Here is a 113648-nt window from a genome sequence, read left to right as displayed (position 1 = left end):
GCGCCTTCGAAGTGTTGTCGAAGTCGGTCACGCCATCCGTGCTGCGGATCATCCAGGACTCCATCACCGCGACCCGGGTGGAGATCACCGAGGAAGAAGCATTAGCGGCCTGGCCAAAGATTCAGCAGTGGGCGAAACTCAACGGTCGCCCAAACGTGCGTTCTGAGGATCCGACGGAGAAGCGGTACGCCGAAGTCCTGTTGTTCCTTCAGCGTAAAAAGCAGGAGCGCGCCGCCGCGCAACGAGCTACTGAAATGGTGGATGAAGAATGAGTGACGGGATGAGCATCGGGCCGGTCGACTTCGCGTTCCCCACAAACATTGACGCGATCCTCGATTCCGATGTTGACGGTCTCCTCGATGCCCCTGAAAAGGCAAAGAAGGTCACCTCGGCGGACCGGCTGGAGCGCGCGTTCTTGGAGATCGTAGAGTTCCGCCGCTCGCACGGTCGTGTCCCGGATCCGCAGACCCGCACGATTGCGGAACGCAAGCTTGGCGCCCGTCTCGACGGGATCCTCGCAAACGACGACAAGATTGCCGCGCTGAAGCCGCTGGACGACGAATTCGGTCTGCTGGAGGCGCCCGAGGCTCCTGTCTCGCTCGATGATCTCTTGGAAGGGGATGACCTCGACCTGCTGGCCGATGAGTCTGGGCTGCTCGATGTTTCGGATCTGCCTATCCGCAAAGCACCGAGCGAGATCGATTCGGTCGCGAAGCGGAAGAAGGCTCAGGACTTTGACCAGTTCGAGCATCTCTTCAAAGATAAGCACACGGAGCTTGCCGAGAAGACGATGCGGCTCGCACCATTTAAGGGCCTCCGCACGGTGACTGAGGGACGATTCTTCGTCCTCAATGGAGTCATGCTGTTCGTTGCCGAAGTCGGTGAGACTCGTGAGATGGTCGTTGGAGGCAAGGCCGAGCAGAAGCAGCGTCTGCGCGTGATCTTTGAGAACGGCACCGAGTCGGCTATGTACCGTCAGTCCCTGTCGATCCGTCTCTTCGAGCAGGACGGTCAGGCGATCGTCCAGACTGGGCTGAACGATGACGAGGTGCTTGACGGTGACGATGTCGCGAGCGGTTACATCTACGTACTCCGCTCGCTCAGTGACGACCCGAAGATCTCTGGCATGGAGCACCTGCACAAGATTGGATTCTCCCGTGGCGCTGTTGATAAGCGGATCCAGAATGCGGAGAAGTCACCAACGTACTTGATGGCACCAGTCGAGGTGGTGGCGACCTACCAGACGTACAACCTCAACGTTGTGAAGTTCGAGAACCTCCTTCACCGCGTCTTCGCGGAGGTTCGTCTCGATCTCACGCAAATCGACCGAAAGGGCCGCGACTACGACCCCTCAGAGTGGTTCGTTGTCCCACGTTTTGTGATCGACCAGGCCGTCGAGCTGATCGTGTCTGGTGAGATCGTGGACTACGTCTACGACGCCCAGACCCAGCGGCTCGTCGGGCTTGGCCGAGGAGAAGTGACATGGCAGTAGAGATGGGCCTTTGGCGAGCTGACGGTGACAAGCTGAGCCGCATCGTGCCGACCGCGATCGGTCTGGAGTCGCAGCTCGAAACCTACATCGAGTCCGATCCGACCATGCTCGGCGAGACTCTGCTCATCATCGGCAGGCAAGTTTCCACCGCCCACGGCGGCTTCATCGACCTGCTCGCTCTCGACGAGACCGCGGCCGTGCATGTCATTGAACTCAAGCGAGACAAGACTCCACGCGACGTCACCGCACAGGCACTCGACTACGGGTCGTGGGCATCCACGCTCGGACGGGCTGACATCCAGACGATCTTTGAGACCTACAGGCCGAAGGTTGCGCTTGAGGAAGCATTCACGGAGTGCTTCAACGAGACGCTACCCGAGGAGGTAAACGCTTCTCAGGTGTTCACGATCGTCGCAGCAAGTGTTGATCCCGCGACCGAACGAATTGTGCGCTTCCTCAACGAGGACTTCGGCGTGCCGATCAATGTTGTTTTCTTTCGCCACTTCACTGACAACGGAGCTTCTTACCTGGCCCGCACCTGGCTCGTCGAACACGATGGGCAGACGACGGCGTCGACTGCTTCCTCGTCTCGGAAGGCAAAAACCCGCGAACCGTGGAACGGCTCCGACTGGTACGTCTCCTTTGGAGAGCATCCCGGTGGGCGTCAGTGGTCAGACGGCAGGAAATACGGCTTCGTATCTGGCGGTGGCGGCAAGTGGTTCTCGCAGACACTCAAGAACCTGACCCCGGGTGCCCGCGTCTTTGCCTGTATCCCGAAGGTGGGTTACGTGGGCGTGGGAACAGTGACGGGCGAAGCGCGACGCTTTGATGAGGCCGTCGTGAACAAGGATGGCGTGGAGATCCCACTGAAGGAGTTGCCCCTTGAAGGTGATTACCGGCATGAGGGCGGCAGCGATGACCTCGTGGCCGAATGGGCTGTTCCTATCGATTGGACCCATACGGTGCCGAGCGAACAAGGGTTCTGGAAGGCTGGAATGTTTGCGAATCAGAACACAGCGGCCAAGTTGCGTCAGCAGTTCACGATCGAGCAGGTCAGTGCGGCCTTTGGGCTCGACGACTGAGGCGTGTCGGCTCAGAGGCACAGGTCGAGTTCTTCCTCTTTAACCCTTGCGAGGACTCTACGGACCATTCCGGCGGGTGCACTGGCAGCGCGCCGCTGTCTGTGTCGGAGGCCGTCGTGTCCATGACGGCGAAGTTCGCAAGCGAAGAGCTACGGTGCAATCTCATTGACTATCTTTCGAACCAGCGATTGCTTGTCGCAACCTCCGCGAGTGGACGGGCACGAGCGGCGGCACGTGACCCGAGTTTGTCCACTGCGATTTGCACGAGGTCGGCAGGCCACTCGCCGGGGCTTTCGAGGATTGACTGAGCGGTCTTGATTGGCATGGTGACGAGGTGTGCCGGATCTGCCCAACCTCCAACGGGCATCGAGAAGCGAGCACCGAAGAATGTTTCTAGTTTGAGCTTTCGAGTCGACCTCGCCGCGTTCACGACCGCTCGTCCGTCGTAAGTTCCGGCCAGAAACACGTCGCGGATCTCAGGCTCGAGGCGGGCTGGTATGCGCTCGCGTGTTGAATCAGACCCAATGATCCATGCCAGCCAAAGTGCCCTGCCTGAGAGCGAGACATGTTGCAGGCGGAGTGCTTCGCTTAAGTCGAGAGGCCGTACCCGGCGAGCGGCGGCATCACGGTGGAGTGCGCGCTCAATCGCGCGGAACATCTTTGGACCGACGTTGGCAAGTGCTGACTCCAGGTTCGACGCGAGCACCATGATGACGTTGCTGCGTGCTGTGGTGAGTAGCGCGATGATCATCAGCGCAAGCGATGTCTGGTCGGTCTTCTTCTTGAGCTTCTCCTGCCACCAATCAGCATCGGCCTTATGGGTGCGATAGTCGGCCTCGACGTGCCCGGCGCGAGTCAGAGCATCGTTCTGGGTACGCAGCGCTATCAACGCGAGGTCCACGGCGTCGGGGGTCATCGAGACAGCCCGCCGGAGCACCCATCCGTCGCCCCAGATATTCGCGATCGCAGTAAGGTATTCGAGCCAGTCGTTGTCCGTTTCAACGCGAGAATGATCGGTTCGAAGTGCACGGGTGCCTTCTAGAACTCGAACAGCAAGCTCGGACAGCCTAGACGTCCTGACCGCGGGTATCTGAGTAGTCACAAACGGCCCAGCGAGGACGTCCGCCGCGCAGGAGACGAGCACCGCGGCGTCGGTTCCCAGGCTGAGTCGCTCTGCTGTCTCGGCGTAGCCCTGGTTCAGGCTACGAACTACCGAATGCGCGATCGGATCGTCGTTGTCGTCGTAGCCACCGTTTAGCAGTAGCTCAGCAGACCATTCCGATAGGTCTGCCGAGGCGTCCATAACGTCGCGAAGCCTGCCAATCCGATCAGCTGAGAGCCCCGAAAGGACGCCCAGATGAGAAGCTGTCTGTAACCACTCGTCGGTTGGCTTGAAATGTTCCCACCACCAGCCCGAGAGGTCGTCCTCGGCTACTCCGTGCGCATGGAGACTTTGCTCAGCTAATGAACGAACAGATCCGGGCGGCGCCTCCAATACGCGGCTTTGGAGATGGGCCACGGCTTGCGCCCGTCCCGCGTCTTCACCAAGGCGAAGCGGGGTCCCGGCCGGATCCAGCACGCCGTCTTCCGCAAATACGATTCCTGGCCCGCCAAGCGCGAAGTCGACGATTTCGCCTATCTCGACGGTCGTAAGCCTGTCGTAGATGCGATCGTTGAGGAGCGTGACCGCCATTGAACGAATCAAAGGATGCGGTTCTACGCGTTTCTCTACATGACGGAAATTCCCGCTTAATCCTCGGACTTCGCCGCGTGCAAGATTTCCGATGAAGAACCGGCATACATTCGCCCAGTATGGGCGCTCCAGCAGAGCATTGAGCCCGTCGTCTCGCGAGTTTCCGTTTCCTTTAGGGGTCAGGTTTTCAAAGATGTGTAGTGCGGCGAAGTACTCGCGAAGAGACTGTACTTCAAATTCGAAAGCGTCCTCCCGCTCTACCATGCACAACACGCGATCTGTGATTGCGGAGTAGAGCTCGTCAGCGAGCTCTTGCGCGCGCGGACGTCCTGCAAGGTAGGCCTGAAGTAACGCTCGGAGTTCGTCGCGCTTGATAGATCCGGCGCTCTGACCTTCTTCGGCTTTGGTCTGCAAGTACCAGCCGAGGTATGCGTGTGTTTCTTCCACAACTCTGCGCTGATCAGCTAGCAGCGGTTCCTTGTCTTCGCCTTGTTCTCGGTCAAGGAAGGTCTTCAAGTACTCCGCATAAAGATCCGTCCTTTGTTGTGGTAATAGCTGGCGACGGTAGAGGAGGTGGAGCAGGATGGCCAGTTGCATCGGGTAAGACGCGAGTTCGTTGACGTGAGCTACATGCTGACTGTCCATGAATGTCTTCTGCAGCTTGGTGGTCTCCTCCGGGGTCAGCCGTGATACCTCGCACCATTTCTGTAGATATTGAAGCCTGAGTCCTTGAGTAAGGCGTTGCAGATGAAGAACCGGGAATGCATTTGATGCCGTCAGCGGCTGCAACGAGGTTCCAGGGCGTGTTGCAACGAGGATCATGAGATCCGCGGCATCCGCCTTCAGACGACCCCGCATCTGTGTGATCTCACTAACTACCCGCTCTCGTGTAGGGAGGCTTGCAACTTCATCTAGCCCGTCGAGCGCGAGAAGCACTGGCTCAGTGGCGAGCAAAAGCGCTAAATCACGAGCCGAGAACTCGTTAGCTCCGATGTGCCGACGGATGTCTTCGATCACATACTCTTCGAGGCTCCTCCAGTTATCGGCGAGGTTGGTCGACTCCTGGTTCTTCCGCTTCTTCTTCGGAGCTAACGGCGATGGCGACTGAGTCGCCCATTCTGCATACCTGCGCAGTTCAACCCGTAATGGGAACCGAGAGGTGGCTCTCATACGAACGAGTTCGGTTGGACCGGCCGTGTAGCCGTCTTCTCCTAGCTTTCTCGCCCGATGGAACTGGCACACGTACTGCAAAACGGTGGACTTTCCTTGACCTGGACCTCCTACAAGGACCGCGTGACCTTTCCAATCGGGATGTAACAAGGCTTGCGCTGCACCGGTCACGACAAGACCTGAGTCTCGTTCAAGAGTTTCAGTGTCACCCGGCGCAGATGCCGCTATCTCCCCGAGCAATTTCGCTAACTCGGACCCATCGCGCCGACTGCCAACAGGTACATCGACGAACATGGCGTCCACGGACGGCCCTCGGAGATCAACCTGTTGGAACTGTACGGAGCCCTCAGCTGCGAATCGATCGCCCAGGTATGCGCGAAGCGTTCTTTCGAGTTCCGCTCTGCGAGATTGGTTTTTCTCGTGCCTCTTCTTAATCTCAATAAGCGCTTCAACGGTGTATCCAGCGCCGCCCATCGTGTCGATCATTGTGTGATGGGTTGGGCACATCAATACAAGGTTGTCGTACCCATCGACATCGACATATTCCCGGTCGTAGCGCGGTCCACCCGCGCTACGCGCCCGAATATGTGCTTCCTCTCCGATGACCTTCACGGTCGAAGAGCCGTCCTCGGTAGGCGTATCCAAGGTAAGCGCTTGCAGGCAGCTGGGGAGGGCGCATTGGTCATGCGCGCGAGACCATAGAGTCTTTCGCGCAGAGTCCTTGATGCCCATCTGTCTCCTGAAGTCGATGCAACCTCCATCCTCTCAGGTTGCTCCGACATCCACTCGTTGGCACTCCCACAACTCCTAGACCCTTGAGCTACCACGCCTCTTGCAGATCGAGGTCCTTGCCTCCGGCGGCGGTCGCTCACCTCCTCGATGAGCGAGGGGAGGTGGGCGGCTGTGACGGTCTCGATGCGTGTGATGTCGGCTGGCGACGGCTACAAGTACCTCCTGAAGACCGTCGCCGCTGGAGACGGCGAGCGATCGCTCTCGACTCCACTGACGAGGTACTACGACGCCGACGGCACTCCACCGGGACGATGGGCTGGCAGCGGCCTGCCGGGTCTCGGGGGAGGACAGCTCACCGCGGGCGACCAGGTCAGCGAAGCCCAACTCCAACTACTCGTGGGTATGGGCCGGGACCCGATCACCGGCGAACCTCTTGGCCGCGCTTACCCCGTCTACACGACGGTCGTCGAACGCATCGAGGAACGCGCAGCCGCACTCGATCCCGCCCTTGGCCCGGCCGAGCGAGGCAGCGCGATCGCGGCAATCGAAGCTGAAGAAGCCCAGCGAGGTACGCGCCGCGCAGTCGCGGGCTACGATTTCACCTTCTCGATTCCAAAGTCTGCATCGGTCCTGTGGGCAGTAGCCGACGCGGGGACGCAATCCCTAATTGCTGACGCACATCATGCCGCGGTTGCGGAGATGGTTGCATTCATGGAACGTGAGGTTGCAGCCACCCGCACCGGTGCAACCGCTGGCGATGGCGCTGTCGCACAGGTCGACGTACGCGGGATCATCGCAACGGCCTACGACCACTACGACTCGCGTGCTGGCGACCCACACCTGCACACTCACGTCGTCATCAGCAATAAGGTTCAAACCGTCCTCGATGACAAGTGGCGAAGCCTGGATGGGCGCCCCATGCATGCTGCGGTCGTTGCGCTCTCGGAGTTACACGAGGCGATCTTCGCGGACCACCTGACGCGGATGCTCGGTGTGGGGTGGGAGCCGCGCGAGATGGGCCGCGACCGCAATCCTGCCTGGGCGATCAGCGCGGTACCGGAGGAGCTGGTGGCAGAATTCTCGACGCGCGCTCGTCATATCAACGTTGAGACCGATCGGCTGATCGCGGATTACCTCGCTGAGCATGGGCATCGTCCCTCTCCGGCAACGATCATGAAACTGCGCGCCCGAGCGACTCTGTCGACGAGGCCGGAGAAGCAAGTTCATTCCCTGACCGACCTCACGACGGAGTGGCGGCGACGCGCAGGGCGCATCCTTGGAGCCGACGCGACGGAATGGGCCCTCACCATCGCTCGGCACGCTGCACCATTGCTGCTGCGTGCCGATGATCTTCCGCTGGATGTGATTCGATCTATCGGGCAGAGCGTCGTCGCGGCGGTGGGGGAGAAGCGTTCGACGTGGCGGCGATGGAACCTCACTGCGGAAGCCGCACGCCAGACAATGTGCTATCGGTTCGCCACTGCAGAAGATCGAGAAGCCGTCGTTGGCATGGTCGTTGACGCCGCTGAGTCAGTCTCGCTTCGCCTCACGCCGCCGGAGCTGGCCTCCAGCCCCGCGGTCTTTCGGCGCGGCGATGAGTCGTCAGTGTTCAGGCCGAAGCACTCGACCGTGTTCTCGTCGGGCGATCTCCTTGCGGCGGAAGACCGACTCCTCAAACTCGCCAACACGAATACGGGCCCGTCGGTGGCGTTGGCCACGATTGAGCAGATCACGCGGAAGCCAGATCGTGCGGGCCGGATGCTGGGGGAGGATCAAGCCGCAGCGCTGACGCGTATCGCTGTCTCAGGCCTTGTCGTCGACGTCCTCGTCGGCCCTGCCGGGGCGGGCAAAACAACAGCGATGCACGCGCTGCGACGCGCATGGGAAGCCGAGCACGGCACAGGCAGTGTGGTGGGCCTGGCGCCGTCCGCCGGTGCCGCACAGGTACTGGGCGATGATCTCGGGATCACGACAGAGAACACCGCGAAGTGGTGGCAGAACCACCTGACAACCGGGGAGACATTCCGCGTGGGACAGCTCGTGATCCTCGATGAAGCATCCCTCGCTGGCACTCTCTCACTGGACCGCATCGCTGGACTCGCCGCCGACGCAGGCGCGAAAGTGTTGCTCGTCGGTGATTATGCGCAACTCCAATCTGTTGACGCAGGTGGTGCGTTCGGGCTACTCGTTCATACCCGCGGTGATGTCCCCGAGCTCGTCGACGTTCACCGCTTCACCCACGAGTGGGAGAAGATCGCCTCTCTTGGCCTGCGCCACGGCCACACGGACGTCATCGACACGTACGACGCCCATAGTCGGGTGCGCGACGGCGGTACAGAGGAGATACTCGACGCGGCCTATGACGGCTGGCGCGTTGACGTGCTCGCAGGGAAGGCGACCGTGCTCGTGGCGGATTCGAACGAGTCCGTCACCGCACTGAACAACCGGGCGCGTACTGACCTCATTCTCGACGGAACAGTCGTGGGTCCTCGCGAAGTCGAACTCCACGACGGCACGCGGGCTGCGATCGGAGACAGCGTCATCACTCGCCGCAACGACCGGAGGCTGAGGACGAGGCGAGGTTGGGTCCGCAACGGCGACCGATGGACCGTCGCGGACGTCCGGACCGATGGCTCGATGCTGGTGCAGCGCGCAGGACGAACTTGGGGTACCACCGTTCTGTTACCGGCCGACTACGTCACAGAGCACCTCGATCTCGGGTACGCGGTCACGTCGTACCGCGCTCAAGGCATCACTACTGACACCGCACATGTCCTCGTCGACTCTGGAATGACGCGCGAAAACCTCTACGTTGCGATGACCCGGGGGAGGGACGCGAACGTCGCGTATGTCGCCGTAGACAAGCTTGACGCCACTCACGAAGTGCCGCACCCTGGCGACAACGACGAGGCGACCGGTCGTAGTGTTCTCTACGGCGTGCTTCACCATGTCGGAGCAGAACTCTCCGCCCACGAAACGATCGTCTCCGAGCAGGAGTCCTGGGGATCGATTGCCCAGCTCGCGGCTGAATACGAGACCATTGCCGCAGCCGCGCAGCGCGATCGCTGGGCGGCGCTCATCAGTTCATCGGGCCTCACCGAAGCCGAGGCGGTGGAGGCGATCGAATCCGAATCGTTCGGACCACTGACCGCGGAGCTACGACGCGCCGAGGCGAACCATCATGACGTCGATGCCCTGCTGCCGCGACTGGTTCGAGCCCGCGGCTTCAAGGATGCCGACGATATCGCCGCCGTCCTCCATCACCGTGTCGCCGCAGCATCCGCTCGTCCCGCCGGATCGGGGAGGGCGCGTAGATCGCCGCAACTCATCGTCGGGCTAATCCCCGAAGCATCCGGGCCTATGAGCGACGACATGCGCTGGGCACTCGACGAACGACGCGACCTGATCGAGCAACGTGGTGACGCGGTGCTCGACACCGCGCTTGCAACTGGCGCACCGTGGATCGCTGAGCTGGAGGAGGTTCCCACCGGTTCCAGACAGGTCGCAGCCTGGCGGAGCTCTGCACGAGTGATCGCGGCGTATCGGGACCGCTACGGCATCACGGACTCGTCAGTGCTCGGTTTGCCGCCAGAGTCCGTGGCGCAGAAGATCGACCGTGCAAGAGCCGAAGCGGCGCTACGTTCGCTCGCTCGCGAGGGGCAGCAGCCTGACGCACCGACCCCGGCGCCCACGCGTGACCCCCGCGGGCTCACGCTTTGACGGCGCGCAGCAGGGTCGGCTGCATCGAGATTCGCGGGCCTACAGCGAATGACCGTGCGATTCGACACTGCGCATCAGTGGACGGTCAGGAGCTACTTGCAGTACACGAGTGCTGGGGCGTGAAGTCGGTTCATCGTCCAGCAGTCGGATGACGTCCGTGGCATCGGTGATCACATAAGCGCGCTGATCTTGAAGCAGCAGATGCGGACCTGCGCTCGCGGCAGACGTGATGGGCCCAGGTACCGCGCCGATAGCGCGGCCAAGCTGGAGCGCTTCGTCAGCCACCCGCAGGGAACCGGATCGAGCACCGGCCTCCACGATCACGCTCGCAGCCGAGAGAGCGGCAACGATACGTGCGCGAAGGAGGAAACGTTGGCGAGTTGGCGCGGTGCCGGGCGGCTGTTCGGATACCAAGAGGCCGTGGGTGCCGATGCGGTCCAACAAAGAGGAGTGACCGGCCGGGTAGAGGCGGTCGAGTCCGCTGGCGAGCACGGCAATCGTGCCGCCGCCGCATGCCAATGCTGCCCGGTGCGCTGATCCCTCGATGCCGTAGGCGCCACCTGCGACGATGACGCGTCCAGCCGACGCGAGATCACTCGCAAGTTCAGCGGCGACATGCTCACCGTACGCAGTGGCAGCCCGGGCGCCCGTCAGCGTGACGCGGTCCGACAGGGCGCCGCTCAGAAGCTCTGTCCTCCCGCGGGTCCACAGAGCATAAGGCGCGCAGTGCGTAGACGGTTAGCTCAGGTCGCGTTGAGCTTTCGGACCTTGGTCAGCGATTTGGCGGTAGGTGGTCGGCGCTTGTTGCGCGCCCAATCCGAGCAATGTTTGGAAGGCTGCCATGGGTGTGTTTCGCCGGTTGTAGCGGAACGTGAATTCGTTCATGTACACGTCCAGATGTTCGTTGCTTACCGAGCGGTGGGTGCCGCGTAGCCAGGTCTTGAAGTTGCTTATTGCTCGGTGAACGCGTGGAAGGACGGGGTCGGTATCGCCGATCTTCTTAGCAGCGCGTTGGGATCGTTTTCGGTGGTCATATCCGTTCTTCGTCAATCCGGTGTAACCCATCCAGCCGTCGGTATGCACGGTGGCGCCGGGGGCGACGTTGTCGGCCACGAAGCCGCACAAGGTATCGCCGGAGGCGTTGGGGATCACGGCCATCCTGACTCGCCCCGAGCCATTCCCGCGCACCTCCACCGCCACCGCGACCAGCGCAGCCTTGGCGATGAGGCTTCTCCCGCCGCGCCGGCCGGTCTCTCGGCCGCCGACTTGGCACTCATCGACTTCGACCTCGCCGGTCAGCAACGAGCGGTCGGGATTGACCATGGCCCGTCGCAGCTTGTGGAGGATGGTCCACGCCGTTTGGTAGCGGGACAGACCGAGTTGGCGTTGGATCTGCATGGCCGAAATTCCTGGCGTGGCCGTCGTCATCAGATAGGCCGCCCAGAACCACACGTGCAGCGCCGTATGCGTTTTGTGCAGCACCGTTCCCGCCGTCACCGACACCTGATAGCGGCACGCAGCGCATTCCCAGACCCCGCGACCAGCGACCTGCCACGGGACTCGCCCCTGACAACGCGGGCACACGTATCCCTCTGGCCAGCGGCACTCGAACAAGTAGTCCAAACACGTTTGCTCATCGGCAAATCGCGCCTGAAACTCCAAGATTGTCCGCGGAAAGGACGGTTTAGCCATTTTTCAAAGATACCTGAGCTAACCGTCTACGCACTAGGCGCGCGATCCCCGAGGTCGTCGACTGCTGTCGGCCAAACGGCGTCGCCAGGAATCAGCACCTCGAAGTGGCTGCGTTCGAGCTGTGCAACCTGAGCGGTCACTTGGTCGGGGGAGCTCTTCGAACGGATGCGATCTCGCCAGATGCCAGTCTCAATACGGTCCATACCGGGGACAGGGCCGTCCGAATCAGTAAGACGCAGAGTCTCGGCAGCGCCAACACGTCGCAGGAGCTGACCGGTCGCGGGGTCATCCGGCGCTGCAACGATCGAGAGGGCCATGCGAGCGATGCGATCGTCACGGCCGAGTTCAGAGAATGCAGACATCGGGAGGCTCCTTCGCGGTGAGAGTTCACCGTGGAGGTGCGCGGTATCGACCTTTCGCTTGTCGCGATCCTGAGCGACCTCGACCCATGCCCGCCCGACCCTACTCGGCGGCCCTCGTCGTCACAGAACGTCCGATGGGCCGCACTCCGTCACGAACAAATCCTCGATACGAACCATCTTGATGTCTACCTTTGGGGTCTAGCCATCTGCCTCGGGCGGCTCGGAAATCATATGCAAGTAGGTGATCCCGCCTTGATTCACGCAGTCTTCGGCCAAGTCATGAACTTGCCGTTGGAAGGAGTCATCGGATCCTGTCGCAGTGATTGTCGAGGAGACGGGGGTGAATCGCCGCAACGGCGTGGAGGCTCCGTCGTAGGTGAAGTTCGAGCCATCGACTGTGAGTATGGACAGCGGTTCGTCTCCAGCCCATTCGACACCGACTCTCACTTCGTATTCGTCAGTATGGAGCGCATCCGCTGTTGCCCGGATCAAGGCCATGAAGTCGGCTACTGCCCCTTCGATGCCGCGGCCCTCGACCTGCCATCCGTCAAAGTAGCCGTCAGCGCTCTTCCGGTGTCCGCCGACTGCGGACGCCAAAGTCACGGAGCCGTCATGGTGCACACTCGCCCAGGCTTCCTGCCATTGCTGACTGCCGGTCGCGGTGTTGACAGCAGTCCAGCGGCGTAGCCCTGGGCGTGGGTTGAGATAGTCGATGTTCTCGACCGGGTGGATGCCGCTGCGGTTCGAGTAAGTAAGCGTGATTTCCCGCGCGCGTTCGAAGATCTTCCGCACCTCGTCGCGGTCCGGGCGGGCGAGCACTGGAATGCGCGGATGCGCGGCGGCGATTAGCCATGCTCTTGTAGAGGTGTCGTGTTCCTCAACGGACTCTCTGTAGAGGCCGTCGAGAGCATCCGTGGCACGTCGCCGCTCGTTGAACCGCGCACGATACATGGCCTCGATCTGCCGCTCTTTCATCCATGCGGTGTCCGCGTCGTTGCGGATGGGTGCGCCGAAGTAGTCGTTCTTGTAGATGAGGTGTGGGCCATCCACGCTTGCCGGAACGCTCACGGCAACGGCTCGGGTATTGATGCCGAGCCGATAGATTTCTATACCAAACACGGGCGGGACGATCGCCGTGACGGCCACACTTCGATAGGCACGCTCATGCCCTTCGCTGAACTCGCCAGTGTCCGCACGGCCAGTTGCTACCTTCTGATTCTCCTTGACCCCATAGACGATCATTCCGCCGCCGCTGTTTGCCATTGCAGCGATGTCCTTGGGGACATCGGTCTGCGAGAGGTTCTTGATCGGGGGAAGCTCCGACTTCCAGTCCAGATCGTCAGTTTCGACCGCCCCGGACGCAACCGCGGCGTTAAGGATCTCGTCGGTAAGTATGCTCGGCGGCAGACCGAGCGCGCGGTGCAGCGGAGTGAAGCTCATGCCCCAAGGATAGGGATGACCGCCGACGTGGGATCACGCAGACCTGAAAGTGAGCGATTGGCACGACGGTGAAGGTGCGCGGTATTGACCTTCCGCTTGTCGTGCGTCAGGCGTACCCTTGTGGGCAAGGCGACTACATTCAAAGTTCGCCATCGCCCACGCGATGGCACGACGGCTTCCGGGCAGTCCATCAAGGTTCTTCGTCGCCGGACCACGAGAGGACTGTCGCCATGCTTCGACTCATCTGGATCGCCAGCATCCACATCCGGCAATTCATGCGCCGGTACATGCCGACGAACATCCTGCTGAACGCCATCCGCACCCGTCGTGGCCTCAGGTGGGGCTTCCCTGCGATGCTGCTTGCTCTGCCGTACCTCTATGTAGCGAGCTTGTGCACCGCGCTCATCGACAACGGGGGTCCCGGGTGGCTCTACCTCATCGCCCTCGTCTGCGTCTGGAACGCGCTCAAGTTTGTGTGGATCGGGCCGGTGAGCGTTGGCTTGCTCGTACGAACGCGGGCCGCGGAAAGCCGGGATGCGCATGCTTCTCGTCCCCAGCGCTCGTCTGCTTCGGCATAGCGCAAGGGCCACATTTGCACGCGACGGCTTCGATCGCTTGGGCGACGATCGACGCGTACGGTCGGGCTGAAATCTCGTGCGTGTCGGTCTGGTCATTTAGCGCTCCCAACAGCCGACGAATCTATATCGTTCCGAGAACACCTTGGCCGCTCAGACGCAAATCCCGGGTCGGGTTGTCGGAGGTCACCGGTAGTGTCCGAGCACACGAGCGAACAGGAAGAACCTATGTCATCCGATCAGTACCGCTTCCCCGTTGCGGTCTCGCAGCTGAGCGAACAAGACTCACGCGAATCACAGAACGCGCGCGCTATCGCCTGGCTTCTGGCGCAGAGCGGCGGGCAGATTGTTGTTGTAACGCCGCAGAAGCAGTTCGAGGGGGCGAGCCTCAAACGCCTCGTCGCGCGCGCAGACACCATCCACCTCACATGGCGAGCATTTTCCCCGGGGTCGCTCGCTCACCGTCGCGTCATCTACGCCTGGCCAGATCGCCAGCACCTAAACGACCTCTGGGGTGTCGATGCCGACGCACTTGTCGTCATCGAATGGGGCGAGGCCGAAACCGCGACGTGGATCGAAGACGTGCGACCAGTAGGGCTCCTCAACGGCCGCACGGAGCAGCCATCAACCCAATCCGATTCTGAGGCGGCGGTCGCGACACTGCCGAACGGCGTCGAGGAGATCCTCGAACACATTGCCGATTGGGCCGCCGGGTACGACTCCGGTCTGAAGTGGAACGAGGAAGACAAACTCAAGGCCGACATGATGAACTGCCCAGAGCGCTGGGTGTCGGTCACAGTTGACCAGGTCCGCGCCAAATGCCGGGCGTTGAAGATGCGACCCAACGACGTCGACACGGTCGCTGGCTTCCTGCAACGACGCAAGGACGGCCACAGGTTCAACGTGAGGAGCTCCTACCGGGACTTCCGTTTCGCGTAGCGCGCCCGCATGGGCTCGGAGCGTTGCTCGTGCGCCTCCAGTCACAGGAATCGGGAACCGATACCATGAGAGCAATCGACGATACGCAATAGTGGGGGAGGAGGTGCACCATGGCAGGACTCGGACAGCACATCACCGCGATGGTGCGCAGCCATGCGTCTGGTGACGAAGCAAGTTTCTACTCTGTGGCTCTTCAGATCGCCGCGCGAGAAGCCAAGGCGGGCCACCACGTGCTGGCCAACGACATCAAAAAGGCCGTTGATGCTTCTCGCGAGCGTGCGCCGCTTGGTAATGTCACGACTCTTGCGCAGCCGCGCGGCGAAATTGCCGAGCTAGTCGAAGCGACGCATCCCGACGTCCACTTGCGTGAACTGGTTGCTGCCCCTGATCTCGTTGCTCAGATCAAGCAGGTCCTGGCTGAGCAACGGCAGAGGAAGAACCTTCTTGATCATGGGTTCACTCCTGCGCACCGGTTGCTACTCGAAGGTCCGCCCGGAACGGGAAAGACCATGACGGCGGCCGTGCTCGCGACTGAACTGTCATTGCCGATGTTCACGATCCGGCTCGATAGCCTGTTGAGCAAATTCATGGGTGAGACCGCCAGTAAACTCCGGCTGGTCTTCGATGCCGTAGCACAGCGCCGCGCGGTTTACCTCTTTGACGAGTTCGACGCACTCGGCGGCGATCGGTCCGGAAACGACGTCGGCGAAGCTCGCCGTATCCTGAACTCGTTTCTCGTCTTCCTCGAAGAAGCAAGCCCCGAATCTCTCGTCCTCGCCGCGACCAACCACCGTGCGATCCTTGACAAAGCACTCTTCCGCCGGTTCGACGCAGTTCTTACCTATGCGCTGCCCGACGCACGTCAAGCCGCAGCGGTCATCAAGGCTCGACTCGGCACGCTTGCTAGCGGAACCAGCCTGGCGAAGCTGGGAGATTACACGTCCGGTCTCAGCCATGCTGAACTGGTCAAAGCAGCTGAGACAGCAGCGAAGACTGTCCTGATGCGTGGCGAGCGCGCTGTGGGGCGTGAAGATCTGATCGTGGCCTTGACCGCGCGTCGAACGGCGAGCCTTGGCTGAGGTCGGACGAGATCTCGACCACCTCTACGTTCACGGATACGCCGAGGCAGCAGACTTCCACCGCAAGATATCTCCGCGTGCTAAGCGACGCGTCGTCTCTCGTGGCGAACACGGGGCGGGGCTAAAGAACTCCGCCGAGGATGCATTCACCAGTTTCGACGCGGATTTAGATGAGCGGATACCTACTGACGATGAGCTTCGCGCAACTGGGACGGTGATCGTGCTTGAAGGGGAAGGCGCGACCTTCCCCCTCAAGATCGATTCTCTCAACGCATACACGAGCGGTCGTGCTCGGAAACCGAAATGGCTCCTGCTCTCGGTGCGGGGAGGTAGAGATAGCGAGCCGGAGTTGGCAACGGTGTGGGTCTCCGATGCCTATCGGCAGGAGTTTCTCAAGCTGTTCCAGGACTTCCTTGATGTAGAGACGATCAAAGGAAACCCGAAGAACCAGGATCTCATCGCCAACATTTCTCGGATTCGTCGCGCGGTGTTGTCGGACCTTTGGACCTCTGAAGGGGAACCGGCTCGTAGCGGCACTCATTGGTGGGAGCTGTGGCTTGATAGTGACAGTGAGCACCTCGCCACGCTCGATGGATTCGTTCAGACCTACCGGATGCGTTCCCTCTCTCGTTCATTGAGGTTGCGGGATCGCGTCATTGTGTGGGTTGAGGCCAGCTGGAAACAGCTGGAGATCTTGCCGTTCACGTCGGTTCCGATCATGGAAATTCGTAAACCCGAGTTCATCGACACGGTCGAGGATCTTTCTGCCGATGAACAGCTCGATTACGTCACGGACCTCGCTGGGCGCATCGTGCCTGCGAGTGAAGACGCGCCCGCCGTGTGCCACCTCGACACCGGTGTGATGCGTACGCATGCCCTTCTCCGAGACTCGCTCTCGATTGCTGACCATCACACGATTTTTGGCTCGGAAGCGACAGCCAGCGATGTGCACGAGCGTGGTCACGGCACTTCGATGGCTGGATTGGCATTGTTCGGCGATCTCGAACCGCTGCTCGTCGCGAGTAACGAGGTTCGTCTTCGTCACCGACTTGAGTCGGTCCGCATGTGGCCGACCAAGAGCGAGCATCAGCAACAGCCGCTTGATCTCGCTAGCGCAACCGTGCAAGCTGCAGCGTTACCGGAGGTTGTTAGTCAGCGACGACGAGTGTACTGCTTGACGCTGAGCACCGCTCCAGATCGCCCTGGTGAGCCCACTCTCTGGTCCGCTAGCGTCGATGCCCTCGCCGTTGGCACTGATAGCACTCGCGATGGTGATCAGATCCAACTGCTCTCAGAGCCCGACTTCGACCAGGCGCGTCTAATCCTCGTCGCGGCAGGCAACGTTGCTCCGCCATATATCGATGACCACCGGACCTACTCTGCGACATCTCCGATTGAGGATCCCGCGCAGGCGTGGAACGCTCTCACCGTCGGCGCATACACCGACCTTGTCGAATTGCCGACACACCCGCAATATGCAGGTTGGGCTGCGATTGCGGGAGCAGGAGATCTCTCGCCGCACAGCCGCACTTCTACGTTCTTTGACAGGAACCGGTGGCCAATAAAGCCGGACATTTGCATGGAGGGCGGAAACGTTCTCTCAGACGGTGCAGGTGGTTACCACGAGCGACACTCTTCGCTTTCGCTCCGTTCGACGGGGCACACGAGTGACGTGGCACTAACCTCGGCAAATGCCACCAGTGCCGCAACCGCCCAGGCCGCTCGGCTAGCGGCACTTGCGATGGATCGGTATCCCGCATATTGGCCCGAGACGATCCGAGGCATGCTTACGCACTCAGCAGAGTGGACTGAGTCGATGAAGCGAGATCTTGATGTTGATCACCGGAAGGGTTCACGTCATCATCTCCTACGCCAGTTCGGCTGGGGCGTACCTACCGAAGAGACAGTGCTCAACTCGTCTCGGCGTGCTGTCACGCTGGTTACTCAGGATGAGTTCGTTCCGTTTGAAGGCTCAAGCTATGCGATGCGTCAGTTCCGGCTGCATTCGCTCCCTTGGCCTACGGACATCCTGCAGGACCTTGGCGAAGCAGAAGTTCGTCTCCGCGTCACGCTGTCGTATTTTGTCGAGCCTTCGGCCTCTCGCCGCGGGTGGCGAAACAAATACACGTATCCGTCGCACAGGCTGCAATTTGACCTACAAGGTCGGACTGAGAACCAAACTGAGTTTGTGGCACGGGTTAACCGGGAAGCTCAGAACTCCGAAGAAGGATCTGCTCCCGGACAGAACGAATCCGAACGCTGGTTTTTGGGCGCTCAAGCTCGCCACCTTGGTTCTCTGCACCAGGACGAGTGGCACGGTACCGGTGCCGAACTTGCTCACTGCAACAACGTTGCTGTTTACCCGGTCGGTGGCTGGTGGAAGAACAACCACCGAGTTGATCGACGGGACACTCCTGTCCGATATTCTCTCCTGCTCTCGCTACAAACGAAGGAGCAGGGTGTCGACCTCTACGCTCCGATCGCCACACAGCTCCACGTCCCGATCGCAACTGCGATCGCGGCAACCTGAGCCTGACCGCTCAAGCTCTTTCGCAGCGCCGCGGCTTGACGCGATAGCTGGCATCCTTGAATGTATCGTTCGAGCTGAAGCGATCTGTCTCCTTGGGGCACCGCTCGGCGCACAAAGTCGCGCTACCAGGCATCCGGATCGATGAAGGAAAATGAAATCAACGAGGATCACAAGCGCGCATGCTGTGAAAGCCAAATGACAAGAGGACACCGATAACTCAATGCATATCTCAAAAGTGTCTCTCGTCAACTACCGCAATTTCGAACGCACTAACGTTCACCTCCAACCCGGCGTCAACACCATCATCGGAGAGAACGGATCAGGAAAGTCGAACCTTTTCCGTGCCATGCGCCTCCTGCTTGACGACACGTTCGCCACACGAAGGCACGACCTCGAAGAGAGCGACTTTCACCGTGGTCTTACCGACTGGCGCGGGCACTGGATCGTCATCATGATGGAGTTCGATAACGTCAGCGATGACGAGGCTGTCCAGTCGCTGCTACTACAGCACGCTGCCGAAGAGTCCTCGGGGGACACCGAACGGGCGACCTACTCACTGGTATTCAGGCCCAAGGCTGAAGTCCGCGACGGCCTCGCCGCACTGCAAGATGGGGATCGTGCTGGACTGGCAGAGCTTCGCGCCACGATTACCCTCGACGACTACGAACGTGTTTTCCTCGGCAAGATGAGTGTCGACCTCACAGACCGTGAAGAGTACACGCGCATCGTTGGTGACTTTGATGCGGTGATCTTCCCATCCGACAACAACGGCACTGCGCCTACATTTGCGGATGAGGTCGGGATCAAGATCCAGCGAGATATGTCGTTGTGGCGGGAGTTCTCGCTCTCCTTTGTTCCGGCACTTCGGAACGTTGTCGCCGACTTCAACGACCCCAGGAAGAACCCGCTTCGGACGCTCCTCGCATCCAAGAGTGAAGAGATCCCCGAAGGTGATTTCGATGACATCCTCAGAAAGGTTCGCGAGCTAAACAAAGATATCGAGAGCCGGGATGATGTTCAGGAGATCACTCGTGGCATCCAGAAAACTTTCAAGGAGACTGTCGGAGAGACTTACTCACCAACATCAATGCGGATCCAATCGGAGCTTCCGCTCGAGGCCTCTGACCTTTTCCAGTCACTCAAGCTCTATGTCGGCGAGCACGGCGACTCGGAACCGAGACGCCTGCACGAGATGAGCCTCGGCGGTGCCAATCTTGTCTTCTTAACGCTGAAACTTCTCGAGTTCGAGTATCGAACCGCGAGACAGGCAATCGCCAACTTTCTGCTTATCGAAGAGCCCGAAGCACACATCCACACTCACGTTCAGAAGACCCTGTTCCACAACGTCGCGTACGAGAACACGCAAATCATCTACTCGACTCACTCGACGCACATCTCAGAAGTGAGCGAGATTGAACGCGTGAACGTGCTCTCGCGCGAGGGCGAATCATGGGTCGCCCTCCAACCAGCGACCGGCCTCGACCCCGCAGACGTCCATTCCGCCGAACGCTTCTTGGATGCCGTGCGTTCCAACCTGCTCTTCGCAAGAAGCGTGTTGCTGGTCGAGGGTGATGCCGAGGAGATCCTGATCCCAAATCTCGTCAAGAAGATCTACGGCATCAGCTTGGACGAAATCGGTGTCAGCCTCATCAACGTGCGCAGCACTGGCTTTGAGAACCTCGGGAACCTCTTCCATGAGGATCGTCTGCGCAAGCGGTGCGCAATCTTGACCGACCATGATCAAGTCTTCTTCGACGCCGATCCGGATGATGGTGATACAGAAGTAGTCGCAAAACGGAAGCGCAGAGCTTTGGCTTCAGCCAAGGCTGGGGCCGCACGAAAGATCCGTCTCGATGATTTTGCGGCTGACAACGATTACCTCGATGTCGCGTATGCGCCGCACACTTTCGAAGTGGACTTCGCCGAAACGTCGGGGATCAACCGGGAAATTCTCAGCGCTACTGTGGACGAGGTTTATAAGAAGAGCGGGGAACGTAAGGTACTCAAAACAGCACTGGCAGACTCGGATATCGCGTCGTACGGCAAAGCGGCGCTTCAACTCGCTACTAAGGCGAAGAAGGGCTGGTTCGCACTCCTCCTCGGCAGATGGCTTGACACTGCCGACCTGGATGGCGGCCCTGTGCTACCCGGCTACGTACTTGACGCGCTCGGTTTCGCGGCTGCAGAGCTCCCGCCAGAGACCTGGGTGCGCATCATCGAGCACCGAATCGATCAATGGAAGGGCTCAAGGAGCACCACCTCGGATGAGGTCGCCGCAGCGCAGATGATTCTCGATGAGCTCAAGTCTGGGGATATTGATATCGAATCTGCTCTAGTGAATATCGAACGAGATACTTATGCTGACTTCCGTCTTATCGGCTTGGCACGAGCCTTCGGAAAATGACGTCAGGTTTGCAAGACCTCAACCCTGAGCAGCGCGCAGCGCTAGAAGCAGACGGCGATGTTCTGATCATCGCGTGCCCAGGCAGCGGAAAGACCCGGACCCTGACTCACAAGATCGCATCAGAGCTATCGCAGGTTTCATCGCATCGCGAATTCGTCGTGGCACTCACATACACGCACGTCGCTGCCGAAGAGATCCGAGACCGCATTGAGGCTATGGGGATCGACACCACCCAACTCTGGGTTGGCACAATCCATAGCTTCTGCCTCACCTGGATACTCCGACCATATTCGCTCTACCACGAAGCTCTTAAAGACGGGTTCAGTGTGATTGACACCTTTGAGAGCGAAGAACTGCTCGATGAGATTGCCAAGCGAAATCCGCCGCTCAAGGGCCAGTTTGACTGCAAATACTATGCAACCGAACTTGGCTTTTCTCTCGACAAGAGCACTCCAGAGGAAAACATCGATCCTCTGCGGTCGACGATCGCGGAGTACCACGAGCGGTTACTCGAACAGAAGCAGATCGACTTCGAGATGATGCTCAAGTTCGCCCACGACCTCATCACTAATCACCTGCCGATTGCGAAGCGGTTGGGCCAGCTCTTCCGGATTGTGGCGATCGATGAGTATCAAGATACGAGAGACATCCAGTACTCGATTGTCTCGAAGATCATCCGAGAACCAAGCTCGAAATCGCGGCTCTTCGTCGTGGGGGACCCCAACCAAGCGATTTTCGGTTCGCTCGGCGGTGTTGCCAAGACCGCCGGAGAACTCGCCGCACTGACGGGTCGCCCGGTGAATGAACTCGCGCTTCGGAGTAACTATCGTTCGTCGCAACAAATCGTCGAATACTTCAGCAACTTCGCAGTCGCTCCGATGGAGATAGAAGCTGCGGGGGAATGGCGAGACTGGAGCGGGCATCTCGTCCACGACATAAGCCTTGATAAGACGGAACTCGTTCAAGGTGTCGCCGAGCTAATTAGACACAATGTTGAAGTTCTTGGTGTCCCGTCTGAGCAAATCTGTATTGTTGCTCCCTGGTGGCTTCATTTGGCCTCGATCACCAGATCACTCGTACAAGCGCTTCCCGAGTATGAGTTCAATGGGCCTGGACTGTCACCATTCGGCCAGAACCTTGATAACTTCTGGTACAAGGTCGCTCGGATCGCACTCACTCATTCGGCCCCCGACATGTTTCGCCGCCGCATCCGATGGGCGCGAGAGGTCATCGAGGAACTCGCTACGGCTGGTTATGTTAGGGACGACCTGAGCGCGAGGGACTTCCTAAAAGCGACCAATGGAATCGAAGTGCCAGGGACGAGTGGAACACGGTTCCTTACCGAGTACTTTGATGCCTTCTGTGCCGCATTCGGCTTCGTGCCAAGAGTCGATTCCGAGCTCGCATTCCAGCGCGAGAGTTTCTTCGACCGAATGCAGAGTCGACTGGCGCGCATTCAGAAAGACGAAGGCGTCGACGTTGACGATCTCGAAACCTTCAGAAAGGTGTTCCGCCCACGAAACGGCATCGTGGTCTCGACCATCCACGGAATCAAGGGTGCCGAGTTTGACTCCGTCATCGCGTTCGGGCTACTCGAAGGTATCGTGCCGCACTTCGGCGAACCCGCGTCTGAGAAGACTGATGTCGCGAACAAACTGATGTTCGTTATCGGCTCCAGAGCGCGCAAGCACCTCTACCTCATCTCGGAAACTGGACGAGGTAATCAGTGGTATCCGAAATACCAGACCAGCGTCCTCAAAGGGCTCGCCACGTATCCCTACACTTCTCGTCTTATTACGCGGCTCTGAGTTATCACCTGACGTGCAGGCTATTTCGACTGAAACGGAATATGTGGGTGCGCTGCACCGCCTCGCCGTTGAAGGAGCATTAGAACCGTTTTGCGAGAGATGCCGGACTGATGGCGAGTAGCGCCTAGCCTCGCCGTCCTCATTCGATTTGGTTGGCACCTGGTATGAGGTGGTTGCGCCTTCCGAACGTACAAGACGGAATGCCACGATCCTCCTCGCTTAGCAGAGGGGACCAAAAGGGGACCAAAATCATGCAAACCAAGCATCTCTTGACGTTCCTCGCATGATCTGACCCGCAGAATCATGCGGAATCCAGCTCGAACCAAGCCGTTTGGACGCCTGGGGGTCAAGGGGTCGCAGGTTCAAATCCTGTCAGCCCGACCGAATGTCCCGGAGACTCAAGGGTTTCCGGGACTTTGTTGGTTAGAGATTTGACTACCCCATCACAAACCCATCTTTTACTCCTTCCTGGAGCCGCTGAGACGGCCCTCCTATCCGAGGCGCCGACGTCGTTTTCGGTCCACTCCGATCGTCCGGGATTGCGGTGCGCACCTCCTGGGTATGAGCATCCACGACGAATACCCAGCCTCCTCCTCGACTCCCTCCACCGACGCGTGGGGACTGGAACCCCTGATGGACATCGCCGAGTTGGCGTCCTACCTGGGCATACCGATCTCCACGGTCTACGACTGGCGTGTGCACGGCAAAGGCCCAACGGCCTACCGGTTCGGCAAACACCTCAAGTTCGCCATCTCCGACGTGCGGGCCTGGATTGCCGAGCAGCGGGAGCCTTCCAGCCCGCCCCGGCGCACCGATCGGCGGTGAGCTGAAATGTCGCGGCCACGGTTGACGATCAGCACCTTCGGCGACATCACCATCCGGGTGACGCCATCCGGCCGATTCGAGGCTCGAACCCGCTACCGCGACTGGGATGGTCAGACACGCCAGGTACAGGCCACCGGAGACATCGCTCGGGCTGTCGAGCGATCGCTGAAGAGCAAGCTCACGACGAGATACCTGCAGCAGCCCACGAACACGTCGCTAACGCCGGACAGCTCGTTCGGAGACTTGGCGACGTACTGGCTCGAGGACATCGACCTGGAAAATCGAATCTCGCGGACGACCCGGAATCTGTACGAGCGCAACATGCGCACGCTCGTGCTTCCGGTGTTCCGCAGTCTCACGCTGCGATAGATTGGCGTCGCTCGTTGCGATCATTTCATCAAGCAGCTCGCGAAGCTCTCCCACAGCCGGGCCAAGCAAGGTCGTGTCGTTCTGCGGCTAGCGCTTGAGTTGGCAGTGCGGCATGAGATTCTCCCGAGCAATCCGATGGACCACGTGTCGCGCCTGTACCGCGAGCCGCATCTCCCCGATGCGCTCACGGCCCCGGAGGTGAACGTGATCCGCGCGGCGATCGCCCGGTGGGAGAGCGCCGTCAATCACATCTCCGGCCCCAAGCCCGACGGCCAGCTCAGTGCGATCATCGAGGTGATGCTCGGCACCTGAGCTCGGATCGGCGAGGTGCTGGCCATCCGGCGCCGGGACGTCGACATCACTAGCGCCGTACCGTCCATCCGCCTGGCCGGCACGATCGTCAGCCGGAACGGCGAGCAGATCTTCCGGCGGGACCACCCCAAGACCGCCAAGTCGCGCCGCGTTGTGGCACTGCCCACGTTCACCGCCGACGCGGTCCGCCGACGGCTCGCAAGTGCCGGGAGTATGGACCTGGACTCACTGCTGTTCCAGTCCCGGGACGGTACCCCTCTGACCACCGCGAACGTGCGTCGTCAATTGCGTCACGTGCTCGGGGGAGCGGGAATCGACGGTGTGACGCCGCACATGTTCCGCCGTACGGTCGCGACTGCGGTCAACGCGAACGCCAACATCGAACTCGCCGCAGAATTGCTCGGCCACACGGACACGAAGATCACGGTGCAGCACTACATCCAACGGAGCGAGCCGGTGAATCCTGCGACCGCTGCGCTTCTCGACCGGGCGTTCGCAAGAGACGAGGACTGAGCGAACCCTGGCGGGCGTCGAGTCCATCCGCTTTGTCCCTTCCGATGCGGGGCGCAAGGAGATCGAGGCAGGCGCTCACCGCCCGACGACACTCGGATCCTTGATGCGTGCCGTGCCCGAGGCAGTAGAGGAACGCTGCGTGGGACACTCACGCGGTGAAATGGATGGCCATGGAAGTGAGGCCCGGCCGGGGGCACGTCGGTTGCCAAAGGGGTGCAAGATGTGGCCGGCCGCACCTATGTTAGGAGTGGGGGAGTAAACAATGAAAAACATCGCTTCTTTTGCAACCATGATCTTGGCCGTAGCCACGGCGTTGACGTTAACCGGATGCGCTGACGCTGTGGGCGGAGCGCCCATTGGCACCCACTCGGAGCCTCGGTCAACGTCGGTTATGCCGACTACAACGGTGCCCACGTCGGCCCCGCCGGCACCGGTGTCCCTGGAGCGACTGCACCAGGAATACATTGCATTAGGATTGCCTTGTGAATGGTCTGTCACAGACAACGTCATGCTCGGAACAATCGCATCCGGACGTTGCACAGACACGGAGAATGGCATCAGTACTTTTGCCGCTCAGGCAGACGTCGACGCTCTACTTAAACTCAACAGCAAGAGTATCGAGCCTGGTCTCTTCCTCGTCGGGGCCATGTGGGTTGTCGGTAGCGAACATCCTGAGGACCTCATCAAAGCCCAAGCGACAATGGGCGGAGACTTGTGGCCAACGGACTCAGCCTTCTTCGCGGGCAAGTAGCGTAGAACTTCCAGCAGCCCCGCGGACGCAGGGCAGCCAGCCGGAGCACCAACTTGCGCACGCGCCCTGCAAAATGGGCATCTGATGCGGAACGGCTTACGAGCACCGGGCTTCGTGCAGGATCGGCTCAGCGCCTGACCCGATGTCGCCACATGACAATATGATCTGGCCGGAGGAGGACCGATGCTTGAATCCATTTCCGCCACCGCAGACATTCGTGGCGAGTATCGCTACGCGCTGACCCGCGTGTGGGACCCGGCGCTGCCGATGATTACGTTCGTGCTGCTCAACCCGAGCACCGCCGACGCGGTGCGACTCGATCCGACACTGCGGCGGTGCGTCGGTTTCGCGAAGCGCGAGGGGTACGGCGGCATGTTGATCCTCAACCTGTACGCGTTCCGCACCAAGGACCCGAAAGTGATGATGGCCGCGACCGACCCTGTGGGACCGGATAACGATCGCGTGCTTGCCGACGTCACCGGCACCGTCGTCGCGGGGTGGGGCACGAACGCCGACCCGGCCCGCGTGACCCGGGCGCTGGCGCTGCTGCCGCGACTTCACGCGTTGGGCGTCACAAAGGATGGGCACCCCCGGCATCCGCTTTACGTGCCTGCCGATGCGCCGCTGATCGAGTGGATGCCGTAACTGCATGAAGCAGGTGTCTCGCCCTTTGTGCCCTGAGCTTGTGATCCGGCAAAGACGAAGGCCCGTTCTCCGCGCGAGTCGAGAACGGGCCCAGGTCGCTGGGTTGTGAGCACTGCGCCGCAATGGGGTGCTGACCGTTCGAAAGTGGGAGGCCGAGCGCACCCCGGAAATGGCGCCGCCCGTGGAAGCGCTGCACCGCGTGCCGGGGCCCGCCGAACTGTTCCTCACCTGCGAGGGGTGTGCAAGAAGGCGCAGCGTTACACCGTGAGTCCCGCTGTGACGCGGTGCTCGTCGCGAGCCGCGGCATCCGCAGTACTGTCGGCGCATGACTCTCCTCGACGCATCCCCCGTAACCTCCGCCACCGCCGACGAGCGCGCCACGCGGCTCATCGAGGCCGGAACCGCCTGGGGGGAACGAATCGCCGCCGATGTGGCCAACGGACAGCTGACCTACCGCGTACGCGGCACGGGCGAGGGCTCGGTTGCGTCGACAATCACCGCAGGCAAGCACAGCTTCCGGGTGGATGAGCCCGCCGCGCTCGCCGGAGACGACATCGCCGCCAGCCCCGTGGAGTTCGCACTCGGAGCACTCATCTCCTGCCAAATCGTCGTCTACCGCCTCTACGCGCAAGCCCTCGGCATCCGGGTGGACGAGATCGACGTGAAGGCCGAGGGCGACCTCGACGCCCGCCGCCTGTTCGGTATCGAGGAGTCTGTTCGCGCCGGCTTCACCGCGGTGCGCCTCGACGTCACCATCACCGGCCCGGAGACAGACGCCCGCTACCAGGAGCTGCGGGTGGCGGTCGACGCCCACTGCCCCGTGCTCGACCTCTTCGCAAACGCGACGCCGGTGATCGTGAGCGTCGCCAAGGCCTAGAACTCACCTGGCGTTTCTGACCCGCTTTTCATTTGGCCTTAGAAGTGGCGAAGGCATGTCTTCGAACTGCAAACGCGTTGGCGTACGACGAACGCTTAGGCGGTCGGGAACGATGACGCGAGCGTGCGATGAATGTGTTGCGCGGTCTGATCATTCACTGGCCCGGGCTTTAGTAGGTTCTCGACCGCCTTCTTGGGCCATGAGACGTGAACGCCATCAATCATGAAGGCGCCACCGATCAGTGGCCAGTCGGCTTCCACGAAGCAGAGCACCCCGCGCACGGGAATCCCCCCGAGGTCTGCGTCTTCGAGTGCAGATCTGACGAGGTCGACTTGCTTGCGCGCGCCGTCGACCAGCTTTGTACAGTCGCGCGATCCGACCATCAGTTTCTTCGTGCGGGGACGGAGTAGGCCTCCTTCGACTCGCAAACTGGGACGACCTTGATATTTCTTGGCGTCAATGACGAAGACTCCCGTGGGGCAGACAGCGATGTGGTCGATATTGGCTCTCGTGCGGGGGATACGGCGGTCGTGGAGAACGTGAATGCCACGCCCACTGAGCCTGAGTTTGTCGAGGCGCTGGCCCAGAATTTCCTCTCCTCGTGCCCCGGTGGCCCACGCCCGAGTGCTCTGCGGATCATCGCTCACCGCGAGTATGAGCTTCCCCAGGTAGGGGTGGTCGTCACGAATCCTTGTCTCGCGCCTAACCTTGCGTCGTTCGTATTCTCGTTTGGCCGAGGCACCGGCGGTGCCCGTGAAGACCTCGAATGACTCTGGTTGTGGTTCCGGACCTAGGACCATGGAGGCCTCCGGAGGCAGGGCGTCCATTGAACTGGCGATCTCCGGAGCGGCGGGGGGCGGCTCTGGAGGGCACTCCAGGCAGGCCACGGTCTTCGTCTCCCGCTCGTACACCGCCATCGTCCCAGCCGGGATTTCAAACGCGCACAGTCGGCATCGCCCCGCATACCGAAGCCGCATCCTCTTTGGCGGCAATGCCGCGTCACCGCTCACGTTAGACACATTAGGGCCGCACGCGCGCGGCCTTGCTCGGGGACAGCCCGAAGGTGCGGCGATCGTTGACCATGTCTGTGACACGGATGCGATCATCCACTGCCCACCGCTCGAGGTAAAACCTTGGCACCAGGTGATGCCATTAGGTTCCTGACCAGCGGCCGTCCGGAACGAATCCGCACGCGTCATAACTAAAGGTAGAAATTGCTGCATTAAGTTATAGAATTGGGGCATGGCACCACACTTGACAGCGGACGCTGGCATCGACCTGCTCACGTCATCCGGCCTGAATGTGGCCATCGACAGTGCGAGCGACCTCGTCGTCGACGACGTCCCCGTCGAGTTGAAGGTGTACGCCCGCAACCCCTCACCGTCCGACGTGATGAGGATGCTCTATCGGGCTCGCCAGCGCGGGGTGCGGAATGAGAGCACGAACAGACGACTGCTGATCGTGATGCCGAGCGTGCCGACGTCGATTCGTAAGCTCGCCGAGGACACGCCAGACCTCGCTGTCGCCGGCGTCAACGACAGCATTCTGATCTGGGGCAGGAAGACGCGTTTCATCGACCTCGTCGACGACATCGAGGACGTGGGCCGGCCGAGGGGTCGACCATCGTGGGGGCGTCATGCGCTGATGCGGGCGCTTCTGTTTTCCGATGAGCGGCGCACGCAGGTGGAGCTTGCGGCGCAGATAGGCACGTCACAAGCGGCGGTCTCCAAGGCTCTCAAAGACTGGACGGGCACCGTCGAGAAGGTCAACGGCCGTTGGCGCGCCGTCGAGCCGGAGAAGCTCTGGGACCGCTTCCTGGAGACCTACCCGGGCCCCGGTGGCATCACCGAGTCCTGGTACAGCCTCGACCCGATCATCAAGCAGGCAGAGGACGCCCAGGCCACCGCTCCGGACGTGCTGCTCTCGGGGGATGCGGCCGCCGACGCGATCGCGCCATGGCGGGTCCCCAAGAAGGCTCTCGTCTATGCGAAGAAGGGGCTGCGGCTGGCCCGCGCCAAGTTCGCCGAGGCCGAGCGAGATGAAGCCAGCCTCGAAGTCGTCATCCCCGCCGATCCGACGATTTGGGCGACTGCCGCCGCCTGGTCCGAGCATCCACGCACCGTGGATCCAGTGTTGGCCGCGTGGGACGTCCGGCGAACCGGTGGCCCGGACGCGGGCGAAGCGATCGAACGGCTGATCATTCGAGCACTCCAGAGGACCCTGGGTTGACAACGACCCAGGTAGCTGCGGAGACCGTGTCCACCTCCGACGCTGACGACGCGGCATTCCAAGCGCTAGAAGACCTGGCCGCGATAGCCGGCGAGCTCGACGACATCCTCGTCGTCGGCGGGCAGATGGCGTCCCTCCTCCTGACCGCCTTCCCGGCGACCGGGTCGCTCGCCCGGCGCACCGGTGACGCGGATGCCGCGATGACGACCGCCATCGCGGCATCCGGGACCGTGCATGACAAACTCATCGCGGCGGGGTACGAGGCGGTGAGTGGCAACCACTACGAGCGAGGAGCAGGTGGAGAGGTCGCGGTGGACCTGCTCGTGCCAGCCACTGGCAGTACCTTCGGACGAGTCGAGCACGGCGGCCGCGCGTTCGACGCCGTACCGGGCCTTCGGCTCGCGCTCAGCGGTCACCGGATCCTCGTCGACGTCCGCGTGACCTTCCGCGACGGATCGACACGGCAATTCACCGTTCCAGTTCCGTGTGTGGAGACTGCGATCATCCTGAAGGCGTACGCGACACGTTCACGTCTGGAAGCGAAAGACATCACCGACCTATACAACCTCTTCCTCATCGTCAACCAGCACGACGCGAACACCATCGGCGGATGGACGCTCAGCGAAGCGACCCTGTCTGGTTCCCGCTCTGACGCCGCTCGCATCCTCCACAGGCTCACAGAGGCCACCCGGGGAAGTAACGAGATTCGCGGCGCGGGCGTGCCCGGGACGACTCTCGTTGCGCTTATCCGCCGGCACGTCACGGATCCTCGATGAAGGGTGGGGGAGGTTCGACTCGAAGCTACAGCCGCGCTCATTCCGCGCATGCCAGGGCGTAGGAACGAGATCCCAAGAACTCCGCCCACTCCTGCTGGGTGAGTACTCGTCCGGCGATCTCGCACGCGCGTTCCTCCCACACCGCAGGCTCGGCGGCGACGACCTGCCAACGCCCGTCGGACTGTTCGAGCGCGACGGTGCGTTCATCGAGCTCGGTGGGTGCATGGTCCCGTAGGTGCAGGTCGGTGCGAAAGGCCGCCGACCAGTCCCCGAAGTCCGACGTCATGATCGCGCCGTCTGCTCCGGCGGTCACGAGCTCGCCGGTCGGTCGGAACTCGACCGCGGTGACCGCTCCGTAATGATCCCGGAGCGTCTCCGCGATCTCGCCGGTCGTGGGTGCTCGCCACTACGACGTCGTTGCCGGCGGCGATGGCGAGCTGAGGGCCGTCTGGGCTGAAATCGGCCACCGTTGGAAAGGACGACAGCGAGACGGTGATGGGTGCTGCTTGCCCGGAGGAGTCAACGATGCGCACCGCGCGCGAGCCATCGCGGACGGCGATCCGGCGGCCATCCGGACTGACGGTGAGAATCCCGGTGCCGGGGATCCGATGGAGCTCCTCGCCAGATGCCGTGTCAAGTACGACGGTCGGTCCGAACCCGCTGGCGTAGATGCGCGAGCCGTCCGGTGACAACTTCACCGCACTGTATTGCCAGGCCAGGCCAGGCCAGGCCAGGCCAGGCCGGACCGGGCAAGGCCTGACCGGGCGTGGAGGTGGGATCGGAACTGATCACTCCGAGATCCACGACTACCTGATCGACGGTTTCCGCCTGAGCTACATCGGCGATGGTTGTATCGAGCTGGATCCGAGCATCCGTTTGGTCAGTGCCCTGACACTTGGCACATTGAACCCAGCGTGAATCACACAAACGAAAGGCTGATTGCATGATCGAGGATGATCCTGCTGAGTTCCCGAAGGTCCCCGCACGATCGACGATGCCCGACTGGTATCCCAGCCTGTTGGCCTCGGTCACGCACGAGGTGTCGCGTGGCCAGAGGCGCGCAATCTCTGGTGCGAACCGCGAAGTTGTCGAGGCCTACTGGAACATCGGGAATCAGTTGGTCGCGCGTGAAAAGCTGGCCGGCTGGGGCGCGAAGGTCGTCACCCGGCTCGCTGCGGACCTGCGCGAAAAGTATCCGACTCTGCGCGGGTTCTCGCCCCGCAACCTGCGCTATATGAAGCGTTTCGCGGAGGTATGGCCCGAAATGTTGCAACAGCCCGTTGCAACATTGCCGTGGGGCCACAACATCATTCTCATCGAAAAGCTCCGAAGCAACGATGAGCAGCGGAATTGACGCGCCATTGTCGATGCCGCTTTGTCTCGGAAACGTGCTCGGACGCGCAAACCGGGACAAAGTCACTAAAGCAGCAGATCGTCGAGTTGGGCCATTCAGTCACGGTAGAAGATGGACTGGTTAAGGATCGCACCGCCTTTGAGGCGCAGCCGGTCCGCCACGTCGAGCTCTACGAGGTCCGCTGCGTGCTCCCATCCGTCTTCTACGACAGAGACGAGATGGTCGATGATGTCCCGGGCCTCGACGCCGGTCAGATGGTAGACATCCGCAGAGTTCTCACAAACCTGCAGCCGAGACCGTCGGTCGCCCGTCCGGCCGATGGCTAGCGCCTGTTCGACTTCGCCCACCGATCGCGGCTGCGGACAGATGTCGTATGCCGGCGTGAGCGCGAGCATGGAACCGTCCCAAAACGCAGCGTGATTGCGGGCGTGGTCGTCGATATTGCCCACGATGACGTTGAAAACGATCCGGCCGAATAGTTCACGCAGCGTTGCGTTCGGGTTCGTGAAGCGCGCGCGGATCAGGTCGGCGAGCTCCGGATATGTCGCGTAGCGACCGTTCATGGGTGCGAGCCCCAGCATCGTCAGAGCTGAGACCATCATTTTCCGCGTCCCGCCCTCGCCGCGATCGAATCGCTCGACGAGCAGTACATCGCGATTGCCGACCCTCACCACGGCGGCAGGTGCGACGTCCAAACCTGCTTTCAACGCCAGGTGCATGGCGATGCCTTCGGCTTTGACCACGGGATAGGTGTCGGTCGTGCTCGAAAACTTGGCGATGAGTTTCCGTGGACCATCTTCGATCAATGCTTTCGGTCGGGCGCCGCCAATGGAGGTGCCGCGCATCATGGCCGCTTCCAGCACGGGGGAGAGCGTCTCGCCTGCTTGGATTCGGTCGGCTGCAGCTAGCAGGTCGGTCAACGTCGCTTGGTGCTCAAATTGCCGCGGAACGTAGGTTGTTGCCGACTCCTGGAAGTCGAGTGCACCGATCCTGTCGGAGCCCGATTCGAGCAGGTAGTTGAGCAGATCGAGATCGTCCGTGTCGCTGTCAGCGTCCAGTCTGCCGAAGTGCTTCGCGAGGATCACACGCCGACCCCAATAGTCCGGTGCAGCGTCCAATATGCAGCCCGGTGCTTCACAGGTCGGATCGGGTCTTTGTGTGAGGGGGACCAATGGTAGCTCCGGCAGGTAGAGCGCTACCTTATCGGTCCGGGCAAGATAGGAGTCGCCATAACGAAACGAGTGAGTCGTCCCATCCTTCCGCAGTCGACCTGCGACTACCGGCTCGGTGGCGTTAGGAAGCCACGCCCACACAAAGGCGAAGTCAGAAGTTGCCATCGTCGTCGTCCTCACGGGAGTTGCCGACGCGCGTCGGAAGAAGCGCTAGGCGGTTTTCTATGATCTCTCGTCCGACGGGATCCATCGCTCCCACGAGCGGAATCCCTACCAACGCCGCGATCTCGAAAACCGTGCCGATGGCCGCGCCGGTCGATCCCTTCTCAATCGCGAGCAGAGTGCTGACCGAGACGCCTGCTCGTTCCGCAAGATCGCTCTGCGTCCAATTCAGCATCCGGCGCCCCGCGGTGATTTGGCGTCCGAGTACGCGGATGGCTTCCACAGTCCAGGGAGAATGAGAATGCGCGGAACGAGCCATGTCTAACCTCCGAATTCTGGTTATATTACGGCTAGGAAGTGTTTAGTAATAGAATAATACAACTATCGCCGAGACGGGGCAGATTCCGTGGGACGGCCCGGGGATCCGACTCATCGAGCATCAGGCGCATGCCCCGGGGCATGCGGCGCTGGTAATCGAGGAACGCAACGTCCTCGTCGCCGGCGACATGCTTTCTGATGTTCTGATTCCGATGCTCGACCTGAACGGCACCGCCGACCAGGCGCAGGCACGGATCGACCAAGATCGGGCATACCTGCACGCCTTGCGTGACGGCCAGGATCCCAGCGACCCGCGGATTGGTCCGTCGGTCAAGCCCGGCTGGGAATGGGTGAGCGACCTGCACACAGAGCAACTTGAACGCCTCGCCCAGCGAACCTAGCGCGAACGGACGCCCGACTATCGAGCGGGGCGCGACACGACGCCAAGATGGAGGGCGTTGAATTGGCCGCGCCCTCTTCATAGCGGAGAGGGCGGCGGCTGCGCCGACGATGAGCGTTTTGACGAGCGCGGTGATGTGGAGCGGCGGGCCAGTGTCATGCGGGGATGATAGCTTCGAGTGCTCCGGCACCGGAGCGTTACATCCCGCAGAACATCGTCGAGAGGCTCAAACATGAGCGAGCAACCGAGCTTCCGAGTCCGACGTCTTGGCAAAGGGCATCGGACAGCGTTTGTCACGTTGTTCACTGAACATCCGCAGGCCGAAATCGATGACACGCCTGAGATCTATTTCGATGACACCATCGAACTCCAGATTGAGTCCATGGCTCTCGCCCTGGTCGCCGAAACCGATGACGGCCGGCTTGTCGGCGCTGTCGTCACCGAACCCGACAGCTACGTTGACGAGAATCAGCTCGACGAAGACTCCACCGACGAAGACATTGACGATGCCATAGTCAGCGACCACGGCACCGCCGTCTTCGAACTGCTGATCACCGGCGGGTCCGCGGAGGTGTGCCGGGCGCTTCTCAATACTCTCGCGCCGGCCCTCACCACCCGCGGTTTCGCTCAGGTGCACGCCAGCATCCCCCCGGAACTCGCCGAGGTGTTCCGCGGTCAGGGCTGGGTTGTCCTGCCAGAGAACACGGGCATCGCGTGGATGGGCATGGACCAGTCGGACGAGCAGGTGCGCGACTATGAAGCGATCCCGAGCGGCTCTCTGTCCGCGTACCTCATCATCGACCCCAACGTGTACATGTCGTGGCCGTATGACGCCCCGGACGACCCCGAAGATGACGAGTGGCGGCAAGAAAACATCGCCAGGGGCATGGACGAGTTCGCAGCCCGGGTTGCGGCAGAAGCATCCTCAGATGGCCTCTCGGGGAACTGAACTCCGACGAATCCCCAGGCGAAGGAACTTGTCGTGTCTGAAAATTTGGCAGTGATCGTCTTCGACGTCAATGAAACCCTCTCCGACATGTCTCCCATGGCCGATCGGTTCGTTGATGTCGGGGCGCCTGGGCTACTGGCCAGAGCCTGGTTCGCGGGGTTGCTTCGGGACGGCTTCGCCCTCACCGCGACCGGAACCAGCGAGAAATTCGCGATGATCGCCACTGAATCACTTCACGAAAACCTCGCTGGGCTCCCCTTGAACCGCAGCGTGGAAGATGCCGTCGATCACATCATGCACGGATTCGCCGGCCTCGCCCTTCACCCGGATGTCGCCGGCGCGGTCCGCACTCTCTCAGCTTCCGGGTTCCGGCTGGTGACGCTCAGCAATGGATCCAGCCATGTGGCGGAGGCACTGTTTCTCGCCGCTGGCATTCGGGAGGAATTTGACATGCTCCTCTCCGTCGAGGATGCGGCCGGCTGGAAACCGCTACGAGCAGCGTACGAATACGCCGCGGACGCGTGCGGTGTGGCACCGGGTCGGATGCTGCTGACCGCCGTGCATCCTTGGGATATCCACGGTGCCGCTCGCGCCGGACTGCGCACAGCGTGGATCAACCGCGCGGACGCCACCTACCCGGGATATTTCACCGCCCCGGACATCACCGTCTCCACCCTGGAGGAACTCGCGTCCATTCTGAGTAGCGACGTCTGACACCGAGTACGAGACGGCTGAGCGGTTCGGAGATTAAGGAAACGCTATTCACGATGCTCTCGGTGACGCGGGTGGGCGTCGCCGGGAAGACTTTCTGCGGGGGAGTGCTCGTGTGGTGCGCTCATGCGCTGGCCTCTTTGCGGGTGTGGTGATGGCGTGGCGTGCCCCCGAGGGAGTGCTCCGCCTGGAATATCGCATCCGACACGAGTTGACTCGCGTGCTCGTTTTCCAAGCGGTAGTACACGCGGGTTCCTTCATGGCGCGTGGTTACCATGCGCGCCAGACGCAGCTTGGCCAAATGTTGAGAGACGGCCGCCGGCGACTTGTCGACGGCTTCTGCCAGTTGATTCACGGACAGCTCACCGCCGCGCAAGGCAAGAATGATCCGCACCCTGGTGGCATCGGCCAGCATGCCGAAGACCTCAACGGCCAGCTCGACGAATTGGCTGTCCGGCTCCCGGCCACAACCTTGAGTATCTGCATCCATACGCAGATTATTGCACATTCGGTTTGACGGGCTCTTTCGCGAACCGGGAATTCCGATAGGCATGCTGCTGAACGGCGAGGGCCCCGGCAGGTTGCAACCCTCCGTCGTCGGAGTGGGGTCGGCGCCGGTTGTACCAGGAGTCGATGTATTCCATCACTGCGGGACGTGACACAGGGGTGGCCGGTGGTCGGGCGGCTGAACAGTCGGCAAACTCCGGCGGGGGGAGTTGGGCCACAGGCCTGACTCGGGTATCGATGAGGCATGAGCACCATTCTTGGCACTGATCCCGGCCGCGACAATCGGGTCGTGTGTCTGGCGGACCTGGCAACGAGCGTCCAGATAATCTCCGCAGCAACGCCGGTGACCGAGATTGACCGGGTGTTTCGTGCGGACCGTCAGCTTCGTTCACTCGTCGTGCAGGACGGCGGCGGGTACTTCCTGTTGTCCCGGGAACAGGTGGAGTTCACTTTGACCGGGCGGCTGGGCTACGGGCGCGTCCTGCATGCCCGGTCCATGGCCAGGCAGATGGTGTCGGAGAACTCCTTCTTCCTGCCCGGTGCGATGACCTTGGCCACCGCGGCGCAGCGCGTCCTGGAGTTGCCCGAGGACAACCGCTATCGTGACGTACTCGTGCTGACCGACGATGGTCCACGGGTCGTGTCGGTGTCCCAGATCTTCGAACGGTTGTCGGCGGATTTCCGTTACGCAGCGCTGCACGATTCGCTGACCGGGCTGCCCAACCGTCGGCAATTGGAGGAGCGTGGTGTCGCATCAATCGAGGATGCCGGCGACATGACCCGCCTCGCGGTGCTCTACATCGACCTCGACGGGTTCAAAGCCATCAACGACACGTTCGGTCACCAGACCGGGGACGAGATTCTGGTCGGCTTTGCCGAACGGCTGCGCCACATCGTCCGCCCGACGGATGTCCTCGCCCGTCTGGGCGGCGACGAGTTCGCGGTGTTGCTGGTCGACGTGGATGAAGGGCAGCTTCGCGCCATCGCCGACCGGGTCGTGCTCGGCGCGACGGTTCCGTTCGTCTGCGACGGGCATCTGCTGCACGTGTCTGCGTCTGTCGGGATTGCGATGGCAGGTGATGTCGCGGCGGAACAGGAGCTGAGCCGGCTTGATGCGCTGCTGCGCCACGCGGACGGGGCAATGCTCAAGGCCAAGCAGGCCGGCAAACGCCAGGTCGCCCGTCTCGATGGGCACGGCGAGGCCGCGCCGATCGTGCGGAATGCGCTCATCCGGCGACGACTGCCGGAGGCGTTCGAGACTCACGCATTCAGCCTGCACTATCAGCCGCAGTTGGACCTGGCCAGCGGCGACTGCTCAGCCGTGGAGGCGCTGCTGCGCTGGACCGACCCAGTGCTGGGTTCGGTGTCGCCTGCGGAGTTCATTCCGATCATGGAGCTGTCCGGTGACATCCACCGGATCGGACAGAGAATCATCAACGAGGTCTGCGCCCAGGCCAGACTCTGGGTGGTTGCGGGAACCCCGCGCCGTGTCGCGGTCAACGTGTCTCCCCTCCAACTTGCCGCCCGCACCATCGTTCCCGAACTTCTGGAGGCCCTTGTCCGGCATGGCGTCGCACCTGAGCTGATCCAAGTCGAGATCACCGAGGGCGCCGCGATCACCGACCTGCCCCGGGCGATCGGACAACTTCAACAGCTCCGGGATGCGGGGATCAGCATCGCCCTGGACGACTACGGCACCGGCTTCTCTTCCCTCGCCCTGCTCCGCAGCCTGCCGCTGACGACGGTCAAGATCGACAAAACCTTCATCGACAACATCGATTCCTCGCCCGCCGATGCCCTGCTCGTGGGCGGGGTCATCGACACCGCGCACGCCCTCGGACTCACGGTCACGGCCGAAGGCGTCGAACGCCCATGCCAACTTCAGCTGTTGCGCGATCTGGGTTGTGACGCGGTGCAGGGCTATCTCATTTCGCGCCCTGTGACCCCGCACGATCTGCCACCGACCTGCACCTCTGACGCAACTGCGCCGAGTGACTCCGGAGGACCCGGTACCGGCCTGATGGTCTGAGTTGACCGTTGGTGCGACACCGTCTTACCGCACCGTCGACTGCGGTGAGGCGGTGATGAGGCCTTCGAGGACGTGCGTCATCAATCCGGTGGTTGAAAGTCAACTACGCGGTTCGGCGGGCTGCCCCGTTGCGTTGTTGTCGCGGTCCCAGGCTCGGAGCCGACGGAGAAGGCTCCGCTTCTTGTTCGTGTGTCCCTGCATGCGGGTGAGGATGTCGGCAAGCATGGTGACTGCCTCTGGGATGAAGGGGCCTTTGTTGAGCATGACGCATTCGGCGCGTTCGGCCATGGCCGCATCGGTGACCTCTGCCCGGGACGGCAGGCCAGCGCGGGCGAGTGAGTCGAGGACTTGCGTTGCCCAGATCACCGGCACATGGCCGGCCTCGCAGAGCCAGAGGATTTCCTCCTGGACTTCGGCCAGGCGTTCGAAGCCGGTTTCGACGCCGAGGTCGCCGCGGGCGATCATGACTCCCACGGCATCCCATCTCATTGCGGTGAGGAGGATCTCGGGCAGGGATTCGAACCCGGTGACAGTTTCGATTTTGAGCACGATGTCGAGGGTGTGGTGGTCGATCGGGTCGAGGTGCTGGATTAGCTCCTGCACGTCGGATGCACTCCGGACGAAGGACATGTTCACGATGTCCGCGTGGGGCCTGATGAACTCGAGGTCGAGGATGTCCTCGGCCGTGACGGCGGAGATGGACAGCGCGGTGTCAGGGAAGTTGATCCCTTTCTCCGCTCGGAGTTTTGCGCCGTTGGCCCCGGCGTATCGGATGTCGATGGTGACGCCTTCGGCCGTGACGTCGGTGATGACACCGCCGATTTTGCCGTCATCCAAAAGCACCCGTTCGCTGGGCCGGGCATCGGTGAGTGCCTCGGCAAGGGTGCAGCCGATTCGGTGCACCCCAACGGAGGAGCCCTCGGCAGGCGTTAGATCGTCGGTGAGGACGAGCCGGTCCCCGCGTCGCACCAGCAGCGCCCGTTCGACAGCCGGAAGCGTGCCAACCCGGGCGTCGGTCCCCGGTGTGGGTCCGGGGTCGACGGAAAGGACCGTTCCTGGAACGAAGTAGACGGTCTGGCGGGTCGAGACCAGACACATGTTCCCGGATACCTCAATGACGGTAAGGATGCGCCGGGCGCCGCGAGCGTCCGTGAGCCGGATCTTCTCGCCGGCTTGGCGCTGGCCGGCCCATCCGTTCTCGGTCAAGGGGATGGTTGGGGGTGCCGTGGTGGGGGTGCCACTCGGATTTTCGGGCATGCCCAGCCAAGCGAATCCGGGTGCCAGCACCACCCCGATGTCGTTTCGAACGGGTTTGACGCGCAGGACCTGCGGACCAGGCTGGATGGGGCCGGTTCGCAGTTTGGGGCCGGCGAGGTCCATCGAGATCAGGCAGCGTTTTCCGGTGGCTGATTCTGCGGCCCGGATGTTGGCGATCATTCCGCGCCAGATTTCGGGGTCGTCGTGGGCGCAGTTGATCCGTGCGACACTCATGCCGCGGACGAGCAGGTCCCGGACGAGGGTCGAATCGGTCGCGGTTTCACTGGGAAGCGTCACCATGATGCGGGTGCTGCGGCCTTCGGGTTGTGGCCCGAGGAGGCGTTCTGCGTTGCGCCGGAGGAGCTCCGCGCCGTCGGGGATGTCCGATGGGGGCGAAGGCAACGATGTTGCCGATGTTGCCGTGAGGTTGTACCCGGCCAGCAGGGTCAGGGTGTGCAGGAGCGTGTCGATACTGGCGAGCACGTGGGATTCTGTCCTCCCCAGCGAGGACAGGCCGAACCGCGACAGGCGGGCCTGCAGGTCCCGCACGTCGTGCGTGCGCAGCTCCAGATAATGAACCAGGTTGGTCGCGCTGTACCGGTGCCGCGGCCGGACGGCATCGATCATCGCCGCCTGCTCTGCCGCAGCCTCGACAATGTCCAGACGCAACAGCCGCACGTCCGTCAGGAGGGCCAGGATTTCGGCTTTCTCGAATGGCCCCATACCTGATTCCTCTTGCGACACCGACAATCGACCGTGCAACCACGCTGTGGCGCAGCGTGCCGAGAGTGTGCCCGGCCCTGCCGCTCGCACCGTAGCCGGAATACGCGCGCTGGACAATCCCGCGCGTTGACTAGCCCGGATCGTTTGCGCACTGCACCTCTCTGATGATGATGTCCCGATACGGAAGCCGGAGCCGACAATCAATGGGCGAACGGCTTTACCATGCGGTCATGACGCGCACGGCCAACAGGGAGATCGAGCGAAATTCGATGTCGATGAGGCGGCACCGCTTCCGCCGCTCCAGTCGCTTCCGGCCATCTCACAGGTCCAGGACCCGGTGGAGCAGGAGCTTGAGGCCGTGTATTTCGATGCGGCCGACCTGGCCCTCGCGGCCCGGTGGATCATGTTGCGCCGGTGATTGGGTGGTGCAGGATCATCGACTCGATCACCGCCGCCGAGTCCGCCCTCCGTGCGGCCAACCGCACCTCAAGCAGCACATGCGTCGCCCCGCACCCAACACACCGAGCACGCCTGGGTCGACACCGCACGCCGACCCAGTCCGCGTCCCAGCCCTCCAGGATGACACGGAGCCGGGCCCCACCCCCAGGGCCGCAACCGGCCACCGCACCCCGGGCACGCCACACGCCCGACCAGCAGGTCCAACTCGACAGAAACAGGATCATCACTTGCCGTGAGCATCAGTGCGGCCTTACGCGCTGGAACGGCCCGGCGTGATCCGTCAAGATCCCACGCCGGGCCATTCGTCTATCCGGACATCGTCAGCCTGACGCCGCCGATACCCAGACACCGAATCCAAACGCGCTAAAACCCATCGTCACCGGGGACGACGCGGGCATCGTCACCCCGCGAGTCGCCCAACACCTGCGACTGCGCTCGTCGTCCAGCCCGGACGGGATGGCCAACGGGGTGAACCGCAACCTACTCGCAGCGGCCGGCCGACGTAGCGCTGGAGCACTCCGCTGCGACGGAGGGTGCGTACTCGCTGACCATCCGCTACGTCGCGAGCGGGATCGGCGTGGGCTGCGACTTCGGGTCAAACCAGATTGTCGACCGATGAAGAACCTTCGGATATAAACCCAGATATCGGGTAGCTTCCCGCGAACTGTATCGCCGGCATGTGGAGTCAATCAAACCGACAGCAGTCCCGTTTCGTTTTCAAGACGTGCGTGTTCCCACCTGGATGATCGGAATGGGAAATTGTGAAGCGCGGAGCGGGTCCAGAAGGTCATCGGTGATTCCGGCAGTGAAATCGTCTACCTCGAGAACCTTGAAGAGCGCCTCGCGGCCGAATTTGGAGCTGTCCGCGACAAAGAAGGCTTCTTTCGCGATGGAACGCATCAACCTCTTGAGTTCAACTTCGTAGCTGCTCGTGTGAAAGATTCCGTCTTCGCAGACGGTATCTGCACCGAAAATTGCAACGTCAACTCGCAAATTTTCGAGTTGAAGAACGGCGGCAGGCCCCCACGTCGTGTAGACGTCGGGGAGTAACTCTCCACCAATGAAAACAAGGTGCGCCGAGCGTCGCTGAGCGATCTCCATCGCGATGCGAAGGTCGTTGGTGACCACGGTAAGGCGGCGTTTCGTTAGGTGGCGAGCAACCTCGAGGGTCGTAGTGCCTCCATCGAGCAATACCGTCTGACCCTCAAGAACGCGTTCGGCCATCGCTTTGCCGATGGCGGACTTCTCCGCGAGGTGCCACTCCTCTTTGAATTGGTGCGGAGTTTCCGATTGTTTGACCGGGATCGCGCCTCCATGAGTGCGCTGGACGAGCTCCATCACTTCGAGTCGTTCAAGGTCGCGCCGAATCGTCGATGCCGTCACCGCGAAGCGCGCGGCGAGACTGTTGACCGACTGAAACCCATCGTCCTTGAGAACTTCAACGATCTCTGCCTGTCGCGACACGCGCCTACCTCCTATATACCTCTACTTATTGGAGGCTAGCGTCGACATTAGTCCGATTGCAATGGTTTATGCGCGAAAGTGCGCATCACATAACCTTCGGGCGATCAGGATATCTAGGGTTGAATCGCCCTTATCGCCGCGCTGTGGCTCTTGTTCGAGGAACTGGAGCACGTTAGAACGCTCCGGCTCCGTGTCGCTCATCGGCAACAGCGCCAGCTGCATGCTCACAAATGCGCAACATCTGCGCAATATCGCTTGACATGCTGTGCGTATTGCAGATAATTTCATCCAAGAGCGCGCATCCCAAGGTGTGCTGCAGCAATCGTGGCCTTGCCACGAATCGAATCGTTCACAAAGGAGTAAACGGAATGAATCGCAAGCACACCCTACGGGGCACGGCACTTCTCGCGGGCGCATCTCTCGCCCTCACCGGCTGTACATCAATAGGCAGCGTCGGAAGTGAGCCAAACAGCACGAAGTCGGCCAAGGACATGGTCATGGTGACGGTCGTTAAGGCCCAGACCATTCCGTGGTTCCAGCGCATGGCCGTCGGTGTCAAGTCGTTCGCTGACCGGACGGGTATTGACGCTCGCCAGGAGGGCGCAGACGACGTCAGCCCTGAAAAGCAGGTTCAGATCGTTCAGGACCTCATTGCGCAGCAGCCCACAGCAATCACCGTTGTACCCAACTCGCCCGAGGCTCTCGCTTCGGTGCTCAAGCAGGCGCGCGATCAGGGAATCATCGTTGTCTCGCACGAGGCGACCGGCATCGAAAATGTCGACATCGACATCGAGGCATTCGACAACGCGTCGTACGGCTCTGAGATCATGGACAACCTGGCGCAGTGCATGGGTGGAACCGGTCAGTACGTGCAGTTCGTTGGCGGACTCACGGCAAAGACGCACATGGAGTGGGTCGGCGCGGCTTACGAGAACCAGACCAAGAATTTCCCCGACATGACGCGCGTTGAGACTCCGATCGAGAGCACGGATGATCAGGGCACCGCATATGAGCGCGCCAAGGAAGTGCTGGCGAAGTACCCAAACATCGCTGGGTTCCAAGGCTCCGCAGGAAACGACGTTCCCGGCATCGCCCGTGCCGTGCAGGAAGCCGGCCTTGAGGACCAGGTCTGCGTGATGGGTACCTCTATCCCCTCAGTCGCGAACCAGTACCTTGCCGATGGCTCCATCGACAAGATCTTCTTCTGGGACCCGGCTCTCGCCGGTGAGGCGCAGCTCGCTATCGCGCTGATTCTGGCTGAAGGTGGCACTATCGAGGAAGGAACTGACCTCGGCGTTGATGGCTACAACTCGCTCAAGAAGCTGGAGGGATACGACAACGTCTTCGTTGGAGCTGCCTCGGTAGCTGCTGACGCTAAGACGGCCGCCGAGTACGACTTCTAGTCAACCGAGTTCGGCTCGGGGCGCGCATCCACCGGATGCGCGCCCCGATGCTCGAGTTGGAAAGGTAATCCGATGACTTCCATGACCACCTCCCAGCCGCCAACACCTTTCGTCTCGGCACGAGGAATCTCGAAGAGTTTCGGCGGAGTCCCCGCTCTTGTGAACGTTTCCATCGACCTGATACCCGGAGAAGTTCACTGCCTCGCGGGTGAGAACGGCTGCGGCAAGTCGACTCTCATCAAGATCATTTCGGGGGCGGAGCGCCCCGACTCTGGAGAGATCGTCATTGACGGTGTCTCGCACGCTCAGATCAATGCCCACGCTGCCATCCAGGGCGGCATCCAGGTCATCTATCAGGACTTCTCACTCTTTCCCAACTTGACCGTGGCTGAGAACATCGTGCTGACTGCGGAGGTGGCGAGCGGGCGACGTCTCTACTCGCCCGGCTCCGTCCTTCCGAAAGCCAAGGCGATTCTGCAGGAATTGGAACTCGATCTCGATCTCGATCGTGAGGTCGGCGACCTGTCAGTTGCCGACAAGCAGCTCACGGCGATCTGCCGTGCGCTCGTCAACGATGCGCGTGCCATCATCATGGATGAGCCAACGACCGCCCTCACGCACACCGAAGTGAGCCGGCTTTTCGCCCTCGTGGAGCGCCTTCGCGCCCGTGGCGTCGCCTTGTTGTTCGTGTCACACAAGCTCGAAGAGGTGCTCGCCGTCTCCCAGCGCCTCACCATCATGCGATCCGGCCGGCAGGTCGTGAGCGGGCCGACGTCCGAGTTTGATCAGCGCTCGATTTCGCGCCACATGACGGGCCGCGAAGTCGATGAATCGCGAGTGGTGAGCGATCTTGATCTGACGGCGCCGCTGGCTCTCGAAGTTTCCAAACTCTCCCTCGCGGGCGCATATCGAGACGTTTCATTCGGACTGCACCGCGGCGAGATCCTCGGGGTGACGGGCCTCCTGGGTTCCGGCCGCACGGAGATCGCTGAGTCGCTCTTTGGCGTCACCCCCGCTGACGAGGGGGAGATCCGCGTCGGTGGCAAACTTGTGCCCATTCGCACGATCCAGGACGCGGTCACAGCCCGCATTGGATACGTTCCTGAGGACCGCCTGTCACAGGGTCTTTTCCTTGAAAAATCCATCGCCGACAACATCGTTGCGGCCTCACTCGAATCGCACCGAACTCGGTGGGGGACGCTGAGTCGCGCGGGAATCGCCACCACAATCAAGCAGTACTTCGTGGGCCTGAAGATCAATGCGCCGAACGCGCAGGCTCCCGTTCGTACACTCTCGGGCGGAAACGCTCAGCGGGTGGTTCTTGCGAAGTGGCTGGCGACCGCGCCGACCGTTCTCATGCTCAATGGCCCGACAGTGGGCGTGGATATTGGCTCAAAGGAAGAGATTCTCGAATTACTCCGTGTGGAAGCGGCCAAGGGAATGTCGGTGATCGTTATTTCGGATGACGCGCCAGAGCTGGTTGCCGCGTGCCACCGCGTGCTCGTCATCAAGCAGGGACGTCTAACCCACACCCTCGAGGGAGATCAGATCACAGTGGACACGATTCAAGAGAGGATGTCGGCCTGATGGCTGCCCTGCGCAGACTGCGAGGCTCAAACAACGAGGGCGTGCTCGCCCTCGTGTTGCTTGGGCTGATCGTGGCGATGTCAATCGCCAACCCAACCTTCTTCACCCTCAATACTGGTTTCTCCATCTTGCGGAGCGCGATTGTTCCGGTGATCTTTGCTCTTGGTGTCCTGATCGTGGTTATCACGGGCGGGATCGACGTCTCGTTTGCCGCCATCGCGATTTTTGCAGGCTACGCAACGGTGTCGTTCTGCCTCAATGCCGGCTTTGATCCGGGGCTGCCAGGTATCTTCGCGATCGCGATTGGGGTTGGCGCATCCCTGGGTTTTGTCAACGGCATCGTCATCGCTCAGTTCAGCCTGCCCACGCTAATTGTGACGCTCGGCACCCAAGGTGTGTTCTTCGGAGCGATGTACACCTATGTGGGAGCCAGCTACTACGCCGAACTGCCGGGATCGATGGCTGCCCTAGCCACCAGCAACCTGCTCGACGTCACGACGAGTTCGGGTCGGGCATATTTGCACCTGTTGGTTGTGCCGGTCCTGCTGCTGTGCCTGCTTGTTGCGTGGGTCTTGAAGCGCACCATGTTCGGCCGCTCACTCTATGCAATGGGCGGCGATTTAGAGGCTGCGAGGCGAGCCGGTTTCCAAGTCAAGCGCACTCAGGTGTCGGTCTACATGTTGGTGGGAGCCCTTGCTGCAATCGCGGGAGTCATCCACATCGTCCTTAGCCGGAGCGCGAATCCACGCGATCTTGTCGGCGGCGAACTGGACATCATCGCCGCAGTGGTGCTGGGCGGTGCGTCAATCTTCGGCGGTCGCGGTTCCGTGGTCGGCACCGTGCTTGGCGTGCTTCTCGTGCAGGTGATCAAGAACAGCCTCTTGCTGGTGGGAGTGCCGAGCGCGTGGCTGCGTACCGCGGTCGGCGTATTGCTCGTTCTCGGTGTCGGTATTCAGGCCATTGCCGCCCGCAGGGACTCCCGGCGGATGCGTGTGATCGAGGACCTCGACAGTGCGCAGCAGCACGAACAGAAGGTGGGATCATGAGCCCCGATACGAAGGTGCGTAACGAGGTGTCCCAAACGAACGCGAATTCGCTGCGACAGTTCAACCATCAGCTCGGAAGTTGGACGAGACAGTTCGTACGCCGACCGGGTGCCAATCGTGGTGCAGGCCGCATGGTTGTCGCATTGCTTCTTGCAGTTACCCTGTTCGCAATCCTCAACCCAAGGGTTTTTCTGAGCCCGATCAACCTCCAGAACATTGCTGTCGCTGCGCCCGAGATCGGCATCATCGCAATCGCGATGATGGTCGTCATGCTCACCGGAGGAATCGACCTGTCACTCGTGGCGATCGCCAATTTCTCCGCAATTACCATCTCGACTTTGCACACCGCGATAGCGACAACCGATCCGGATCTCGCAAACAACCTTGGAGTCGTCATCGTGCTCGCCGGAATAGCGGTGGGCATGCTTGGTGGCGCGTTCAATGGTTTCCTTGTGAGCGTGGTGGGGATCACGCCGATCTTGGCGACCCTCGCCACAATGCAGATCTACAACGGGATCGCGATCGTGTGGACGGGGGGATCGACCCTCTACGGCGCACCGGCGATGCTTGGCGCAATCGGCCAGGCGGCCGTTGCCAACGTTCCTCTGCTCTTCATCATCTTCCTGGTCGTTGCCGTCCTGGTCGCCATCCTCGTAAATCGCACGGCGTTGGGCCGAATGATCCAGCTGGAGGGCGCTAACCCGGTGGCGGCGCAGTACTCGGCGATTCCGCGACGTGCGGTGCTCCTGAAGACGTACACCGTTGGCGGGCTGCTGGCCGGTCTCGCGGGCGTGCTGTTTCTGGCACGAAACCCCACTGCATCCGCTGACTACGGCTCGTCGTATGTTCTCCTGGTGATTGTCATCGCAGTGCTTGGAGGCACGAACCCCACCGGGGGCTTTGCGTCGGTTTTCGGCGTCGTGCTCGCGACTCTCACGCTGCAGGTTGTCTCGAGCGGGTTCACCGCAATTCGGCTCTCGTCGTATGAGTACGCCATCGCGCAAGGTGTGATCTTGATCACAGTGATGATTTTCGACTCGGTGTCGTCATCGCGAACGAAACGACCGAAGAAGCTCGACCCGCAGCTCCCCTCCGAGGCCTCGCCTACCGAGGCCGCCCTCCTCCGACCCTGATCTGGAAAAGGACCAAGAAACATGAAAAAGATCATTAACGAGCCAACCATGTTCGTGGACGAGTTCGTCGAGGGGATCCTGTTGGCTCATCCCGACCTCCTTAAAACCGCCGCGGATGATCGGCGAGTGTTGGTACGAGCCGATGCTCCTGTCGTGGGCAAGGTCGGCATTGTCACGGGCGGCGGATCCGGGCACCTCCCGTTGTTCAAGGGATATGTTGGGCGAGGACTGTGCGACGGCGTGGCCATTGGCAACGTCTTTTCGTCCCCTTCGTCTGGTCAGGTGCTGGAAGCGACCAAAGCCGTGAGCGGAGGCGCCGGCGTTCTCTACCTATACGGCAACTACGGTGGCGACGTCTTCAACTTCGATCTCGCGGCCGACATGGCCGAGCTTGAGGGAATTCCCACCATGACCGCTGTCGGCCGAGACGATGTGGCGAGTCAGCCCAAGGAACGCTCCGCAGACCGCCGCGGTGTTGCCGGGATCATGTTTGCCTTCAAGGCGGCCGGAGCTGCTGCAGAGCGCGGCGATTCGCTCGAGCAGGTCGCCGCCGTGGCGGAGGACATCATTGACAACACCGCCACCATGGGAATCGGCCTTTCGCCGACGATCCTGCCCACAACCGGCAAGCCGAGCTTCGAACTCGGTGACGGTGAAATGGAGGTGGGGATCGGCATCCACGGTGAGCCAGGATTCCATCGCGGCGCCCTGGAGACGGCGGACCGGATTGCGGAACGTCTCACCGAACGCCTTCTAGCCGATCTCGGTATCGGATCGGGTGACCGCGTTGCTGTGCTCGTCAACGGCATGGGGGCGACTCCGCTCGAGGAGCTCTACCTCCTCTTCCGGCGAGTGCACCAACTACTCGCCGAGAAGGGAATAACGATCGACAAGAACTATGTCGGGGAGTACGCGACGAGCCTTGAAATGGCCGGAGCATCCATCTCGATACTTGCGCTGAATGACGAGCGGCTTGCCCTCATCAACGCGCCTGCCGAATCCCCGTTCTTCAAGGAAGCGTGAGCCAGTAATGAATGGAAACGAACTAAGCATTGCGATTCGTAAGTGCCTCCGCGAGTTCACCACCCACTCGGAGGAACTCGGAGATCTTGACCAGGCACTCGGAGACGGCGACCTTGGCATCACAGTCTCCTTGGGAGCAGCCGCTGTCGTCGAGGCGTTGGACGCCCTTGCAGAGAGCGCTACTCCAGCGGAGGTCGTGTTGGCGTGCGCCAAGGCGTTCGCGAACGCGAACCCGTCCACCATGGCGGCGCTGGTCGCCGGCGCGCTGCTCGCGGGTTCGCGCGTCTGGGGCGATTCGCCATCCGTAGCGGGCGATCAGATCGGACGATTCGCTCTCGCAGCGGCAGAGTCGATCAGCCAGCGAGGCAAGTCACAGATCGGCGACAAGACAATACTTGACGCAATGTTCCCGGCAGCGGAGGCACTGCTTGACGCGAATCCAGGTGTGAACGCGCTCGACTCGGCGATCAGCGCTGCCGAGCTGGGAGTCATTACGTCGAAGGAGCTCCAGTCCCGGCGTGGCAGGGCGTCGTGGCTACAGGAGCGCAGCATAGGGCTGCAGGATCCGGGCGCAACCGCGTTCCTGAGGTTCTTACAGTCGTGGAAGTCGGCGAACGTGCCGGTGGCGTCATCCCAAACAGGAGAACAGAAATGATGACACAAATCGCATTCCTCGGCCTTGGCACCATGGGCCTCGGCATGGTGAAGAACCTGCAGGCCGCGGGGCACCAAGTCACTGTTTGGAACCGGTCAGAGGCTCCGGTCGAAGCGGCAGTCGCCGCGGGTGCAACCTCTGCGTCCAGCATCGCTCTCGCAGTGAAGGGTGCAGACGTTGTCATGTACTGCCTCAGTGACGACGCGGCAGTTCACGCTGTGGTGCTTGCCGAGGGAGGTCTCGCATCCGTCGTCGACAGCAGTTCGATCGTGATCGACCTGTCAACGATCAGCCCTGAGGCAAGTGCGGCTGAGCGCGAGGCACTCGAGGCGAAGGGTGTTCGCTTTCTCGATGCTCCTGTGTTCGGCTCGCGCGGTGAGGCCGACACCGGAGGGCTGTGGATTGTGGTCGGCGGAGACGCTGGCACTTTCGACGACGCTCTGAGCGTGCTGGAGCCGATCAGCGAGACCGTTCACCTCATGGGCCCAGGTGGATCAGGCATTCGGATGAAGCTCGTGGGCAATCTCATTGTCGCATCGCAGCTCCTCGCCCTGGGTGAGTCGCTCACGCTGGCCGCCCGGGCCGGTCTGGACCTCTACAAGGTGCTTCAGGTACTCAAAGTCACGGACTTCCGTTCACCCATTTTTGATGGCGTCGGACCTGCTGTGCTCGCCGACGACTACTCGCCGTCATTCGCCCTCAAGCTGATGCAGAAGGACAGTCGCCTCATCCAGGACTTCGCGTCGGGCCTCGGGGTGGCTGTGCCCAGTGTTTCCGCGGCAGCTCACTACGTGGATGCTGCGGTCGATGCTGGGTGGTCAGAGCAGAACGCGTCGGCCTTGATCAGGGCGCTTGCGGCGGAGGCGGGAGTCTCGCTCTCCGGCAGTTAGGTGAATCCGGCCAAAATGGTGTCGCCAGTCGCGTTGTTTGACGCTGGCAGCGTCATCGTGGGTGGCGATTCTCGATCACGAACGAGCCCCGCCGCTTGATTCCGGCGGGGCTGTGATCATGGAGATTTCACAGCTCGCACTCAACAGCGGAGGGAAAAGCTGTGAGGCGTGGAGGAAAACGACGCTCGTGTTCCCTCCCTCGCGATCCGCGCCCTGGTGGGTTCCGCAAACAGCCCACCGCAAAGTCCAGGAAACTCAAGGCTTCCGGCACGGTTGCTCAAGCTCGACGAGATCGTCGCCGCGACGGCGATCTCGCTTTCCAGACGGCGCTCGACGCGAACTACGAGGCCGTTGTGCAAACCGCCGGGACCGCCTGGACAAGGCGATCGAGCTGATGGCGGTGGATTCGCAATTCACGCCGATGGTGGACGAGCTCGGCTGCCTGCGCCGTATCGCGCCGCTGACCGGGCTCGCCCTCGCGGTCGAGATCACCGACTGGCACCGGTTTACCGGCAATCACATCGGCTCGTTCCTCGGCCTCGTGCCCTCCGAGTACTCGTCGGGTCAGTCCCGGCAGCTCGGCGGCACCGCCGGGACTGCTGTCAATGGCCAACCCGAACTGACTGCCGGCCCCACGCCCATTCAGTGATGACTTCGCGCATGACGCGAACGCTCAGGTCGAGTGCGGGAAGGTCACCTGTAGCGAGCCTATGAGCGAACCAGTCGCGCGATTGCGGTCGAGGCTTCCCTGATCTTGGCGTTCCCTTCTTCACCGCCAGCTGCGACAGCGGCTACAACACAGTGGCTCATATGGTCGTCTAGCAAGCCCAGTGCCACGGACTGGAGGGCGCTCGTCATGGCCGATATTTGCGTCAGGATGTCGATGCAGTACTTTTCGTCTGCGACCATCCCTTGCAGGCCACGGGCCTGTCCTTCGATGCGGCGAAGGCGCTTCAAATAGGCATCCTTGTTAGAGATGTAGCCGTGGGGGCCGGCGTGGGTTGTTGTCGCCGCCTCGTCGTTCGAATCACTCATTGCTGTCTTTGTCCCGATCTTGTCTGCCCCGCGCGATTGCAGGGCCTGCTCATCAGCGGCAGGGCCCTGACATGATTATACCCCCCGGCGGTATCCATCGGCACGGCATATTGGGTGGTCACGTGCATTCGGCTCATTTTGACCGAGTACCCCCTAGGGGTATAGGGTAAAGCTACCCCTGGGGTACTTCCCGACGGTCGCTTCGATCGCCGGAACGAAAGGAATCGTGAATACTATGTCGACGTTGAATCACAAGGACCTTGGCCTTACCGACGCTTCGTGCTCTTGCGAGTCACACGCGCACAAATCCGAGCGCATTGCCGAGTCCAGCGGGTTGACCACCACTTTCCAGGTGTCGGGAATGACCTGCGCGCACTGCGTGAAGAGTGTGACGGCCGAGGTGGGTCAGGTCGTGGGGGCCGAAACTGTGGATGTACAGCTCGTCCCTGGCGGCGTCTCGCTGGTGTCCGTTTCCAGCGCCGGACCGCTCGACCCGGCCGCGGTGGCCGCCGCCATCGATGAGGCAGGATACGTACTGGTCACGGCGACACCCTGAGTGGGAGCAGGTCGATCTTCTCGTCGGCGGGATGACCTGCGCCTCCTGCCGCGGTCCGGATCGAGAATAAACTCAATCGGATGTGAACGACGCCGTCGCACTGGCCACCGCCGACCTCGGCATCGCGATGGGATCCGGAACGGACGTCGCGATCGAGGCCAGCGACCTGACCCGCGTGCGCCGTGATCTGCTGCTATGCGTTTCACAGGTAGCGGCGCGTGAAAGTCGATACTGTAGGGGGGTATCGAAGGAACTGACCGCGACAGCCATGAACCCGGAGGTGACATGAAGGTCGATCGCACCACACGCGCGGCACACCTCCGGAAGCCTGCCCTCTGGTCGACGTTTGTCGCCCTGATCGCCATGGCCGCGATCTTGTTCGGTTTGCTCGCCATGAACTCAACGCATGCCGCGCATGAGTCAGGCGGAACTGTAGTCGCGTCCGGCCAAAGACCCCATGTGGGTGTCGAGCCCGTCGTCGCTGCTGTCGCTGTCGCTGCTGTCGCCGTTGCCGCACACACCGGCCTGGGGGTGCTCGGCTGCCCTGACTGCATTCTGGACTGTGCAATCCTCGCGATCACCTGCACCATCGTGCTCGTACTCGCTTCGCTGATCATGCTTGCCTGGTTGCCGGCCCTGTATCGGCGGCTGCTCGACGCAGGCGGACACATCGTTCGTCTGCTCAGCGGCCCGACACTCGATATCTACCGCCCGAGCCTGACCGTCCTCTCCATTTGTCGCATTTAGACCGAAACCCTCCCGTGGCTGTGACTGGCCGCGCGGATTTTGTGCGCCACTCGGCGCTCCGGTTTCCTGGGTCTGACTATGAATGGAAGAACAATGTTGACATCACGTACCTATCTGCTCACGGGAGCGGCCCTCGCTGCGGTGCTCACCCTCAGCGCCTGCACCAACGGGACAGCCCCGAACGCCTCATCCGAGTCATCGAGCACTAAAGCCGCCTCCGCCGCTTTCGCACCGGCTGATGTGACTTTTGCGCAGATGATGATTCCCCACCACGAACAAGCCGTCGAGATGAGCGATGACATTCTGGCCAAAGACGGCATCGACCAGCGCATTCTCGACCTCGCCACGCAGATCAAGGCTGCCCAGCAGCCGGAAATCAAGCAGCTCAAGGCCTGGCTCACCGACTGGGGCACCGACGAGACCAGCACCCAGGGCATGGACGGAATGTCGGGTATGGGCGACGGATCGGACGGCATGATGTCCGCCGACGACATGATGGCTCTCGCCAATGCGTCCGGTGCGGATGCCGGCAGGCTCTACCTGAACCAGATGATCGTCCACCACGAGGGTGCCGTCGTGATGGCGCAGCTGGAACTGGATGAGGGTCAAAACGTTGACGCGAAGGCCATGGCGTCGAACATCGTGACAAGCCAGACCGATGAGATCGGTGTCATGAAAGACATCCTCGCGACCCTGTAGGACTCGTCGCCACACGGGGCCCCGCTCGTTCCCGCCCGCGACGACTACCTCGCTGAGCCCCTCCTGGCACATACCGTCGCCTCCTGAGCGCGGCCGAACAACGCCAACGCCAACCGACGGATCCATAGCCCTGGATCACAGAGAGAGTACTTCCCAATGGCGCAAACTAAATGCCACCCGCAATCGCCCAAACGCCCGTTCGTCGCGAAATGGGCCGGAACGATGGTCGCCACGCTTTCGCTGGTAGCCGTGATCGGCGTGACGTCCCCGGCGGCAGCCGGCGAGTATCCGTCGTGGTCAGATGTCGAGACCGCGCGTTCCAGCGAGACATCGAAACAAATTCAAATCACCGCACTCAAGGACCTGATCGCAGGGTTGGCCACCGAGGTGGCGACGGCCAGGGATCTGGCCGCTCGACGCGGTGTTGAATACGAGCACGCACAGGGCGCATTCGACGAAGCCACCTACCGTGCCAGCACTCTCCAGAGCCAAGCCGATGACGCCACCCAGCGCGCCAGCCTCTCCCAGCAACAGGCCGGTCGATTGGCTGCAACGCTGGCCCGTGCGGGTGCCTCCGATCTCTCGATGACTATCTTTCTCCAGGGCGAAGACTCCAACGCCCTGCTCTACCAGCTTGGCGCCATGAGCAAGCTCACCGAGCGCTCAAGCACGATCTATGACAGGGCAGCAGCGGACCGGAACTCCGCGACCGCGTTGACCGACCAGGCGAAGCTGGCGAAGAAGGCGCTTGGCGCCTTGGCCAGGAAGGCGGAAACGGCCCTGAGCGAGGCCATCGCGGCCAGCGCCGCATTGGAGGCGAAGCTCGCGGAACAGGAGCTGAACGCAGGCACTCTCCAGGCGCAACTCGCGGTCCTCAGTGAGAATCGCGCTGCCACGGAAGCCGACTACGCCAAGGGTGAGGAAGTGCGCCGAGCAGCCGAAGCGGCGGCGGCGGCTGCGGCTGCGGCGGCTGCCGCTGCCGCTGCCGCTGCTTCCGGGGGTGGCGGCGGAGGATCTGATCTCGACGTCGGTCAGCTCAGCGAGCAAGGCTGGGCGCTTCCCGTGTCTGGCTGGATCAGCGACTCCTTCGGCCCGCGTCCCTCCAGACCCGTCGCCGGAGTCGGCGCCTTTCATTACGGGACCGATATCGCTGCTGGGTGCGGCCGAGCGGTATCTGCCGCGACCGGGGGCACGGTCATTTACGCCGGGTATCTCGGCAGCTACGGCAACTGGGTCCTCATCGACCACGGCAACGGCATTCAAACCGGCTACGCACACAACAGCCAGATCCTCGTCAGCAATGGCCAGCAGGTTGCCGCCGGCGAGACAATCGCCCTCGTGGGCACGACCGGGGCCTCCAGCGGATGCCATCTGCACTTCGAGACTCGAGTCGATGGCGCCCGAATCAACCCGGCTCCATTCATGAGCATGCGAGGGATCACCCTTGGCTGACCGCAGGCGGAGAACCCGGATCGCCGGAACAGTCACTACCGTGATGGCCGCCGCGATACTGCTGAGCGCCTGCACGAGTGATTCGCTCGCAGCCCAATACCGGGCCGGCAGCAACAAGAACTACATCGCCGGCGACGGATCAGTCACCGAGATCACATCGGCGAATCGACTGGCGCCCGTCGACTTCACCGGCACCCTTGAGTCCGGTGCCACAACGACGCCCGCAGACTACCGAGGACGAGTCCTGGTCCTGAATTTCTGGTACGCCGGCTGCGCACCCTGCCGGGCCGAAGCCCCCGACCTTCAGTCGCTCTGGACCAAGTATCAGGACCAGGGTGTCAGCTTCCTTGGAGTGAACATCCGGGACCAGCTCAGCACGGCAACCGGGTTCGCAACGACCTACGGCATCACATACCCGTCTGTCATCGACGCAGACACGGGCTCCATGCAACTCGCCTTCAGCGGAACGGTCGCCCCGAACGCCGTTCCGACCACAATCGTCCTCGACACGAAGGGCCGGGTGTCCGCCCGGATACTCGGCCGGATCCCCGACCCCGGCGTCCTCGATGCGCTGATCAAGACCGCACTCGAGCCAGACAAATGACCATTTCACGGCGGCACAAGAGCGCCCGCGGCCCGCGCCAGACCCAGGAAAGCACGCTCCGCCCATGACCATTCTCACCAGCATCCCCAGCCCCGACATCAGCTCCTTCCAGGTCGGGCCGTTCCAGATTCACTTCTATGCCCTGTTCATCCTCACCGGCATCGTGGTCGCCGTGATCCTGACCTCCCGGCGACTCACCCGCCGCGGCGGAGAGCCCGGGATCGTCCTCGACATCACGCTGTGGGCCGTCCCGCTCGGCATCATCGGCGGACGGCTTTATCACGTGGTCACGCATCCAACCGACTACTTCTTTCCCGGAGCGGACCTGTGGAAGACGCTCTACGTATGGGAGGGCGGGCTGGCGATCTTCGGCGCCATCCTCTTCGGCGGCCTCGGAGCGTACCTTGCCTGCCGTCGAGCAGGATTGCGATTCCTATCCTTCGCCGACGCCCTCGCCCCCGGCATGCTTCTCGCGCAGTCGTTCGGGCGCCTCGGCAATTACTTCAATCAAGAACTCTTCGGCACCCCCACCACGCTCCCGTGGGGCCTGCAGATCAACCCGTCCCAGCCGGCGTTCCCGACCGGATTGCCTGCGGAGACGCTCTTTCACCCCCTATTCCTTTACGAGATTCTGTGGAACCTGGTCGGCGTCATCATCGTCCTGCTCGCCGAACGTCAGTACAACCTCCGCTGGGGCAAGACCCTCGGCCTGTACCTGATCATCTACGGGGTGGGCCGCACCTGGTTCGAATCCTTCAGGCTCGACCCGACGGAGTTTGAACTTCTCGGCTTCAAGATCAACATGATCACAGCGGCGGCAGTCGCACTCGTCGGCCTCATCCTGATCATCGTCCAATCCCGCCGCCACACCGTATCGGAACCAAGCCCGTACCTGCCCGGCCGGCAACGGAGCTCGCTTCACCGACCGGTCACGGGACTTCCGCCGACTTCCGCATCCACGAACGCAGCCGACGCTCCGACCAGCGACGCCACCGGACACAGGTGAGCGCGGCGACGAGGAGCAGCCATGGGTGAAGACTTCGCCCAAATCGTCCTCAGCGGGCAGGTGCTGGTCGCAATCCCCATAGCCGTGCTGGCTGGCCTCGTATCCTTCGCGTCCCCCTGCGTGCTGCCCTTGGTCCCCGGATACCTGGCCTACGTCGGCGGCATGGCCGGTCAAGGCGGCGCCCATACCCGGCGGCGCCTCCTGACCGGCGTCGGCCTGTTCGTCCTGGGCTTCTCGGTCGTGTTCATCTCGTATGGCGCCGCTTTCGGAGCGGCAGGATACTGGCTGGTGCGCTGGCAAGATCCGATCACTCGCGCTCTCGGAATTGTCGTGATCATTATGGGACTTGCGTTCATCGGCGCCTTCTCCCCGTTCCAACGCACGGTGAAACCCCGTTTCGCGCCGGCCACCGGGTTGGCTGGTGCGCCACTTCTCGGTCTGGTCTTCGGCGTGGGCTGGACGCCCTGCCTTGGGCCGACCCTGACGGCCATTTCACTGCTCAGCCTCGGCACGGGATCCCCGTGGCGCGGAGCCCTGTTGGGCCTGTTCTACTGCTTGGGACTCGGTATCCCGTTTGTGTTGGTCGCCCTTGGCTTCAACTGGATGGCCAGCGCGATTGCCTGGTTGAAACGCCACATTCGCGCGGTCAACAGGGTTGGCGGCTCCTTGCTGATCCTGATCGGGGTACTCATGGCCAGCGGGGTGTGGACGTTGTGGATCTATAGCATGCAAGCACTGATCGGCGGGTTTGTGCTCCCGATCTAACCGGTCTCACCGTCAGGTTCCGCGCTCATCCGTCCCATTCCGGTGACGTTCGAATTCGAGGCGGACAACCCCCGGGCAGAGGAAACCCTCAGCTTAATTGAAATACTATGAATGGTAGTAGTTCGGGGTTGGCCCGGCACGTGTTGATTGGAGCTGGGTCATGGGGCAGGTTTTGCTTTCAACAGCGATCTTGGCGGCGTTTCTCGGTGGCGTTGTGGCCTTGATGGCGCCCTGTTGCGCCTCAGTCATGTTGCCGGCCTTTTTTGCTTCCAGTTTCCGTAGCCGGACTCAGATCCTGGCGATGACACTCGTGTTCGCAGCCGGTGTCGGCACGATCATTCTCCCCATCGCCTTGGGCGCTGCGGTCCTCAGCCGCGTTTTGTTCCAGTATCACTTCGGGATTTTCAGTGTTGTCGGCCTCGCGATGGTGGGCCTTGGCATCGCCACACTCGTGGGCTGGAAGATGATGCTGCCCATGCCGTCTGGCCGAGGCGGGGGAAGCGGTATCGGCTCTGTGTACGGTCTCGGAGTGTTCTCTGGTGCCGCCAGCGCGTGCTGCGCACCGGTTCTGGCCGGCGTGGCGGCGCTCTCCGGCGCCGCCTCATCCGTCCCGGCCGCAGTTGCGGTGGGCGTGGCATACGTATTCGGGATGGTGGCTCCGTTATGTGTTTTGGCGCTGGTCTGGGATCGGAAAAACTGGGGGGCCAGCCGCCTGCTCTCGTCCACGACCGTCCCGATCGGGCCCGGAGCCCGGTGGCGGTTGCCATTGGGCACACTGCTCTCGGGTGGGCTGATGATCGCCATGGGCGTGATCACCGTCGTCCTGGCCGTGCAGGGACCCGGAATGTCGCCGGATGGTTGGCAGGTTGGGCTAGCGGCTGCACTGGGACACTGGGCCGCCGTCATTCAACAGTTCCTATCCTTCGTGCCCGGGTGGATTTCGACCCTTGCCGTGTTCGCCGCCCTGGGCGTTCTGGTCTGGAAGGCCGTGGGCAGCCGAAGGCGCTCAGGCTCGCAAACATCAGACGCCGCCGAGACAGAGTCCTGCGCCTCCTGCACCACGGAACACACAAAGCTCGAGACTTCACCTGAAGCACTCGCGTCGACCAGATCAACCAAGGAGTCCAGTACCATGCAGGCAGAGGAGTCAGAGTAATGGCGTCAGCGAATAAGCAGCGCCCGCAGCCACGCGCCAAACGCACCCTGGTGCGGCGGGCGGTGATCGTAATCGGCGTCGTGGCGGTGGCAGCGACTTTCCTCGTCTCTTTACTCACTCAGACCACGAATCCCACGGCGAACGAAGCCGCAGCCCCCGTCAGCTACGCGGTCGGAGCACCTGGCCCGGGTATCGAGGCGCCCGCCTTCTCTCTGCCTTCCACGGCCGGCGGAACCGTTAATCTGAGTGACTACCGCGGCAAATCGGTTCTACTCTTCTTTCATGAAGGCATCGGATGCCAGCCGTGCTGGGACCAAATCCGCGACTTGGAGTCCGCCCAGGCTCAGTTCGAGTCCGCCGGTATTGATCAGCTCCTCACCATCACCAGCGGACCGGTGGACTTGATCGCCCAGAAGATGGCCGACGACAATCTGACCGCGGTCGCCTTGGCCGACACCCGGCTGGATGTCTCCCTGACCTATCAGACCAACAAGTACGGCATGATGGGCGATTCTCGCAACGGACACAGCTTCATCCTGGTGGGGCCCACGGGGGAAATTCAGTGGCGGGCCGACTACGGTGGGCCGCCGAACTACACGATGTATGTGCCCATTGACCAGATCCTCGCGCAGATGAAAACAGCCCGGGCCGACTCATGATGAGAATCACCATCCTGACCCAGGCCTCCTGCCCGTCCTGTGAACAAGCCAAGCTGGTGCTCTCCCGCCTGTCCCGGGACCATTCCTTTGAGGTTCAGGAGATCGGGCTGGGTACCGACGAGGGGCGGGGCCTCGCGGTACGATACGGCATAGCCTTTGCCCCAGGAGTCCTGATTGACGGGGTCATGTTCAGCTACGGGCGCCTTTCGGAGAAAAAGCTGCTGCGCCACCTGTCGCGAAGCCCCGGGGCCGCAGAACCAAGCCATTCCAGCCTGACCGCTCACCACAACAACAGACAGAACTAGAAAGCAGCGTCCGAATGGGAACCTCGAGCAAACAAAACAGGGCAGACCGGCAGGCGATCGTTGCGGCCGCCCGAGCAGAAATGAAAAAGGGCGAGCGGCGTCGGAGCCTCTGGATCTACGGCACCAGCGCCGTCGTCGCTATTGCCCTCGTGGCAACAGTCACCACCGTGTTCATCGTTAGCCAACAAAGCAAGGATGCAGTCAGCGCAGCGGCAGACAAGCCCATCAGCGGCGTGAAGAGCTTCGACGGGCTAAGCCGAGACCACGTGGCCAACGAGGTTTCGTTTCCCGCGCTTCCCCCTGTCGGCGGAGATCATGCAGCCGATTTGACAAACTGTGGAGTTTATACGCAGCCAGTAGACACCTGGCGGGCCGTGCACTCGCTCGAGCATGGCGCGGTCTGGATCACCTACCGATCCGATCTGCCGCAAGACCAGATTGATGCCCTGACCACGGCTGCGGCGGCCAACCCGTACGAGCTATTGAGCCCGTATCCCGACCTTCCCGCCCCAGTGATCGCAAGCGCCTGGGGGAAACAACTGCAACTGGACGGTGCGGATGACCCCCGCCTGCCGGTGTTCCTGCAGGCCTATCTGCAGGGCCCGCAGACGCCCGAACCCGGCGCACCCTGCTCCGGCGGCGTCCAAGGCTGATCGGCACAGTGCCCGCGGGAAGCGCATCGGGGACCGTGCAGTACTATGAAAGATAGTTGACTGGGGGATTTCGGTTCAACCGGAGCGCAGAAGGGAGCCATCCATGGTTCGACCACTCGGCACGCTGGAGCAGCTGGTGATGGACCGCATCTGGTCCTGGGCGCGCCCGGTCGCCGTCCGCGAGGTGTTGGAAGACCTACAGCGCGAACGCACACTCGCCTACACAACGGTGATGACAGTGATGGACAATCTACGCCGCAAAGGCATGCTGACCAGGGAGAAGGATGGCCGGGCCTACCTCTACGGAGCGGCTCAGACTCGTGAGCAACACACCGCTGCGTTCATGGGCGAGGTACTTGCCGGAGGCGCGGACACGGCGGTGACGCTTTTGCACTTCCTCGAACACATACCGCCCGAGGAAGTCGCCAGCCTTCGCCTTGCGCTGGACGACCACCTTCAGGGTCGCAAAAGCACAGCGCCATGACGGCGCCAGCTGTTTTGACGGTCTTTGCCGTGGCCCTGGCCTTACTGGGACCAGCCCTGCTAAGCCGGACCTCCTGGCTCGAGCGGTCCCCGCGAATCGGAATCGCTGCGTGGCAGGCGCTCAGCGTCTCCCTTGTTTCCGCGGTGGTGCTCGCCGGCCTGAGTCTGGCTGTCCCCGCGATTCCCTGGACCACTGACCTCGCCGAGTTTATCCGGACCTGTGCCATGACCATCGTTGCGCAATACTCCACTCCCGGCGGCGCCATCGTCAGCGCCACCGGGGCCGCCGCCGCGCTGGCCATACTCGCCCGCGTCGTCTATTGCGTCGTCTCGGATAGAACGCTCGCGGCCCGCACCAGGAAGGCCCAACTGGACGCCCTGGCCCTGATTGCGCGACCCCACCTCCGCTACGATGCGCTCGTCGTCGAGCACCCTGCCGCCGCCGCATACTGTTTACCCGGCCGCGCCCGCCAGGTCGTTCTAACCAGTGCGGCCCTGTCCGCCCTGGATCATAGTCAGCTCCTCGCGGTCCTGGCCCACGAGCGGGCGCACCTGCGAGGACGCCACGACCTGATCCTCGCGGCGGCCGATGCCCTCCAGCACGCGTTCCCCCGGGTCGCAGCCTTCCGTATCGCCCGAACGGAGCTGGGCCGGCTCGTTGAGATGCTGGCCGATGACAACGCCGTCCGTCACAGCGACCGGACCACGGTAGCAACCGCACTGGTGCGCCTGGCCGAGCATGGAGTGACTCCCGTGGCGGCCCTTGGCGCAGGCGGAGAGTCAGCCCTCAACCGAGTCAGACGGCTCATTTCACCGGTTCGGCCCCTTGGCACCGGAAGGACCGCTGTGGCAGCGCTGGCCATGGGTGTACTAGTGGCTTTGCCATTGTTCTTCGCAATCGCACCGGCATCCGCGGCCGGCGCAATGGCCCCCTGCCCGGCAGGCGAACAGTCCCTGGCGATGTAGTCCGCGGACGAACGTCCTGGCGCAAACATGCCAAGAGCACGACTGCCGCCGCATCCGAAAATAGAGGGGGGATTGACGTTTCAGTTTCAGCCAGATATTTCGACCGATCGCAGGGGCACCACGAGCGCGAAGCTGGCTCCCAGCCCTTTCCCGGCCGACGCCGCCGTCACATCCCCACCGTGCGCACGCGCTATTTCTCGTGCGATCGTCAGACCGATCCCCGATCCGGCGGAGCGGCGGGCCTGGCTCGGTACACGGTAGAACCGCTCAAAGACACGCTCTGTGTCGTCCTCGACCAGGCCCACTCCGGTGTCGGTCACAACGACTTCACCGCGGCCACCCGCGTCACCCGCGTCACGCGCGGTGATCGTGACGGTGCCACCGGTGGGAGTGGCATGCAGGGCGTTCCCGAGCAAGTTGGTCAGGACTTGGGTGATCCGGTCAGGATCCACATGCACGGGGAGCGCCGTGTCGGCGTCAATGTTCAGCGCGACGTCCGAATCCTCAAATTGAGGTGAGAGGCGCGCAGCCGCGCGTCGAGCAAGGTCAGCCAGGTCCGTGTTGACTGGATGCAGGTCAAGTCTCTGTTCCTGCGCGCGCGAGAGGCTGGAGAGGTCATTCGAGAGCCGGTGCAGGCGGCGCAGTTCCTCACTGAGGGAGCCGAACGTGTCGGGGCCGGCGGTGAACACACCGTCAATCAGCCCCTCGACGTATCCGTCCAGGACGGTCAGCGGGGTTCGCATCTCATGCGCGACCTCCCCGAGCAGCCGTGTGCGCCGGGACTCCGTGTCGGCCAGGGCCTGGGCGAGCGTGTTAACGTCGGTGGCCAGCGCTGCCAGTTCCGGCTCGGAGGGGACGGGGACCCTACCTCCGTACTTTCCCGCAGCTATCTGTTTCGTTGCGGCGCGCACCGCATTGAGGGGGCGCAGCAGGCGACCGGTGACTGCCGCTGCCACGAAACCGGCGGCGACGACACTGGCCAGAACCCCGACGATGAGCGAGGTAGTGAGCGCGGACAGGAACGCCGAGCGCACGCTTGTCGCGTCCATATTTCCCATGGACATGCCGGTTCCGTCACTGTTCATCATCATCCCCAACCGGTCTTCGAACAGGCGTGGGGCGAGCAGCGAGATCGTCAGGTAGGCGACGCCGCCGCCGACCACGGCAACCGCGGCGTAGGAGATGAACAGCCGCAGCGATAGGCGCATCTTCATCTGGGCCGGCCCACGAATTTGTAGCCCACACCGCGAACGGTGGCGATCAGGTGTGGATCGCTGGCGTCGTCACCGAGCCGCGCGCGCAAACTGCGAATGTGGACATCGACGACGCGCTCGTCGCCATAGAAATCGTAGCCCCAGACTTTTTCAAGCAGTTGTGCCCGTGAAAACACTCGCCCGGGCGCGGCGGCGAGTGCGGCGAGAAGGTCAAACTCCAGGCTGGAAAGCGCGATCGAGGCCCCATTCGCCTCGACCTCGCGGTGAGCAGGATTGACGGACAAGCCGTCGAACCGGAGCAGGGCGTCTGCGTCGGCACGGTCGCCCCGATTGTCCCGGCGCAGCATTGCCTTCACTCGAGCCGTGACCTCACGCGGGCTGAACGGCTTGGTCACATAGTCGTCCGCACCCACACCGAGTCCGACTAGTTTGTCGACCTCCTCCGCCCTCGCCGTGACGAGGATCACGTACGCGTCGCTGAAGCTGCGCAACTGCCGCAGGACTTCGAGTCCGTCCATCCCCGGAAGCATTACGTCCAGGAGCACGAGCGCCGGAGGATCGTCGCGGAGTGCCGCAAGCGCCTCAGCGCCGTCCGCGGCCTCCGCGACCCCGTAACCTTCCGCCTCCAGGTAGCCGCGCAGGACCGTCCGGATCTGCGGCTCGTCGTCAACGACCAGGACCTTCTGCATGGCTCACCCCTTTCCTCTGATTATGCTCGCAACGACAGCCCGGCGGCGCCGGGACCGCCGGGCGGCACCGACGCTGCGCCGGGCTCAAGGAATTCGTTGAGGGAGAACTCTCACCGGGCCTTTTCTTCAAGTAGTTTCAACCGTTCCCGGTATTCCGTGGTGTCCAATTCGCCCTTCGCGAAGCGATCATCAAGGATCTGTCGTGCTTGACTCCGCTCGCCTCTCGCTGGGGCGATCGAAGCGTCCCCGCGTTGACCTGCGCGATCCTTTCCGTCAGCAAATGCTCGCACGGCCCAGATGACCAGCAAGATGATTGCGACGAGCATGAGTAGCCCGACCGGCCACCCCCACGACATGTTGTATCCGTTTCCCCACATCATTTCTTCTGCTCCTTCGATTTTATTCGTTGTTGATTGTGAATCGTGCCCGGGTACCGGGCTGCCTGTTTAGGAGACGCCTCCCTGGCAGCCGCGGCGTCGGGCATGAACGTTTTCTTACCCACGATGTACTCCGTCAACGCGTGGTCGTTTCCATTCCCGATCCCATTCCCGATCCCATTCCCGATCCCATTCCCGATCCCATTCCCGATCCCATTCCTGAGTTCCCTTCTGAGCCCATCCCCATTCCCTCACCTGGGGTATGGGTCGCGTTCACCATCGTGTCGATACGGCTCTTCATCTCTTCCACGGCAGCCACCTTTTGATCAGACGTCAGGGTGCTGGTCGTGTCGAGATTGGTCTTGAGCGCTGCGACCATGGCGTCCTCAAGCCCAGAAACTGATTTGCCCTGGGCCTTGGCGACGTCCGCGAGCGACTTGCCTGACTGCAGCTGGTCCCGCAACTCGGTCTGGCTCAGGCCGAGGTAACTCGCGATCACGGTCATGGGCGAATTCTGGCCGAACGCCATACCGGCCATGTGGCCGAACTGGCGGTCGCCCACGATAGACGAGGTCGTCGATGCCGGCTGTGGAATCGTCCCATCGCCGGTCGCTGCCTGGGCGGCGACAACGCCGCCAGAGACAAGCGCTCCGGCAAGTCCGAGTCCCACCAGCCCATAGGTTACTTTCGTCCGATTGAATTTCATCTTTTCCAGCCCCTTTTCACGTTCAGCCACCTGGTTGGTGTCTACACACCAGCATGCGGACGGCGCATGAAGCTTCGGCCCCCGGGCATATGAAGCTTTGATGAAACGCGCCGGCCAGGCTACAACCGATAACAGCCGCCATGTGGTTCGCGATAGGCGACCGTGAAGTGTCGGTGCTCGTTGAAAGGTAGCCCGTTCGGCGCTCGACTTGTCGGCGTAGTGCGGTGAGCGAACCAGTTGTGTCGCTCGCGAGCCGAGCGATCTCATCCGTCGGGTGAACGGGGCGTAGAAAACGGAAACTTGACCTGTGCCCGTCGAGCCGGTCGATGAAGTTACCGGCGGCTCCGCCGAGGGTCAGGGCCGCAATGATCAGGCCTGTGACCGCGATGAATTTTCGTGCGGCCCCGGCGGGCGGTGGCTTCGGTGCTCACGCTGCTGGTTCCAGGGCCGGGGCGGGATGGGCGGCATTCAGTGCGGTTGTGCGGCTGATCCGGCCTGCCCGGACGCCGTTGGCGATCACGACGATTTCGGCTAGTTCGTGGATCAGGACCACGGCGGCCAGGCCGAGGATGCCGAATAGGGCCAGGGGAATCAACACGGCGATCAGGAGCAGGGACAGGCCCACGTTCTGGAGCATGATGCGCCGGGTCCTCCGGGCGTGGTCGAGCACCTGGGGCAGGTGGTTCAGGTCCTCGCCCATCAAGGCGATGTCGGCGGTTTCGATGGCGACGTCGGTGCCCATGGCGCCCATGGCGATGCCGGTGTCGGCGGTCGCGAGGGCCGGGGCGTCGTTGACGCCGTCGCCGACCATGGCGGTGGGCTGGCGGGCCTTGAGGGTGCGGATGATCTCCGCCTTGTCCTCCGGTCGGAGGTCGGCGTGGACTTCGGTGATGCCCGCGGCCTGTCCCAGGGCGGTGGCGGTGATCAGGTTGTCGCCGGTGAGCATGGCCGTGGTGTATCCGGACGCGTTCAGCCGGGCGATGACCTCGCGGGCTTCGGGGCGCAGTTCGTCACGGACTGCGATGGCGCCGATGACCTGCCCATTGTCCTCGATGAGGACAGCGGTGGCGCCGGCCCGTTGCATCCGCTCGAGGTCCGCGGCCAGCGGTCCGGCGTCGATCCAGCCCGGACGGCCGAGCCGGACATGCCGGCCCTCCAGGCCTGCGCCGGGGACGGTGTCCACGTCGGTGACGGGCGCCCGGTCCGGGGTCGCGGCGAGGATGGCGCGGGCGAGCGGGTGTTCGCTGCGGGATTCCAGGCCGGCCGCGAGGGCGAGGACATGGTTCCTGGTAGCGGATCCGGTGGCGGCGACCTCGATCACGGCGGGGTTGTTGCGGGTGAGGGTTCCGGTCTTGTCCAGCGCGATGGTGCGGATCTTGCCGAGGGTTTCCAGGGCGCCCCCGCCCTTGATGAGCACGCCGATGCGGCTGGCGGCGCCGACGGAGGCGACAACGGTGACCGGGACGGAGATGGCCAAGGCGCAGGGCGAGGCGGCGACCAGGACGACGAGGGCGCGTTCGAACCACAGCAGTGGTTCGCCGACGATGAAGCCGAAGACGATGATCAGGGCGGCGGCGATCAGGATGCCCGGAACGAGCCTGCTGGCGATTGAGTCCGCCAAGCGCTGGCCCGGGCCCTTGCGGGACTGCTCGGCCTCCACGATGTGCACGATCCTGGCCAGCGAGTTGTTCTCAGCGGTGCTGGTGACCTCGACTTCGAGCGGGCCGGTGCCGTTGATGGACCCGGCATAGACCTCGGTTCCCGGTCCGGCCTCGACCGGGACGGATTCCCCGGTGAGCGCCGAGGTATCCAGGGACGTGCGGCCGGTGACGATCCTGCCGTCGGTGGCCAGACGTTCCCCGGGCCGGACGACCATGCGGTCCCCGGGGGCGAGTTCTGAAGGGGCGACGGTGACCTCGACGCCGTCGCGCAGGACGCTCGCCTCAGCCGGGACCAGGTCCAGCAGTGCGCGCAGGCCCCGGCGGGTCTTCGCCAGGGAGTATTCCTCAAGTCCTTCGGAGATCGCGTAGAGGAAGGCCAGGATGGCTGCTTCCTGGAACTGCCCGAGCGCGACCGCGCCGGCGGCGGCGATCGTCATCAGCGTGCCGACCCCGATTTTGCCCTTGAGCAGGCGTCGGAGGGTGGACGGAACGAACGTCCAGGCGGCAACCAACAGCGCCGCGATCTCCAGGGGCAGGGTCAGTAATCGGGGGCCGCCGGCCAGCGCGGCGATCCACGCAGCGAGGAGCAGAGCCCCGGCCACCGCAGCTGCCCGGATTTCGGTCACCTGCCAAAACCCGACGGCCTCCTCCGCTTCTTCGGCTTCCCCGGTCCCGGTTTTCTCGTCACTGCAGCCGCAAGCATCACTCATCGTGCGTTCTCCATTGTCAGCGGGGCGCCGGCACTGCCCGAGCCGTAGTTGGGGCACAGGCTGACCGCGTTGCCGGTGGCGGCGAGCAGGACCTCGGCCTGGGCGAGCATGTCCATCAGTTCTGGACGGGACAGTGAGTAGTACACGCTGCGGCCCTGCGCGCGGCCTTCCACCAGGCCGCACTCACGCAGGCAGGCCACGTGCGCCGATACCGTGGACTGGGCCAACCCCAGCTCGCCGGAGAGGTCGCTGACCCGCACCTCGCCACCGGCCATACGCTTCACAATGCTCAACCGGGTCAGGTCGCTGAGGGAATGGAACAGCGCCGCCGCAGGATCGAGTTGCTCGCAGGCATCGGCCGGAACCGCAGATATAATCGTCATATAGCGATAATAGCGCGAGAGGATGCTGTTATCGTTCGATAGCCGTAACGTCGGAATGCTGGTGCTCTCGTACCTCAACGTGCCGGTGAAGCGCTACAAGAGCGCGACCGTGCGAAGCGCATTCGGCAAGACCAAGCCATCAGAGACGAATGATGCCGACAGAAGGGCCCGCACTCACACGAGATTGCGTGCAAGCGGGCCTGGCTGAAGCCTGGTCGACTTGTTGGAGGGGCGTTTCTGGGGCATGAATCGGGCCGGTAGACCGTCGTATGGCCCGACCGCACATGGGGTTTTCACTTCCGCTGCGAGGCCGGCCACATCCACGTGAGAGGCCACGGTCGAGTTTGAGATCATCGGGTGACGTCCGTGACCGATGTCCCTGTGGCGTGGGTCCGCGGCGGAGGCGCAGATGGGCGTGTGTGGTCGGGCCGCGCACGGGCGTGCGAGAGAGCAGACGAGGCGACCACGTGCGGAGGGCTGTCACTCCGCCGCCCGTGGCTCGCTTCGTCGTGTTTCACAGCTCCGTTAGTGGCAGTACACGTCCACGAAGTAGGTCGCATTACCGGAACTGTGGTTCCTCACTGCAACCGGGACGGTCACCGTGCCGCCGGTCGGGAGGCTGGTTTTGCCCGTGGGGCTCACCACCCGATCGATGACGCAGTTCGCCTGATTGCTCACCTGAATCAGATGGGTGCCCTGTTCGGCCGCCTCAACGTGTGCCTCGTGGAACGCCAGGACAGCGGGGTTGTACTCGGAGTACTTCAGGTTCGTTGCCCCGTTGGTGTCGGTCCAGCTGGCCAGCAGCCCGTCGAGAGGCTGGGCGTAGCCGTCCTTCCAGAAGCGGGTGTCGATTTCAACGACCCTGGTGTCCCTCACCTTGAAGTTGTCCGTCTTGCTGAAGCGCGGCACGAAGCAGTTCTTGTTTCCCGGAGTGGTGCAGTCCAGGAGCGATGTGGGGCTGACCCACACCTTGTAAACGCCGCCGTTGTTCGGAGTGTCGGCATACGGGAACAGTTGCACCGTTGCGCCGCCGTCTTCGCCATCCGAGCCGGTTGCGTGCGCGCAGGCGCCGGAAGCCAGGACATCCTGGATCACGCCGCTGGCGTCGACTGTGAACTGCCGACAATTCACGGGGTCGCTGGACAGCAACGTCCTGCCGGACGGGTCTGTTACCTGGAAGGAGTATGTGTCGGCAGGAAGCCCCGCGGCACCGTCGGGGGCGTTGATGCCAGGACCGCCGTTGAGATAGACGGCTTCCTTGGTGGGGTAGATGTTCAGGTTCACCGGCACCCCCGAACTGTCGGTCGTGAAGATAGCCCCGGAAAGGGGCGCGGCAGCGGCCGACAACGCCGGCATCGTTAGCAGCGAAATGGCGGCGACGGCCGTCAAGAGGGACAGCTTTCTCAACATGTCTGGCTCCGATCGGGTTCGGGCCGAGTTCATCTCTTGTCAAGACGGCAAAGACACGATGTCGGCTCTCAACGTGAGCGTAGAACCGGTCTGATGGGTGCGATAGGCCGAACAACGCGGAATTTGAGATCTGAGTGCCGTTGGCATTGGGCGCACGAGGCGGCGGAATCTGCAACGGGAGACAAAATGCGGACGTCGCCAGCGATGGGCATCACGTCGAATCGAGACCGGGAAGAGTCCCACTTTAATTCTCCCGGGGAAGAGGAGCGGGGCGGGTAGCGGCCTGATACCTATGATGGCTGCGACGATCAAGCTCACCAGCCCCGGAAAACCGCACGCCCGCGCCCCAAGCCCGTGCCGAGGGCCCTGAGCTCTCAGTGGATGACCGCGAGCAGTACGCCGACGCCCACGAAGAGCACGCCGAAGACGCGGTTCAACGCGCGCTGACCCTGAGCGTCGCGGGTGAATCGCTGGAATGAACGCGCTGTTGCGGCGAAGAAGAGCCACATCACCAGAACGTCGATGACGACGACGGTGGCGGCGACGATCAGGTACTGGGCCGGCATCGGTCGGTCGACCCGGATGAACTGGGGCAGGAACGCCAGGAAGAACACAATCGCCTTGGGGTTCAGGATGTTCACCCACAGCCCGCGTTGGAACATCGACCAGCGGGGCTCATCGCTCAGCGCACTGGCGCGCTCTGCATCCAGCTCCGGCTTGGCGAGATACTGCCGGATGCCCAGGTAGACGAGGTAGGCGGCACCCGCGTAGCGAATGATGTTGAAGGCGATCGGAGAACTGGCTACGAGCAGACCGACACCGAGTGCCACGATCACGATGTGGATGAGCAGCGCGGCCTGCTGGCCGAGAATTCCCCAGATAGAGCGGCGAAAGCCCGAGTTGAGAGCGTTGCTCATGGTGTTGATCGCCCCCGCGCCTGGCGTGAAACTGATCAAGGTGCCCGCGCCGACGAGGGCCAACCACAGAGAGAACTGCATTGCGCCATTCTAGTTTCGTTCCGTTTGCGGCTCATTCTTGCCGTGTGGGCGCGGCAGTCACCGTCGTCCGGGCCAACTCAGTCTCCCGTCCATCGCGTGTGGGATTCAGCCTGCGACGAGGACCTGGCCAGTTGTCGCACGCGCCGTTGGGCGGTACCGGCAGACCTGAACCCCACCGTCGAGTTGCTCGCGCCTGCTGCAGGGCCCAGAAGTCAAGCGGCGGCTGATTCACCCCCAGGCGAGCCTGAGCATCTCCTTCGCCAGGAGAACGACACTCTTGCGAGGATCAGTGAGTGTCATGCCGTCGTCCCCGAAAATTGCGAAGGTGAGGTCCGCAATCTGCTCCGGGTCCCTGAGCTCGAGGTGGCGAATGAGGATGACGATGTCGCCATGATCTTTCAGACGGCCGGCGGCCATCTTCATGGCTAGGAGGTACCTCGGCGACGCCAGCCGAACCGACATGCCATTGAACGTGATCTCTTTGGCCTGGGTGTCCTCGGAAGGATCGCTCATGAAGGAAAATGCGCGAGTGTTGAGCCAGTCGGAACGAAGGCCCCGCTCCGCAGCCATCTTGGAGGCCTCCTCCGCGACGACTTCATGCGGACGGAACATGCCGTCGATCTCGTCAGTGCCGCGCCTCGAGCCAAGACCGATAGCCATGGCGGTGCCGCCGATGATGTAGGCCTCGACCTTCTCACCGCGCTCAGCCATTCGGTCCCCAAGCTCGGTGAGCAGCGCTCGGAGCTCGTCGGCATCGAAGAGATGCTTGTCCATCAACGGGTGGTGAAATCACGTTCGCGGATCAGGATTCTGTGCTCGAGGAACTCAGGCTCGGCCTGCTGTCGAATGAAGTCGGCGTATTCCGTGCTCGGAGTGGTGTCTACCCCGGGCATCCAGTCGATGCGCAGTGGCGGCCTCTTTGTCCAGCCAGGTGCTTTGATCCCGCGCCGCTTGGAATCCCATCGAATCGCGGTGGCCAATAGCGTGTCCCAGTTACTGTCCTCGATGGGGCCAGGCTTTCGAAGGAAGTCTGCAATCTCGGATGAGGTCTTTGCCTGCCGAAAGTGGTCGATGGCCTGCGTGGTGAGTCTGAGAGCTGCGTCACTGTCGCCAGCTTTGAGTTCCGTGTTGATGGCTTCAGCAGCCGTCCGGGCGCTCATCAGATGTCTCGACTTCATCGTGATCGGCTTCGATGCCATCTCAAGGTCTTCGCCGATTGCCTGCAGCGCACGCCTTAAAGTGGCGATCTTGATGGTGCCAACGCGCTCAGACTTCTCTAGATGTGAAATTGCTCCGGGAGTGATCTGGAGGCGCTCTGCCAGTTCGTAGATGGTGATGCGGTGGCGTTCCCGCGCCTCACGGATCATGCTCGTCATCCTGGCCTCCCTGTATAGCTACGAGTATACAAGTGCTTGCGTCGATTCTCACTTTGACGGGCGAAGACAGGTGTTCATGCAAACTCACAAGATGGAATGAATTATGGAATCCGGTCTCGCCATCAAGTCGCTTGACGATATATCGTTAAGTATCGTCGAGCCTCGGTGGCTGTGGCGCTGAGGAGGACATCATGAGTAATTCATTTATGGGCGATGGGTTCGGGGGGCGCCGGGGTGGCGGCGGTGAGGGCTGGCCAGGTTCCGTGGTGTGGGACGCGATGGAACAGCTCCGCGGACAGTTCGACCGCAAGGTCGGCACGAGGATGGGACGCGGCGACGTGCGTGCGGCGGTGCTTGCGTTGCTCGCCGAGAAGCCGATGCACGGCTACCAGATCATCCATGAGATTGAGGAACGCAGCGGTGGCGCGTGGAAGCCGAGTCCCGGCTCGGTGTATCCAACACTTCAACTGCTTGCGGACGAAGGCATCATCGGTGCGGAGGAGTCCAACGGTCGCAAGACCTACTCGCTCACGGACGAGGGGCGACGGGTAGCGGACGCCGCGGCAGATCAGGCTGCGCCGTGGGAGGCGCAGAGTGTTCGGGACAGCGGGCGGGCGACCGCGCTACCCAAGGCCGGCATCGACCTGGCTCAGGCGGCCGCACAGGTCGGGCGCTCGGGCAATCCGGAGCAGGTGAAGCAGGCTGTTGCCGTACTGGATGAGGCGCGCCGTAAGCTCTATTCCATCCTCGCCCAGGACTGACCGAGTGCCCACAGCACGTCGGCATCAAGGAGATCAGATGACCGACGTCGGGAACATGCGCGCCCGCTCCCGCAGGATCCTGTTGTTCGCCGCCCGGTATCTGGTGCAGACGTGGTGGTACGAGCTGATTCTCCCTCGGGTCGGTCTCGCGCGGGTCGCAGCACGAAGCAGGTCGGCGCGCCTGCAGCGCATTGCGCAGCGCTTCCACGTGCTCGCGGTCGACCTGGGTGGCCTCATGATCAAGGTCGGCCAGTTCATGTCGTCACGCCTCGACGTGCTGCCGCCGGAAATCACGAAGGAGCTTGAGGGTCTGCAGGACGAGGTTCCGCCGGTGCCGTTCCCGGCCATCCGAACCCTCGCCGAAGCCGAGCTGGGTGTCACGCTCGAGCGTGCGTTCTCGTTCATCGATCCAACGCCTCTGGCGGCGGCATCCCTCGGTCAGGCCCACCGCGCTCGGCTATCCGAAGCGGATGCCGCCGAGACAGGCCTGCTCGATGTCGTCGTCAAGATTCAGCGGCCGGGCATCAGCACGATAGTCGATGTCGACCTCAGCGCTCTCCGCCGTGTCGCCCGCTGGCTCAGCCACGTTCGTCTGGTCTCGGATCGCGTCGACGTGCCCGCCCTCGTCGAGGAGTTCGCGTTCACGAGTCTCGAGGAGATCGACTACCTGCACGAGGCGGCGAGCGCCGAGCGGTTCGCTGAGGTCTTCGCAGACGATGCCCGGGTCAGCGTTCCCGAATTGGTGTGGGAGCGTACAACGCGGCGGGTGTTGACCCTGCAAGATGTGACCGCAATCAAGATCAACGATGTCGACGGGCTGAGGGCAGCGGGTATCGACCCGTCCGAAGTCGCCACTGAGTTCGCGGCCGTCATGTTCGACCAGCTCTTCCTCCATGGCTATTTCCACGCCGACCCGCACCCCGGCAATATCTTCGTCACGCCGCTCGGCGACGCCGGTGTGCCCGGAGGGGACGGACGCCGGGACTGGAAGCTCACCTTCATCGACTTCGGGATGATGGGCGACGTGCCCGATGCCCTGCGTCGGGGTCTTCGGAAGCTGCTCATCGCCGCCGCGTCTCGCGACGGCAAGGGGATGGTGGACGGCATCCGCGAGGTGGGTGTGCTCCTGCCGTCCGCAGACACCGCAGAACTCGAGCGGGCGATGACGAAGCTGTTCGCCCGTTTCGGCGGGATGGGTTTCGCCGAGTTGCAGGACGTCGACCCGCGCGAGTTCCGAGCCTTCGCCGTCGAGTTCGGTGACGTGGTGCGGTCGCTGCCGTTTCAGCTTCCGGAGAACTTTCTTCTCATCGTCCGCGCGATGTCGCTGACCTCGGGAATGTGCAGTTCGCTCGACCCCGCCTTCAACATCTGGAATTCCGTCGAGCCGTATTCCGCCGGGCTGATCCGAGCCGAGGGCGGGAACCTGGTGCAGGCGGCCGCCAAGCAAGCGATGTCGGTTGCGGGCATCATCGCGCGGTTGCCCAGGCGGCTCGACAACCTCACAACGCGGATCGAAGAGGGCGCGGTCTCGGTGCAGACCCCTCGGCTCGATCGCCGACTGGGCAGCCTCGAGCGAACAGGACGGCAGATCATCTCGGCAATCCTCTTCGCCGCCCTGCTGATCGGAGGCATCCTGCAACGCGGCGAGGATGTCGTCATCGGCACGGTGCTCATGGCCGGCTCGGCGCTCCCGCTGCTCCACGCCCTCTTCGCCGGGATATTGGCGCGGCGCTCATGATGAAGATCGGGATCATTCGGTGGGCCGCGGCAGGTTGCGGGCCTTGCGCATTCTTTCGGCCTTACGTTCCGAGAAGTAGCCGGCCCAGCTGGCGATCAGCGGCACCTGGACCAGGACGAACCACCACCAGGTTTCGCCCAGGATCTCCCATTGGTCCAGCCTCCGCCGGGGACGGTACGTCGCCCGTGGCATCCATTCCAACGAAGCGGGGTTGCCGCGCAGGGTGTGGTCAGGTGATCAGTATTCACCTTCCCCGCAGCACCTCGCCTAGATCAGCTCCCGCTTCTCGATCTGTTCGTAGCTGCCGGTCGCGTCCTTGAGCCCGCCCCACAGCGTTACCTGTCCGCTGGCCAGGGACTCCTTCACGTCGATGATCCGCTGGTTGCTGCTGCCCCTGAACTGCAGGTTCAGGTCGCGCTTGGCCAGTTCGAATCGACCGTCGACCAGAACATCGATCTCGCGGAGCATGGCGAGCTTGTCCGGACTCTCCAGCAGCAGTTCTTCGAACGTGTAGCCGGTCCAGCACCAGACGTCCTTCGACCTGCCGAGTTCGCGGCGCACCCGGTCGAGGAGCGCCAGGCACACCCCGGTGTTGAGGAACGGCTCTCCGCCGAGGAGCGTGAGGCCCTGCACATACTCCTGGCCGAGGTCGGCGAGGATCTGGTCCTCGAGCTCCTGACTGTATGGCTGTCCATAGCGAAAACTCCAGGTGGCCTCGTTGAAGCAGCCCTCGCAGGCGAACAGGCAACCGGACAGATACAGGCTGCACCGCACCCCTTCGCCGTCGACGAAGACGAAGGGCTTGTAGTCGCCGACGTAGCGCTGGCTCAGCTTCTCCGACAGCCACTCGCCGGGCTGGGGGTTACGCATCCTCGGCGACTGATGCGGCGGCATCCGCCCCACGGATGCCGGTGGCGCCCGCCATGTGCTTGACCCGGGAGGTGATCTCGGTGTGGCGTCCGTGCACCATCGGGCGGGCCTGCGGGTTTCCGAGGTAGCCGCAGGTGCGCTTGACGACGTCGCAGGTCATCGGGTCGGCGTTTGCGCATTCGGGGCACTCGAAGCCGCGCTCGGTGGCATCGAAGTCGCCCGAGAAGCCGCAGGCATAGCACCGGTCGATCGGAGTGTTGGTGCCCAGGTAGCCGACGCGATCGTAGGAGTAGTCCCACACGGCCTCGAGCGCCTTGGGGTTTTGCTGCAGGATCGGATATTCGCAGTAGTGGATGAACCCGCCGGAGGAATACGTCGGGTAGACCTTCTCGAAGTCCAGCTTCTCGAACGGCGTCGGGCTCTTGCGCACGTCGTAGTGGAAGCTGTTGGTGTAGTAGTCCTTGTCGGTGATGTTGGGCACGGAGCCGAACTTCGCTGTGTCGAGTCGGCAGAACCGGTCGGTCAGGCTCTCGCTCGGCGTCGAGTACACGCTGAACTGGTAGCCGTACTCATTGCTCCACTCCCGGGTGCGCTCGTGGAGGGTGCGCAGGATGTCGACGGTGAAGTCCTTCGCCTCGGCGTCGGATTCCCAGTCACCGCCATAGAAGGCCGCGGCCACCTCGTAGAGGCCGATGTAGCCGAGGGACACGGTGGCGCGCTTGTTCTTGAAGAGGGTGTCGACGGGTTGGCCGGCATCGAGGTGCTGGCCGAAGGCGCCGTAGACGTAGAGGATCGGGGCGTTATCCGGGGTCGCTTCCTTGCACCGGTCGATTCTGAAGAGCAGTGCGTCGCGCGCCGTGCTCACCCGCTCGGCGAGGATGCTCCAGAACCTGTCCTTGTCGCCGGCGGCCTCGAGGGCGATCCGGGGCAGGTTGAGCGTCACGACTCCGAGGTTCATCCGGCCCTCGGAGACGTCGTTGCCCTCCTCGTCGGTCCAGCCCTGCAGGAACGACCGGCAGCCCATCGGCACCTTGAAGCTGCCGGTGAGCTCGACGATCTTGTCGTAGTTGAGGATGTCGGGGTACATGCGCTTGGTGGAGCACTCCAGCGCCAGCTGCTTGATGTCGTAGTTCGGGTCGGTCGGTGCGAGGTTGAGGCCACGCTTGACCGTGAAGATCAGTTTCGGGAAGATCGCGGTGCGCTTCTCACTGCCCAGGCCCTCGATCCGGATCTGCAGGATCGCCTTCTGGATCTCGCGCTCGAACCAGCTGGTGCCGAGGCCGAAGCCCAGGGAGGTGAAGGGTGTCTGCCCGTTGGAGGTGAAGAGGGTGTTGATCTCGTATTCGAGGCTCTGCATCGCGTCGTAGATGTCCTTGAGGGTCTTCTCCTCGGCGTACTGCTGGTGCCGGGACTCGTCCTCGATCCATTTCCCGGCCTGGACCAGGTGCTTTTCGAGGTTCTTCTCGGCGTAGGGGGCGAGCACCTCGTCGATGCGGTTCCCCGAGCATCCGCCGTACTGGCTCGAGGACACGTTCGCGATGATCTGCGAGATCTGGGCCGTCGCCGTCTGGATCGACCGGGGCGGGTCGACGTCGGCGTTGCCGATCCGGAAGCCCTGGCTCAGCATCGTCTTGAAGTCGATGAGGCAGCAGTTCGTCATCGGCGCGTAGGGGTGGTAGTCGAGGTCGTGGTAGTGCAGGTCGCCCTTCTGGTGGGCGTTGGCGACGTGCGGGGGCAGCATCTTCAGGCCGATGGCCTTGCCCACCGCGCCGGCGGTCAGGTCGCGCTGGGTGTTGAAGACGTCGCTGTCCTTGTTCGCGTTCTCGTTGACGACCGACTCGTCCTTGCTGATCAGCTTGATGATCGAGTGGTTGATGTCGGTGGCCTTGCTGCGCGCGAAGTCCCGCTGGATCCGGTAATTGATGTATGCCTCGGCGGCGTCGTACTCCTTGCTGTCAAGCAGGGCGTGTTCCACGATGTTCTGCACCTCGTAGATCTTGATGTCGACGGCGAAGCGCGAGGCGATCTCGCGGTCGACGCGAGCGACCAGGTCACGGATGGTGCGGTGCGTGAGCGGGGTCAGCTCGCCATGCACTTCGGTGAAGCTCTTGGCGAGTGCCGCGTAGATGCGGGTGTCATCGAAGGCGAGCCGGCGTCCGTCGCGTTTGGCCACCATGAGCGTGCCGAGAGCGCTCCCCGTCGTGAGGGTTCCTGCGCCAGGGTTTTCCGTTTTCAACACGCGCTGAAGTCTCCTCGAGTCGTAGTGCCCACAGCGATCGAGCGGGAGTTTGAGCCGGGCGAAGGAACCACATCTAGTGGTTGGGGTGTGATCTCCATACTACCTGTAGTGGTCTGCCTTGAATCGCGCAGGCGCGCCGCAGTGCTCGCCACTTCGCCACCGGAAACTGCCGTTTCACTCTTGGTGTCCGCCGCCTGGACCAGAGGAGCGAGCGAGTATTGCGTCCCGCGGCTCGAGAACCGAGGCCACAATGGCTTCGATCGCGAACTCGCTCGCCTGGGCGAGTTCTACGTTGCTGGGATCAAGCAGCCACTGAACCTGGAGCCCGTCCATCACCGCCAGAATCGCAGTAGCCGCCAGTGAGACCGTCTCGGGCGCTACCGCTCCGCGCTCCGCGCACACGACCTCGAATGCGTGTCGCGCCTCGGCGCGGAGGGTGCGGTATCGATCCACGAAGAATTCGCGAGCGGGGTGGTCGTCGGTGACCGATTCGGCCGAGAGCACGACGTAGGCCTGAACGATTCCCGCACGTTGGGCATTGGAGAAGGCCGTGGCCACCAAGTGGCGGAAGAACTCGATTCCGTCGGGGATGTGCTGGCCGGCCAGACTCTGCACATCGGTTTCATCGCGAAAGCGCAGGACCTCGAGGAGGAGCTGATCCTTCGACCCGAAGTGATGCAGGATTCCCGGATGGGTCATGTTCACCTGCTCCGCAATGTCGGAGAGCGTGCCATTGGTGTAGCCCTTGCTGCCGAATATCTCGAGGGCGGCCTCCAGGATGTCTCTGCGCCGCGCGAGCGTTTGCGGCCTGGGCTGAGACTTTCTTCGTGCCGTAACCATCAGGGTCATCACCTATGCCATATCAAAAATTCGCGACCGGTCCGGTCTTTCTTGCCGGTGAGCGGTCGAAAAGGTCCGCTCTGGACGAGCAAGATTCTACGCGCTGTCCGCCACGTGACCGGCTGGAACAAAGCGTATCGCGGCGTTTCGGAATTTGGTCTTGAATACTTACTGACAAGACGGTAAATTTTATCTTGTGTCACGGCAGCCTTGCACGGACACCTGATCTCGAGGGAGAGATACATGAAGGTGAAATCCACGCTGGTCGCCATGGGGCTCGTGGCCGCGATCGCGATTACCGGCTGCACAAGCGGCAACAGCAGCAGCACTTCGGAGAGCGGGGCAGCACTGACCATCGCGAAACCGGACGGTGCGATCGCAACCGAGTCCAACAATCCGTGGATCGGCGAATCATCCGGAATGAAGCTCGGCTACCTCAATGCGATTCTGGAGCCGCTCGGCATCGTCAACCTCGTCAGTCCGAGCGACGAGGTGCGGCCGTGGCTTGCGTCCGAGATCACCTGGACCGACGATTACAGGGCAGTGACGCTCGTCGCCCGAGACGGCGTGACCTGGAACGACGGTGAGGACTTCACCGCCGAAGACATCGAGTTCACCTTCACCATGTTCACGACCAAGCCCGAACTCGACACCGCGGCCCTCGGCATCACCGACGTCACCCGCGACGGCGACAGCGTGACCGTCACGTTCGCCGGATCGATGTTCTCGAAGCAGGACAAGGTGCTGCACAAGCAGATCCTGCCCAAGCACATCTGGGAGAGCGTCGAAGACCCCGCCACCTTCGCGAACCCGAACCCGGTGGGCACCGGACCCTACGTGCTCAGCCAGTTCGACACCCAAAGCGTGGAGCTCACCGCACGCGACGACTACTGGGGCGGCAAGCTGGCCGTGCCGACCCTCTACTACGTGTCCTACAACGACAACACGGCCCTCACCACGGCGCTCGCCAACGGCGATGCCGACTGGGCGCAGGCCTTCATCCCGAATGTCAAGTCGGCCTACCTCGACAAGGACCCTGAGAACAACGTCTATTGGGCCGCCGCCGGACTGGCGATCGACACGATGTTCGTCAACACGCAGACCAAGCCGTTCAACGACGTCGCCTTCCGTAAGGCGATGAACCTCGTCATCGATCGAACGCAGTACGCCGACATCGCCCGAGAAGGCAGTGTCCCGGTCGTGAGTTCCGTCACCGGCCTGCCGACGCCTGTGGGCGACCCCTTCATCTCCGCCGAGTACAAGGGTGAGACCTACAAGGTCGACGCGGATGCTGCCAAGAGCCTCCTGAAGGACGCCGGCTACACCTGGGCCGGCAAGTCCCTGGTCGACCCGTCCGGCGCGCCGGTCACCTTCGCCCTCTCTGTTCCTCAGGGCTGGAACGACTACGTGACCGGGATCAGCCTCATCGCGGATGCCGCTAAGTCCCTGGGCGTCGAGGCCACGGTCGACACGCCCGACTCCGACACCTGGTGGGAAGCCAAGGGCACCGGCGACTTCCAGGCGATCCTGCACTGGACCGACACCGGCGCCACTCCCTACGACCTTTACAGCAACATGATGGACGGCCGTTGGCTGAAGCCCCTCGGAGAGAGCGCCGACTTCAACTTCGGACGCTTCGACAGCCCGAAGGCCACGGCAGCGCTGAACGAGTACACGAATGCCGCTGACGACGCCACTCGCGGCGCAGCACTCGAGACCGTGCAGAAGATCTTCGTTGACGAGGTGCCGGCGATGCCAGTGGGAACCCGGCCATTCATCGGCGCCTTCAACACGCGCAGCTACGTCGGCTGGCCCGGGGAAGACAACCCCTACGCGCCGGCGGATCCGACCCAGCCGACGGCCGTGCTGATCCTGACCGAGCTCGAAGCGGCCAACTGATCCGGCAGCACCAAAGGCAACCATCGGGCGGGGGAGACAGGCCTTCCCCGTCCGGTGGCCTGATTCGGGCGTTTCCCACCGGGCGTTTCCCACCGAGAAAGAGCCGTGACCAGCCATGACTACCGACGACCTCCTGACGGTTTCCCAGTTCAGCGTTTCGTACGACGTGAATCCCCCCGTGGAAGCCGTGCGAGACGTGTCCATCACAGTCCGCCGAGGCGAGATCCTTGGCCTCGCGGGCGAATCCGGATGCGGCAAGACCACCCTTGCCTACGGCATCCAGCGGCTGCTCAAACCACCCGCCGTGATCACCTCCGGGTCCGCCGTCTTTCACGATGAATCCGGCGAGGACATCGACATCAACACGATGGACGACGTCCAGCTGCGCGCCTTCCGCTGGGAAAAGGCCTCCATGGTCTTCCAGGGAGCGATGAACGCTCTCAACCCGATCATCACCATCGGGGCGCAGCTTCAGGACGTCTTCTCCACCCACCGTCCCGCCATGAGTCGCAGAGAGCATCGCCTGGAGGCCGGACGCTTGCTCGACATCGTCGGCGTCGGTAGTGGCCGTCTGCGCTCCTATCCGCACGAACTGTCCGGCGGGATGCGGCAGCGCGTGATGATCGCCATGGCACTCGCCCTCAAACCTCAGTTGATGATCATGGACGAGCCCACCACCGCGCTCGACGTTCTCGTGCAGCGGGAGATCCTCGACCAGATCTCCGACCTGCGCAAGGAGTTCGGATTCTCCGTCATCTTCATCACGCACGACCTTCCGCTGCTCCTGGAGATCTCCGACCGAATCGCGGTGATGAGGGAAGGTCGCATCGTCGAGATCGACACGGCCCGGAATCTCTACGAGAACCCCCGGCATGACTACACTCGGCGACTCCTGGCATCCTTCCCGAGCCTGACCGGCGAACGCGGCGGCTTCGTGCGTCGACCCAGCGAGAGCGCCCTTGACGCGGAATCAGGAGTCACCGTTCAATGACAACACTTGAGTTCAGAGACGTCACGAAGAAATACCGCGTTCGGGGTTCGGGCGAACTGATCGCCCTCGACAAGGTCAATTTCACGCTCACCTCCGGCCGGACCATCGCCCTGGTCGGTCAGAGCGGGAGCGGGAAGTCAACGATCGCGAAAATCCTCACGCAGCTCGAGCGGGTCAGCTCCGGACAGGTCCTGCTCGACGGCACACCCATTCCCACCTGGGGCCGCCCGCTCCGGCGATACCGGCAGACGGTGCGCATGGTGTTCCAGGACCCATTCGCCTCCCTGAATCCCTACCACACGATCCGGCACCACATCGAGCGCCCCCTCCGTCTCGACCGGGTCGTCCCCGCGGACCAGGTGGAGGAGGAGGTGTTCAGGCTGCTCAACCGAGTGCGACTCTCGCCGGAACAGACCATCGACCGTCGTCCGCACGAGCTGTCCGGGGGACAACGCCAACGTGTCGCCATCGCCAGAGCCCTCGCATCGCGCCCCGCGCTCCTGATCGCCGACGAACCCGTCTCCATGCTCGACGTGTCCATCCGACTCGAGGTGCTCAACCTTCTCGCCGAGCTCCAACGCGAAGCGAATCTGGGCGTTCTGTACATCACTCACGACCTCGCAACCGCTCGCCACTTCAGCGACGAGATCATGGTTCTCCATCACGGGAAAGTCGTCGAGCATGGCCCGTCCGACGACGTCATTCTCCACCCGACGCATCCTTACACCCTCGCGCTCCGCGACGCCTCTCCCGATCCGGAAAAGCACTTCGCGGCATCCACGACCATTCCGGGAGCCACCACGTGAGATTCATCTTGCGACGCACGGCGTTCTACGCCTTCACCGCGTGGGCCGCGATCACCATCAATTTCTTCCTCCCGCGCATGATGAAAGGTGACCCGGTCTCTGCCTACCTGCAGAAGAACCAGGGCAGGATCAGCCCGGAGGCCATCGACTCACTCAGAACACTGTTCGGATTGGATTCGACCAAAAGCCTTCTCGAGCAGTACATCGACTACTGGCAGCTGCTGCTGTCCGGGGATCTCGGCAGATCGTTCTCCAAGGGCCTGGCGCCGGTCACCGATGTCATAGCGTCGGCGATTCCCTGGACCATCGGCCTCGTCGGCCTCGCCACAGTGCTCTCGTTCGCGCTCGGCACCGCGATCGGCGGGCTGATCGGATGGCGCCGCGGCAGCAGAGCCGACGCGATCGTGCCTGTCGCCACCTTCTTTTCCACCGTCCCCTACTTCTGGATGGGTCTGATCGCCATCGCCGTGTTCTCGACCACGCTCGGCTGGTTCCCCGCATCACACGCCTACGACAAGGGAACGCAACCCGGCTTCTCCCTGGAATTCGCCGGCCAGGTGATCCAACACGGCTTCCTGCCCGCGCTCACCCTGGTGATCGGCTCGCTCGGCGGCTGGATTTTGGGGATGCGCAACATGATGATCACGGTTTTGGATGAGGACTACGTCACCGTCGCGCAGGCCAAGGGCCTCCGGCCCGTGCGTGTCCTGATCAACTACGCCGCCCGCAACGCCTCCCTGCCCCAGCTGTCCAGCTTCGCCATGTCGCTCGGCTTCATCGTGGGCGGAACGTTGGTGATGGAACTCGTCTTCTCCTACCCAGGCGCCGGCAAGCTCCTCCTCGACGCGACGACGGCCAAGGACTACCCGCTGATGCAGGGGTTGTTCCTCGTGATCACGTTGGCTGTTCTCGTCGCCAACATCATCGCGGATGTCGCCTATGCGATCCTCGACCCGCGCACTCGCCAGATGGAGGCATGAGACATGACGCACAAGAGAAACGCGTTCGGTCGACTGGGCCAGACGTTCGCGATGTTTCGTAACGGAAAGTCCGTTGCCGGGCTCAGCATCCTCGGAGCCTTCTGCCTGGTGGCGATCTTCGGGGACTGGATCGCGCCCTACGGTCCCCTCGACAAGGACTTCACCGCCCTCCGACAAGCCCCGTCCTGGGTGCACTGGCTCGGAACCACCCACATGGGTGAGGACGTGCTGAGCCAGATCATCTATGGCACCCGCGGGGTGCTGGTGGTCGGCTTCACCGCGGGAGTCATTGCCACGTTCATTGCGGTGGGAATCGGAGTCACGGCGGGATACGTCACCGGCTGGCGGAGTGAATCGTTGTCCGCCCTGACCAATGTGTTCCTGGTCATCCCCGGCCTGCCGCTGATCATCATCATCGCCTCGCAGTACGAAAACCCGAGCCTGCTGCTCATTTCGTCGGTTCTCGCGATCACCGGCTGGGCGTGGGGTGGCCGGGTCCTCCGCGCGCAGACGATGTCCTTGCGCAACCGTGACTTCATCCAGGCCGCGAGAGCCAACGGGGAACCCCTGTACCGCATCATCGCCGTAGAAATGCTGCCCAATCTGACCGCGATCATCGCATCGAGTTTCGTCGGAACGGTCATCGCCGCGGTCCTCGGCCTCACCACCCTGGCCTTCATCGGCGTCATTCCGATCACCAACCTCAACTGGGGAACGATCCTGTTCTGGGCACAGCAGAACGGAGCCTTCCCTGACTTCTGGTGGTGGTATGTCCCCGCAGGCCTGTGCATTGCTTTGCTGGGCATGGCACTCTCCCTGATCAACTTCGGCATCGATGAGTACGTCAATCCCCGTCTTCGCTCGGCGGGGGAGCGCGCCCGCGCGATGAGGAAGAAGGGCTTCGTGCTGTCCGACAGGGTGACCGCCGTGCGCCCTCGCGCTACCGACGACGATTCAACCAGGCAATAGGAGTCTCATTGTGAGCGCAATCATCACCCATTCGGTCCCATATCTCGATCCGGCTTCATCCATCGGCGACCGCGTCGCCGACCTCCTCGGCCGAATGACGGTCGAAGAAAAAGTCGGGCAGATGATGCAGCTCGATGCCCAGGACGACATCGTCGATCACGTCCTAGCCAAGCACGTCGGATCCGTTCTTCATGCCTCACCGGACCGGCTGGACCAGGCGCAGGCTCTCACCGCACAGACCCGCCTGCGGATCCCGCTCATAGTCGGGGAGGATTGCATCCACGGGCACTCGTTCTGGACCGGCGCCACGATCTTCCCCACCCAGCTCGCAATGGCGGCATCCTGGGACCCTGGGCTCATCGAGAAAGTCGCCAGGGCCACTGCGGTCGAGGTCGCATCGACCGGAGTCCACTGGACCTTCTCGCCCGTGATCTGCATCGCACGCGACCTTCGATGGGGTCGCATCGGCGAGACGTTCGGCGAGGACCCCTTTCTCATCGGCGAGCTGGCTTCTGCGATGGTGCGCGGCTATCAAGGAAAGGGACTGGCAGACCCGACCGCCATCCTGGCGACCGCGAAGCATTTTGCCGGGTACTCGGAGACCCAGGGCGGGCGTGATTCAAGCGAAGCCGACATTTCGCAGCGAAAGCTTCGGTCGTGGTTCCTGCCACCGTTCGAACGGGTCGCCCGTGAAGGCTGCCGCACGTTCATGCTGGGGTATCAATCCATCGACGGCGTGCCGATCACCGTCAACGAGTGGCTGCTGAAGGACGTTCTCCGGGGGGAGTGGGGGTACACCGGAACCCTCATCACCGACTGGGACAACGTCGGTCGGATGGTCTGGGAACAGCAGGTTCAACCCGACTATATGCACGCGGCGGCAGCCGCGGTCAAGGCCGGCAACGACATGGTGATGAATACCCCGGGATTCTTCGCCGGCGCACTCCAAGCAATCGAGCTGGGGATTCTGGATGAGTCCGATCTCAATGCCGCAGTCTCGCGCATCCTTGCCCTCAAATTCGAACTCGGGCTGTTCGAGAACCCTCGCCTGCCTGACCTGGAGTTGCAGAGAGCATCCATCGCCAATGCCGAGCACACCGAGCTGAACCTTCAGATTGCCAGACGCTCTATCGTGCTGCTGCAGAACGACGGCGTTCTGCCCCTTCCCGTCACCAGCTCAGAGCCCAGGAGGGTCGCGATTGTCGGTCCCCTGATCGACGACGCACAGACTCAACTCGGAGATTGGGCGGGTTCGTCCGGTCAGGCCGGCTGGTTGCCGGATGGTCATCCGCGGCACATGATCACGACAGTGCTCGATGGGTTGCGCGCGCTGCTTCCGTCGGAGTGGCTGCTCACCCACGCCAGGGGGGCAGACATCCTGCGGCTCGCGCCGGATCCAGCGGGGGAGTTCTTCCCGGACGGACAGCCTCGACCCCAGCTCGTCATTCCCTGCGACCCTGACGCACAGATGATCGGCGAGGCAGTCGAAGCAGCGTGCACAGCCGACTATGTGGTGGCCGTTGTCGGCGACCGGGTGGAACTAGTGGGCGAGGGCCGATCAACGGCGACGCTCGAGCTTGTGGGTGGCCAGATCGCCCTCCTGGACGCCCTGGCGGAGACCGGCACTCCGATGATCGTCGTCCTGATGTCCTCAAAGCCGCTGGTGCTCCCACCATCGGCGATGAGCGCGGCCGCCGTCGTCTGGGTGGCCAGCCCCGGGATGCAAGGCGGTCGGGCCATCGCGGAACTCGTGCTTGGACTGATCGAACCGTCCGGTCGGCTGCCCATCTCCTTCGCGCGGCACGTAGGACAGCAGCCGACGTACTACAACCAGATCCGCGGGCAGCACGGCGACCGGTACGCGGACTTGACCCAGCGCCCTGCGTTCAGCTTCGGAGAAGGGCTTTCCTACACGCAGGTCGACTATTCCAACCTTCGGCTGCAGCGGCCGGACCTGTCCAGGATCGATACGGTGAGGGCTGAGCTCACTCTGCACAACACCGGCGAGCGTCCTGTGGTTGAGACGGTGCAGGCATACGTGAGTGACAGAGTCACCTCTGTGAGTTGGGCGGACAAGGAGCTCAAGGCCTTCGCGCAGGTGGCGCTCCTCCCCGGAGAGATCGTGACGATCACGATTGAAGTGCCTGTCGCCGAGTGCAGCATCGTGAACGCGCGCGGCAATCGAGTCGTGGAAGCCGGTGACTTTTCGCTGCTCGTCGGGCCGTCGTCCCGCGACGAGACCCTCATCAGCGTCCCGTTCCACGTCATCGACTGACCTGCCGGAGAGGCGACCCGATCTAGGCTGTACCCATGGCCACAGTCATCCTCGTGCGGCACGGTCGCACCACCGCGAATGCCGAAGGCGTGCTGGCCGGACGGGCCGTCGGGGTCAGCCTCGACCAGATCGGGCGTGACCAGGCGGAGCTCACGGCTGAGCGTCTGGCGCTGGTGCCGCTGGTCGGGGTCGTCTCGAGCCCCCTGGAACGCTGCCGGCAGACGTCTCAGCTGATCCTCGACCGCCAGCCCGGCTCCCTGGCCAGGCCGGTCGAGGAGGACCTCACCGAGTGCGACTACGGAGAGTGGCAGGGTCTGGCCCTCGATGAGCTCGCCCAGGAGAAGCTCTGGTCGGTGGTGCAGACACAACCGTCGGCCGCCATCTTCCCCGGTGGCGAGTCCCTGGCCGCGATGCAGGCCAGGTCGGTCGCCGCGATCCGACGACACGACGCGGCGTTCGAGGCGCAGCACGGACCCGGCGCCGTATGGGTGGCCGTGAGCCATGGCGACATCATCAAGTCCATCCTGGCCGACGCACTCGGCATGCATCTCGACCTGTTCCAGCGCATCAACGTCGGCCCCGGGTCGGTCTCGATCGTGCGCTACGGCACAAGCCGGCCGAGCGTTCACGCCACCAACACCGACGCCGGCGACCTCTCTTGGCTCGGCGTGGGAACCCCTCCGGCCGACGCGCCGGTCGGTGGCGGGGCCGGTCAGGCGGCGCACGCATCCGGCGCCTAAAATACCCACATGCCCACAATCGTCCACGAGTTCGACTGGCCGGACCGGGTCGTCGTCGGCACGGTCGGCCTGCCCGGGTCGCGCACGTTCTACCTGCAGGTGCGCGCCGGGGCCCAGATCGTCAGTGTCGCCCTCGAGAAGCAACAATCCGCCCTTCTCGCCGAGAAGATCGACGAGTTGCTCGACCAGTTGATGAGCCACAAGGGCAACCCGTTCAGCATCCCGACCAGCACTCCCGTCGAGCTCGTCGACAACGACCCGCTGGAGGAGCCCGTCGCGGAGGAATTCCGAACCGGCTCGATGAGCCTGGCCTGGGACCCCTCGACCGTGCAGGTCGTGGTCGAGGCCTACCCGTTCGTGGAGGGCGACGACGACGAGCTCGATGAGGGCGCGCTGGAGCCGACTGACGTGCTGCTGGTGCGGATGCCGGTCGGCACCGCCCGGGCATTCGCGAAGCGCACGCGCGAGGTGGTGGGGGCAGGCCGCCTTCTGTGCCCGCTCTGCAGCGAGCCCATCGACGCGGACGGGCACACCTGCACCCTCCCCGGCAGCCCCTGATGTCGCCCAAGGCCGGCCCCGACCCCGAGGCCGGCCTCCGCGACGGTGAGCTCGAGCTCACGGGCCGGATCACGACGGCCTCGAACGCGACCTTCCTCGGCAGCATCGGCGGCGTCACGGTCGTCTACAAGCCCATCGTCGGCGAGCATCCGTTGTGGGATTTCCCCGACGGATATCTCGCCAGCCGGGAGGCTGCGGCGTACCTGGTCTCGCAAGTCTTCGGCTGGAACGTGGTGCCCCGAACCTGGCTGCGGGACGGCCCGATGGGCAGGGGGATGGTGCAGCTGTGGCAGGAGTCAGACCCCGAACAGGATGCCGTCGGCCTGGTCCCCGTGGATGCCGTGCCCGACGTGGGGTGGCGCCATGTGCTCGACGGGCGGGACGAGCACGGTCGTGCGGTCACGCTCATCCATGAGGACTCTGCCGCCCTGCGCCGGATGGCGGTGTTCGACATCGTCGTGAACAACGCCGATCGCAAGGGCGACCACATCCTCGCGATGCCCGACGGGCACCGGCACGGGGTCGACCACGGGCTCACGTTCCACGCCGACCACAAGCTGCGCACCGTGCTCTGGGGGTGGATGGGTGAGGCTCTCACCGCCGAGGAACTGGTCGGGATTGATCGGGTCGGCTCTCAGCTGGCTGGTGAGCTCGGCGTCACTCTCGCCGGGTTGCTCAGCGATCTCGAGATCGCCGCCCTGGCCGCGCGCTGCGACCGGTTGCGCGCCGAAGGGCGATTCCCCGCCCCGCGCGGCGAGATGCCCGCGGTGCCCTGGCCGCTGTTCTAGGTGAGCTGACGAGCCAACAGCTGGCGCTTGCTGTCACAGCTCCGAACTCGTCCGGTACCGGTGACCATGGGGCTTCCGCTTCTCGCCCCGTCGAATTCGACGGAGATTTTCCAGATTCAGCATGTGAGAGACCTGTTTTCGCGCAGAATCGGCAAAAAGTCCGTCGAATTGGTCGGGTCGGGGCGTCGCCCCTGTGCGGCAGGGTCGAGTCGTCCGGGCGTCCACTTCTACTCGCTGGCTTCGGGGTGGTCCCTGGAGACGTACGATCGGTGGATGCCCCCGCGTTCCCCCCTGCCGCAACGTCACGGGCTCGACGCCGCGTGGGTGTGCACCCCGGAGCGTGGCAGCGCCCGGCCGCACCAGTGGCCGACCATGGAGGCGTGGCTACACGATCGGTTGTCCGAATTCGTCGACGTGACCGGGTTTCTGGCCGGGGAACGCTTCGCCTATCAGTCGGGCGCGCCGGTCGTCGGCAGCGACCCCTACGGGCCTCACACCTTCGTCTGGTTTCACCGCGATCTCGCCGATGAGGCATTCGTGCCGGGGACCGTCCACGTCGTCCATCAGGACGCTCGAATCGTCGTGGTCGACAAGCCGGCTTTCCTCTCGACCATTCCGCGCGGTCGGCACGTTGTGCAGAGTGTGGTGGTGCGCTTGCGCGCCGAGTTGGGATTGCCCGAGCTCTCGCCGCTGCACCGACTGGACAGGGTGACGTCGGGGCTTCTGATCCTGGCGACCGAGCGACGCTGGCGCGGGGCGTATCAGTCGATGTTCCAACGCGGCGAGGTCGGCAAGACCTACCGTGCGCTCGCCCCGCTGCGGCCGGATCTGGATTTTCCCGTCACCGTGCGCAACCACCTCGCCACGCGGCGAGGCCAGTGGCAGGCCGAGGTGGTGGTCGATGAAACGCCCAACGCCGAGTCGCTGATCGAGCTGGAGACCGTCTTCCGGGACACGGCCGTCTATCGGCTGACGCCGCGGACCGGGCGCACGCATCAGCTGCGGATGCACCTGCTGGGCCTGGGGATTCCCATCATCGATGACCCGGTGTACCCCGTCGTTCGGGACGTCGCGATCGACGACTTCGCCCGCCCGCTGCAGCTCCTGGCAAGCGAGGTGAGGTTCACCGATCCCCTTGACGGGGAATTGCGCCAGTTCGAGAGCGTGCGGACGCTTCCGCTGCGCGGTGAGGCTGCAGTCGACCCGGCCTGAGGGCAATGCTCCAGGATCGTGCCACGCTGGGTGCATGGACCTGGAGGTGTCACCCGCGCTCACGATTCCCGCGTCGGAACTCGGCTGGCGGTTCTCGCGGTCGTCCGGCCCGGGCGGCCAGCACGTCAACACCTCCGACAGCCGGGTCGAGCTCCTCTGGAACGTCGCCGAGTCGGCGGCGCTGACCGATGCGCAGCGGATGCTGCTGCTCACCCGTCTCGGACGGCGGCTCATCGCGGGGGTGATCACCGTGACCGCCTCCGAGCGGCGTTCCCAACTGCGCAATCGCGAGATCGCCCTGGCCAGGCTCGCCGAGCTCGTGGCCGCCGGGCTTGCTCCCGAGGCGGCTCCCCGGCGGGCGACGAAACCCACCCGGGGTTCCGGCCGGCGGCACCTCGCCGCCAAGCAACAACGGTCGGCCACCAAACGGCAGCGCCAGCGTCCTCCCGCCGAGTAGCGGCATCCAGCCGCCGGGCGGCGGAACCTACCGCACGAGCAGCATCTGCCGGAAGAATGCAGCCAGCTCGCCGGTCGCGCTCAGCGGAAGCACGTTCGCCACGTACTGGTCGGGGCGCACCACCACGACCGCGCCGCCGCGGTCGATTCCGCGGAGCTCGAAGATGTCGTGCTCCGGGTCGGCGGCGTACAGCTTCTCGTAGTCGATCAACCGAAGCGGGCCGGTCTTCGGCAGGAACGCCTCGGGAACACGGCCGAGGTCCACGCCGGTGTGCGCCTGCTGGTAGACCACCTTGACATCGAAGACGCTGTCGATGGCGCTCCCCGCGGGAGTGTGCACGCCGAGCGGCGACTCGGGCGAGGTCTGAAGCCAGTGCGCCCAATCAGCAAGCGCCGACGGCTCTCCCGCTGCCGCGGCATCCGCGAACGCGTACACGCGCCAGCGTCCGTCGGCGCGGTGGTGGTGGCCGAGCTGCACCGGGTTGGCGTCGGCGACCCGGACCACCGGGGCGGACTTGAAGCGCTTGCCGACCGGGAATCCCGTGGCACGAGACTGGTGGGTTGCCTCGCCGACCAGCATCGACGGCGGGTACTGGGTCATGAAACCGGCCGGGAACTCGGCTGTGCGGGTGTAGAACTCCTCCAACGGAACCTCGAGGTCTTCCGGCTTCGTCGCCATCAGGCTCGACCATTTCTTGTCGAAGTCAATGAGGTTCTTGGCGATCACCTGGCGCTCGGACGAGTAGGTGCCGAGCAGCGTCTCGGGGCTGCGGCCATCAAGCACGTAGGCGAGCTTCCAGCCCAGGTTGAAGCCGTCCTGCATCGACACGTTCATGCCCTGGCCGGCCTTGGCGCTGTGCGTGTGGCACGCGTCCCCGGTGATGAAGACTCGCGGCGTGCGGGTGCCGATCTCGTGGGGGAGCACGTCGTCGAACCTGTCGGTGAGGCGATGGGCGACCTCGTATACGCTGTGCCAGGCCACGTTCTTCACGTCCAGCGTGTAGGGGTGTAGGATCTCGTTCGCCTTCGCGATGATCTCCTCAATGGTCGTCTTGCGCACGGCCCCGTTGTCATCGGGTGCCACCTCGCCCAGGTCGACGTACATGCGGAACAGGTATCCGCCCTCCCGGGGAATGTGCAGGATGTTCCCGCCCGAGCCGGACTGGATCGCGCACTTCGTGCGGATGTCCGGGAAGTCGGTGACGGCGAGGACGTCCATCACGCCCCAGGCATGGAAGGCCTGGTCGCCGGCGAGCGTGCAGCCGATCGAGTCGCGCACGGCGCTTCGGGCGCCGTCGGCGCCGACCACGTACCTGGCGTGGACGATGCGCTCCTGGCCGGCCCGTTCGCCGGTCGTGTGCATGAGCGTCACCGTGACGGGATACTCGCCCTCGTCGGTGTTCACGAGGCGGCGGAAATCGAAGCCGAAATCCGGCTTCATTCGCGTCGGCGAATTGGCCATCACCTCGCCGAAGTAGTCCAGTACGCGGGCCTGGTTGACGATCAGGTGCGGGAACTCGCTGATGCCGGTGGGGTCGTCCACCGCGCGGGCGGTGCGCACGATGCGCGACGGATCGGCGGGGTCCGGCTTCCAGAACGCCATCTCGGTGATGTGGTAGGCCTCCGCGATGATGCGCTCCGCAAAACCGAAGGCCTGGAAGGTCTCGACGCTGCGGGCCTGGATGCCGTCGGCCTGCCCGATCGCCAGGCGTTCGCCGCGGCGCTCCACGATCCGGGTCGTGATGCCGGGGAACTGGGAGAGCTGGGCGGCGGTGATCATGCCGGCGGGGCCGGTGCCGACGATGAGAACGTCGACGTTCTCGGGGAGCTCGTCGGGGCGATCGATGCCGACGCCCGCGGCGTCTTGAATGCGCGGGTCGGTGGACACGTATCCGTGGTGGTGAAACTGCACGGCTTCCTCACTTCTCTGTGTGGGTGAATCGTGGGCGGATCGGACGTCACTGGCGATTCGATAATGGAACGCGCAGTTCGATTATCGCTTGTCAAATCATATATCATATGGTCGGCCGGGGTGCGGTCAATCCGGGATGCCTGAGTCTCGCGTACCGTATTGGATACTTCCGTGTTGTGCAACATTCGGCCGATTGGGTGATCATCATCATGCATGTGCGCAGCATCGGTGTGTCCGCGCTCAAGGGTGGGCGCCATCGATCGCGGGATCACATTCTGCTCGAGACGGATGGGCCGGTCGGAGACCGGGTCTTCGCGGTCGTCGACCTCGAAGCGGGACAGGTCGTCAGGACCGTTGAGCATCCGTCCCTCGTCACCTGCGAGGCGCGCTGGGACGGCGGGGTGCTGTCGGTCGAGATCGACGGGGAGCGGATCACCGCGCCGCCCCGGATGAGCGGGCATCGCCTCGCACTCGACTATTGGGGCCGCGCCGCCGCCATGGAAGTGGTCGATGGGCCCTGGGCCCGGGAGATCTCCCGGCTGCTGGGGCGGACAGTGGTCCTGGCGCGGAGCACCGTCGCGGGTGAGGTGGTCTACGGCGATTCGGTCACGATCGCCACGACCGGTTCCCTGCGTCGCCTCGCCCTCGAGTCCGGGATCGCCGTTGATGAGCGCCGGTTCCGGTCGACCTTCACGATCGACACCGGCGACGCCGCTGCACACCTGGAGGATGACTGGGCCGGCCGCGAACTCGCGCTGGGGGGCGCCAGGCTGCTCGTGGGGAGTGGGGTCCCGCGGTGCGCGGTCATCGACCTCGAGCCGGACACCGGCGCCCGCGGAACATGCCTGCTCAAGATGCTCGCCGGGTATCGCCTGAATGCCGGCGAGATCGAGTTCGGCGTCTACGCCCGGGTCATCCGCCCGGGAACGGTCTCCCGCGGCGACCCGGCCCGACTGCTGCCCGTCGACGGGCCAGGTCAGCTGTCGACGTAGGCCGCGAGGTGCTGGCCGGTGAGGGTGGAGCGGGCGGCAACGAGGTCGGCGGGGGAGCCCTCGAAGACGATCCGGCCGCCGTCGTGGCCGGCGCCGGGGCCGAGGTCGATGATCCAGTCGGCGTGCGCCATCACCGCCTGGTGGTGCTCCACGACAATCACCGACTTGCCGGAGTCGACCAGCCGGTCGAGCAGGCCGAGCAGTCGCTCGACGTCGGCCAGATGCAGGCCGGCGGTCGGCTCGTCGAGCACGTAGACGCCGCCCTTCTCGGCCATGCGGGTGGCCAGTTTCAGCCGCTGGCGCTCGCCGCCCGACAGCGTGGGGAGCGGCTGGCCGAGGCTGAGATACCCGAGCCCCACGTCGGCGAGCCGGTCGAGGATGGCGTGCGCGGCCGGCGTGCGCGCCTCGCCGGCGCCGAAGAACGCCTCGGCCTCGGTCACCGACATCTCGAGCACCTCGCTGATGTTGCGGCCACCGAGGTGGTACTCCAGAACGGATGCCTGGAACCGCTTCCCGTCGCACTCCTCGCAGGTGGTGGCGACGCCGGCCATCATCGCGAGGTCGGTGTAGATGACGCCCGCGCCGTTGCAGGCAGGGCAGGCACCCTCTGAATTGGCGCTGAACAGCGCCGGCTTCACGCCATTGGTCTTCGCGAACGCCTTGCGGATCGGGTCCAGTAGGCCGGTGTAGGTTGCCGGGTTGCTCCGCCTGGAGCCGCGGATCGCGCCCTGGTCGATCGACACCACGCCGTCGCCGGCGGGGATCGACCCGTGCACGAGCGAGCTCTTGCCCGAGCCCGCGACGCCCGTGACGACGACAAGCACCCCGAGCGGCACGTCGACGTCGACGTCCTGCAGGTTGTGCGCCGTCGCGCCACGGATCTCCAGCGAGCCAGTGGGCATCCGCACCGTCTGCTTGAGGGCGGCGCGGTCGTCGAAGTGGTGACCGGTGAGCGTGCCGCTGGTGCGCAGCCCCTCCACGGTGCCCTCGAAGCAGACCTCGCCGCCCGCCGCGCCGGCGCCGGGGCCGAGGTCGACGACGTGGTCCGCGATCGTGATCGTCTCCGGCTTGTGCTCGACGACGAGCACCGTGTTGCCCTTGTCCCGCAGCCGGAGCAGCAGGCCGTTCATCCGCTGGATGTCATGCGGGTGCAGCCCGATGGTGGGCTCGTCGAAGACATAGGTGACGTCGGTGAGGGAGGAGCCGAGGTGGCGGATCATCTTGACCCGCTGCGCCTCGCCGCCGGACAGCGTGCCGGTGGGCCGTTCGAGGGACAGGTAGCCCAGGCCGATCTCCACGAACGACTCGAGGTTCTCCCGCAGGGCGTCAAGCAACGGCGCCACCGATGGCTCGGCGAGGCCTCGCACCCACTGGGTCAGGTCGCTGATCTGCATGGCGCAGGCGTCGGCGATGCTGATCCCCTGGATCTTCGAGGAACGGGCGCCCTCGCCCAGCCGGGTCCCGCCGCAGTCGGGGCAGGTGGTGAAGGTGACGGCCCGATCCACGAAGGCCCGGATGTGCGGCTGCATCGCCTCCTTGTCCTTGGAGAGCATCGACTTCTGGATCTTCGGGATCAGACCCTCGTAGGTGAGGTTGATGTTGTCGACCTTGATCCTGGTCGGCTCCTTGTAGAGCAGGTTGTGAAGTTCGGTCCTGGTGAACGTGCGGATCGGCTTGTCCGGGTCGAAGAAGCCGGAGCCGCTGAAGATGCGGCCGAACCAGCCGTCCATGCTGTAACCGGGGATGGTGAGCGCGCCGTCGTTGAGGGACTTGCTGTCGTCGTAGAGCTGGGTCAGGTCGAGGTCGGTCACGTTGCCCATGCCCTCGCAACGAGGGCACATGCCGCCGGTGATGCTGAAGCTGCGGCGCTCCTTGATGGTCTGCCCGCCGCGCTCGATCGAGACCGCGCCCGCGCCGCTGATCGAGGCGACATTGAACGAGTACGCCTTCGGCGAGCCGATGTGCGGCTGCCCGAGCCGGCTGAAGACGATCCGCAGCATCGCGTTGGCGTCGGTGACGGTGCCGACGGTGGAGCGGGGGTTGGCGCCCATTCGTTCCTGGTCGACGATGATCGCCGTGCTCAGCCCGTCGAGCACGTCGACATCGGGCCGTGCCAGCGCCGGCATGAAGCCCTGCACGAAGGCGCTGTACGTCTCGTTGATCATCCGCTGAGACTCCGCGGCGATCGTGCTGAACACCAGCGAACTCTTGCCGGAGCCGGAGACGCCGGTGAAGACCGTCAGTCGGCGCTTCGGGATCTCGACGTTGATGTTTTTGAGGTTGTTCTCTCGCGCGCCCTGCACGCGGATCCGATCGTGGCTGTCGGCAACGTGCAGCTCAGTCGACTGCGTGTCCGTGCCTGCGGCGATGCTCATCGTGTCTCCGTCCGATACGGCTGTGTGCTCTGGCCGCCATCGCCGTGCCGAGGGAGGTTCAGCCGACCGTCATCCACGCATCCGTGATGCTCACACCGCCCGCAGCAATGCCATCGTACGCTCGATCCTTCGGGTCATCAGAAGCGGGTGTCACTAGAGGTGACAATGGCTGGAGAGGCCGAGTCCGTTGACACGCACAAACGATGGGTGCTACACCTGATCGTGAGAGCGCTCTCTCGCAGGGTTCTGAGAGCGCTCCCACGAACCATCCACGCAATACAATCGAAAAGGGTTCAACAATGAGGTTTCGCTCAAAATACAAGGTCGCCGTCGCTGTCGTCGCCGCCGTCGCTGTCGTCGTCGTGCCTACCGCTGCAATTTCCGCCCAGGCGTCGCTGCCGGCCACCCCCGCCGGCTGGACTCTCGCATGGAGCGACGACTTCACCGGGCCAGCGGGAACAGGCGTCAACACCACCAACTGGCTCTATGACATCGGGACGAGCTACCCGGGAGGCGCCGCCAGCTGGGGAACAGGCGAGGTCGAGAAGATGACGTCCTCCACGGCCAACGTCTTCCAGGACGGTAACGGCAACCTCAACATCAAGCCCATCCGCGATGCGAAAGGCAGCTGGACCTCGGGTCGCATCGAGACCCAGCGCACCGACTTCCAGCCGGATCCGGGCAAGGTCATGGCGGTGGAGGCGCGCATCCAGATGCCGAACGTCACCGGCACAGCGGCGCAGGGGTACTGGCCCGCGTTCTGGATGCTCGGCGCCCCGTTCCGCGGCAACTACACCAACTGGCCCTCTGTCGGTGAGATGGACATCATGGAGAACGTCAACGGTGCCAACACCGTCTGGGCGACGCTTCACTGCGGGACAACCCCCGGGGGTGCGTGCAATGAAACCACCGGTCTCGGTGGGAGTACGACCTGCCTGGGGTCCACGTGCCAGTCGGCGTTCCACGTCTATCGAATTGAGTGGGACCGCAGCGGGGTGAGCGAGCAGCTCCGCTGGTCACTGGACGGCGTCGTCTTCCACACCGTCAACCAGAGCGACGTAGATGCCACGACGTGGGCCAACGCCACGGGCCACGGCTTCTTCATCATCCTCAACGTGGCCATCGGCGGCAGCTGGCCGGGCCGTCCCACTCGGCTGACCCAATCGGGTGTTCCGATGCTCGTCGACTACGTTTCGGTGTACAAGAGCATGTAGGCATCTTCCCCAGAAAGCGGGGGCCCGCATGCCCGGGCCTCCCGCTATCGCCCTACAGGCTTTGCCGCTCTGATGGCACAGCGTCGGGCAGAGTAGTCGCCGGCGTCGAGCAGTGTCGCGGATGATCCAGCGGCGCCAGCCCTGTCCGTCGATGATGTCACTCTTGCCTGTCAGAGTCCTTGTCGCGGGATCGGCGCTGGAGCAAGCCCAGCTCGTCAGCGCGGCGCACGGCAGCCGGTCGGCTGTTCACGGAGAGCTTGCCGAAGATGTGCCTGGTGTGGGTGCGAACGGTGTTCAAGGACAGGTAGAGTTCGCGGGCGATCTCGGGCCCGCTGAGCTCGGTTGCCAACAGCCTGAGCACGTGCAGTTCGCGTTCGCTCAGCGCCTCCGCAGCGGGCTGGGGTGTGGCGGTGCCGCCGTTGCCCGGTCGGAATGCGCGGCGCAGCCGGGAAACCTGGTTCGGCAGGATTCCCCGTTGTGCGGCCTCACGCAGAAGCCCTGCCAGGGGAGCGCCCTCATCAGCGAAGAGGCGCAGGTAGCCTTCCGGTTCGGCCTGGCCGAGCACGCGTTCCAGGGGCAGGAGCGCCAGGGGCAGCTGTCCGTACGCCTGATGGGCGAGCGCCTGCAACACCAGGACCTCGTTCACGCTTCCCGTGCGGCGCCCTGCCTCTGCCGATTGAAGGAGCCGGTCCAGCAGTCCCAGGGCCTCGCGAATCGCGCCGCGCTTCGGATCGGCCCGATGCTCGGCGATCAGCAGCCTCGCCAGGGTGATCTGAGCGAACTCGTGCAGGTAGGTGACGTCTTCGGCGGCGGAAAGCCCCTGCCCGTTCGCCCACTCCCGCGCCTCGGCCAACCGGCCCTGTGAGATCCACACGCGTGCCCTCATCGCCGCGATCGGGCGCACCTCGGGGAAGAAGCCTCGCGCGTACAGAAGTTCCGCCTCGGTGAGCAGGTCGAGTGCCGCGTCGGGTTCTCCCTCGGCCTCCCTGACCCGCGCCATCGCGACGAACCAGCGATACCGGTTCTCGGGCAACGACGCGCGCTCGCCCAGCGTCCGGGCTGCCAGCAGGTGCTCCGTGGCGGCATCCAGTTCGTTGCGCTCGCGGTGCAGCTCGCTGAGGCCCACGTGCAGGTCGCCCATCGGCTGCGGCGCCGGATCGCCCTGCGCGCTCGCGAGCTGAAGGGCGTCTTCGTAGGCCCGTCGCGCGTCCCGCAGACGACCCAGCGGGATCAGCATGTCGGCCAGCACAACCGTGGTGCCGAGCACGTCAGCGGCGTTGCCGGCCAGGCGCAGGCTGTCCCTGACCTCGGCGAAGGCCCGCAGGCCCGCCTCGAGGTCGCCGTTCGCCCAGGAGGCGAGCCCGAGGAATCCGGCCGCCGCGGCGCGGCCGAAGTGATCGCCCGGCTCGGTGAGGTCGAGCGCGCGTTGTGCGTGTTCCGCGGTGCCGACCATATCGCCCAGCGCCTGGGCGAGCGAGGCCCGATAGACGGCGATCATCACCGGCAGCATCCGTAGCTCTTCTCCGACCGCGACAGGGTCGGTCACGGATGCGTCGGGCACGCTGCTCGCGTCGGCCGCCGCGCGCAGGCCTTCCTCGGCGTTCCTCAACCGGAGCTCGACGGCATCCAGGTCGCCGGAAATGAGCATCGACCAGGCGAGGTAGACGCTGAGCACGGGCCGGCGAGCCACAACCTCGGCGGGCAGCTGCGTGAGCCACTCGAGCAGGGTCGCGTCCTGTCTGCCCTTGCGCAGGGCGGGCACAGCGCCCTCGATGAGGTCCGCGGCCCGGTCGAAGTCCGAGGCGGCGAGCGCATGCCTGACCGCGTCCTCCGGTGGGCCGTTCCGCTCGTGCCACTCGCTGGCGCGGCGATGGAGGTCCGGTAGGCGATCGCGCCACTCGGCGGGGAACCGGGCCCGGAGAACGTCGGCGAAAAGGTGGTGGTAGCGATACCAGCGGCGGTCGTCGTCCAGAGGAGTGATGAACAGGTTGTCCCGCTCCAGGGCCGCGAGCATCTCGGTGCCGCTCGCCTGCCCGGTGACGGCGTCGCAGAGGGGGCCGCTGAGCCGGTCGAGCACGGCGGTCTGGAAGAGGAAGCCGCGCACGTCATCCGGCTGGCGCTGCAGAACCTCTTCGACCAGATAGTCGATCACGAAGCGGTGGCTGCCGGTGAACGCCCGGATGAACCCGGCGATGTCCGATCTGTCGCGCATGGACAGCGCGGCCAGCTGCAGGCCGGCGATCCAGCCCTCCGTGCGGGTGTCGAGGGCGGCGATGTCGTCGGCCGAGAGCCGGAGGCCCATCACCTGGTTGAGGAACGCGGCGGATTCCTCTGGCGTGAAACGCAGATCGGCCGCACGCAACTCGGTCAGTTCGGCCCTGGCCCGCAGCCGAGCGAGGGGGAGCGGGGGATCGGAGCGGCCGGCTATCGCCAGGTGCAGGTTCATGGGAAGGTGGCCGAGCAGGAAGGTGACCGCGGCCTGGACGGGAGCGCCGCCGATCAGATGGAAGTCATCCAGCACGAGGACGGTTTGGTGCGGCGCCTGCGCGACCTCGTTGAGGAGGGCCGTCAACGTCTGCTCGACCGACGACGGCTGACCGGCCGGTGCCGCGGCCGAGCCGACGGTTACCGAACCGGCCCCGGGCACCGCACTCTGCAGGGCGGCGACCAGGTAGGTCAGGAAGCGGGTCGGGTCGCTGTCGCCGTCGTCCAGCGACAGCCAGGCCACCCGGGCGGTGGCGTCACGTCGCTGGCTGTCAACGATCCACTCGCCGAGAAGCGTTGTCTTGCCGAAGCCGGCCGGGGCCGAGATGAGGGTCAGCTTCCGGCCCGGTCGGAGGCCCTCTCGCAGACGCTCGATCAGGCGCGGGCGAAAAACGACCTGAGGTCGCAGCGCGGGAACGAAGAGTTTCGTGGCCAGGACGGGCGTCGGCATGACCTCATCCTAGGGAGGGCGCCGAGGAAGTCGTGCAGAACGGGTCGCGGCGGCTATCGCACAACCGAATGCCCCGCTATCGTGAAGCAACTGAAGGAGGCGGTTGTGCCCATACGACCACACGACCTGGCCGATCTGTACCTCGCTCCCGTCGCCCTCGAGGTCGACCGTCGCCTCGAGGAGATGGCCGACCTTTCGGCCGACGACGTGCGCTACCGGGTGATCCTGAGCACGGACCGCGAACCGGGCACCGCCGAGGAACGGGAGGAGTCGCTGCTGGAGGCGCTCACTCGCGGCATCGACCTGCACGGCTGGCAGGTGTCTCGGCATCCGAGGGGCCTCTCGCTCTCGCACGACGCCTATGGACTGGTGCTCGGCATTCCGGCCAATCTGGTCTCCTACCTGGACGGCTGAACCGCCGGGCCGGGCCTCTTCATCGCGGGCATGGTGATCTTCGAGATCCCCACCGGAATCGGGGCCGCTGACGGCAACCCGAATCGTCGTGCCATCGCCGAGGGTCCGGATCGCCTAACTCGTGGGCGAGTCCGTGGGCGCACTCGGATCCGGATCGGGACCGGCGCGCCGGTTCTCCAGCCGCAGTTCGAGCTCGCTCATGACCAGGGCGGCAAGGTCCTGCAGCGGCGCCACCTCCTCGTCGGTAGAGAAAGCGAGCGCGGCCATCGCCGTGATCCGGTCCAAAGCGCCGTCCGGCGGGACGTCGACGAGCTCGGCCTCCGGTGCCCTGCTCTCCTCCTCGGGAATCGGGGCATCGGCTTCCCTGTGCCGTCCGGTCTCAGCGACAATCGTCTGATGAAGCGCGAGAACGAGGTCGTTGATCAGCGGGCGGTCCGCCGGCTGCCGTGCCGTCATGGCAGAGAGCAACGACTTCCACCGGGGGTCGAGATCCTCGGGGATCGCCGGATCGTGCGTGAGCCTGGCCAGGGCGGCCGGAATCGCCGAGCCGGGAAAGGCGGTCTCCCCGGTGAAGCACTCGAGTAGAACGAGACCGAGAGAGTAGACATCGCTGGATGACCCGAGCGTTTCCCCTCGCGCCTGCTCCGGGCTCAGGTAAGCGGCAGTGCCCGTCGTGACGTTCTCGTCGGCTGTGCGCTCGTGACCTCGAACCAGGGCAACCCCGAAATCGGTGAGTTTGGCTCGCTCCCTCGTGCCGTCGTCGCTGTAATCGGCGAGAAGGATGTTGGCCGGCTTGATGTCCCGGTGCACGACACCGCGGTGGTGAAGGTACTCAATCCCTTCGGCCAGGTCGTAGCCGATCTGGGCGATCTGCCTGGTCGACAGGGCACCCTGCTCGAGGCGCGCCTTCAAGTCCGAGCCCTCGACGAGATCCATCACAAAGAAGATGCGCGGCCGGCCGGGATCGGTTCGATCCACGCCGGCGTCGAACAGGGTGACCAGGCTGTGGTGGCTGAGCGCAGCCAGCAGATTGACTTCGTTCTCCTGCACCTGGACGTCGACCTCGTCGGTGGCGTTCGCGTCGAAGATCTTGACCGCGACGTCCCTCCCCAGGGATTCATCCCGGGCTCGATAGACCGTTCCCAAGCCCCCGCGCCCGATGGCGGAGAGCAAGTGGTACCGTCCGCGAACCGGGGCGGCGGCGCTGTCGTCGACGCTCACGCGGTGACCGTCAGATTCATGGGTGGACAACCTGGAAGTGTCACGATGTGTGCCCCTGATCTGGCGATGAAAACGATGGCGGAGCTGCCGGGGTCCGGGGCAACTTGGTCATGATACCTTACCAGCGCGCATCATCGCATCCCGATCCGGCGCGACCGCGGAGCCCGCTACGGCAGACTGTAACCACACGCGAGTGGTCCTGCGCTGGCAGGGATGGTTCCAATTTCGATTGGCGTTAACGACGACACCTATGGAGAGATCATGAACAAGTACGCAGTCACAAATCCGGCCACCGGAGTCAGCGAATCGAGCTTTCCGCTTGCAACCGACGATGAGGTGAGGGCCGCCATCGGGGCGGCCGACCGTGCCCACAGTGAGTTCTCTCGCGGCACCTCGGTGGCCGAGCGCGCGGCCCTCATGCAGCGCGTGGCCGACCTGCACACCGAGCGGCGCGAGCACCTGGCCGAACTCATCGTGCGGGAAATGGGCAAGCCCATCGCACAGGCCCTCGGCGAGGTGGACTTCTCCGCCGACATCTACTCCTACTACGCGAGCCACGGCGAGGCGTTCCTCGCTGACGAACAGATTGAGCTGTTCGGCGGCGAAGGCTCGGCCTTCATTCGCAATGCGTCCCTGGGCGTGCTGCTGGGCATCATGCCGTGGAACTTCCCGTACTACCAGGTCGCCCGCTTCGCCGGCCCCAACCTGGTGCTCGGCAACACGATCCTGCTCAAGCACGCCTCGCAGTGTCCCGAATCCGCCGCCGCGATCGAGCAGATCTTCGCGGATGCCGGCTTCCCCGAAGGCGCGTATCAGAACCTCTACGCGTCCAACGCCCAGATCGCCGACATCATCGCCGATCCGCGCGTGCATGGCGTCTCCCTGACCGGTTCGGAGGGTGCCGGAGCGGCCGTCGCCGAGGTCGCGGGCCGCAACCTCAAGAAGGTGGTACTCGAACTGGGCGGATCCGACCCGTTCATCGTGCTCAGCACCGACGACCTCGAGGAGGCCGTCGACGCGGCCGTCGCCGCGCGCCTGGACAACTCAGGCCAATCCTGCAACGCCGCCAAGCGATTCATCGTGATCGACGGCCTGTTCGAAGCCTTTGTGGAGACCTTCACGGCGAAGATCACCGGCAACATCCCCGCGGACCCCACGTCGACGGACACCACGCTCGGCCCGCTCTCCTCCCTCGGCGCCGCCGAGGGCCTGGAGGAACAGCTCCAGCGCGCCGAGGCCCAGGGGGCAACCGTTCACGCCCGGGGCAGCCGCAAGGGCGCCTTCTTCTCGCCGACGGTTCTCACCGGTGTGTCCCCGAAGAGCGACGCCTACCGGGAAGAGTTCTTCGGCCCGGTCGCCGCGATCTACCGCGTGCAGAACGAGGCCGAGGCGGTGGAGGTGGCCAACGACATCCCCTATGGGCTCGGGTCCTACCTGTTCACGACGGATCCGGAGCAGGCCCTGCGCGTGGCCGACCTGATCGACGCCGGGATGGTCTTCATCAACGGTTCGCTCCTGGACAGCCCGGAGCTTCCCTTCGGCGGTGTGAAGAGGTCCGGATTCGGCCGGGAGCTGGGACGCTTCGGAATCGCGGAGTTCGCCAACAAAAAGCTCATTCGCATCCTCAAGTAGCGGGTGGCACCGGCAGACCGCCGATTCGGTCTGCCGGTCCAATCGGCCCCGGTTCCTTCCACCTGAGTGGCCGACGCACCTAAGCTGAGCCCGTGAACAGTGATCCAGCCGCCAAAATCGCCCGCGCAGCCAAAGGGAGTGGGGCGTTGCAGGCGTTGGCCCGGCTGGGCTTCGCCGTCAATGGCCTCCTGCACATTCTCATCGCCGGCCTCGCCATCGCCGTGGCAGTCGGCGGCGGGGGAAGCGCCGACCAGTCCGGTGCGCTCGGGCAGCTCGCGGAAAGCCCCGGCGGTGTGTTCGTGCTCTGGACCGTGGTGGTCGGGCTGTTCGCCCTCGGCCTGTGGCTGCTCCTGGGAGCCTTCCTGATGCCGGGCTCCGATCCGAAGCGAAAGTGGTCTCACCGGGTCGTCGAAATCAGCAAGGCCGCCGTCTACATTCTTCTCGCGGTGACCGCGGTGACCTTCGCCACCGGAGGAACCGCGGACTCGGCCACCAGCGCCCGTGATGCCAGCGCCGCACTGATGCGGGCTCCGGGCGGGGTAGCCCTGCTCCTCGTGGGAGGCCTCATCGTGCTGGGCATCGGTTTCTACTTCGTGAGGAAGGGCGCCCTCAAGAAGTTCACCGCCGATCTCGACCTGCCCAGCGGAACGGTCGGCCGTGCGATCGTCGCGCTGGGAATCGCCGGCTATGTGGCCAAGGGCATCGCGCTGGCCGTCGTGGCGGTGCTCATTGTCGTCGCGGCGCTCACCCTGGACCCGAGCAAGTCCACCGGGCTGGACGGGGCGCTGAAAAGCCTTGTCGCCCTGCCGTTCGGGAGCGTCATTCTGAGCGTGATCGGAGTGGGTCTGGTCGCATACGGGGTATATTGTTTCGCTCGGGCGTGGCGGGCCCGACTCCACTGACGGCCCTGTCGGCGACCCGGCCGGCGCGCCAGGTGTCGAAGGCGATCACGCAGCCCAGAAGCAGCAGGGACAGCGAGACGGATGCCAGCGCATCCGTCGCCCAGTGATAGCCGAGGTACACGCGGCTGACGGCCGCCGCGACGATGCACACGATGGCGAAGCCGAACCCCGCGATGGCACCGCGCACGCTCCGGCGACGCGAGAAGACGAGATAGGCCGTGAACAACACGAAGTCGGACGCGCCGAGTACGTGGCCGGACGGGAAGGAGAACGACGGGTCAGGGCCGAAGAGCATGAGCTCGGTCGGCGGCCGGTGCCGGTCGACCGAGCGCCCGATGATCTGCCCCAGGACGACACCGGTCAGCATGGACGTTGCGAGCAGGAGCGGCCGCCAGGCGTGCCGGGCCAGGAAGCCCCAGGTGACAGTCACGATGAGGAGAATGATCGGCAGCGCGATCGGCCCGAAGACGATGGCCAGCCCGATCATGACCGCGGTCAGGGCGGACGACCGGCCCTCCGCCAGCCAGGCCTGAACGGGCGCGTCAATGACGGTGAGACCATTCTTGTTCAACACCGACAGAAGGATGACCGTGAAGAACACAACGCCGAGGCCGGCCAGGGTGATCGCGGTCAGGGAGAACCGGCGTCGGGCGGCGGGTTCAAGCAACCGGGACTCCATGATGAACTTCTCGTGCAGTCTTCGCAGTGCGGGGACCAGACGGGACTTCCGGCGTCGGGCGAGTTCATGCTCACCGTCGAGTCGTGCCGCGAAAGGCGCCCACACGACCACCGCAACACCGATTCCGAGCAGCAGAGCGCCGATGGTGTCGGTGAGCCAGTGCGCACCCAGATAGGTGCGACTCATCATCATGACGACCGTGTACACGGCCCCGGCCAGCCACACCCAGGGGCGGGGGAAGAGAAGTGCCAGCACCACCGCCATGGTCGCCGCGTTCGCCACATGCCCCGATGGGAATGAACCGAAATCGAGGTTCGTCAGGATATTCTCGGGGCGGGTCCGCCCGAAGAGGTTCTTGAGCAGCTGCACCAATCCGCCGGTCACTACCGTGGCTGCGAGGAAGTACCCGGCGGCCCACGGGCGCTTCGCCAGCAGCAGGGCGAGGGCGATCGCGACCGGCAGCACAAGGATGGCGATCAGCCCCCCGCCGAGGGAATCCATCACGAGGGCAAGGGAGTCCCAGACGGGAGCCCGGTTCTCGACCAGCTCACTCATCCACTCGGTGTCGATGGAGAGCGGCATCCCCTGGTCGCGCACCACGATGAGCGCTCCCAGGGCGACGGTGAGGCCCAGGGCCACGAGGCCGCTGACCAACGGCCACAACCGCGAGATTCGTTTGGCACGGGGCCGTGCCGCGACCTCAGGGGTCTTCTGAATGTCCATCTGGCAATGCTAGATCGTCGCGAGCCATCCTCGGCTCTTCAACGACCGGGACTCGGCTGGACACAATTCAGAGTGAATGCTCTATATTGAGCCGTCGACGCTGGCGTCTTCGCGAGCGGCACCGGGCCTGATTTCACCGCTGGGCTCAGGCGACGTCGACGAGGCGGGATGCCGTGGGCCTGGTTCGCTCGGCGGTGTTGGTGGCGAACCCCCACAACGCTCCGCCCTGGCGGTTCCGGGTGGGCCGGTCCGGCTGAGAAGCTGGCCTTCGGGGACCTCGCCATTCGGGCCACCGCGGCGAACATCGCCGACCCTCGGCAGGTCGAAGACGACGCAGCCTGGTACCGAACCGACTGGCACGACATCCAAGAGCGCAAGGACGGCATCACCATCGACCCCTCCCGGCAATCGCCCCAGATCCGCGCCCTGGTCAAGGTGCTGCCCCCACCTGGCCGACCCTCAGCTGCCGGAGCGTCGGAAGGGCTGATCGATGGGGCTACCGACTGCCGACAGTCGCGTCGACACTGCTCGACCAGGCGGCCGAGTTGTGCGAGCCAGGATGAACACCGTGACGGCCGAGGCGACCTCCAGGTGGATCTTAGATTCAGAGGCGCCCCTTGTTTTTCGCATTTTATACCCTAGGGGGTATACTGAAGTCTATGTTCGCCCAAATGAAGGAGTGACTCATGTGCAGTGCAGTCCGTTGCAGCCGATGCGGCAAGATCACCTGGGCCGGATGTGGCGAGCACGTCGCCAGCGTCATGGCCGATGTCCCGCCCGAGCAGCGTTGCACCTGCAACTAGTCTCCTGCGGAGGCCGCGCGTCCCGGCTGCCGAAACCGAGCTGACGAGGTGGTCGGCGGCCGTCAGGCGCTCACCGCGAGCATCTCGGCTCGCGAGAACGAGGCGCTCAAGCGACTGGGCACCGTCACCGGCGGCCAGTCGCTGTGCTCGTTGTCCCGGGGATCCGGACCGGTTCCGGCGGTGAAGTACTACGAGGGCGAGGTCGCGGTCCTGGCCGAAGCGCGCCGGGCCATCCGTCGTCTCCCGCTCGGTCCTGAGGATGACGCGGCCGCCCGTGAGGTGCTGCGCGACCTGCGCGATCGCTGGACGGCCCAAGTCGACAACCCCGGGCGCGACGGTGTCAGGTGGGCCGGCTACCTGGCCGGCGGCGTGGACGCCGTGGAGCGACTGATCGCTTGGTACGCATTGGCGCTCCGCGGGCAGCGGCGCCGCATGGATTCGTAGCCGGGTGTCGTCCATGCCGTTCTCCGTCGGGTCAAGTCGGTGCGTGCGCGGCCGCGAACCTGATGTCATACGTCAGGGGGTATTTCGGACTTCTGGCCCTTTATACCCTAGGGGGTATAGTATGGCACCATGAAAACAGTGATCACAACCCTTGGCCTTGTCCTCACCGTCCTGTTCGGCCTGACCGCGTGTTCGTCCGCTGCGCCGGCGTCATTGGCCGCCGATACCGTCGTGATCGACGTACGCACCCCGGGGGAGTACGCGGCCGGTCACCTTGAAGGCGCGATCAACATCGACGTGCAGTCACCCGACTTCGACGGCCAGATCGGGGCACTGCCGAAGTCTGGCGCGTACGTGGTGTATTGCCGCTCTGGCAACCGTTCGGCTGCGGCCGCCGCGCGGATGGCCGGACTGGGCTATTCCCAGGTGACGGATGCCGGTGCCATGTCCGCAGCCACCGGCTCGACCGGCCTCGCCATCGTGACGACTCCCTAACACGGTCGGCTCTTCGCGGACACGGGTGAGGGGCGCCCACGGCTGGGCGCGCCCCTCACCGGTGGTGCTGCGAGGCGGGAGACGCCGACGGACCGAGCGCTTCATTCGGGGTGGGCGACGTCTCCGATGGCGACCGGCAGGGTCGGGTAGACCATGGCGGTTCCGGCCCCGAGCAACACGGCGGCGGCCGGCCAGGTGAGCGAGGCGCCGGCGTTGGCGGCCACGAGGAGCAGGAACCGGGCGAGGTTCTGCTTCAGGCCCAGCGCAACTTGCCTGGGCGAGCCGGCACGGCGTTTCGCAGTAGTTACCGGGGATGCACCGTGCTGCCTGACGGCCGACCGGTCAGGCGGAGGCTTGCTGGGCGGCGATGCCGGCGTGCACGGCCGCCATGTCCAGGTTCTGGACTCCGGCGATGACCTCGTCCAGGGAGGAGGCGTTGAGCGCTCCGGGCTGGGAGAACACGAGGACCTTGTCCCGGAACGCCATCAGGGTGGGAATGGAACGGATGCCGGCCGCAGCGGCCAGACCCTGTTCGGCCTCGGTGTCGACCTTGGCGAAGACGATCTCCGGGTGCTTCTCCGACGCCGCGGTGAAGGTCGGCGCAAACATGCGGCAGGGTCCGCACCAGCCGGCCCAGAAATCCACGAGCACGATGCTGGAGTCGGTGATGGTCGCGTCGAACGTCTTTTCGGTGATGTCAATGGTAGCCATGCATGCAGAATATACCCCCTAGGGTATTTGTGCAAATACTTGGGTGGCTGTCGCGTGCGGGCCGGCCCCCGGGTCGGCTCGATCGCATCCGGTTTGCTTCCTAATACCCTAGGGGGTATCTTGACAACGGTAGGACCGATCCGCATTGAGACCTGGAGGACTTCGAACCATGGATGTCATCGTTATCGAAACCCCGCAACTGGGAGACCGCAGCTACCTGGTGCATGACGGCGCCGTTGCGCTGGTCATCGACCCGCAACGCGACACCGACCGGGTGGACGCCGCCGCCCGCGAAGCCGGGGTCGCGATCACCCACGTGGCAGAGACCCACCTGCACAATGACTATGTGACCGGCGGTTACGAGCTCGCCAGGGCGCACGGTGCGAAGTACCTGGTCAACGGCCGCCGACCCCGTGAAATTCGACCGGGAGCCGGTCACGGACGGCCAGGTGATCCAGGTCGGCACCCTCAGCGTCGCCGTCGTCGCCACCCCGGGGCACACGCACACCCACGTCTCCTACATCGTCAGCGATGGCACCACCGAGGCCGTGTTCTCCGGCGGAAGCCTGCTGTTCGGATCGGTCGGCCGCACCGACCTCGTCGCCGAGACGGACACGGTCGGGCTCACTCACGACCAGTACGCGTCCGTGCGCAAGCTTGTGCACGAGGCCGAGCACGACGCCGCGCTCTTCCCGACGCACGGTTTCGGCTCGTTCTGCTCCAGCGGCCCCGCCACCGGGGCGGGCTCGTCCACCATCGGCGAGCAGCTCACGGCGAACCACGCCCTGACCGACGCCGATGAGGGGCACTTCGTCGCCGACCTGATCGCCAACCTCACCGCCTACCCCTCGTACTACGCGCACATGGCGCCGGCCAACATCCAGGGTCCCGGTCCGGCGAACCTTCAGGTGCCCGAATCGCTGGATGCCGCCGAACTGACCCGGCGGCTGGCCGACGGTGAGTGGGTCGTCGACCTGCGCAACCGGGTCGCGTTCTCCAGCAACCACCTGCAAGGCGCCGTGAGTTTCGAATACGGCAACGGTTCCAACTTCACCACCTACCTCGGCTGGGTGCTGCCCTGGAACGAGCAGCTGACCCTGGTCGGCGCGCACGCCGACGTTGAAGACGCGATCCGTGACCTGTCCCGGATCGGCATCGATTCGCCGGATGCCTCCATCGGCACCGAGCCGCACGCACTGGCCCCGGATGCCCCGATCGCCTCCTACCCGCGCGTGGGCTGGGCGGAACTGATGCGCGATCGTGCCGCAGACGACGTGCTCCTGGACACGCGACGCACCGACGAGTTCGCCGAGTCCCACCTGCTCAGCGCGGTGAACGTGCCCCTGCACGAGCTCCTCTTCCGGATGGACGACATCCCGGCGGGCACGATCTGGGTCCACTGCGGGTCCGGCTACCGCGCCGGGGTTGCCGCCAGTCTCCTGCAGCGCGCGGGCCGGGACGTCGTGCACGTCGACGCGTCCTTCGGCGATGCCGAAGCGGCCGGGGTGCCGATGGCAGAGCAGCGATCCTGATCGGCGTCGTTGCGCTGGCCTGGCTCTCCCGGGTCTTGTGGTGGAGATACCGCACCTACCCCTCATCGGAAAGGCATTCATGATGGAACTCACCCCCCAACAGGTATTCACCCGGCTCGGCGAAGCGCAGATCGTCGACGTTCGCGAGACCGAGGAGCTGATCGACGGGACGATTCCGGGCGCTCGCCACATCCCGCTGGGCATGATTCCGGAGAGCTACGCGGCCCTGGATACGCGCCCCGTCGTTGTCGTGTGCCGGAGCGGGCGTCGAAGCGCCGCCGCCGCGGAGCACCTGGTCGAGGCCGGGTTCGACGCGCACACGATGACGGGAGGCATGGTTGAGTGGGCGGCCGAGGGCCTTCCCCTGGTTCTGCCCCAGCTTCCGTGATCGTCACGGCCCTCATCCTGGGTCTGATCGTCGGGGCGTTGCTGGGCCTGGTCGGCGGGGGCGGGTCGATTCTCGCTGTCCCCGCCCTCGTCTACGGCGTGGGCTTGCCGCTGTCCGAGGCCATCCCGACCTCCCTGATCGTGGTCGGGGCCGCCTCCGCCGTTGCGGTGCTCCCGCGGCTGCGCCGCGGCGTGAACTGGCGTCTGGCCGTGATCGTCGGCGCGGCCGGTGTCGCCACCGCCTATCTGGGCACGATGGTCAATCGGATGCTCGACCAGCGGGTGCTGCTCGGGGCCTTCGCCGTGATCATGATCATCGCCGGCGTGCGGATGTTCCTTCCGACCAAGTCGACGGGTGGTCCCTGCGCCCTTCCGGGTGGAGGCGTCAACTGGCGTAGCTGCCTGCCCAGGGCTCTTGCCACCGGTGCGGTGGTCGGTTTTCTCACCGGACTGCTGGGTGTCGGTGGGGGATTCCTCATCGTGCCGGCGCTCACGCTGGTCCTCGGCCTGCCGATGGGCGTGACGGTGGGCACCTCGTTGGTCATCATCGTCATCAATTCCGTCGCCGGATTCGCCGCGCACCTCGGCGACGTCCAGCTCGACTGGGCGGTCACGGTCGCGTTCTCAGCGGCTGCCATGGGCGCGTCCCTGGTGGCGGGCCGCCTTGGCCGGGGTCTGTCCGACACGGCCCTCAAGCGGGGCTTCGCCCTCCTGGTGCTGGCCGTCGCGGCCTATGTGGTCGCACAGGCGCTGATCGGCTGACTGGGCACCGCCCACGTCAGCCTAGGACAGGGCCAGGAACAACTTCTCGAGCTCCTCGACCCGGAGGGGCTTCTTTATTCCGTCCCTGCCGGTGCCGGTCTCGGTGTCGGTGAGGCATTCCTTCATCGCGGTGGAGATGATCGTGAAGCCCGCGCGGTCGATCGCGCTGGACACCGCCGCGAGCTGCGTGACGACGGCCCGGCAGTCCGCTCCGGATTCGACGGCGGCGATGACCGCGGCCAACTGTCCCTGCGCGCGTTTGAGCCGGTTGACGGTCTTGCGCAGGTCGTCGGGCTTCGTCGATGCGGGTGCAGCGGCAGCCGGTTCGTCGCGGGGGGATGCCGAGGGAGCTGCGAAGTGCGGCGCAGAGTCTGGTGACGATCCCATTCGGGTGCTCCTGTGCTGATCTGAGGTTTCGACGGGAGAAGGCCCGGTCAAGGTTGACCCTCAATAGAATACCCCGTACGGTATAAAAATACCCCTTAGGGTATGAATTTTCTTTGGGTTTTCAGTTCCTACCTGTGATGAGGCCAGCGATGCAGAGCGAACGAACGGCCGCCGTCGACTCAGCGCGGTCACCCGCGTCACGACTGGCAGGCTCCTTCCTGATCGCGGGCGGGTCCCTCCGGCGTTGGTCGGCCCGCCGCTGGTGGATCGCCCTGGCCACCGCGGTCGGCACCTACCTGGTGATCGCGATTCCGACCGACCTGATCGACACGCCGTTCTTCTCCCGCGAGGTTGCCCCGACGGCCTGGTCCTGGCCGGTGCTCGCCGTGAGCGCGATCCTCGCCGGACTCGTCTCCGCCACCTACGTCGCCTACCCGCAGGCGGCGGCGCCCAGTCGCTCGGAGGGCCGCCTCGGCCTGGCCGGCTGGATGATCACCTTCTTCGCGGTCGGCTGCCCCGTCTGCAACAAGATCGTGCTCCTGGCCCTCGGGGCAAGCGGGGCGATGCAGTTCCTCGAGCCGGTGCAGCCGTACCTCGCCGGCGCATCCATCGTGCTGCTCGGCTGGGCATTGCACGCGCGCCTCACCCGAGAGAGTTCCTGCGGCCTCGCCGCGGCCGAGCCGATCACGGAGTCAGTCGGCGCATGAACATTCCCGGCACGGTGAGAGAACTGCGAGCCTGGCCCGCCAAGCGACGGATGATCGCAGGCGGCGTCTCCGTCGCCGTGACCGTTGCGGTGGTGGTCGCCTCGGGCACCGTGGGGTTCGTCGGCGGATCGGTCACGTTTCCCGGTTCGTGGTGGGGCTACCTTGTTGTCGCCGCGGGGTCGGGCCTGGTCGGCCTGGTCGTCGCGGGCTATTTCGATGCCCCGATCGGCGCGGCCGCAACTGTGTGCGATCTGCGCTGGCCCGTGCTCGGTGGGATCTTGCTCTATCTCTCGACGGATGTGCGCACTGCTGTGCCCCTCCTGGACGGTCCCGTTCGCCCGGTCGTCGCGGTAGTCGCGATCGCTTTGCTCTCCTGGGCGTTGCTCGAGCGACTGGCGAGCGAAAGCCGAGTCGTGGCCGGCCGGGACCGTTCCGTGACGGCTGGTGAAGACGGCGAAGTGTGCTCGACCTGTCGACCGCTCTTCCCGCGACCCGGTCCGGTATCGATCTCACACGCACCTCATCGAGGGACAGGCCGTACGGGTCCCTCAGCGCCCAGTCCTGGTACGTCTTGCCGGGGGTAGATCGGCACCCGTGAACTTCACGGTCAGGTCTCGGGCGAGACGCCTCAGGTGCTCCTCGGGATACGTCAGGCCCGGCAGCGACCGGCGGGCGCTGGTGTCGCTCATGGTGCGCGAGCCCTAGACCGTGACGGGGAGGATCTCGGCGAGGAGGGCCTCGATGCGGGCTTTGATCTCGTCGCGGATCGGGCGCACGGACNAAGATCGGGCAGGTGTCGCCGCAGCCCATGGTGATCACGACATCCGACTCCTGGACGGCCTCGGTGGTGAGGATCTTCGGCACGTTGCCCGCGATGTCGATGCCCTCCTCGGCCATGGCCTCGATCGCGACCGGGTTGATCTGGTCCTTCGGGGCTGAGCCGGCGGAGAGCACCTCGACCCGCCCCTGGGAGAGGGCGGTCATGTAGCCGGCGGCCATCTGCGAGCGGCCCGCGTTGTGCACGCACACGAAGAGAACGGTGGGCTTGGCGGTCATGGTGAGTCCTTCAGTCGGGATATATCAAAGCATAGACGTTCACCTATGGAGTGCGTGTCAGTCGCAGGAAAGTGCAGCGTGAGTCTAATCGGGCGGCACCGAGAGCGGATTCCGCATCGACACCCTGGCCGATGAGTTCCTGGAACTTCTGCGACGTCAAGGGCAGTGGATCCGGTTCGGATCGGGGGAGCGGGCGGTCAACCTCGGGGAGGTGTTCCGAATCGTTCGCGGATCACGTCGACGAGGTCGCCGGCCGAGGGCGCGCCCGCGGGTCCCGTATGGCTTCGGTAGACCCGGCAGGCCAGATCGGTGAGTCGCCCGCCTGGCGGGAACGCATCGACCCCGTCCAGCAGGATCGTCGGCGATCCGGCAAACGGAACCGCGGCGGCATCCGCGCTCGAGGTCAGCAGACGAAACTCGATCACCACATCGGAGTGCCCGGTCTCGTTCAACGCGTCCCGGAGCGCGACCCCGGCGGCGGCCGAGTTCGGGCAATCGGCGATGTAGAGGATCTCTGCTTTCATAACTTCATTCTGCCTCTTCCGTCGAGTGGTGGGTGCTTATGCGCCTGTGAGGCGACGCTCGAGGGCGTCCAGGATCAGGTCGAGGCCGAACTCGAACTCGTCGGCGTAGGCATAGCCAGGTTGGAGAACGTGCTGCACAGTGAGCTCCGCGAGGTAGGGATACTCGTCGCCGGGCAGGTTCGCCAGGAAGACCTGTGCCATCGCGGCGGACTCCTCCTCGGTCGTGAACGGCAGGGAGTTCTCCTGCATTGCGAAGCCGTAGACGTAGCTGTCAACGGCCGAGAACGCGTGAGCCGCCAACGCGACGGAAAATCCGCCGTTCCGGAGTGTGCCGATCACGCGGTCGTGGTGCTTCAGCGTGGCCGGGCCGGGCCGGGTTCCGGAGTCCTTCAGCCCGGTGGCCCAGGGGTGGACCGACAGTGCGGCTCGGAAGGAAACGGACCGTTTTCGCAGTGCTGTCTTCCAGTCGTCGCTGTGCGAAGGCAGTTCGATCTCGCCGAAAACGGAATCGATCATCCCGTACAGGAGGTCTTCCTTGTTCGCGACATGGTTGTACAGCGACATCGCTTCCACACCGAGTTCTTCGCCGAGCCTGCGCATCGTGAGCGACTCGATCCCGGTCGCGTCCGCCACGGCGATGGCGGAACGCAGTATCCGGTCACGGGTGAGCCGCACCCTCGGTGGGGCGCCCGTCTTGCCTGATGACCCCATGCGTGATCTCCCGTCTTCACCCATTGACAAGCTTACAGCGTAGAGATACTTTACTTACATCATAAGCTTACGAAGTAAGGAGATCCCTATGAACACAGTCCGACAGACCGAGAGCGAGACCCTCGGGGCGCCGATATCCGCGATGCTGAACTTCACGGCCTGGCCGCCGCGCACGGCTGCCCTGGTCGCGGGGATCGCACTGGCCCTGATGGCCGTGCTGGCCGGCTACGGCAACTTCGGCGCCATCGTGCCCCTCGTCACCCCGGGAAACGCGGTGAAGACAGCCCAGGACATCTCCGAATCGGGGCCGCTGTTCCTGTCCGGCATTGCGAGCCTGTTCGTCGTGACGATCCTCGACCTCATCGTCGCCGGTTCGCTGTTCGCACTGTTCCGCCAGGTGAATCCGGTCGTCTCAGCCGTGGCCGCGTGGGCGCGGGTGGTCTTTGCGGCCGTATTCATGGGGGCCATCGGCCGGCTCGTGAACGCGTACACGCTCCTGGACCACCCTGTCGAGGCCCTCCGCTCGATCGAAGCGTTCACCACCATCTGGGTGACCGGCCTCGGCCTCTTCGGCGTCCATTTGCTCGTGGTCGGCTACCTGGCCTACCGTTCCGGGTTCATGGCGCGAATCTTCGGCATCCTGCTCTCGGTCGCCGGATTCGGTTACCTGGCGGACGCGGTGGGAACGGTGTTCGTTGCCGGATTCACCGCCGTCTTCGGCCAGTTCCTGTTCGTGGGCGAGGTGGCGCTGATCTTCTGGCTGTTGATCAGGGGCCGTCGCCTCCCGTCGCGTAAGGAATAGGCTTCGGGGGAAGCCTCCGTCTTACGCGCGAGCGAATGCCGACGCGGCCAGCACCTGCTCGGTCGTGGGGCGCACGCCGGTGTACCGCTCGAACTGTTCGGCCGCCTGCAGCGCGATCACCTCGGCCCCGGTGATCACGGTCTTGCCTGCCGCCCGTGCAGCCAGGATCAGAGGCGTCTCGGCAGGCAGGGCGACCACGTCGAAGACGGTGTCTGAGGCAGCCACCGTCTCGGCCGCGAAGGCCGAGTCGGGAGCCTGAGCGCCGCCAGCCATGCCGATCGGCGTCACATTCACGAGCAGCGGCGCCGTCGCGGTGCCCGGCTCGGCCAGCCAGCGGTAGCCGAGGTCGTCGGCCAGGGCCCGGCCGCTCTGCTCGTTGCGCGCCACGATGGTGCCGTCAGCGAAACCGGAATCGCGCAGCGCCGAAGCGACCGCCTTGGCCATGCCGCCGCTGCCGCGCAGCAGGAACGGGGTGGCCGGGTCGAGCGCGTTGCTCCGCAGCAACTCGGCGGCGGCAATGTAGTCCGTGTTGTAGGCCCTCAGGAAACCGTCGTCGTTGACAATCGTGTTCACCGACTGGATGGCCGTGGCCGAGGCGTCGAGCTCGTCGACGAGGGCGATCACGTCCTCTTTGAACGGCATCGACACCGAGCATCCGCGGATGCCGAGCGCCCGCACACCGCCAATGGCGCCGGCCAGGTCGGTGGTGGTGAACGCCTTGTAGATGAAATCCAGCCCGAACTGCTCATACAGGTAGTTGTGGAAGCGCGTGCCGAAGTTGCTCGGCCGCGCGGCCAGGGAGATGCAGAGCCGGGTGTCTTTGTTGAGTGCCGGTCGAGTCGCTGTGGTGGTCATCGCCCCCAGTGTAGGCCGCCACCCGGTCCGGCCGGTTGAGCAGAGGGGCGCTCCACCCGCAGGTGAAGCGCCCCTCGAGTGGATCTAGTCGCGGCGCGGCTTGCGCGGTGGCCGGTCGCCGCGGTCCTCGCGTCGCACCGGACCGCCGTTGTCGGCGTGGATCTCGATCAGCTTGCCGCTGATCCGGGTGTTCGCCAGTCGGCCGAGAAGGTCGCCGGGCAGGTCGGCGGGCAGCTCGACGAGCGAGTACTCGGGGTTGATCTGAATGTGACCGAAGTCTTCCCGGCTGAGTCCACCCTCGTTCGCGAGTGCGCCGACGATCTGCCGTGGCTCCACCTTGTGGCGCTTGCCGACCTCGATCCGGTAGGACGCCATCGCCCGGTTGTTGTCGCGCGGGCGCCGCTCCGGGCGCTCGGCCCGGGCGCCGCGGTCTCCGCGGTCGCCACGATCGTCGCGACCGCCGCGAGCCTGGTCGGCGCGGGCT

At 63.9% G+C, this 113648-nt stretch carries 109 protein-coding genes and 3 pseudogenes (1 of these 112 running past the window's edge); 72 read left to right on the top strand and 40 right to left on the bottom strand.

Going from position 1 to position 113648, the window contains the following annotated elements; translation table 11 throughout:
* The 3 genes in view from E3T48_RS06555 to E3T48_RS06545 are tightly spaced (each overlapping or abutting the next) and all read left to right on the top strand, a layout consistent with a single transcriptional unit that may run on beyond the window.
* Positions 1-272: the final stretch of a DEAD/DEAH box helicase gene (locus E3T48_RS06555; protein ID WP_134523048.1), read on the top strand. Its footprint begins 1714 nt before the window's first position; the window shows 272 of its 1986 coding nt (coding positions 1715-1986); its start codon lies beyond the left edge, outside the window; it ends in the stop codon at positions 270-272.
* The gene (locus E3T48_RS06550; protein ID WP_134523046.1) at positions 269-1492 is read left to right on the top strand and encodes a GIY-YIG nuclease family protein; all 1224 of its coding nucleotides are present in this window, start codon (positions 269-271) and stop codon (positions 1490-1492) included. The genes E3T48_RS06555 and E3T48_RS06550 overlap by 4 nt, the downstream gene beginning before the upstream one ends.
* Positions 1483-2574, top strand: coding sequence for a PDDEXK family nuclease (locus E3T48_RS06545; RefSeq protein WP_134523044.1), 1092 nt, complete (start codon positions 1483-1485; stop codon positions 2572-2574). Before E3T48_RS06550 ends, E3T48_RS06545 begins: the two co-directional genes overlap by 10 nt.
* A gap of 169 nt (positions 2575-2743) precedes the next feature.
* On the opposite strand, the gene E3T48_RS06540 is transcribed toward E3T48_RS06545, so the two are convergent.
* Positions 2744-6049: an NACHT domain-containing protein gene (locus E3T48_RS06540; protein ID WP_241986696.1), complete on the bottom strand. Its 3306-nt coding sequence runs from the start codon at positions 6047-6049 to the stop codon at positions 2744-2746.
* A gap of 291 nt (positions 6050-6340) precedes the next feature.
* On the opposite strand from E3T48_RS06540, the gene mobF reads away from it, so the two are divergent.
* Complete coding sequence (gene mobF / locus E3T48_RS06535; protein WP_478213390.1) at positions 6341-9889, top strand: MobF family relaxase; 3549 nt, start codon at positions 6341-6343, stop codon at positions 9887-9889.
* A 39-nt stretch (positions 9890-9928) separates the two neighbouring features.
* On the opposite strand, the pseudogene E3T48_RS06530 reads toward mobF, so the two are convergent.
* The 4 genes and pseudogenes from E3T48_RS06530 to E3T48_RS06515 form a co-directional block, all read right to left on the bottom strand.
* A pseudogene (locus E3T48_RS06530) lies at positions 9929-10606 on the bottom strand (DNA-processing protein DprA); the annotation flags it as partial.
* Between the two features lie 21 nt (positions 10607-10627).
* A complete protein-coding gene (locus E3T48_RS06525) occupies positions 10628-11581 on the bottom strand; it encodes an IS1595 family transposase (RefSeq protein WP_134523038.1) in 954 nt (317 codons plus the stop codon).
* A gap of 26 nt (positions 11582-11607) precedes the next feature.
* Positions 11608-11943: a hypothetical protein gene (locus E3T48_RS06520; RefSeq protein WP_134523036.1), complete on the bottom strand. Its 336-nt coding sequence runs from the start codon at positions 11941-11943 to the stop codon at positions 11608-11610.
* 198 nt (positions 11944-12141) lie between these two features.
* Complete coding sequence (locus tag E3T48_RS06515) at positions 12142-13383, bottom strand: AlbA family DNA-binding domain-containing protein (protein WP_134523034.1); 1242 nt, start codon at positions 13381-13383, stop codon at positions 12142-12144.
* A 230-nt stretch (positions 13384-13613) separates the two neighbouring features.
* On the opposite strand from E3T48_RS06515, the gene E3T48_RS06510 reads away from it, so the two are divergent.
* From E3T48_RS06510 to E3T48_RS06465, 12 genes are all read left to right on the top strand, one after another.
* The gene (locus tag E3T48_RS06510; protein ID WP_134523032.1) at positions 13614-13961 is read left to right on the top strand and encodes a sulfate permease; all 348 of its coding nucleotides are present in this window, start codon (positions 13614-13616) and stop codon (positions 13959-13961) included.
* Positions 13962-14186: 225 nt separating this feature from the next.
* Entirely contained in the window at positions 14187-14897 is a 711-nt protein-coding gene (locus E3T48_RS06505; protein WP_134523030.1) for a hypothetical protein, read from the top strand.
* 110 nt (positions 14898-15007) lie between these two features.
* On the top strand, positions 15008-15976 hold the full coding sequence (locus E3T48_RS06500; RefSeq protein WP_134523028.1) for an AAA family ATPase: 969 nt from the start codon (positions 15008-15010) through the stop codon (positions 15974-15976).
* Positions 15969-18506 carry a S8 family peptidase gene (locus tag E3T48_RS06495; protein WP_134523026.1) on the top strand — a complete coding sequence of 846 codons (2538 nt, stop codon included), beginning with the start codon at positions 15969-15971 and terminating at the stop codon, positions 18504-18506. Before E3T48_RS06500 ends, E3T48_RS06495 begins: the two co-directional genes overlap by 8 nt.
* Before the next feature lie 220 nt (positions 18507-18726).
* Positions 18727-20910, top strand: a complete 2184-nt coding sequence (locus E3T48_RS06490) for an ATP-dependent nuclease (RefSeq protein ID WP_134523024.1) — start codon at positions 18727-18729, stop codon at positions 20908-20910.
* Complete coding sequence (locus tag E3T48_RS06485) at positions 20907-22718, top strand: UvrD-helicase domain-containing protein (protein ID WP_134523022.1); 1812 nt, start codon at positions 20907-20909, stop codon at positions 22716-22718. The genes E3T48_RS06490 and E3T48_RS06485 overlap by 4 nt, the downstream gene beginning before the upstream one ends.
* Positions 22719-23279: 561 nt before the next feature.
* Entirely contained in the window at positions 23280-23543 is a 264-nt protein-coding gene (locus E3T48_RS06480) for a helix-turn-helix domain-containing protein (protein ID WP_241986695.1), read from the top strand.
* A 21-nt stretch (positions 23544-23564) separates the two neighbouring features.
* Positions 23565-23912, top strand: a complete 348-nt coding sequence (locus tag E3T48_RS17215) for a tyrosine-type recombinase/integrase (protein ID WP_241986694.1) — start codon at positions 23565-23567, stop codon at positions 23910-23912.
* A gap of 105 nt (positions 23913-24017) precedes the next feature.
* A complete protein-coding gene (locus E3T48_RS17210) occupies positions 24018-24224 on the top strand; it encodes a hypothetical protein (protein ID WP_241986693.1) in 207 nt (68 codons plus the stop codon).
* A 15-nt stretch (positions 24225-24239) separates the two neighbouring features.
* Positions 24240-24737 (top strand): tyrosine-type recombinase/integrase, encoded by a 498-nt coding sequence (locus E3T48_RS17205; protein ID WP_241986692.1) that lies wholly within the window; start codon positions 24240-24242, stop codon positions 24735-24737.
* Between the two features lie 934 nt (positions 24738-25671).
* Positions 25672-26133 (top strand): DUF1643 domain-containing protein, encoded by a 462-nt coding sequence (locus tag E3T48_RS06470; RefSeq protein WP_134523021.1) that lies wholly within the window; start codon positions 25672-25674, stop codon positions 26131-26133.
* 325 nt (positions 26134-26458) lie between these two features.
* On the top strand, positions 26459-27010 hold the full coding sequence (locus E3T48_RS06465; RefSeq protein WP_134523019.1) for an OsmC family protein: 552 nt from the start codon (positions 26459-26461) through the stop codon (positions 27008-27010).
* A 95-nt stretch (positions 27011-27105) separates the two neighbouring features.
* Here E3T48_RS06465 and E3T48_RS06460 read toward each other — a convergent pair whose 3' ends face one another.
* Positions 27106-27927: a nuclease-related domain-containing protein gene (locus E3T48_RS06460; protein WP_241986691.1), complete on the bottom strand. Its 822-nt coding sequence runs from the start codon at positions 27925-27927 to the stop codon at positions 27106-27108.
* A 325-nt stretch (positions 27928-28252) separates the two neighbouring features.
* Here E3T48_RS06460 and E3T48_RS06455 point away from each other — a divergent pair, with 325 nt between their 5' ends.
* Both E3T48_RS06455 and E3T48_RS06450 read left to right on the top strand, forming a co-directional pair.
* Positions 28253-29239 carry a hypothetical protein gene (locus tag E3T48_RS06455; protein WP_134523017.1) on the top strand — a complete coding sequence of 329 codons (987 nt, stop codon included), beginning with the start codon at positions 28253-28255 and terminating at the stop codon, positions 29237-29239.
* Complete coding sequence (locus E3T48_RS06450) at positions 29236-30015, top strand: hypothetical protein (protein ID WP_134523016.1); 780 nt, start codon at positions 29236-29238, stop codon at positions 30013-30015. Before E3T48_RS06455 ends, E3T48_RS06450 begins: the two co-directional genes overlap by 4 nt.
* 37 nt (positions 30016-30052) lie before the next feature.
* Here E3T48_RS06450 and E3T48_RS06445 read toward each other — a convergent pair whose 3' ends face one another.
* Positions 30053-30328 (bottom strand): hypothetical protein, encoded by a 276-nt coding sequence (locus E3T48_RS06445; RefSeq protein WP_134523014.1) that lies wholly within the window; start codon positions 30326-30328, stop codon positions 30053-30055.
* A 356-nt stretch (positions 30329-30684) separates the two neighbouring features.
* Here E3T48_RS06445 and E3T48_RS06440 point away from each other — a divergent pair, with 356 nt between their 5' ends.
* Both E3T48_RS06440 and E3T48_RS06435 read left to right on the top strand, forming a co-directional pair.
* A complete protein-coding gene (locus tag E3T48_RS06440) occupies positions 30685-30933 on the top strand; it encodes a hypothetical protein (RefSeq protein ID WP_134523012.1) in 249 nt (82 codons plus the stop codon).
* Positions 30934-30958: 25 nt separating this feature from the next.
* Positions 30959-31369, top strand: a complete 411-nt coding sequence (locus E3T48_RS06435; RefSeq protein ID WP_134523010.1) for a DUF1016 N-terminal domain-containing protein — start codon at positions 30959-30961, stop codon at positions 31367-31369.
* A gap of 95 nt (positions 31370-31464) precedes the next feature.
* Here the strand turns inward: E3T48_RS06435 and E3T48_RS06430 are convergent, their stop codons facing one another.
* Together E3T48_RS06430 and E3T48_RS06425 are read right to left on the bottom strand one after the other, a co-directional pair.
* Positions 31465-32706 carry a type II toxin-antitoxin system HipA family toxin gene (locus tag E3T48_RS06430; RefSeq protein WP_134523008.1) on the bottom strand — a complete coding sequence of 414 codons (1242 nt, stop codon included), beginning with the start codon at positions 32704-32706 and terminating at the stop codon, positions 31465-31467.
* Complete coding sequence (locus tag E3T48_RS06425; protein ID WP_166789657.1) at positions 32693-32986, bottom strand: helix-turn-helix transcriptional regulator; 294 nt, start codon at positions 32984-32986, stop codon at positions 32693-32695. The genes E3T48_RS06430 and E3T48_RS06425 overlap by 14 nt, the downstream gene beginning before the upstream one ends.
* Positions 32987-33086: 100 nt before the next feature.
* Between E3T48_RS06425 and E3T48_RS17510 the strand changes: the two genes are divergently transcribed.
* From E3T48_RS17510 to E3T48_RS06410, 3 genes are all read left to right on the top strand, one after another.
* Positions 33087-33422, top strand: coding sequence for an MBL fold metallo-hydrolase (locus E3T48_RS17510; protein ID WP_338145226.1), 336 nt, complete (start codon positions 33087-33089; stop codon positions 33420-33422).
* Between the two features lie 231 nt (positions 33423-33653).
* Positions 33654-34370, top strand: coding sequence for a hypothetical protein (locus tag E3T48_RS06415; RefSeq protein WP_134523004.1), 717 nt, complete (start codon positions 33654-33656; stop codon positions 34368-34370).
* 51 nt (positions 34371-34421) lie between these two features.
* On the top strand, positions 34422-35084 hold the full coding sequence (locus tag E3T48_RS06410; RefSeq protein WP_241986690.1) for a haloacid dehalogenase type II: 663 nt from the start codon (positions 34422-34424) through the stop codon (positions 35082-35084).
* A 121-nt stretch (positions 35085-35205) separates the two neighbouring features.
* Here the strand turns inward: E3T48_RS06410 and E3T48_RS06405 are convergent, their stop codons facing one another.
* A complete protein-coding gene (locus E3T48_RS06405) occupies positions 35206-35571 on the bottom strand; it encodes an ArsR/SmtB family transcription factor (protein ID WP_166789656.1) in 366 nt (121 codons plus the stop codon).
* Positions 35572-35832: 261 nt separating this feature from the next.
* On the opposite strand from E3T48_RS06405, the gene E3T48_RS06400 reads away from it, so the two are divergent.
* Positions 35833-37617, top strand: a complete 1785-nt coding sequence (locus tag E3T48_RS06400) for a putative bifunctional diguanylate cyclase/phosphodiesterase (RefSeq protein ID WP_134523001.1) — start codon at positions 35833-35835, stop codon at positions 37615-37617.
* A gap of 99 nt (positions 37618-37716) precedes the next feature.
* Here E3T48_RS06400 and E3T48_RS06395 read toward each other — a convergent pair whose 3' ends face one another.
* Together E3T48_RS06395 and E3T48_RS06390 are read right to left on the bottom strand one after the other, a co-directional pair.
* Positions 37717-39597 carry a pyruvate kinase gene (locus tag E3T48_RS06395; RefSeq protein WP_134522999.1) on the bottom strand — a complete coding sequence of 627 codons (1881 nt, stop codon included), beginning with the start codon at positions 39595-39597 and terminating at the stop codon, positions 37717-37719.
* 1176 nt (positions 39598-40773) lie between these two features.
* Positions 40774-41520, bottom strand: a complete 747-nt coding sequence (locus tag E3T48_RS06390; protein ID WP_134522997.1) for a DeoR/GlpR family DNA-binding transcription regulator — start codon at positions 41518-41520, stop codon at positions 40774-40776.
* A gap of 368 nt (positions 41521-41888) precedes the next feature.
* Between E3T48_RS06390 and E3T48_RS06385 the strand changes: the two genes are divergently transcribed.
* The 8 genes from E3T48_RS06385 (at position 41889) to E3T48_RS06350 (ending at position 49906) form a co-directional block, all read left to right on the top strand.
* A complete protein-coding gene (locus E3T48_RS06385) occupies positions 41889-42923 on the top strand; it encodes an autoinducer 2 ABC transporter substrate-binding protein (RefSeq protein WP_134522995.1) in 1035 nt (344 codons plus the stop codon).
* 81 nt (positions 42924-43004) lie between these two features.
* On the top strand, positions 43005-44510 hold the full coding sequence (locus tag E3T48_RS06380; protein ID WP_134522993.1) for a sugar ABC transporter ATP-binding protein: 1506 nt from the start codon (positions 43005-43007) through the stop codon (positions 44508-44510).
* Positions 44510-45556, top strand: a complete 1047-nt coding sequence (locus E3T48_RS06375; protein WP_134522992.1) for an ABC transporter permease — start codon at positions 44510-44512, stop codon at positions 45554-45556. Before E3T48_RS06380 ends, E3T48_RS06375 begins: the two co-directional genes overlap by 1 nt.
* A complete protein-coding gene (locus E3T48_RS06370; RefSeq protein WP_241986689.1) occupies positions 45553-46689 on the top strand; it encodes an ABC transporter permease in 1137 nt (378 codons plus the stop codon). The genes E3T48_RS06375 and E3T48_RS06370 overlap by 4 nt, the downstream gene beginning before the upstream one ends.
* Positions 46690-46710: 21 nt before the next feature.
* Positions 46711-47712: a dihydroxyacetone kinase subunit DhaK gene (locus E3T48_RS06365; RefSeq protein WP_134522990.1), complete on the top strand. Its 1002-nt coding sequence runs from the start codon at positions 46711-46713 to the stop codon at positions 47710-47712.
* A gap of 7 nt (positions 47713-47719) precedes the next feature.
* Positions 47720-48367, top strand: a complete 648-nt coding sequence (locus E3T48_RS06360; RefSeq protein WP_134522988.1) for a DAK2 domain-containing protein — start codon at positions 47720-47722, stop codon at positions 48365-48367.
* Positions 48313-49257 (top strand): NAD(P)-dependent oxidoreductase, encoded by a 945-nt coding sequence (locus E3T48_RS06355; protein WP_241986688.1) that lies wholly within the window; start codon positions 48313-48315, stop codon positions 49255-49257. Before E3T48_RS06360 ends, E3T48_RS06355 begins: the two co-directional genes overlap by 55 nt.
* Before the next feature lie 394 nt (positions 49258-49651).
* The gene (locus E3T48_RS06350) at positions 49652-49906 is read left to right on the top strand and encodes a transposase (RefSeq protein ID WP_198417633.1); all 255 of its coding nucleotides are present in this window, start codon (positions 49652-49654) and stop codon (positions 49904-49906) included.
* A 59-nt stretch (positions 49907-49965) separates the two neighbouring features.
* Here E3T48_RS06350 and E3T48_RS06345 read toward each other — a convergent pair whose 3' ends face one another.
* Complete coding sequence (locus E3T48_RS06345; protein ID WP_134522986.1) at positions 49966-50292, bottom strand: metal-sensitive transcriptional regulator; 327 nt, start codon at positions 50290-50292, stop codon at positions 49966-49968.
* Between the two features lie 334 nt (positions 50293-50626).
* Here E3T48_RS06345 and E3T48_RS06340 point away from each other — a divergent pair, with 334 nt between their 5' ends.
* The 14 genes from E3T48_RS06340 to E3T48_RS06275 all read left to right on the top strand — a co-directional run bounded on the left by E3T48_RS06340 (position 50627) and on the right by E3T48_RS06275 (position 60343).
* Positions 50627-50848 carry a heavy-metal-associated domain-containing protein gene (locus E3T48_RS06340; protein ID WP_241986687.1) on the top strand — a complete coding sequence of 74 codons (222 nt, stop codon included), beginning with the start codon at positions 50627-50629 and terminating at the stop codon, positions 50846-50848.
* 82 nt (positions 50849-50930) lie between these two features.
* Positions 50931-51137 (top strand): hypothetical protein, encoded by a 207-nt coding sequence (locus E3T48_RS06335; protein WP_134522983.1) that lies wholly within the window; start codon positions 50931-50933, stop codon positions 51135-51137.
* A complete protein-coding gene (locus tag E3T48_RS06330) occupies positions 51134-51595 on the top strand; it encodes a hypothetical protein (protein WP_134522981.1) in 462 nt (153 codons plus the stop codon). Before E3T48_RS06335 ends, E3T48_RS06330 begins: the two co-directional genes overlap by 4 nt.
* 141 nt (positions 51596-51736) lie before the next feature.
* A complete protein-coding gene (locus E3T48_RS06325; protein WP_241986686.1) occupies positions 51737-52294 on the top strand; it encodes a DUF305 domain-containing protein in 558 nt (185 codons plus the stop codon).
* 156 nt (positions 52295-52450) lie between these two features.
* The gene (locus E3T48_RS06320) at positions 52451-53746 is read left to right on the top strand and encodes a M23 family metallopeptidase (protein WP_134522978.1); all 1296 of its coding nucleotides are present in this window, start codon (positions 52451-52453) and stop codon (positions 53744-53746) included.
* Positions 53739-54350 (top strand): TlpA family protein disulfide reductase, encoded by a 612-nt coding sequence (locus E3T48_RS06315; RefSeq protein ID WP_338145224.1) that lies wholly within the window; start codon positions 53739-53741, stop codon positions 54348-54350. Before E3T48_RS06320 ends, E3T48_RS06315 begins: the two co-directional genes overlap by 8 nt.
* A 64-nt stretch (positions 54351-54414) precedes the next feature.
* Positions 54415-55356, top strand: coding sequence for a prolipoprotein diacylglyceryl transferase (gene lgt / locus E3T48_RS06310; RefSeq protein WP_134522974.1), 942 nt, complete (start codon positions 54415-54417; stop codon positions 55354-55356).
* A 21-nt stretch (positions 55357-55377) separates the two neighbouring features.
* On the top strand, positions 55378-56121 hold the full coding sequence (locus tag E3T48_RS06305) for a cytochrome c biogenesis CcdA family protein (protein ID WP_134522972.1): 744 nt from the start codon (positions 55378-55380) through the stop codon (positions 56119-56121).
* Positions 56122-56281: 160 nt separating this feature from the next.
* Positions 56282-57277 (top strand): cytochrome c biogenesis CcdA family protein, encoded by a 996-nt coding sequence (locus E3T48_RS06300; protein WP_134522971.1) that lies wholly within the window; start codon positions 56282-56284, stop codon positions 57275-57277.
* A complete protein-coding gene (locus E3T48_RS06295) occupies positions 57277-57936 on the top strand; it encodes a peroxiredoxin family protein (RefSeq protein WP_134522969.1) in 660 nt (219 codons plus the stop codon). Before E3T48_RS06300 ends, E3T48_RS06295 begins: the two co-directional genes overlap by 1 nt.
* On the top strand, positions 57933-58241 hold the full coding sequence (locus E3T48_RS06290) for a glutaredoxin family protein (protein ID WP_134522967.1): 309 nt from the start codon (positions 57933-57935) through the stop codon (positions 58239-58241). The genes E3T48_RS06295 and E3T48_RS06290 overlap by 4 nt, the downstream gene beginning before the upstream one ends.
* A 14-nt stretch (positions 58242-58255) precedes the next feature.
* On the top strand, positions 58256-58894 hold the full coding sequence (locus tag E3T48_RS06285) for a DUF3105 domain-containing protein (RefSeq protein ID WP_134522965.1): 639 nt from the start codon (positions 58256-58258) through the stop codon (positions 58892-58894).
* A 103-nt stretch (positions 58895-58997) separates the two neighbouring features.
* Positions 58998-59378, top strand: coding sequence for a BlaI/MecI/CopY family transcriptional regulator (locus E3T48_RS06280; protein WP_134522964.1), 381 nt, complete (start codon positions 58998-59000; stop codon positions 59376-59378).
* A gap of 224 nt (positions 59379-59602) precedes the next feature.
* Complete coding sequence (locus tag E3T48_RS06275) at positions 59603-60343, top strand: M56 family metallopeptidase (protein WP_198417631.1); 741 nt, start codon at positions 59603-59605, stop codon at positions 60341-60343.
* 86 nt (positions 60344-60429) lie between these two features.
* On the opposite strand, the gene E3T48_RS06270 is transcribed toward E3T48_RS06275, so the two are convergent.
* From E3T48_RS06270 to E3T48_RS06240, 7 genes are all read right to left on the bottom strand, one after another.
* Complete coding sequence (locus E3T48_RS06270) at positions 60430-61557, bottom strand: sensor histidine kinase (RefSeq protein WP_134522962.1); 1128 nt, start codon at positions 61555-61557, stop codon at positions 60430-60432.
* Positions 61554-62246 carry a response regulator gene (locus tag E3T48_RS06265; RefSeq protein WP_134522961.1) on the bottom strand — a complete coding sequence of 231 codons (693 nt, stop codon included), beginning with the start codon at positions 62244-62246 and terminating at the stop codon, positions 61554-61556. The genes E3T48_RS06270 and E3T48_RS06265 overlap by 4 nt, the downstream gene beginning before the upstream one ends.
* 110 nt (positions 62247-62356) lie before the next feature.
* Positions 62357-62626, bottom strand: coding sequence for an SHOCT domain-containing protein (locus E3T48_RS06260; protein ID WP_134522960.1), 270 nt, complete (start codon positions 62624-62626; stop codon positions 62357-62359).
* A gap of 133 nt (positions 62627-62759) precedes the next feature.
* Complete coding sequence (locus tag E3T48_RS16680) at positions 62760-63359, bottom strand: hypothetical protein (RefSeq protein WP_166789653.1); 600 nt, start codon at positions 63357-63359, stop codon at positions 62760-62762.
* Between the two features lie 397 nt (positions 63360-63756).
* Entirely contained in the window at positions 63757-65700 is a 1944-nt protein-coding gene (locus E3T48_RS06250; protein WP_134522958.1) for a heavy metal translocating P-type ATPase, read from the bottom strand.
* Positions 65697-66083, bottom strand: a complete 387-nt coding sequence (locus tag E3T48_RS06245; protein ID WP_134522957.1) for an ArsR/SmtB family transcription factor — start codon at positions 66081-66083, stop codon at positions 65697-65699. Before E3T48_RS06245 ends, E3T48_RS06250 begins: the two co-directional genes overlap by 4 nt.
* Before the next feature lie 525 nt (positions 66084-66608).
* Entirely contained in the window at positions 66609-67367 is a 759-nt protein-coding gene (locus E3T48_RS06240; protein WP_241986685.1) for a hypothetical protein, read from the bottom strand.
* Here E3T48_RS06240 and E3T48_RS17200 point away from each other — a divergent pair.
* On the top strand, positions 67354-67587 hold the full coding sequence (locus tag E3T48_RS17200; protein ID WP_241986684.1) for a hypothetical protein: 234 nt from the start codon (positions 67354-67356) through the stop codon (positions 67585-67587). The genes E3T48_RS06240 and E3T48_RS17200 overlap by 14 nt on opposite strands.
* A gap of 280 nt (positions 67588-67867) precedes the next feature.
* On the opposite strand, the gene E3T48_RS06235 is transcribed toward E3T48_RS17200, so the two are convergent.
* From E3T48_RS06235 to E3T48_RS06225, 3 genes are all read right to left on the bottom strand, one after another.
* A complete protein-coding gene (locus E3T48_RS06235) occupies positions 67868-68491 on the bottom strand; it encodes a LysE family transporter (protein WP_134522955.1) in 624 nt (207 codons plus the stop codon).
* Positions 68492-68719: 228 nt separating this feature from the next.
* Positions 68720-69265, bottom strand: a complete 546-nt coding sequence (locus E3T48_RS06230) for a DUF6036 family nucleotidyltransferase (protein WP_134522954.1) — start codon at positions 69263-69265, stop codon at positions 68720-68722.
* Positions 69265-69867, bottom strand: a complete 603-nt coding sequence (locus E3T48_RS06225) for a helix-turn-helix domain-containing protein (RefSeq protein WP_134522953.1) — start codon at positions 69865-69867, stop codon at positions 69265-69267. Before E3T48_RS06225 ends, E3T48_RS06230 begins: the two co-directional genes overlap by 1 nt.
* A gap of 191 nt (positions 69868-70058) precedes the next feature.
* On the opposite strand from E3T48_RS06225, the gene E3T48_RS06220 reads away from it, so the two are divergent.
* Both E3T48_RS06220 and E3T48_RS06215 read left to right on the top strand, forming a co-directional pair.
* On the top strand, positions 70059-70628 hold the full coding sequence (locus E3T48_RS06220; RefSeq protein WP_134522952.1) for a PadR family transcriptional regulator: 570 nt from the start codon (positions 70059-70061) through the stop codon (positions 70626-70628).
* Positions 70629-70665: 37 nt separating this feature from the next.
* On the top strand, positions 70666-72366 hold the full coding sequence (locus E3T48_RS06215; protein ID WP_134522951.1) for an ABC1 kinase family protein: 1701 nt from the start codon (positions 70666-70668) through the stop codon (positions 72364-72366).
* A gap of 12 nt (positions 72367-72378) precedes the next feature.
* On the opposite strand, the gene E3T48_RS06210 is transcribed toward E3T48_RS06215, so the two are convergent.
* The 4 genes from E3T48_RS06210 to E3T48_RS06195 form a co-directional block, all read right to left on the bottom strand.
* A complete protein-coding gene (locus tag E3T48_RS06210) occupies positions 72379-72558 on the bottom strand; it encodes a hypothetical protein (RefSeq protein WP_134522950.1) in 180 nt (59 codons plus the stop codon).
* A gap of 75 nt (positions 72559-72633) precedes the next feature.
* Positions 72634-73236 carry an anaerobic ribonucleoside-triphosphate reductase activating protein gene (gene nrdG, locus E3T48_RS06205; protein WP_134522949.1) on the bottom strand — a complete coding sequence of 201 codons (603 nt, stop codon included), beginning with the start codon at positions 73234-73236 and terminating at the stop codon, positions 72634-72636.
* Positions 73229-75475, bottom strand: a complete 2247-nt coding sequence (gene nrdD, locus E3T48_RS06200; protein WP_241986683.1) for an anaerobic ribonucleoside-triphosphate reductase — start codon at positions 75473-75475, stop codon at positions 73229-73231. The genes nrdG and nrdD overlap by 8 nt, the downstream gene beginning before the upstream one ends.
* 174 nt (positions 75476-75649) lie before the next feature.
* Positions 75650-76315 (bottom strand): TetR/AcrR family transcriptional regulator, encoded by a 666-nt coding sequence (locus E3T48_RS06195; RefSeq protein WP_134523116.1) that lies wholly within the window; start codon positions 76313-76315, stop codon positions 75650-75652.
* Positions 76316-76558: 243 nt separating this feature from the next.
* Here E3T48_RS06195 and E3T48_RS06190 point away from each other — a divergent pair, with 243 nt between their 5' ends.
* The 11 genes from E3T48_RS06190 to arfB all read left to right on the top strand — a co-directional run bounded on the left by E3T48_RS06190 (position 76559) and on the right by arfB (position 87990).
* Positions 76559-78214: an ABC transporter substrate-binding protein gene (locus E3T48_RS06190; protein WP_134522948.1), complete on the top strand. Its 1656-nt coding sequence runs from the start codon at positions 76559-76561 to the stop codon at positions 78212-78214.
* A gap of 115 nt (positions 78215-78329) precedes the next feature.
* The gene (locus E3T48_RS06185) at positions 78330-79205 is read left to right on the top strand and encodes an ABC transporter ATP-binding protein (RefSeq protein WP_134522947.1); all 876 of its coding nucleotides are present in this window, start codon (positions 78330-78332) and stop codon (positions 79203-79205) included.
* On the top strand, positions 79202-80011 hold the full coding sequence (locus tag E3T48_RS06180) for an ABC transporter ATP-binding protein (RefSeq protein WP_134522946.1): 810 nt from the start codon (positions 79202-79204) through the stop codon (positions 80009-80011). The genes E3T48_RS06185 and E3T48_RS06180 overlap by 4 nt, the downstream gene beginning before the upstream one ends.
* Positions 80008-80991: an ABC transporter permease gene (locus E3T48_RS06175; protein ID WP_134522945.1), complete on the top strand. Its 984-nt coding sequence runs from the start codon at positions 80008-80010 to the stop codon at positions 80989-80991. The genes E3T48_RS06180 and E3T48_RS06175 overlap by 4 nt, the downstream gene beginning before the upstream one ends.
* Positions 80992-80994: 3 nt before the next feature.
* Entirely contained in the window at positions 80995-81960 is a 966-nt protein-coding gene (locus E3T48_RS06170; protein WP_134522944.1) for an ABC transporter permease, read from the top strand.
* Positions 81961-81970: 10 nt separating this feature from the next.
* A complete protein-coding gene (locus tag E3T48_RS06165) occupies positions 81971-84235 on the top strand; it encodes an exo-beta-d-1,3/1,6-glucosidase (RefSeq protein ID WP_241986682.1) in 2265 nt (754 codons plus the stop codon).
* Positions 84236-84270: 35 nt separating this feature from the next.
* Positions 84271-84975, top strand: a complete 705-nt coding sequence (locus E3T48_RS06160) for a histidine phosphatase family protein (protein WP_134522943.1) — start codon at positions 84271-84273, stop codon at positions 84973-84975.
* 9 nt (positions 84976-84984) lie between these two features.
* Positions 84985-85533, top strand: a complete 549-nt coding sequence (locus tag E3T48_RS06155; protein ID WP_134522942.1) for a DUF3090 domain-containing protein — start codon at positions 84985-84987, stop codon at positions 85531-85533.
* Positions 85533-86321 (top strand): SCO1664 family protein, encoded by a 789-nt coding sequence (locus E3T48_RS06150; protein WP_134522941.1) that lies wholly within the window; start codon positions 85533-85535, stop codon positions 86319-86321. Before E3T48_RS06155 ends, E3T48_RS06150 begins: the two co-directional genes overlap by 1 nt.
* Positions 86322-86717: 396 nt before the next feature.
* The gene (locus E3T48_RS06145; RefSeq protein WP_241986681.1) at positions 86718-87533 is read left to right on the top strand and encodes a pseudouridine synthase; all 816 of its coding nucleotides are present in this window, start codon (positions 86718-86720) and stop codon (positions 87531-87533) included.
* A gap of 34 nt (positions 87534-87567) precedes the next feature.
* Positions 87568-87990 carry an alternative ribosome rescue aminoacyl-tRNA hydrolase ArfB gene (gene arfB / locus E3T48_RS06140; protein ID WP_134522940.1) on the top strand — a complete coding sequence of 141 codons (423 nt, stop codon included), beginning with the start codon at positions 87568-87570 and terminating at the stop codon, positions 87988-87990.
* A gap of 27 nt (positions 87991-88017) precedes the next feature.
* Here arfB and E3T48_RS06135 read toward each other — a convergent pair whose 3' ends face one another.
* Positions 88018-89901, bottom strand: a complete 1884-nt coding sequence (locus E3T48_RS06135) for an FAD-binding monooxygenase (RefSeq protein ID WP_134522939.1) — start codon at positions 89899-89901, stop codon at positions 88018-88020.
* Between the two features lie 176 nt (positions 89902-90077).
* On the opposite strand from E3T48_RS06135, the gene E3T48_RS06130 reads away from it, so the two are divergent.
* Entirely contained in the window at positions 90078-90893 is an 816-nt protein-coding gene (locus tag E3T48_RS06130; RefSeq protein WP_166789655.1) for an MOSC domain-containing protein, read from the top strand.
* Here E3T48_RS06130 and E3T48_RS06125 read toward each other — a convergent pair.
* Positions 90878-93268 carry an ATP-binding cassette domain-containing protein gene (locus tag E3T48_RS06125; RefSeq protein WP_134522937.1) on the bottom strand — a complete coding sequence of 797 codons (2391 nt, stop codon included), beginning with the start codon at positions 93266-93268 and terminating at the stop codon, positions 90878-90880. The genes E3T48_RS06130 and E3T48_RS06125 overlap by 16 nt on opposite strands.
* A 299-nt stretch (positions 93269-93567) precedes the next feature.
* Here E3T48_RS06125 and E3T48_RS06120 point away from each other — a divergent pair, with 299 nt between their 5' ends.
* Positions 93568-94482: a glycoside hydrolase family 16 protein gene (locus E3T48_RS06120; protein ID WP_134522936.1), complete on the top strand. Its 915-nt coding sequence runs from the start codon at positions 93568-93570 to the stop codon at positions 94480-94482.
* A 157-nt stretch (positions 94483-94639) separates the two neighbouring features.
* On the opposite strand, the gene E3T48_RS06115 is transcribed toward E3T48_RS06120, so the two are convergent.
* Positions 94640-97417, bottom strand: a complete 2778-nt coding sequence (locus tag E3T48_RS06115; RefSeq protein ID WP_134522935.1) for a winged helix-turn-helix domain-containing protein — start codon at positions 97415-97417, stop codon at positions 94640-94642.
* Between the two features lie 105 nt (positions 97418-97522).
* Here E3T48_RS06115 and E3T48_RS06110 point away from each other — a divergent pair, with 105 nt between their 5' ends.
* Entirely contained in the window at positions 97523-97831 is a 309-nt protein-coding gene (locus E3T48_RS06110) for a hypothetical protein (protein ID WP_134522934.1), read from the top strand.
* Positions 97832-97945: 114 nt separating this feature from the next.
* Here the strand turns inward: E3T48_RS06110 and E3T48_RS06105 are convergent, their stop codons facing one another.
* Entirely contained in the window at positions 97946-99052 is a 1107-nt protein-coding gene (locus tag E3T48_RS06105; protein ID WP_166789654.1) for a serine/threonine-protein kinase, read from the bottom strand.
* A 261-nt stretch (positions 99053-99313) separates the two neighbouring features.
* On the opposite strand from E3T48_RS06105, the gene E3T48_RS06100 reads away from it, so the two are divergent.
* A complete protein-coding gene (locus tag E3T48_RS06100) occupies positions 99314-100684 on the top strand; it encodes an NAD-dependent succinate-semialdehyde dehydrogenase (RefSeq protein WP_134522932.1) in 1371 nt (456 codons plus the stop codon).
* A gap of 92 nt (positions 100685-100776) precedes the next feature.
* Positions 100777-101586, top strand: coding sequence for a DUF1206 domain-containing protein (locus tag E3T48_RS06095; protein WP_241986680.1), 810 nt, complete (start codon positions 100777-100779; stop codon positions 101584-101586).
* Here the strand turns inward: E3T48_RS06095 and E3T48_RS17195 are convergent.
* Positions 101504-102988, bottom strand: a complete 1485-nt coding sequence (locus E3T48_RS17195; RefSeq protein ID WP_241986679.1) for a phosphatase PAP2 family protein — start codon at positions 102986-102988, stop codon at positions 101504-101506. The two genes, E3T48_RS06095 and E3T48_RS17195, sit on opposite strands and share 83 nt — an antisense overlap.
* An 851-nt stretch (positions 102989-103839) precedes the next feature.
* Here E3T48_RS17195 and E3T48_RS06080 point away from each other — a divergent pair.
* Together E3T48_RS06080 and E3T48_RS06075 are read left to right on the top strand one after the other, a co-directional pair.
* A complete protein-coding gene (locus E3T48_RS06080) occupies positions 103840-104235 on the top strand; it encodes a hypothetical protein (protein WP_134522931.1) in 396 nt (131 codons plus the stop codon).
* Between the two features lie 129 nt (positions 104236-104364).
* Positions 104365-104730 carry a rhodanese-like domain-containing protein gene (locus E3T48_RS06075; RefSeq protein ID WP_134522930.1) on the top strand — a complete coding sequence of 122 codons (366 nt, stop codon included), beginning with the start codon at positions 104365-104367 and terminating at the stop codon, positions 104728-104730.
* 101 nt (positions 104731-104831) lie between these two features.
* Here the strand turns inward: E3T48_RS06075 and E3T48_RS17390 are convergent, their stop codons facing one another.
* Together E3T48_RS17390 and trxA are read right to left on the bottom strand one after the other, a co-directional pair.
* Positions 104832-104954 carry a hypothetical protein gene (locus E3T48_RS17390; RefSeq protein WP_255455814.1) on the bottom strand — a complete coding sequence of 41 codons (123 nt, stop codon included), beginning with the start codon at positions 104952-104954 and terminating at the stop codon, positions 104832-104834.
* Between the two features lie 118 nt (positions 104955-105072).
* Positions 105073-105441: a thioredoxin gene (gene trxA / locus E3T48_RS06070; protein WP_134522929.1), complete on the bottom strand. Its 369-nt coding sequence runs from the start codon at positions 105439-105441 to the stop codon at positions 105073-105075.
* Positions 105442-105610: 169 nt separating this feature from the next.
* Between trxA and E3T48_RS06065 the strand changes: the two are divergent.
* The 3 genes and pseudogenes from E3T48_RS06065 to E3T48_RS06055 all read left to right on the top strand — a co-directional run bounded on the left by E3T48_RS06065 (position 105611) and on the right by E3T48_RS06055 (position 108122).
* Positions 105611-106973: pseudogene (locus tag E3T48_RS06065) on the top strand (MBL fold metallo-hydrolase).
* Between the two features lie 82 nt (positions 106974-107055).
* Positions 107056-107361 carry a rhodanese-like domain-containing protein gene (locus E3T48_RS06060; protein ID WP_198417630.1) on the top strand — a complete coding sequence of 102 codons (306 nt, stop codon included), beginning with the start codon at positions 107056-107058 and terminating at the stop codon, positions 107359-107361.
* A complete protein-coding gene (locus E3T48_RS06055) occupies positions 107358-108122 on the top strand; it encodes a sulfite exporter TauE/SafE family protein (protein WP_134522927.1) in 765 nt (254 codons plus the stop codon). The genes E3T48_RS06060 and E3T48_RS06055 overlap by 4 nt, the downstream gene beginning before the upstream one ends.
* Positions 108123-108143: 21 nt before the next feature.
* Here the strand turns inward: E3T48_RS06055 and E3T48_RS06050 are convergent, their stop codons facing one another.
* Positions 108144-108509 (bottom strand): metal-sensitive transcriptional regulator, encoded by a 366-nt coding sequence (locus E3T48_RS06050; RefSeq protein ID WP_134522926.1) that lies wholly within the window; start codon positions 108507-108509, stop codon positions 108144-108146.
* A gap of 149 nt (positions 108510-108658) precedes the next feature.
* On the opposite strand from E3T48_RS06050, the gene E3T48_RS06045 reads away from it, so the two are divergent.
* On the top strand, positions 108659-109216 hold the full coding sequence (locus tag E3T48_RS06045; RefSeq protein ID WP_134522925.1) for a hypothetical protein: 558 nt from the start codon (positions 108659-108661) through the stop codon (positions 109214-109216).
* Between the two features lie 701 nt (positions 109217-109917).
* On the opposite strand, the pseudogene E3T48_RS06040 reads toward E3T48_RS06045, so the two are convergent.
* The 3 genes and pseudogenes from E3T48_RS06040 to E3T48_RS06030 all read right to left on the bottom strand — a co-directional run bounded on the left by E3T48_RS06040 (position 109918) and on the right by E3T48_RS06030 (position 111507).
* Positions 109918-110272 (bottom strand): annotated as a pseudogene (locus E3T48_RS06040) (arsenate reductase ArsC).
* Between the two features lie 197 nt (positions 110273-110469).
* Positions 110470-110796, bottom strand: coding sequence for a thioredoxin family protein (locus E3T48_RS06035; protein ID WP_134522924.1), 327 nt, complete (start codon positions 110794-110796; stop codon positions 110470-110472).
* A gap of 36 nt (positions 110797-110832) precedes the next feature.
* Entirely contained in the window at positions 110833-111507 is a 675-nt protein-coding gene (locus tag E3T48_RS06030) for a TetR/AcrR family transcriptional regulator C-terminal domain-containing protein (RefSeq protein ID WP_134522923.1), read from the bottom strand.
* 88 nt (positions 111508-111595) lie between these two features.
* On the opposite strand from E3T48_RS06030, the gene E3T48_RS06025 reads away from it, so the two are divergent.
* Positions 111596-112309: a DUF4386 domain-containing protein gene (locus tag E3T48_RS06025; RefSeq protein WP_134522922.1), complete on the top strand. Its 714-nt coding sequence runs from the start codon at positions 111596-111598 to the stop codon at positions 112307-112309.
* 21 nt (positions 112310-112330) lie between these two features.
* Here E3T48_RS06025 and E3T48_RS06020 read toward each other — a convergent pair whose 3' ends face one another.
* Positions 112331-113164 (bottom strand): shikimate 5-dehydrogenase, encoded by an 834-nt coding sequence (locus tag E3T48_RS06020; protein ID WP_134522921.1) that lies wholly within the window; start codon positions 113162-113164, stop codon positions 112331-112333.
* Positions 113165-113248: 84 nt separating this feature from the next.
* A partial coding sequence (locus tag E3T48_RS06015; RefSeq protein WP_174844136.1) for a DbpA RNA binding domain-containing protein occupies positions 113249-113648 on the bottom strand: 400 nt, incomplete at its 5' end.

The organism is Cryobacterium fucosi (assembly GCF_004403515.1).
GTDB classification, from domain to species: Bacteria; Actinomycetota; Actinomycetes; order Actinomycetales; family Microbacteriaceae; genus Cryobacterium; species Cryobacterium fucosi.
This window is presented reverse-complemented; position numbering and strand designations above follow the sequence as displayed.

What these genes read in the sequence shown, in the direction of transcription:
- E3T48_RS06550 (WP_134523046.1), top strand. Translation starts at nt 269, where the DNA reads ATGAGTGACGGGATGAGCATCGGGCCGGTCGACTTCGCGTTCCCCACA.
- E3T48_RS06545 (WP_134523044.1), top strand. Translation starts at nt 1,483, where the DNA reads ATGGCAGTAGAGATGGGCCTTTGGCGAGCTGACGGTGACAAGCTGAGC.
- E3T48_RS06525 (WP_134523038.1), bottom strand. Translation starts at nt 11,581, where the DNA reads ATGGCTAAACCGTCCTTTCCGCGGACAATCTTGGAGTTTCAGGCGCGA.
- E3T48_RS06520 (WP_134523036.1), bottom strand. Translation starts at nt 11,943, where the DNA reads ATGTCTGCATTCTCTGAACTCGGCCGTGACGATCGCATCGCTCGCATG.
- E3T48_RS06515 (WP_134523034.1), bottom strand. Translation starts at nt 13,383, where the DNA reads ATGAGCTTCACTCCGCTGCACCGCGCGCTCGGTCTGCCGCCGAGCATA.
- E3T48_RS06510 (WP_134523032.1), top strand. Translation starts at nt 13,614, where the DNA reads ATGCTTCGACTCATCTGGATCGCCAGCATCCACATCCGGCAATTCATG.
- E3T48_RS06505 (WP_134523030.1), top strand. Translation starts at nt 14,187, where the DNA reads ATGTCATCCGATCAGTACCGCTTCCCCGTTGCGGTCTCGCAGCTGAGC.
- E3T48_RS06500 (WP_134523028.1), top strand. Translation starts at nt 15,008, where the DNA reads ATGGCAGGACTCGGACAGCACATCACCGCGATGGTGCGCAGCCATGCG.
- E3T48_RS06490 (WP_134523024.1), top strand. Translation starts at nt 18,727, where the DNA reads ATGCATATCTCAAAAGTGTCTCTCGTCAACTACCGCAATTTCGAACGC.
- E3T48_RS06485 (WP_134523022.1), top strand. Translation starts at nt 20,907, where the DNA reads ATGACGTCAGGTTTGCAAGACCTCAACCCTGAGCAGCGCGCAGCGCTA.
- E3T48_RS06480 (WP_241986695.1), top strand. Translation starts at nt 23,280, where the DNA reads ATGAGCATCCACGACGAATACCCAGCCTCCTCCTCGACTCCCTCCACC.
- E3T48_RS06470 (WP_134523021.1), top strand. Translation starts at nt 25,672, where the DNA reads ATGCTTGAATCCATTTCCGCCACCGCAGACATTCGTGGCGAGTATCGC.
- E3T48_RS06465 (WP_134523019.1), top strand. Translation starts at nt 26,459, where the DNA reads ATGACTCTCCTCGACGCATCCCCCGTAACCTCCGCCACCGCCGACGAG.
- E3T48_RS06460 (WP_241986691.1), bottom strand. Translation starts at nt 27,927, where the DNA reads ATGGCGGTGTACGAGCGGGAGACGAAGACCGTGGCCTGCCTGGAGTGC.
- E3T48_RS06455 (WP_134523017.1), top strand. Translation starts at nt 28,253, where the DNA reads ATGGCACCACACTTGACAGCGGACGCTGGCATCGACCTGCTCACGTCA.
- E3T48_RS06440 (WP_134523012.1), top strand. Translation starts at nt 30,685, where the DNA reads ATGCGCGAGCCGTCCGGTGACAACTTCACCGCACTGTATTGCCAGGCC.
- E3T48_RS06435 (WP_134523010.1), top strand. Translation starts at nt 30,959, where the DNA reads ATGATCGAGGATGATCCTGCTGAGTTCCCGAAGGTCCCCGCACGATCG.
- E3T48_RS06430 (WP_134523008.1), bottom strand. Translation starts at nt 32,706, where the DNA reads ATGGCAACTTCTGACTTCGCCTTTGTGTGGGCGTGGCTTCCTAACGCC.
- E3T48_RS06415 (WP_134523004.1), top strand. Translation starts at nt 33,654, where the DNA reads ATGAGCGAGCAACCGAGCTTCCGAGTCCGACGTCTTGGCAAAGGGCAT.
- E3T48_RS06405 (WP_166789656.1), bottom strand. Translation starts at nt 35,571, where the DNA reads ATGGATGCAGATACTCAAGGTTGTGGCCGGGAGCCGGACAGCCAATTC.
- E3T48_RS06400 (WP_134523001.1), top strand. Translation starts at nt 35,833, where the DNA reads ATGAGCACCATTCTTGGCACTGATCCCGGCCGCGACAATCGGGTCGTG.
- E3T48_RS06395 (WP_134522999.1), bottom strand. Translation starts at nt 39,597, where the DNA reads ATGGGGCCATTCGAGAAAGCCGAAATCCTGGCCCTCCTGACGGACGTG.
- E3T48_RS06385 (WP_134522995.1), top strand. Translation starts at nt 41,889, where the DNA reads ATGAATCGCAAGCACACCCTACGGGGCACGGCACTTCTCGCGGGCGCA.
- E3T48_RS06380 (WP_134522993.1), top strand. Translation starts at nt 43,005, where the DNA reads ATGACCACCTCCCAGCCGCCAACACCTTTCGTCTCGGCACGAGGAATC.
- E3T48_RS06375 (WP_134522992.1), top strand. Translation starts at nt 44,510, where the DNA reads ATGGCTGCCCTGCGCAGACTGCGAGGCTCAAACAACGAGGGCGTGCTC.
- E3T48_RS06370 (WP_241986689.1), top strand. Translation starts at nt 45,553, where the DNA reads ATGAGCCCCGATACGAAGGTGCGTAACGAGGTGTCCCAAACGAACGCG.
- E3T48_RS06365 (WP_134522990.1), top strand. Translation starts at nt 46,711, where the DNA reads ATGAAAAAGATCATTAACGAGCCAACCATGTTCGTGGACGAGTTCGTC.
- E3T48_RS06360 (WP_134522988.1), top strand. Translation starts at nt 47,720, where the DNA reads ATGAATGGAAACGAACTAAGCATTGCGATTCGTAAGTGCCTCCGCGAG.
- E3T48_RS06350 (WP_198417633.1), top strand. Translation starts at nt 49,652, where the DNA reads ATGGCGGTGGATTCGCAATTCACGCCGATGGTGGACGAGCTCGGCTGC.
- E3T48_RS06345 (WP_134522986.1), bottom strand. Translation starts at nt 50,292, where the DNA reads ATGAGTGATTCGAACGACGAGGCGGCGACAACAACCCACGCCGGCCCC.
- E3T48_RS06330 (WP_134522981.1), top strand. Translation starts at nt 51,134, where the DNA reads ATGAAGGTCGATCGCACCACACGCGCGGCACACCTCCGGAAGCCTGCC.
- E3T48_RS06320 (WP_134522978.1), top strand. Translation starts at nt 52,451, where the DNA reads ATGGCGCAAACTAAATGCCACCCGCAATCGCCCAAACGCCCGTTCGTC.
- lgt (WP_134522974.1), top strand. Translation starts at nt 54,415, where the DNA reads ATGACCATTCTCACCAGCATCCCCAGCCCCGACATCAGCTCCTTCCAG.
- E3T48_RS06305 (WP_134522972.1), top strand. Translation starts at nt 55,378, where the DNA reads ATGGGTGAAGACTTCGCCCAAATCGTCCTCAGCGGGCAGGTGCTGGTC.
- E3T48_RS06300 (WP_134522971.1), top strand. Translation starts at nt 56,282, where the DNA reads ATGGGGCAGGTTTTGCTTTCAACAGCGATCTTGGCGGCGTTTCTCGGT.
- E3T48_RS06295 (WP_134522969.1), top strand. Translation starts at nt 57,277, where the DNA reads ATGGCGTCAGCGAATAAGCAGCGCCCGCAGCCACGCGCCAAACGCACC.
- E3T48_RS06290 (WP_134522967.1), top strand. Translation starts at nt 57,933, where the DNA reads ATGATGAGAATCACCATCCTGACCCAGGCCTCCTGCCCGTCCTGTGAA.
- E3T48_RS06285 (WP_134522965.1), top strand. Translation starts at nt 58,256, where the DNA reads ATGGGAACCTCGAGCAAACAAAACAGGGCAGACCGGCAGGCGATCGTT.
- E3T48_RS06280 (WP_134522964.1), top strand. Translation starts at nt 58,998, where the DNA reads ATGGTTCGACCACTCGGCACGCTGGAGCAGCTGGTGATGGACCGCATC.
- E3T48_RS06275 (WP_198417631.1), top strand. Translation starts at nt 59,603, where the DNA reads ATGACCATCGTTGCGCAATACTCCACTCCCGGCGGCGCCATCGTCAGC.
- E3T48_RS06270 (WP_134522962.1), bottom strand. Translation starts at nt 61,557, where the DNA reads ATGAAGATGCGCCTATCGCTGCGGCTGTTCATCTCCTACGCCGCGGTT.
- E3T48_RS06265 (WP_134522961.1), bottom strand. Translation starts at nt 62,246, where the DNA reads ATGCAGAAGGTCCTGGTCGTTGACGACGAGCCGCAGATCCGGACGGTC.
- E3T48_RS06260 (WP_134522960.1), bottom strand. Translation starts at nt 62,626, where the DNA reads ATGATGTGGGGAAACGGATACAACATGTCGTGGGGGTGGCCGGTCGGG.
- E3T48_RS06250 (WP_134522958.1), bottom strand. Translation starts at nt 65,700, where the DNA reads ATGAGTGATGCTTGCGGCTGCAGTGACGAGAAAACCGGGACCGGGGAA.
- E3T48_RS06245 (WP_134522957.1), bottom strand. Translation starts at nt 66,083, where the DNA reads ATGACGATTATATCTGCGGTTCCGGCCGATGCCTGCGAGCAACTCGAT.
- E3T48_RS17200 (WP_241986684.1), top strand. Translation starts at nt 67,354, where the DNA reads ATGTTCAGGTTCACCGGCACCCCCGAACTGTCGGTCGTGAAGATAGCC.
- E3T48_RS06235 (WP_134522955.1), bottom strand. Translation starts at nt 68,491, where the DNA reads ATGCAGTTCTCTCTGTGGTTGGCCCTCGTCGGCGCGGGCACCTTGATC.
- E3T48_RS06230 (WP_134522954.1), bottom strand. Translation starts at nt 69,265, where the DNA reads ATGGACAAGCATCTCTTCGATGCCGACGAGCTCCGAGCGCTGCTCACC.
- E3T48_RS06225 (WP_134522953.1), bottom strand. Translation starts at nt 69,867, where the DNA reads ATGACGAGCATGATCCGTGAGGCGCGGGAACGCCACCGCATCACCATC.
- E3T48_RS06220 (WP_134522952.1), top strand. Translation starts at nt 70,059, where the DNA reads ATGAGTAATTCATTTATGGGCGATGGGTTCGGGGGGCGCCGGGGTGGC.
- E3T48_RS06215 (WP_134522951.1), top strand. Translation starts at nt 70,666, where the DNA reads ATGACCGACGTCGGGAACATGCGCGCCCGCTCCCGCAGGATCCTGTTG.
- E3T48_RS06210 (WP_134522950.1), bottom strand. Translation starts at nt 72,558, where the DNA reads ATGCCACGGGCGACGTACCGTCCCCGGCGGAGGCTGGACCAATGGGAG.
- nrdG (WP_134522949.1), bottom strand. Translation starts at nt 73,236, where the DNA reads ATGCGTAACCCCCAGCCCGGCGAGTGGCTGTCGGAGAAGCTGAGCCAG.
- E3T48_RS06195 (WP_134523116.1), bottom strand. Translation starts at nt 76,315, where the DNA reads ATGGTTACGGCACGAAGAAAGTCTCAGCCCAGGCCGCAAACGCTCGCG.
- E3T48_RS06190 (WP_134522948.1), top strand. Translation starts at nt 76,559, where the DNA reads ATGAAGGTGAAATCCACGCTGGTCGCCATGGGGCTCGTGGCCGCGATC.
- E3T48_RS06185 (WP_134522947.1), top strand. Translation starts at nt 78,330, where the DNA reads ATGACTACCGACGACCTCCTGACGGTTTCCCAGTTCAGCGTTTCGTAC.
- E3T48_RS06180 (WP_134522946.1), top strand. Translation starts at nt 79,202, where the DNA reads ATGACAACACTTGAGTTCAGAGACGTCACGAAGAAATACCGCGTTCGG.
- E3T48_RS06170 (WP_134522944.1), top strand. Translation starts at nt 80,995, where the DNA reads ATGACGCACAAGAGAAACGCGTTCGGTCGACTGGGCCAGACGTTCGCG.
- E3T48_RS06160 (WP_134522943.1), top strand. Translation starts at nt 84,271, where the DNA reads ATGGCCACAGTCATCCTCGTGCGGCACGGTCGCACCACCGCGAATGCC.
- E3T48_RS06155 (WP_134522942.1), top strand. Translation starts at nt 84,985, where the DNA reads ATGCCCACAATCGTCCACGAGTTCGACTGGCCGGACCGGGTCGTCGTC.
- E3T48_RS06150 (WP_134522941.1), top strand. Translation starts at nt 85,533, where the DNA reads ATGTCGCCCAAGGCCGGCCCCGACCCCGAGGCCGGCCTCCGCGACGGT.
- arfB (WP_134522940.1), top strand. Translation starts at nt 87,568, where the DNA reads ATGGACCTGGAGGTGTCACCCGCGCTCACGATTCCCGCGTCGGAACTC.
- E3T48_RS06125 (WP_134522937.1), bottom strand. Translation starts at nt 93,268, where the DNA reads ATGAGCATCGCCGCAGGCACGGACACGCAGTCGACTGAGCTGCACGTT.
- E3T48_RS06120 (WP_134522936.1), top strand. Translation starts at nt 93,568, where the DNA reads ATGAGGTTTCGCTCAAAATACAAGGTCGCCGTCGCTGTCGTCGCCGCC.
- E3T48_RS06115 (WP_134522935.1), bottom strand. Translation starts at nt 97,417, where the DNA reads ATGCCGACGCCCGTCCTGGCCACGAAACTCTTCGTTCCCGCGCTGCGA.
- E3T48_RS06100 (WP_134522932.1), top strand. Translation starts at nt 99,314, where the DNA reads ATGAACAAGTACGCAGTCACAAATCCGGCCACCGGAGTCAGCGAATCG.
- E3T48_RS17195 (WP_241986679.1), bottom strand. Translation starts at nt 102,988, where the DNA reads ATGGACATTCAGAAGACCCCTGAGGTCGCGGCACGGCCCCGTGCCAAA.
- E3T48_RS06075 (WP_134522930.1), top strand. Translation starts at nt 104,365, where the DNA reads ATGAAAACAGTGATCACAACCCTTGGCCTTGTCCTCACCGTCCTGTTC.
- trxA (WP_134522929.1), bottom strand. Translation starts at nt 105,441, where the DNA reads ATGGCTACCATTGACATCACCGAAAAGACGTTCGACGCGACCATCACC.
- E3T48_RS06060 (WP_198417630.1), top strand. Translation starts at nt 107,056, where the DNA reads ATGGAACTCACCCCCCAACAGGTATTCACCCGGCTCGGCGAAGCGCAG.
- E3T48_RS06050 (WP_134522926.1), bottom strand. Translation starts at nt 108,509, where the DNA reads ATGGGATCGTCACCAGACTCTGCGCCGCACTTCGCAGCTCCCTCGGCA.
- E3T48_RS06045 (WP_134522925.1), top strand. Translation starts at nt 108,659, where the DNA reads ATGCAGAGCGAACGAACGGCCGCCGTCGACTCAGCGCGGTCACCCGCG.
- E3T48_RS06035 (WP_134522924.1), bottom strand. Translation starts at nt 110,796, where the DNA reads ATGAAAGCAGAGATCCTCTACATCGCCGATTGCCCGAACTCGGCCGCC.
- E3T48_RS06030 (WP_134522923.1), bottom strand. Translation starts at nt 111,507, where the DNA reads ATGGGGTCATCAGGCAAGACGGGCGCCCCACCGAGGGTGCGGCTCACC.
- E3T48_RS06025 (WP_134522922.1), top strand. Translation starts at nt 111,596, where the DNA reads ATGAACACAGTCCGACAGACCGAGAGCGAGACCCTCGGGGCGCCGATA.
- E3T48_RS06020 (WP_134522921.1), bottom strand. Translation starts at nt 113,164, where the DNA reads ATGACCACCACAGCGACTCGACCGGCACTCAACAAAGACACCCGGCTC.